Below are 114,333 nucleotides of genomic sequence, written 5' to 3' on the forward strand. Positions count from 1 at the left end.
ACTACACCGGCCTGGACATCGTGCTGTTCTCCGCGGGCGGCGCGACCTCGAAGGCGCTGGCCGAGAAGGTCGCCTCGCAGGGCGCGGTCGTGATCGACAACTCCTCCGCCTGGCGCAAGGACCCCGAGGTCCCGCTGGTCGTCTCCGAGGTGAACCCGCACGCCATCGCGGACCGCCCCAAGGGGATCATCGCCAACCCGAACTGCACCACGATGGCCGCGATGCCGGTCCTGAAGGTGCTGGACGCGGAGGCGGGCCTCCAGACGCTGATCGCCACCACCTACCAGGCGGTGTCCGGCTCGGGCCTCGCGGGCGTGGCCGAGCTGCACGGCCAGGTGCAGAAGGTCGCCGCCGACGCGGACAAGCTCACCCACGACGGCAGCGCGGTCGACTTCCCCGAGCCGCAGGTCTACAAGCGGCCCATCGCCTTCAACGTCCTGCCGTTCGCCGGCAACCTCGTCGACGACGGCCTGAACGAGACCGACGAGGAGCAGAAGCTCCGCAACGAGTCCCGCAAGATCCTGGAGCTCCCCGAGCTGAAGGTCTCCGGCACCTGCGTACGCGTCCCGGTCTTCTCCGGCCACTCCCTCCAGATCAACGCCCGCTTCGCCCGCCCCATCTCCCCGGAGCGCGCGACGGAGATCCTGGCGGGCGCCCCCGGCGTGACCCTCTCGGACATCCCGACCCCCCTCCAGGCCGCCGGCCAGGACGCCTCCTTCGTCGGCCGTATCCGCCGCGACGAGACGGTCGACAACGGCCTCGCCCTGTTCGTCTCCAACGACAACCTCCGCAAGGGAGCCGCCCTGAACGCGGTCCAGATCGCGGAGCTGGTGGCGGCGGAACTGTCCGCGAAGTAGGTCTCCCGCTTCTCCTCGCGCGTGGGGTGGCCGCCCGGCTCGGGCGGCCACCCCACGCGTCTTTCTGTCACAGGGCGGCCGCGGTCTCCAGGGTGACGTCGGCGGAGAAGATGCGCAGACCGTTCTGTTCCAGGCTGACCAGGACCCGGCGCCGGCCCCGCGAGTCGGAGGGCAGCCGGTCCGCCCAGACCGAGCAGGGCGCGTCGAACTCGGCGTACCGGGTGAACTCGGTCTCCATCCCGACGACCGTCGAGGGACGCTCGGTCACCGCGTGGGCGGCCTGGCGGGCGGCCTCCAGCAGGAGCATGCCCGGGGCGTGGTCGACGGGGTGGTCGAAGAGGACGGGGTGCGCGAGGTCCACGCGCAGCTGCCAGCGGCCGGGCCGGTCGGTGGCGGAGAGCACCACGTCCTCGGGGCGGGTGCGGGCCACCAGCTCCGGATCGATCGGCGAGCCCGGCGGCAGGGCACGGGCGACGGCGTGGGCGAGGTCGGCGTAGCGGCCGCGCAGGCGCTGATGGACGGCGGGCGGCTGGTTGTTGAAGCGGGTCCGGGCAGTCCCCAGCCGCTGTCCTCCCAGCGCCACGTCCACGGCCATGGTCAGCGCGGCCAGCCGTGGACCGCGGCGGACTATGTCCGAGCAGGTGATGCGCAGCTCCAGTTGGGCCGGGGCTGTGGTGACCATCATCGCGACGGTGTTGAGGTCGAAGCGCAGATGCTCCCAGGCCTGGCGGTGGCCGAAGGGGACGCCGTAGGCGACGTGCGAGAGCAGCGGTACGGCCTGGCGGACGGACTCGGCGAGCAGCAGCGGGTCGTGGAGCCCGTGGACCGGGTGGTAGAAGGAGTGCGTCCGCGGCCAGTGGGCCGTGACGCTGTAGGAGTCGGGGGCCAGGACGCGCCACGACGAGAGCAGGACCTCTGCGCCGTTGCTCTTGTGCACATGGTTCTGCTGCACGGACATCACGGGACCGGCCAACTCCTGCTGGAACACTCCGGACATGCTTCCCCCAGTAAGTTCGGATGTGTGAAGGCGTCTCCAGGACGCCTTCACACAACATAAAGAGCGTTCTGTTTTGAAACTTCAAGGACAGGTAAAGGATTCTTCATCACTAGGTCAACCTCAGGGGAGAGCTTTTCCATCTCCCCAGGCCCGAGGGGTTGCCAAAGGTGACCTCTCGGCAGATAACATAAGGAGCGTTCTACATTTTGGGAGGTGTGGCCGATGACCGGCGCAAAGCAGGAGCGTGCAGTGCAGACCCGCGAAACGCTCCTACTGGCGGCGGCTGAGGTCTTCGACGAGTTCGGCTACGCCGGGGCGAGCGTCAACCGGATCCTCAAGCGGGCCGGGCTGACCGCCGGAGCGCTCTACTTCCACTTCGAGTCCAAGGAGGGCCTGGCCCGGGCGGTGATGAACAGTCAGCCCAAGACCATCGTCCCGCTCCTGGACTCGCACGGGCTCCAGCGCCTCGTGGACATCACTCTCACCTGGGCCCGTCGGCTCCAGAGGGACCCCCTGCTGCGGGCCGGTGTCCGGCTGACCAACGAGCAGGCGTCCTTCGGCCTCCAGGACGCCACCCCGTACCGCGAATGGGCGGGGATCATGGCGGCCTGCCTGCGGGAGGCGCACGAGCGCGGGGAGTTGCAGGCCGGGGTGGAGCCGGACGAGGTGGGCGAGTTCATCGTCGAGGCGTGTACCGGCATGCAGATGTTCTCGGCCGTGGCGAGCGGCCGCACCGACCTGATCGAGCGCGTCACGAGGATGTGGCGGCTGCTCCTGCCCGGCATCGCGGTCCCGACGATCGTCGCACGCACCGAGACCGGCGCTGATCGCGCGTACAAGTCGGCGGCCTGACCGTTCCACGGAGGATCGATGTCCCTGCCCCCACCCGCCTCGCGCGGTTTCGGCCGCCTGAGACTGGCGGCCCTCAATATCGACGGAGTACTGCTGAACGACACGTTCAGCCCTGTGATCCACCGCTTCATCACCGGCCGCGGTGGCCGGTACACGGCCGAGCTGGAACGCTCGGTCTTCTCCCGGCCGCAGCGCGTCGCGGGGCGCAACATGGCTGCCGCGCTGCCCGGCGGCATGACCGGCGAGGAGGCGCTGGCCGCCTACTTCGAGGAGCGGGACGCCTATCTCGTCGAGCACCCGGTCGCCCTGACGCCGGGCGCGATCGCCCTCGTCGAGCGCCTGCGGGCGCTGGGCCTGCGCACGGTGTGCTACGGCGGACTCGGCGCCGAACACTTCGACCGGTTCCTCGGCGACTGGGCCGAACTGTTCGACGGGCCTCGCTACGTGTGCACCAACGACTTCAGGCCCGGGCTGCACGAGATCACCACCGAGATCTTCGGACTGAGGCCCGACGAGGCGGTGTTCGTGGACGACGTGGCCCGAGTGGCAGACACCGCACGGGAGTTGGGGGCCGGCTTCATCGGGCACCCGACGGACTTCGTCCACAGTTTCCAGCCGCGGCTGATGCGGGAGGCGGGCGTGCGGCACCTGGTGGACTCGCTGGACTCCATCGACGAAACGTTGCTGCAGACCGTCGACGCGGAACTGACCGACGGCACGTTCTGGCTGAGCGAGGCGGCGCCGGTATGAGCAACACCCGGCCGGCATCCGGCACTTCACTCGCACTGGACGGCAAGGTCGCCATGATCACCGGTGCCTCCAGCGGGATCGGAGCCGCCGCCGCGCGGCTGTTCGCCCGGGAGGGGGCGGCCGTCGTGGTGACGGCCCGGCGCGACGAGCGGTTGCGGGAACTGGCGGAGGAGATCACCGGCGCCGGCGGGCGGGCCCTGGCCGTGCCCGGGGACATCACCTCCGCCGAGGACGTCGAGCGGGTCGTACGCGCCGCCGTCGACACCTTCGGGCGGCTCGACTGCGCCTTCAACAACGCGGGGTTCGCCACCGCGGGCACCGTGCTGCACGAAACCGGCCAGGACATCTACGAACGGACCATGGACGTCAATGTGCGCGGCGTCTGGAACTGTCTGTCCCACCAGATCCCCGAGATGCTCAAGTCGGGCGGCGGCACGATCGTCAACACCTCCAGCGTGGCCGGACAGCGGGCGACGGGTGCCTCGGCGGCGTACGTGGCCGCCAAGCACGCGGTCCTCGGGCTCACCCGGGCCGCCGCGGCGGAGTACGGGCAGCGCGGCATCCGCGTCAACGCCCTCGTGGTCGGCAGCACCCGGACCGAGATGATGGACCAGGTCATCCAGGCGGTGCCGGAGCTGAAGGAACGTTTCGAGGACGAGACGCTCCAAAAGCGCATGGCCGACCCCCAGGAGGTGGCCCAGGCCGCCGTCTGGCTGTGCGGCGAACGTTCCTCGTTCGTCACCGGCGCGGCCATACCGGTCGACGGAGGTACCACGGCCGCCTGACTTCCGAGAGCGCCACCGGTTGCCCCACATTCTTCAACTCCATTGAATCCGGAGCTACTTGGGGCAGTCGGCGGCGACAGGAGGCACACCTCGCTGATCTCCTTGCGACATACGAGTCGTCGTACGTCAGCGAAGGAGTCAGCCGTGTCAGCCGTGTCCCGGACCATAGCGACCACCCACCTGGTCAGGAACCGCCCACCGCACCGCCCACCCTCCGCGCACCGGGCCGCGCTCGGCGTCCTGGGGCTGAGCGCGTTCGTGGTGGGCACCGCCGAGTTCGTCGCCGTCGGTGTGCTGGACCGGATCGCCGACGGGCTGCATGTCTCCGTCACCAACGTGGGCCTGCTGGTGACCGCGTACGCGCTCGGGGTCTGCGTCGGCGGCCCCTCGCTGACCGCGCTGACCATCCGGGTGCCACGCCGGCTGCTGCTGTGCTGTGCGCTGGCGGTCTACGCGGCCGCCAACGCGCTGGCCGCGCTCGCCGGCTCCTTCGCCGTGCTGGTGGCGGCACGCGCGGTCGCCGGAGCCGTTCACGGGCTGTTCGTCGGGGTCGCGTCGGCCGCCGCCGCGAGCCTGGTCGGGACCGAGCGCAAGGGGCGTGCGGTGGCCGTCGTCTTCGGCGGCATCGCCGCCGCCAACCTGCTCGGCGTGCCGCTGGCCACGTACGCGGGCCATGTCATGCCGTGGCAGTCGGTGTTCGCGGGCATCGCCGTGCTGGCCTGTGTCGCGCTGTGCCTGACGCTCGCGGTGCTACCGCAGGTCGAGAACAGCGGTCAGGGCGAACTGCGGGCCCAGACGCGGTACGTGCTGACCGCACCGCCGCTGCTCGCCCTGTTCACGGCGGTGCTGCTGTTCTGCGGCCAGTTCACCGTCTTCACGCTGCTCGGCACCTATCTGCAGAAGGTCACCGGGGTCTCCGGCAGCGCGGTCGGCGGCTATCTGCTGGTCTTCGGCGCCGCCGGAACCGTGGGGACCCTGGCCGGCGGCCGCTTCGCCGACCGGGACGCCGGTACGACCCTGCGGGTGGCCGGCGTGGTGCTGGCGGCGGACCTCGCGGTGCTCTACGCGGTCGGCTCCGAGCCCGCCGCCGTCGCCGTCTGTCTGGCCGTGTTCGGCCTGTTCGGCTTCGGCCTCGCCCCCGCCCTGCAACTTCGCACCATCGAACTGGCGGGCCCGGCCGGCGACCTGGCCTCGACCCTCGGCGCCTCGGCCGGAAACGCCGGCATCGCGGCCGGCTCGGCCATGGCCGGCTGGTACGGCGCCCGGTACGGCGTCACCGGCCTCCCCCTGGCCGGCGCGGCGATCTGCACGCTGACCCTGCCGCTGCTGTGGACACTGCGCCGGGTACGCCCGACGACAGCGGACGCCTGAGCGGAGCCCGGTGGACCGGGTCGCGGAGGGTCCGGCGACCCGGGACCCTGCCGGGGGCCCGCACCCGGAGCCGCCCGGGTCCCGGCCCGGACCGACCGCGCCACGGACGCTCGACCGACGACCGCGTCCTGAGGCCGGATCACCGGACCCGGCACGAAACCGACAACGACCGCGCACCCGTCCGACCGAGCCCCCACCTGAACCGACCACACCCCGAGACTGACGCGCCCCAACCCGACACGTGCCGCCAGGACAGGGGAGACGACACTGCGCCGACGGAGTCCTGGACGCCCACGAACCCGACAACGACCGCGCACCCATCCGACCGAGCCCCCACCTGAACCGACCACACCCCGAGACTGACGCGCCCCAGCCCGACACCGGCCGCCAGGGCCGGGAAGGTGGCGCTGCGCCGGTCAGTTCCGCGGACTCGGCCCGCCACGGGCCTGCAGCAGGCCGACGGTTGGGGGGCCGGCAGGTTCCGGATTCTGCACACCACCGCGGCCGTCGCCCGAGTCGGGCGACGGCCGCGGTGGTGTGGAGGTCGGGTCAGCGGAAGTCCTCCTCGCGGTACTCGGCGTCCGAGCCGACTGCCGTGGCCTCGCGCAGTTCGATGCGGCGGATCTTGCCGGAGACGGTCTTGGGCAGCGGCGCGAACTCCAGGCGGCGGATGCGTTTGTAGGGCGCCAGCACGTGCCGCGAGTGCTCGAAGAGGGCCTTCGCGGTGTCCGGACCCGGCTCCCAGCCCTCCGCCGGCACCACGTACGCCTTCGGCACCGCGAGCCGCAGCTCGTCCGGCGCGGGCACGACGGCCGCCTCGGCCACCGCCTCGTGCTCCAGCAGGGCACTCTCCAGCTCGAAGGGGCTGATCTTGTAGTCGGAGGCCTTGAAGACGTCGTCGCTGCGGCCGATGTAGGTCAGATAGCCGTCCTCGTCCCGCGAGGCCACGTCGCCGGTGCGGTAGTAGCCGCCGGCCATCGCCTCCGCCGTACGGTCGGGGTCCCCGTGGTAGCCGGTCATCAGGCCGACGGGGCGGACCGACAGGTCCAGCGCGATCTCGCCCTCGGCCGCACCGGGCGCGCCGGACACCGGGTCGAGGAGCTCCACCTTGTAGCCGGGGCTGGGGCGGCCCATGGAGCCGGTCTTCAGCACCTGTCCGGGGCTGTTGGAGACCTGCACGGCCGTCTCGGTCTGCCCGAAGCCGTCCCGGACGGTGACGCCCCAGGCCCCCCGGACCTGCTCGATCACCTCGGGGTTCAAGGGCTCCCCCGCCGCCACCGCCTCGCGCGGCGGGGTGCGCAGCTGCGTGAGGTCGGCCTGGATGAGCATGCGCCACACCGTCGGCGGCGCGCAGAAGGTCGTCACACCCGCGCGGTCCATCTCCGCCATCAGGCGGGCCGCGTCGAAGCGCGTGTAGTTGTGGATGAAGACGGTGGCCTCCGCGTTCCAGGGTGCGAAGAGGTTCGACCACGCGTGCTTGGCCCAGCCGGGCGAGGAGATGTTGAGGTGCACGTCACCGGGCCTGAGCCCGATCCAGTACATCGTCGCCAGATGGCCGATCGGATACGACACATGACTGTGTTCCACCAGCTTCGGCAGGTCGGTCGTCCCGGAGGTGAAGTAGAGCAGCAGGGCCGTGTCCGCCGGAGTGGGACCGTCGGGGACGAAGTCGGCGGCCGCCGTGCGGAGTTCGTCGTACGGCAGCCAGCCCGCCTCCGGCTCACCACCGACCGCGATCCGGGTGTAGCCGCCGGGCACGTCGTCGAATTTCGCGGTGTCCGAGGCCCGTACGACCACGTGGCTCACCCGGCCCCGGCCGACCCGGTCGGCGAGGTCCGCGGGGCCGAGCAGCGGGGTGGCCGGGACCAGCACCGCGCGCAGCTTCATCACGGCCAGCGCGGTCTCCCAGAGCTCCGCCTGGTTGCCGAGCATCACCAGGACCCGGTCACCGGCCCCGACCCCGGCCGACCGCAGCCCGACGGCGACCCGGTTCGAGCGCTCGGACAGCTCGGCGAAGGACAGCCGGCTCTCGCCGCCGTCCTCCTCGACGATGTGCAGGGCGGTACGGCCGTTGCCCTCGGCGATGACGTCGAACCAGTCCAGCGCCCAGTTGAAGTGCTGGGGCCGAGGCCAGTCGAAACCCTCGTACGCCCCCGTGTAGTCCTCGCGACGGGCCAGCAGGAAGTCCCGGGCGGCCCGGAACTCCTTGGTGGCTACGGTTTCCGGCACAGTGTCTCCTCTTTCCTCCGGCTCTCCTGCGACAGCCGTCTCAGCCGACCGGGACCAGCTCCACGACCGGGATGTCACGGCCCGTACGGCCCCGGAACTGCGCGAAGTTCGGATCCTGGGCGGTCTGCAGCCGCCACAGTTCCTCGTGCTCGGCCGCGGGCACCGGCTCGGGCCGGGCGAGGAAGCGACGCTCGCCGGGCAGCTCGACCGTGCCGGTTCCCGCGGCGATCAGGTTGCGATACCAGGCGGGGTGACTGTCGGCCCCGCCGTTGGCGGCGAAGACGATGTGCCGGCCCCCGTGCTCCAGATGCACCAGCGGGGTGGTGCGGACCACACCGCTGCGCCTGCCCTTGGTGCTGAGCAGCAGCAGCGGCACCTCACCGAAGTCGGCCACCCGACCGCCGTTCGCCCGGAATTCCTGGATGACGTTCCGGTTGAACGGATTGCTGTTGACGGACTCCTCCACGCTTTCGGGCCGGTAGGCGTCCCAGTTCTCCTCGGGGAGGTAGAGCCGGGTACTGGTCGTCTCCTCGAACGGCATTCCTTCGGGCATGTTGATGAGTTCCATGTGCAGACCCCACGGCGTGACGAAGTAGACCCAGCGGTCGCCCGCGATGGGGCCGTCGGTGATCGTCTCCGGCTCGCCGAGAATGGTGACCCCGGGGACTTCCCGCAGATACGCCACGGCCTTGTCGACGTCGTCGACGTACAGGGCGAAGTGGTGGCCGCCCAGGTCGCTGTTGCGGGGCTGCCGGCGGTCCTGGTCGGGCGAGGTGTACTCGAACAGCTCCAGGTTGGTCACCGGTCCCAGGCGCAGCATCGCGATCTGCGCCGAGGCGTTCGGGTGGACGCCGAGCTTGCGGGTCATCCAGTCGCCCTCGGTGTCCTCCACCGGGCCCAGCCGGTAGGCGAGTTCGGCGCCGATGACGTCGACGAAGAAGCTCACGGCCTGGTCCAGGTCGGGCACGGTGTAGGCGATGTGGTGGACGGCCCGGGCTCCGGGAAGTGTGCTCACGATGGGCTCCGTTCGGGCTCGGTCCGCCCCGGGGCGGACGCGTGTGTGCCGGGCTCTCGTACCCGGGCTCGCCGGAAGCCTGCGCGCCGCGGCGCGCCCGGACAAGGGCGAGTTGCAGAAGTCGGCGGACATGCCGAAGTAGCCACGACGGGTTGGCGTTCCGGGCGCCGGTGATGTTGAGATGGAGACCGTCGAAGCGCCGTCGGCCGCACATTCCGCCGGGCGCACCGAATATCTCTCGCACGTTTTCCGTGCATTCCTTGCGTACGCGTCCCACATTTTCCGAGCTCTCCGATTCATCGGATTTCTCCGAGTCTCTGAACAGCGTCGAACGATTGCGAAAACGGGGGTCAATGATGGGTGATTTGAAGAGACGGCGGTTCGTGGGGCTCGGCTCCGGGATCGCGTTCACGGCCGCGGCCGGCGGCGGCCTCGCGACGGCGCCTCACGCCCGCGCCGCCGACGGTACGGGCGCCTCGGCCGTCACGGCCGTCACGGCGCAGAAGGCCGCCTCGGCCGTCGCGGTGACACCCTCCGACAGCCGGTACCCGGACCTGATATCCGGCAACAACCAGCGGTGGACGTCGAGTCCGGACAAGGTCGTGCTGCCCCGGACGACCGCCGAGGTGGTCACCGCGGTGCAGGAGGCGGTCACCGCGGGCAAGCGGCTGTCCGTCTGCGGCGGCGGCCACTGCTTCGAGGACTTCGTCTTCAACGCGGACATCAAGGTCAACATCAACATGGGCCTGATGAACGCGGTCTCGTTCGACAGCTCGATGAACGCCTTCAAGGTCGGCGCCGGAGCCACCCTCCTCGACGTCTACGAGGCGCTGTACGAGGGCTGGGGTGTGACGATCCCGGCCGGCATCTGCCACAGCGTGGGCGTCGGCGGCCATGTCACCGGCGGCGGCTACGGCAACCTGTCCCGGCAGTACGGACTGACCGTCGACCATCTGCACGCGGTCGAGGTCGTCGTCGTGGACGCCTCCGGCACGGCACGCAGCGTGGTGGCCGCCCGTGACTCCGCCGACTCGGCGCTGCGCGACCTGTTCTGGGCGCACACCGGAGGCGGTGGCGGCAGCTTCGGTGTGGTGACCGCGTTCTGGTTCCGCACTCCGGGTAGGACCGGCGCGGCCGAAACCCTGCTGCCGAAGGCGCCCTCCAAGATCTTCCTCACGCTGGCGGGCTGGCCCTGGGAGAAGGTCACCCAGGACGGTTTCAGACGCCTGGTCGAGTACTGGGGCACCTGGTTCGAGGAGCACAACACCCCTGGTACGACGGCCGGTTCGCTGTACTCCTGGCTGATGCTCAACCACCGCGACAGCGGCTCGATGGGCGCGGTGGTCCAGCTCGACGCCTCGCTGCCGGACGCGGCGAGCGTGCTGTCGGACTTCCTGGCCGGGATGGACGCGGCCCTCGGCCTGAGCTCGGCGACCGTCCGGCACGACGGCATCCCGGACTCGCAGTACACCAGCACCCGCCTGATGCCGTGGCTGCGCGGCACCAAGTACATCGGCGCGATCTCGCCGACCCAGCTGGACCCCACCACCCGGGGCTGCCACAAGTCGGCGCATCTGCGGCGGCGCACCCCGCAGGCGCAGATCGACGCCATGTACGCCCACCTGACCAGTACGGACAAGCCGAGCACCATGACCGGCATCGTGCTGTCCGCGTCGGGCGGCAGGATCGCGAGCGTGTCGTCGACGGCGACGGCGGTCGCCCAGCGCGACGCGATCATGAAGGTGAACTTCGAGAGCCGCTGGTACGACAAGGCCGACGACACGAAGAACGTCGGCTGGATCCGCGAGGCGTTCGGCGCCGTGTACGGCGACACGGGCGGGGTCCCCGTCCCGAACGACGTGACCGACGGCTGCTACATCAACTACCCCGACGGCGACCTGTCCGACCCGGCGTTCAACCGCTCTTCGGTGGCCTGGCACGACCTGTACTGGAAGCAGAACTACGCACGCCTCCAGCAGGTCAAGCGCGCCTGGGACCCCAGTGACGTGTTCCACCACCGCCAGTCGATCCGCCTCCCCTGACGTTCCTCCCCCTGATCTGTCTGATCCATCCGATCCGCCCGATCTGTCTGATACCCAACCCCCCTCTACAACACTGGAGTTGAAGATGCGTACCACCACCCTCGGCAAGAACGGTCCTGTCGTAGGCCGCGTGGGCCTGGGCACCATGGGCATGTCCTTCGGTTACGACCCGCACGGCTGGGACGACGACGCCTCGGTCAAGGTGATCCACCGCGCCCTCGACCTCGGCGTCAACCTGATCGACACCGCGGACGTGTACGGCCCGTTCACCAACGAGGAGCTGGTCGGCCGCGCGCTCAAGGGCCGCCGGGACGAGGCCGTGCTCTCCACCAAGGGAGGTCTGGTCGTCGACGAGAACGGCCTGGGCCTCAACGGGCGTCCCGAGCACCTGTCGGCCGCCGTGGACGCGAGCCTGCAGCGGCTCGGCGTCGACCACATCGACCTGTACTTCCTGCACCGCGTGGACCCGACGGTCCCGCTGGAGGAGAGCTGGGGCGCCCTCGCCGAGCAGGTCGCGGCCGGCAAGGTGCGCGCGCTGGGCCTGTCCGCGGTGACGCTGGAGCAGGTCAAGGCGGCGCAGGCCGTGCACGAGGTGGCGGCCGTGGAGTCCGAGGCCTCCCTGTTCACGCGGGACGCCTTCGCGGACGTGCTGCCGTACACCGTCGAGCAGGGCATCGCCTTCCTGCCGTTCTCGCCGCTCGGCCGCGGGCTGCTCACCGGTGCCTTCACCAAGCCGGCCGACCTTCCCGAGGACGACTGGCGCAGCACCCAGCCGCGGTTCACCGGGGAGGCGTTCGCGCACAACAAGGCGATCGTCGACGCGGTCGCGGCCGTGGCCGACCGCCACGGCGCCACCACGGCCCAGGTCGCCCTGGCCTGGCTGCTGGCCCAGGGCGAGTACGTGGTTCCGATCCCCGGCACCAAGACCGAGCGCTACCTGGAGCAGAACGCCGGCGGCGCGGATGTCGCGCTCACCGCGCAGGACATGGTCGAACTGGACGCCCTGCCCGAGCCGCTGGGCGCCCCGGAGGCCTGATCCGCGCCGGCACCGACTTCGGCGGGCGACCCCCGCCGGACCACCCTGTCGACGCCGGGCCGGGCGATCCCCGGCCCGGCGTCGCGGGGGCGACCCGATGGGCGCACGACCGACCCGGCAACGGCCGTCGCAGCGGGGAGCGGGGCCATGTCCGCCACGCGCCCCGCACCCGGCCGGACCCGCACTCGGACACGGGGCACCACCAGCCACACCCCCCGCGCGCCCACCATCCCCACGCCGACCCCGGCGACCGGCGACCGCAGCCGAGACCCACCGAAGAGACGCGTCCGGCCCCCGGCCCGCCAGGACGAGTTCGCCTCACGGCGGGTCCCGCACCACCACAGTCCCGCACCACAGCGAACCCCGCCGGACGGCAAGCCCCCCCCCCCACAGCGAACCCCGCCGGACGGCACCCCCCCCCCCAGCGGCCCCCGCGCCACGGCGAACCCCGCCCCACAGCGCCCCTCACCCCACCCGGTCCCCGCCCGGCCCGGCGTCCGCCCACCGGCTCCGATGCCCCCTCCCGATGCCCAAGCCCGCAGAGGAAGAGAACCGCACATGACCGAGATCACGACGAACCGGCCGTCGCGGCTGACGTCCGGCTTCGACATACCCCGGCCCCCGGGCCTGACCTGGTACGTCCAGGCCCAGCAGCCCGTGGGCTACGAGATTTCCCTCACCCGGGGACTGCTCAACCCCGCCAACCCGGCGCTCGCCAAGGCTGTCGGCGCCGACAACCGCGACGGTGTCCGAGCCCTCGTCGTCGTCGACAAGGTGGTCGACGACCTGTACGGCACCGCCCTGCGGAGTTACTTCACCGCCTGGCAGGCCGACGCGACCTGGCTGGTCATGCCCGGCGACGAGGAGACCAAGGCCCTGGAGCAGGTCGTCGAGGTGACCCGGGCCATGACCGAGATGGGCATCCTGCGCCGTACCGAGCGCGTGGTCGTGGTCGGCGGCGGTGTCCTGATGGACGTCGTCGGCATGGCGGCCAGCCTCTACCGGCGCGGCGCACCCTACGTACGGGTGCCCACCACCCTCGTCGGCCAGGTGGACGCGGGCGTCGGCGTGAAGACCGGCGTCAACCACGGCACCCACAAGAACCGCCTCGGCACCTACTTCGCCCCCGAAGTCACCCTGATCGACCCGGAGTTCCTGCGCACGGTGCCGCACCGGCACATCGCCAACGGTCTCGCCGAGATCATCAAGATGGCGCTCATCAAGGACGCGGATCTCTTCCACCTCCTGGAGGAGACGGTCGCGCAGATCTCCAGCGACACCCTCGCGGACTGCGGTGCGGACATGCGCGAGGTCGTCTCGCGGGCCATCGCCGGCATGCTCGACGAGCTGGAGCCCAACCTGTGGGAGAGCGTGCTGGAGCGCTCGGTCGACTACGGGCACACCTTCAGCCCGTCCCTGGAGCTGCGGGCCGACCCGCCGTTGCTGCACGGCGAGGCCGTCGCCGTCGACATGGCGGTGTGCGTGGCCCTCGCGACGGGCCGCCAGTATCTGTCGCCGGCCGATGCAGGCCGGGCGCTCGCCCTGATCGCCGCCGCCGGACTCCCGCTCACCCACCCGGTGTTCACCGCCGAACTGCTCCAGATCGGCCTGGCCGACGCGGTCAAGCACCGCGACGGTCTGCAGCGCCTCCCCCTCACCGACGGCATCGGCTCCTGCGTCTTCGTCAACGACGTGACGCCCGCCGAACTCGCCCGCGCGCTGGAGTTCGTGCACGCCTACGCGGACCGGACGGACGGGTCGGCCCCGTGAGCGCCCGGGGTCCGATCACCGTCCTCGACGTGGGCGGGACCCATGTGCGCCACGCCCGATGGTCACCTGAGGAGGGTCTCGGCGAGGTGACCGACACGCCCTCCCCCAGTCGGCTGCGCCACCCCGAGGCATCGTTGGAGGAACTGCGCGGCCGGCTGCTCGCCGCGATCTGCGACGCCGTCCCGGCCGGCCCCGCCCCCACGGTGGCCGCGATCTCCTTCGGTGCCGCGCTCGACCAGCGCACCGGCACGGTCTACGGCTCCGGACCGCTGTTCGGCGACGAGACGACGCCGCTGGATCTGCCGGCGGCGCTGGGCGCCCTGCGCCCGGACGTCGAGTGGCACGTCCTGAACGACGTGACGGCGGCGCTGCTCCACTACGCCTCGGGCCCCCGCCCCCACGAGCACCGCAAGGTCCTGCTGCTGACGGTGAGTTCGGGTATCGCCTGCCGCACGATGGACCTGCGTACCGGAACCATCGCCACCGACCCCTGCGGTCTGCAGGGCGAGGTCGGCCACCTGCCGGCACACACGGAACTCGCCGGTCACGAAGTCCGACTGACCTGCGACTGCGGTGGTCCGGGGCATGTGGCGGCCTACGCCTCGGGCCCCGGCCTGCGCCGCATGGCGGACGTCCTGCGGGACCGCGCCCCGGACCGCTGGCGGGCCTCGTCCCTGGGCCGGGCCATGACCGACGGCACCTCCTTCGAGGAGGCCCTCGGCACGGCCCTCGACCGGTCCGACGTCCTGGCCGCCGAGCTCCTGGACGCCGCGACGGCCCCGGTGGCCGACGTCCTGCGCACGGCCCTGTCCCTGGACCCGGAACTCGACGAGCTGGCCGTCACGGGCGGTGTGGCGACGGGCCTGGGCCACCACTACAAGGCGTCCCTGGAGCGCCACTTCGCACGAGAAGGCCTGTATCTGACCTCGGACCTGATGCCGGACTGGCCGGCGAACCGCATCACCGTCTGCGCACCGGGTGAGGCCAACGGCCTGATCGGCGCCGGAATCGGGGCCCTGAGCCACCCCGGCGGGAACGCCACGCCCGACACCACGCGACCCCGTCGGACGAAGACGCGCCACTACGCCGTTCTCCGCGACGACTCCGGCCTGCACCTCACCCCACGGCCCACCCCCAGCCCGGCCCCCGGCGAACTGCTCGTCGCCCCCCTGGTGGCCGGAGTCTGCGGGACCGACCTCCAGATGCTCCGGGGCATACGCGACGACGGCGCCCCCGTCATCGGCCACGAGGGCGTGGCCAGGATCGTGGCCGTGGGCGAGGGCGTCCAGGACCCCGCTCTGCGCCCCGGTGTGCCCGTGGTCATCAACCCCACCCACCCCGACGACGACTCCTTCCTCCTCGGCCACAACGTCGACGGCCTCCTCCAGGAACGCGTCCTCGTCCCGGCCACCGCCGTCCGCGCCGGACTCGTACTGCCGCTCCCCGAGGTCCCGCCGGGGGTGCTCGGCGCGCTCGTCGAGCCGCTCGCGGTGGCCCGGTACGCGGCCCTCGCCATGACCGAGCACCGCCCCCGCACCCTCCTGGTGTTCGGCGACGGCACGGTCGGCCATCTGGCCGTCCGCACGGCCAGGCGCTGGTACGGCCCCGACGTGCGCACCGTGCACGTCCACCACACCCCCGCCGGCCTGGTCTGGAGCAACTGCGCCCCGCACTCGGCGGACGTACGGCTGCTGTCCGAGGATCTGTCGGCCGAGCGGCTGGCCCGCACCCTCGGCGACGGCCCCCTCGCGGTGCTGATCGCCACCCCGGCCCCGGCCACCCTGCCCTGTCTGGAGCTCGCTCTGGAGGCGGCGGCCGGTACGGACACCGTGGTGGACCTGGTCAGCGGGCTCCCGCGGCCCGCGGCCAGCCCCCAGGTGCCCGGCGCCGACCTCGCCGAGGTGCGGGCCGCGAACCGGGCGGGCCGCCCGCAGCCGCCGTATGTCGCCCGGTTCGGTACGGCGAGCGGGCACAAGGTGCGGATCCTGGGGCACCGGGGCGTGGCCGGCGAGCATCTGCGGTACGCGGCGGCCGAGTTGTGCCGGGCGCCCGAGCGGTACCGGGACCTGGTGACGCATGTCGTCGACCTGCCCGGCGCGGTGCCGGTCCTGGCCCGGCTCGCCGGCACGACGGACCGGATCGTCTCCGGGCGACGGCTCGTCAAACTGGCCGTACGGATGGGCGAGCCGTCATGAGTGCCGTACCCGAGGCCCCGCGGATCGCCCTGGCCGACTGGCGGTTGCCCGTGCGCGGCGAGGCGGCCGTCGACCTGGCCTTCCGGCACCGGGTACCGGGGCTCCAGTTCGACCTCGGCGGGCCCGGGCGCGGCCCCTGGCTGGACGGGCCGGGGCAGCTGACGCGGCTGGCCCGCACCGCCCGCTGCGCCGGGGTGGCTCCGCTCGGGCTCGCCGGCAATGTGCTCAACGACATCGGGCTGACCGCCGCCGAGGGCACCCTGGACGCCGGCCGGGTCCGTGCCGTGCTGGACCGACTGCTCGACGCGGCCGGAGAGCTGGGCGCGCCGCTGGTGTTCGTGCCCAGTTTCCGGCGCAGCGCGATCGACGGCGACCGCGCGCTGCTGCGCACCGCGGAGGTGCTGCACGCCGCCGCCCGGCAGGCACAGGCCCGGGGTCTGCTGCTGGCCAGCGAGAACACCCTCGCGCCCGGGGCGGCGCTGCGGCTCGCGGAGCAGGTCGCGTCGCCCGCCTTCCGGCTGCTCCTCGACACCTACAACCCGCGCGCCGCGGGACGGGATCCGCGGGCGCTGGTGGCCGCGGCCGGCGCGCTGCTGGCCGACCAGGTGCATGTGAAGGACGGCCCGGACGGCGACGGCTGCACCCCGCTGCTCGGCGACGGCGACGGCGACATCGCCGCCACCCTCGACGCGCTGGCCGAACAGGCCGTGCCCGTACGGGCTCTGGTGCTGGAGAACGATCACCGCGGCGGCGACCCGGACCGGCTCGCCGCCGACCTGGAACGGCTGCGGGCACTGACGGAGCGCCCGCGCGACCGTCGGACCGACTACGCAGGAACGGCAGGGACATGGCCATCGTAGTGACCGCACAGGCGCTGCTGTTCGACATGGACGGCACCCTCATCGACTCCACCGCGGCGGTGGAGCGGACCTGGCGGAGGTTCGCCGACCGCCACGGTCTCGACCCGGCCGTGATCCTGGCCGGCGCGCACGGCCAGCGCACCGCCGAGACGGTCGCCGAGCACGCCCCGCCGGGCACCGACGTGGCGGCGGAGACGGCCTGGCTGGTGGCGCAGGACATCGCCGACACCCGCGGCACGGTCGCGCTGCCGGGGGCGGCCGAACTGCTGGCCGAACTGCCCCCGAACCGCTGGGCGTTGGTCACCTCGGCGGGCCGGGAGCTGGCCCGGCGGCGGATGGCCGCGGCCGGGCTGCCGCTGCCGGGGGTGCTGGTCAGCGCCGACGACGTGGTCCGCGGCAAGCCCGACCCGGAGGGCTATCTGCTGGCCGCGGCCCGGCTCGGCGTGGACCCGAGGGCCGCGATCGTCTTCGAGGACGCGGAGCTGGGCCTGCTCGCGGGGCGCGCCGCCGGTGGTTACACCGTGGTCGTCGGCCCGCACGGGGGCGCCGCCGCGCAGGGCCGGCCGCGGATCAGCGACTACGTCGGGGCGGTGTGCGGGGAGGCCGAGGAGGCGCTGCGGCTGACCCTTCCGGTCCCCGCGGCCGTCCCGGCCTGAGCTGAAGCGACATCTGACGTCACCTACCGATTGGAGTTCCCCGTGTCATCGCAGACCGTGTCATCCCAGAACGTGTCATCGCAGACCACGTCATCGCAGGCCGTGTCATCGCAGACCGTCGTCTCCGGCCATGTGGCCCCGGGTTTTGAATCCGTCCGTGAGGAGTTCGTCCGCAACTTCGCCGAGCGCGACGAACAGGGTGCCGCCCTCGCCGTCACGCTGGACGGCGAACGCGTCGTCGATCTGTGGGGCGGCCCCGCCGATCCCACCACGGGGCGGGCCTGGGACGGCGACACGCTCCAGCTCGTGTTCTCCGGCAGCAAGGGCATCCTGGCGACCGCCCTGCTGGTGCTCGTCGACCGGGGTGTGGTGGAGCTGGACAAGCCGGTCGCCCACTACTGGCCGGAGTTCGCGGCCAAGGGCAAGGCCGGCATCACCGTGCGCGAGGTGGTGACCTTCACCGCGCGGATGCCCGCCGTGGCCGCCTCGCTCTCCCAGGACGACCTGAGCGACCCGGAGGCCATGGCGAAGCTGCTGGCCGACCAGGAACCGGAGGCGGATCCGCGGGCGGAGGGGATTCTGTACGGGCCGTGGGCGACCGGGTGGATCGTCGCCGAGGTGATCCGGCGGGCCGACGGGAGGCGCCTGGACCGGTTCTTCGCCGAGGAGGTGGCCGGGCCGCTCGGTGTCGACGTCTCCTTCGGCATCACACCCGAGCAGGAGGCCCGGGTGGCCCGCACCGAGTACGGCACCGGCTTCCGTGACCAGTTCACCGGTTACTTCACCAGCGAGGACCCGCTGACCCGGCGGATCTGGCAGAACCCGGTCCCCTTCCCCGAGGACGAGGACATCTGGAACCGTCCCGCCCGCCGCTTCGCCCTCATCCCGGCCGCCAACGCCTACGGCTCCGCCCGCGGCTTCGCCGAGCTGTACGGCGCCCTCGCCCAGGACGCGGCCCGTCCCGCCGACGAGCCGCCCCTGCTGCTGTCGCGCCGGCTGCTCGACGAGGCCCGCGCCCCCCATGTCAGCAAGGTCGACCAGCTGATCGACGTACCGATGGTGTACGGGGGCGGCGGCTACCGGCTGCGCACCACCCCACGGCCGACGGTGGACGGCGACTCCTTCGGCCACGACGGCGCCGGCGGCTCCGCCAACCAGGCATGGCCGCGCGCGGCGGCCGGGGTGTCGTACGTGATGAACCGGCTCATCGCGCTCGGCCCCGACGACAAGCGGGCCTCCTCGCTGGTCAAGGCCGTGGCGGCGGCGATGGACGGGCTCGGCATCGGCGGCGGGCGATGAGCGGCGACGGCATACGGCTGCTCGGCCCGGACGGTGAGAGGGTGCCGCATCCGGAGTACGCCATCGATCCGGACGCCGGTCAACTCCGGTCCCTGTACCGGGACATGGCGCTCGCCCGCCGCTTCGACGCGGAGGGGGTCACGCTGCAGCGGCAGGGCGAACTCGGGCTGTGGCCCTCGCTGCTCGGGCAGGAGGCGGCCCAGGTCGGATCGGTGCGGGCGCTGGCCGAGGGCGACCGGGCGTTCCCGAGCTACCGGGAACACGCCGTCGCGCTGGGGCGCGGAGTGGATCCGCTGGCGCTGCTGCGGCTGTTCCGGGGTGTGGACAACGGCGCCTGGGATCCGGACGCGCACGACTTCCACCTCTACACCCTCGTCATCGGCTCGCAGACCCTGCACGCCACCGGTTACGCGTGGGGCATGGCGAGGGACGGCTCCGAGAACGCGGTCGTCGCCTACTTCGGGGACGGGGCCGCCAGCCAGGGCGATGTCTCCGAGGCGTTCAACTTCGCCGCCGTGTACGACGCGCCGATCGTGTTCTTCTGCCAGAACAACCAGTGGGCCATCTCCGAGCCCAACGCACGGCAGACCCGGGTACCGCTGTACCAGCGCGCCCAGGGCTTCGGCTTCCCCGGCGTGCGGGTGGACGGCAACGACGTGCTGGCCGTGCTCGCGGTGACCCGGGCCGCGCTGGAGCATGTGCGCGCGGGCCGGGGGCCGTATCTGATCGAGGCGTTCACCTACCGCATGGGCGCCCACACCACCTCCGACGACCCGACCCGCTACCGGGACGCGGCCGAGGTGGAGAGCTGGCGGGCCAAGGATCCGCTGCTGCGCCTGGAACGTTTGCTGCGCCGCGAGGGCGCCGCCGACGACGCGTTCTTCGCCGAGGTCTCGGCCGAGGGGGAGGCGCTGGCCGCCCGGGTCCGGGAGGGCGTACGGACCATGCCCTCGCCCGCGCCCGGCGCGCTCTTCGACCATGTCTACGCCGGGGCGCATCCGGGTGTGGACCGGGAACGTGCCGAGTTCGCCGCCTATCAGGCGTCCTTCGCCGAGGAGGGCTGAGCCATGACAGCGACCCGTATGACGCTGGTGACCGCCCTCAACACCGCGCTGCGCGATGTGCTGGCCCAGGACCCCAGGACCCTCGTCATGGGCGAGGACGTGGGCCGGCTCGGCGGTGTCTTCCGGGTGACGGACGGCCTGCAGAAGGACTTCGGCGAGAGCCGCGTCATCGACACCCCGCTCGCCGAGTCGGGCATCGTCGGCACGGCGATCGGCCTCGCACTGCGCGGCTACCGCCCGGTGGTGGAGATCCAGTTCGACGGCTTCGTCTTCCCGGGCTACGACCAGATCGTCACCCAGCTCGCGAAGATGCACGCCCGCTCGCTGGGCAAGGTGAAGCTGCCGGTCGTCATCCGCATCCCGTACGGCGGCGGCATCGGCGCGGTCGAACACCACTCGGAGTCCCCGGAGGCGCTGTTCGCGCACGTGGCGGGGTTGCGGGTGATGTCACCGGCGACGCCCTGCGACGCCTACTGGATGCTGCGGGAGGCAGTCGCCTGCGACGACCCGGTGATCTTCTTCGAGCCGAAACGGCGCTACTACGAGAAGGGCGAGGTCGACACCACCACCCCCGTCGCCCCCGCCCACCGGGCGCAGGTGGTCCGTACGGGCACCGACCTGACCCTGGCCGCCTACGGGCCGATGGTGCGCACCTGCCTGGACGCGGCCTCGGTGGCCGCCGAGGAGGAGGGCCGGCAGCTGGAGGTCGTCGACCTGCGGTCGGTCTCGCCGCTCGACTTCGACACCCTCCAGGACTCCGTGCGGCGCACCGGACGGCTGGTGGTCGCGCACGAGGCTCCGGTGTTCTTCGGCGCGGGCGCGGAGATCGCCGCGCACGTCACCGAGCACTGCTTCTACCACCTCCAGGCGCCGGTCCTCCGGGTCGGCGGCTACCACACCCCGTATCCGCCGTCCCGGCTGGAGGAGGAGTACCTCCCCGGGATCGACCGTGTGCTCGACGCCGTCGACCGCGTGCTCGCGTACTGAAGAGAGGCAGACGATGACGGACAACGCCCTGCGGGAGTTCCGGATGCCCGATGTGGGCGAGGGCCTCCAGGACGCCGAGATCATCCGCTGGCTGGTCGCGCCCGGCGACAGCGTCACGGACGGGCAGGTGGTGTGCGAGGTCGAGACCGCCAAGGCCGCGGTCGAACTGCCCATCCCCTACGACGGGGTGGTCCACGAGCTGTGCTTCCCCGAGGGCGCCACGGTGGACGTGGGCGCGCCCATCATCACGGTGACGGCGGGGGCGACGGCGGCCGTCACCGTCCCCGGGCCGGAGGCCCGCACCCCGGTCCTGGTCGGCTACGGCGCCGCGCCCGCGTCCGCCGTCCGTCGCCACCGGCGCCGTGAGGGGAGCAGCCCGGCGGCGCCCGTGGCGGCCGCCCTTCCCCTCGCGAAGCCCCCGGTGCGCAAGCTCGCCAAGGAACTGGGCGTCGATCTGGCCGCGGTCGTGCCCACCGGGCCGCGCGGAGACGTGACGCGGGCGGATGTGCGTTCGGTGGCGGAGGCCGACCCGGCCACCACACCGACGCCCCCCGTCGAGACCGCCCCCGCCGCCCCTGCCATGCCTGCCGTGCCTGCCGTGCCAGCCGTGCCTGCCGTGCCTGCCGTGCCTGCCTCCCAGGAGACCCGCGTCCCCGTCACCGGCGTACGGCGGGCCACCGCGCGGGCCATGGTGGCCAGCGCCTTCACCGCGCCGCACGTCACCGAGTTCGTGACGGTCGACGTCACCCGGACCATGAAGCTGGTCCGGCGGCTCAAGCGGCACCCGGACATGGCGGGGCTGCGGGTCGGCCCGCTGCTGCTGGCGGCCAGGGCGTTCCTGGTCGCCGTACGGCGCAACCCGGAGATCAACGCGTCCTGGGACGAGGAGCGCCAGGAGATCGTGCTCAAGCACCGGATCAACCTGGGCGTCGCGGCCGCCACCCCGCGCGGTCTGCTGGTCCCCACGGTCGCCGACGCCGACCGCCGGACCCTGCCCGAACTCGCGGTCGCGCTGGAGGAGTTGACGACCACGGCGCGCGAGGGCCGGACCCCGCCCGCTGCGCTGCGCGGCGGCACGGTGACCCTCACCAACATCGGCGTGTTCGGCATCGACACGGGCACCCCGATCCTCAACCCCGGGGAGTCGGCGATCCTCGCCCTCGGCGCCATCGGCGAACGCCCCTGGGTGCACCGCGGCAAGGTGGTCCCGCGCCAGGTCACCACCCTGGCCCTGTCCTTCGACCACCGGCTCGTCGACGGCGCGCTCGGCTCCCGGGTCCTCGCGGACACCGCGGCCCTGCTGAACGACCCCGAGCTGCTGCTCACCCGTGCCTGACGGGCCGCCGAACCCCCCACCGGAGACCGGAAGCCGAGGAAGAGGAAGACGACGATGCTCGACACACCCCACCCGCCGGCCGCGGCGGCCCCTGCCGCCGACCACGACGCCCCGCCCGCCCGGCTCGGCCTGTGGACCGCCGTCGTCGCGCTCGGCGGGCTGCTGTTCGGCTTCGACACAGGAGTGATCTCGGGTGCCCTGCTCTTCATCCGGACCGACTTCGGGCTCGACTCCTTCGAGGAGGGTGCCGTCATCTCGGCGCTGCTGCTGGGCGCCGCGGTGGGCGCGATGGGCAGCGGGCGGCCCGCCGACCGGTTCGGGCGCAAGAAGGTGCTGGCGGCGATCGCACTGACCTTCACCGTGGGGCTGCTGGCGGCCGTGCTGGCGCACGGCTTCGTGATGCTGCTCGCCGCCCGCGCGGTGCTCGGTCTCGCGGTGGGCGGCGCGTCCACGGTGGTGCCGCTGTATCTCGCCGAGATCGCCCCGCCCCGGCTGCGCGGCCGCCTGGTGACGGCCAACCAGATCCTGCTCACCGTGGGCATCCTGGTGTCGTACCTGATCAACCTCTGGTTCGCGGGCAGCGCCGACTGGCGGGCCATGTTCGCCGTCGGTCTCGTCCCGTCCGTCGCGATGCTGCTGGGGACCCTGGCGATCCCGGAGAGTCCTGAGTGGCTGCGCGGGCGGACCGCTCGCACTCCGGCCGGGTCGCTGAGCGCCCCGGGGACCCGGCCCGCGCTGGTGATCGGGGTGACGTTGGCGGCCGTGCAGCAGTTCGGCGGCATCAACAGCGTCATCTACTACGCGCCGAGCATCATGTCCCGGGCCGGGCTGCCCGCGGCGGACTCGATCACGTACTCGGTGGCGATCGGTGCCGTGAACGTGGCGGCGACCGTCGCCGCCGTGCCGCTGATCGACCGGGCCGGACGGCGGCCGCTGCTGCTGTTCTCGCTCGGCGGCATGGCGCTTGCCCTGGTCGCCCTGGGGGTGGCGCTCGGTCTGCCGTCGGGCCCGGTGACCAACGTGGCGGCGCTCTGCTGCATGGTCGGCTATGTGGCCGCCTTCGCCGTCGGGCTCGGCCCGGTGTTCTGGATCCTGGCGGCGGAGCTGTTCCCGCCCGAGTCCAGGGCGCGCGGCGGGGCGGTGTGCGCGCTGGTGAACTGGACGGCCAATCTCGTGGTCGGGCAGTTGTTCCTGCCGGCCGCCGATCTGGTGGGGGAGAGCCGGGTGTTCTGGTTCTTCGCCGCGGTGTCCGCCGGTGCCGTCGTCTTCGTGGTCCGCAAGGTGCCGGAGACGAAGAACCGCTCACTGGCGGACGTCCAGCGGGACCTGGCGGCGGTGTCATGAGACCTCGCGGGTCGGACGTGTGCCGCGCAGGACCGTGAGGGACACGGAGAAGGGGCTCCCGGGATCGGCATATCCCGGGAGCCCCTTCTCCGTGTCCTCATCGCGGCGGCGGGTCCGCGCCGACCCCGTGCAGCACCAGTTCCCACACCTGGTCGACGTGCTGGCCGGCGACCGCGCGGGGTTCCACCCGGCTGCCCTCGACCAGCCAGGTCAGCAGCAGCGCGGCGGTGTCCGGCGGCACGCCGGGCCGCAGATCGCCGGAGGCGGCCGCGCGCTCCAGCAGGAGCCGCACCCCGTCGGCCCACCCCGGGACCGGCCGCGCGTCCTGTCCCCCGGGCAGGCCGTCCCGCTCCAGCCGGGCCGCGGCGCGGGTGGTCACGTCGTGCTCCAGCAGCCGTATCACGGCGACGGTCAGGCCCGCCAGGGCCTCCAGCGGGGTCCCGGAGGCGCTGACAGCGCCGTGCACCACGGGGGTGACGGCGTCCTGGCCGGCCGCCCGTACCGCTTCGGCGAGTTCCCGTTTGGTGGCGAAATGGAAGGTCAACGCCCCCATGGAGGCGGCTGCCCGCTTACTGATCCGGGAGAGCGAGGCGCCCTCGTACCCCCGGGTGTCGAACTCCACCGCCGCCGCGTGAATCAGGGCGTCGTGCGTTCGTGCGGCTCTCTCCTGCATAGATCGGCTCTCTCTTCCTCCTCAGGTCGAACTCCGACATTGCCCCTGGTGAGGGGGGCGCTGAGGCACGGACTCGCCAAAGTAGTGCAGACTTGGCCCGAAACAAAGCAAACGTTCTTTATGCTTTTGGTGTTCGAGTGGATCGCACCGCGCCGAGGGGGATGGAGTGTCAGCGATTCGAGAGGTACCGGACGTACGAGATGCGCGAGACATGGGGGAGGCACGGAAGGCACAGGATCTCCGGAACAGGCGGGGCGGGCGTGCCGCCGGGTTCGCCGAGTTCACCGGCCGGCTGTTCGAGCATCTGCCCCGCGCGGACCAGCAGCGCTGGGGACAGGTCTATCTGCGCGGCTTGCTCGCCACCCCGGGCAAGAAGTCCGTACGGCGGATGGCCGAGACAGTGACGTCCTCGCTCACCGCCTCCCAGTCGCTCCAGCAGTTCGTGAACGCGAGCCCCTGGGAGTGGGAGGCCACCCGGCGCGAACTCATGGGCTGGGCCGGCGAGCGGTTGGACACCCGCGCCTGGACCCTCGCGCCCGCGGTGCTGCCCAAACGCGGCGCCCACTCGGCGGGGGTGCACCGCCGGTTCGTCCGGGAGCAGGGCCGGACCGTCAACTGCCAGCTGGGCCTTGCCCTCTTCCTGGCCGGCGACGAGGGGCAGGTGCCGGTCGACTGGCGGCTGCACCTGCCGGAGCGATGGACGGCCGACGAGGAGATGCGACGCCGGGCACGCATTCCGGCTCAGGCCTCCCCGCAGGCCCTGTGGGCACAGGCCCTGGACCTGGTCGAGGGCCTGGCCGCACAGCCCGGTGTGGTGCGGGCACCGGTCGTCGCCGATCTGACCACCGTGACCGATGTACGCCCGCTGGTCGAGCGGCTGCACGGGCGGGGCCACGCCTTCGTGCTCGCGGTGAGCGGCCAGCTGCCGCTCACCCCGGAGCCGGTCGCGGACCGTGCCCTCCGGGAGCCCGTGCCCCCGGTCTCCGCCCGACAGCTGCTGCTCCAGGGCGGCACCCGGCACCCGGACGCGGCGGTGACGACGGGATCCGACGGCCGTCTGCGCCGGGTCCAGGTCATCTCCGGCCCGACGGAGATAGCCGGGCTGCGCCCCGGCGGCGGCCGGCTCTCCTCGGCCGGCCGGGTCTTCGCCGAGTGGAACGCCGGCCCACAGCGCCTGGGCCGCGTCTGGCTGACCAACCTGCCCGGGCGCCGGATGGCCGACCTGCTCGCGCTGGCCGAGCTGCACACCGGCACCCTGGCGACGGTCGCCTCCCTGGGCGAGCACTACGGCCTGCTCGACTTCGAGGGCCGCTCGTTCCCGGGCTGGCACCGGCACACGACCTTGGTGTCGGCGGCCCACGCCTATCACCTGCTGTCCCGCCCGACCGCACACCGAGAGGCCGCCTGACGGGAGTGGGGCCCGGGATGTGTCAATCCCCGGGCCTGCGCACCTCGTAGAGGAAACAGCCGTACTCGACGGCCCGGACGTGGACGAGCGCCACGGACGGGTCGTCGAACGCGTTGCGGAAGGCGTCGTCGGTGACGGTGTCGACCAGTCGTCCGCCGAGGATGTGGCCGTCGGCGGAGTAGCGGCGCACGGTCCGGTGCGCGTCGGCGAAGGGGTGGCCCTGGAGGTCCGGTCCCGCGCACTCCTCGGCGTGGACGAAGACGGGGCCCTGTTCGTCGTACGCCCCGGGCCGTGCGTCCGTCCCGGCCGCCCAGCGGCGCAGCGGGGCGTAGGAGACGAGCGCGATCCGCTCGCCCGGCGCACTGCGGCGCAGACAGCACCTCAGGGGCGCCCCGCCCTCCTCGTCCGTGACCGGGGACATCGGGCGGCCGGCGTCGTCGGTCACGCGGAGTTCCTTGAGCGCCTGCGAGTCGATGGGGAGCGCGGTGTAGGTCGTCATGGGACCAGGCTGGCGCTCCCGGCCGGGAAGGACCGGCGGAAATCGGACGCGACCCTCCCAGCCCCAGCGAAACCGCAGGGTATTCCCTCGAACCGTCGGAGACAGTTCGTGGAAGGATGACCGAACCGCCGAACCCACACATAACGAGGAGATGACCGCGTGCCTGGCACAAACCTGACTCGCGAAGAGGCTCAGCAGCGGGCGAAGCTGCTCAGCGTCGAGTCCTACGAGATCGATCTCGACCTCTCCGGCGCGCAGGAGGGCGGTACCTACCGGTCCGTGACCACGGTGCGCTTCGACGTCGCCGAGAACGGCGCCGAGTCCTTCATCGACCTCGTCGCTCCCACGGTCCACGAGGTCACCCTGAACGGGGACGCCCTCGACCCCGCCGAGGTCTTCCAGGACTCCCGGATCGCGCTCCCCGGCCTCCTGGAGGGGCGCAACATCCTGCGGGTCGTCGCCGACGCGGCGTACACCAACACCGGTGAGGGCCTGCACCGCTTCGTCGACCCGGTCGACCAGCAGGCCTACCTGTACACGCAGTTCGAGGTGCCGGACGCCCGCCGGGTCTTCGCCTCCTTCGAGCAGCCCGACCTGAAGGCCACCTTCCAGTTCACCGTGAAGGCGCCGACCGGCTGGACCGTCATCTCCAACTCCCCGACGCCGGAGCCGAAGGACGACGTCTGGGTCTTCGAGCCGACCCCGCGGATCTCGTCGTACATCACGGCCCTGATCGTCGGCCCGTACCACTCCGTGCACAGCGTGTACGAGAAGGACGGCCAGACCGTCCCGCTGGGCATCTACTGCCGCCCCTCGCTCGCCGAACACCTCGACTCGGACGCCATCTTCGAGGTGACCCGGCAGGGCTTCGAGTGGTTCCAGGAGAAGTTCGACTACGCGTACCCGTTCAAGAAGTACGACCAGCTGTTCGTGCCGGAGTTCAACGCGGGCGCGATGGAGAACGCCGGCGCGGTCACCATCCGCGACCAGTACGTCTTCCGCTCCAAGGTGACCGACGCCGCGTACGAGATGCGCGCCGAGACCATCCTGCACGAGCTGGCCCACATGTGGTTCGGCGACCTCGTGACCATGGAGTGGTGGAACGACCTGTGGCTGAACGAGTCGTTCGCCACCTACACCTCCATCGCGTGCCAGGCGTACGCCCCGGACAGCAGGTGGCCGCACTCCTGGACCACGTTCGCCAACTCCATGAAGACGTGGGCGTACCGTCAGGACCAGCTGCCGTCCACGCACCCGATCATGGCCGAGATCCGCGACCTGGACGACGTGCTGGTCAACTTCGACGGCATCACGTACGCCAAGGGCGCGTCCGTCCTCAAGCAGCTCGTCGCCTACGTCGGCATGGACGAGTTCTTCGGCGGGGTGCAGGTGTACTTCAAGCGCCACGCGTACGGCAACACCCGGCTGTCCGACCTGCTGGGCGCGCTGGAGGAGACCTCGGGGCGTGACCTCGGGACCTGGTCGCAGAAGTGGCTCCAGACGGCCGGCATCAACGTCCTGCGCCCGGAGATCGAGACGGACGCGGAGGGTGTCATCACCTCCTTCGCCATCCGCCAGGAGGCCCCGGCGCTGCCGGCCGGAGCCAAGGGCGAGCCGACCCTGCGTCCGCACCGGATCGCGGTCGGCCTGTACGAACTCGACGACGACAGCGGCAAGCTGGTCCGCGACGAGCGGATCGAGCTGGACGTGGACGGCGAGCTGACGGCCGTACCGCAGCTGGTCGGCAAGCGCCGTCCGGCGGTCGTGCTCCTCAACGACGACGACCTGTCGTACGCCAAGGTCCGCCTCGACGAGCAGTCGCTGGCCTTCGTCACCGAGCACCTGGGCGACTTCGAGTCGTCCCTCCCCCGTGCCCTGTGCTGGGCGTCGGCGTGGGACATGACCCGCGACGCCGAACTGGCCACCCGCGACTACCTGTCCCTGGTGCTGTCGGGCATCGGCAAGGAGTCCGACATCGGTGTCGTGCAGTCGCTGCACCGGCAGGTGAAGCTGGCGATCGAGCTGTACGCCGCCCCCTCCGCCCGCGAGGCCCTGCTGACCCGCTGGACCGACGCCACGCTGGCGCACCTGCGGTCGGCGGCCGCGGGCAGCGACCACCAGCTGGCGTGGGCGCGGGCGTTCGCGGCGACCGCCCGTACGCCGGAGCAGCTGGACCTGCTGGAGGGGCTGCTCGACGGGTCCCAGGTCGTCGAGGGCCTGGCTGTCGACACCGAGCTGCGCTGGGCGTTCGTGCAGCGGCTGGCCTCGGTGGGCCGCTACGACGAGTCGGAGATCGCCGCCGAGTACGAGCGGGACAAGACCGCCGCCGGTGAGCGCCACGCGGCGACCGCGCGTGCCTCGCGGCCCACCGAGGAGGCGAAGGCGGAGGCCTGGGCGCAGGTCGTCGAGTCCGACAAGCTGCCCAACGCCGTCCAGGAGGCCGTCATCGGCGGGTTCGTGCAGACCGACCAGCGGGAGCTGCTCGCGCCGTACACGGACAAGTACTTCGAGGTCGTCAAGGACATCTGGGAGTCCCGCTCGCACGAGATCGCCCAGCAGATCGCGGTCGGCCTGTACCCCTCGCTCCAGGTCTCCCAGGAGACCCTGGACAGGACGGACGCCTGGCTGGCCGCGGCGGAGCCGAACGCGGCTCTGCGCCGGCTCGTCTCCGAGTCCCGCGCGGGCGTGGAGCGGGCGCTGAAGGCCCAGGCGGCGGACGCGCAGGCGGAGCAGTAGGGATCGGGACGGTGGGAGGCGGACGGCCTCGGTCAGCCGCCTCCCACGTCCACTGGGTCAGCCGTGTTCAGCGCCGATCGCACAGCAGCCGGGCCGTGTCGAGCATGGTCCGCACGTGCAGTCCTGTCTGCGCGGCCACCGGTACCCACCGCAGGTCGTACGTCTTCTCCAGTTCCTGGCTCCACTCGCGCACCAGGTCGTCGAGGATCTCCACGGTCCGCGGGTCGGTGCGGGCCAGGGCGCGGCTCGCCATCGCCGCCACCCGGAGCGGGATGCGACGCGCGGAGATGCCCCGCGTCGCGAAGTACCCGCGGAACAGGCCGGGTTCCTCCGCGGCCCAGCTCGCCACGATCGACGGGGCCACCCCGAGGAGTTCCCGCGCTGCGTCCCGCAGCGGCGCCAGTTCCTCCGGTACGGCCCCGTCGAGCCGCGTCCCGAGAACGGCGGCCAGCTCCCGGCTCCGGCCCAGCAGCACTTCTCCCAGCCGCGCGGCCGCACGGTCCGGGTCGGTCACGGGTCGCGCGTCGCTCACCGAGGGCACCGCCCAGGCGGGGGTCTCGATCAGGGTGGTCACCGTGCCGTGGCGGCGCGGGTGGAACCAGGTGCTCTCGGCGACGAACCCGCTCGGGTCGCGCTCACCCGCGCCATGACCGTCGGGCAGCACCAGGACGCCGGGCGGGTCGAGCCGCCAGTCGGGGCCGTCGACGGGGTGCCGGTCCACGGGGACGCGCAGCCGCGCCGCCGTCCGGCGGAACGCGTCCGCGACGCCCGGCACGGTGCGCGTCATCATCACGAAGGCGCCGCCGAACTCGATGCCGTGCAGGGTGAACTGGGCGAGGGGCCGCAGCTCGTCGAGGATCCGCACGAGCGTGGCCGACTCCGGGAGCGGCTCCCCGGGAGGCAGCGGCAAAGACTCCGGCTGGCGGGCGAACGCGGGCCGGTAGAAACCGCGGTGACACTCCGTCAGCGAGGGCTCCGGCTCCTCCGGCTGCCAGCCGTGCGCGAGGTGGGCCCCGTCGGGGTCGAGACAGAGCAGGAAGTGCCAGGCACAGCCGAGCCGTTCGAGCAGTTCGGGCCGGCCCGCGAACAGGGCGGCGAGGCGCAGTGCGGAGGCCCCGCCCACCGGTTCGTTGGCGTGTGCACCGGCGACCGCGAGGATGTGCCGGTCGGCGTGTCCGGCGGACAGCAGCCACAGCGGCCGGCCGGCCCGGCTCTGTCCCACCTCCTCCAGGCGGAGCAGGCCGGGGGCGGCGCGGACCAACGCGCGGGCCCTTCGCTCCAGTTCGTCGACTGCCGGATAGAGCGAAGTCCGCACGCCGGTCCTCCGAACGCTGGTGGTCCGATCAAGCACCCTGGGAATTACTGTCCCCAGAGGTCCCTTTCTTGTCCAGCGGGCGCAGCACGGTCTCGGTGGGCACGTGATCCCCTCCTCCTGCGGTCGCGTACCTGGTGGCGGGGGCGCACGCTCAGACGGAGACCATCCCGCCCGTCGCGTTGACGAACGTGCCGGTGATCCCGCCCGCGTGGTCGGAGGCGAGGAACACCGCGGTGGCGGCCACCTCGGCGAGCGTGGGGTTGCGGCGGGTCATGCGCATCCCGGCCAGGTGGTCGACGATGCCCTGGACGGCGGCCGCGTCGATCGCCGGGTTGACCGCGGCGAGCTTCTCGACGGTGAACGTCTCCGGCACCCCGGCCACCCACAGCCCCACCGCCCGGACCCCGCGCGGCCCCAGCTCGATCGCCAGGTTGCGCACGAGGGTGTCGATCGCGCCGTCCGCGGGACCGGTGCCGCCCATCATCGGACTGCCCTGCGCGGAACCGCTGTTGAGGGCGAGGATGACCCCGCTGCCCCGGGCGGCCATCCGGCGTCCCGCGGCGCGGGCGGTGAGGAAGTTGGCGCGCAGGCCGTCGGTGACCGGCCGCATGAAGTCGTCGACGGCCATGTCGGTCAGGGGCGCGCCCTGCACGTCGCCGCGGGTGACCAGGTTGATGGAGATGTCGATGTCGCCGACCGAGTCGGCGTGCGCCTCGACCGCCGTCTCGTCCAGCGCGTCCACGACGGCCACCTCGGCGTTCTTGATGTCGGCGGCCACCGCCTCCAGGGTCTGCCGGGTCCGGCCGACGAGGTGGACCCTCGCACCCTGCTCGGCGAAGGCGCGGGCGACGGCCCCGCCGATGGATCCGCCGGCGCCGTAGACGATCGCGGTCTTGTCGGTGAGCAGCATGGTGAGCTCCTTGGAAGGGGTGCGTATGTGACATCCGTACCGACGCACGAGTCCCCGGACACTCATCGCTCGCCGGGGCGGAGCGTCAGAGCCGCAGCGGCAACCCGAACGCGGGGAAGAGATGCGGCTCGAAGGAAGTGATCTCCGCGATGCGGTCACCGTCCTCCTCGAACCGCAGGACGTCCAGGACCTGCGCACGGAACACGCTGGTCCCGGGCCTGCGGACGTAATTGCCCACGGCGAGCTGCCCGTTGGCGCGGGTGGGCAGGCTGCGCCAGTGGCCGAGGAAGGCCGGGGAGGCGGGGTCGAGGCTGACCCGCACGAAGTCGACGAGCGCGTCCCGGCCGGTGAACCAGAAGGGGTTCGGCGGCATGGTGAGGACGACGTCCTCGGTGAGCAGTGAGGTCATCGCGTCGAGGTCGAGCCGCTCCACGGCGGCCATGTACCGCTCCAGTACCGCCTGTTGCCGCTGGGTGGGCTCGGCGGACCGCCAGTCGGCGCGGTCCCCGGGCAGGTGCGCGCGCAGGGCCGGCCTGGCCCGCTGCAACGCGCTGTTGACCGAGGCCACGCTCGTCTCCAGGGCCTCGGCGGTCTCGGCGGCGGTCAGCCCGAGGGCGTCCCGCAGGACGAGGACGGCCCGCTGCCGGGCGGGCAGGTGCTGGATAGCGGCCAGCAGGACGAGCTCCAGGGTCTCCCGGGATTCACCGGCCGCCTCCGGCAACTCCCTTTCGGACACGGGCAGTTCTTCGTCCGGGTAGGGCTGCAACCAGGTGATGCGGGCGGGCGGTTCGCCGTCGCCGTGGTGCATGCCCGGCACCGGTTCGTAGCGTTGCGGGCGGCGCGCGGTGCGTCGTAGGAGATCCAGGCAGGCGTTGGTGGCGATCCGGTACAGCCAGGTCCGCGCGCTCGCCCGCCCCTGGAACCCGTCCCGCGCCCGCCAGGCCCGCAGGAACGTCTCCTGCACCAGGTCCTCGGCCTCGTCGTAGGACCCGGTCATGCGGTAGCAGTGCACCTGGATCTCACGGCGGTGCTGCTCGGCCAGGGCGGCGAAGTCGCTCTCGTCGAGTTCCGTCACGGGGGCGGGTGTGACGGAACCGCTCGGTTCCGCGGCCGCGGCGGGCGGGAGGGGATCACGCGGCTCCGCGGCGGTGTCCCGTGCCATGCGGGCGACGCGCTTCAACTGGGCTACGGAGGAGGCCAGTTCGGTCACGTGGGCATAGAGGGCCTCGGGGGGCTGCGGGACCAGTTGCCCGGCCCGGCGCCCGACCTCGTCGATGAGCCCCTGCGCGGTGAGGGCCTCGGGTTGGCGCCGTGCCCGGTACGCCTTCTGCCGGCAGGCGGCGGAGCAGTAGACGGAGCCGCGTCCGGTGCGACCGGCTCGCGCGGCGAGCGGCTTGTCGCACACCGGGCAGACCTCTGCGGCCACATGCGCCTCCGGGAGTTGCGTAACGCGGGACCGGTGTGACGTTACAACGCCCTCGACATGTCCCGCAGCGCCTCCGGCGTCCCCCTCCTCCCGGGGGACCCGAACGACCGGCCGGTGGCGGGCGGCCGTACCCCCGGCTGTGCCGCCACCGGCCGTACGCCCAGCTGTCCCGCCACCGTCGCCCCGAACGCCAGCGCCATGCCCGCCAGTTGGACCGGCGTCAGGGACTGGCCGAGCGCCGCCCAGCCGAGCACCGCGGCGGTCAGCGGGGAGAGGGGGCCGAGGAAGGTGACCTGGGTGGCGGTGAGGCGGCCGATGCCGCGGAACCAGAGCCAGTAGGCGACGGCGGTGTTCGCCAGCGCGAGGTAGAGGTAGCCGCCGACCGCGCGGCCGTCGAGCGCGGGCGGGGCGCCCTCGACGAGGAGGGCGAGCGGCGCGATGAGCAGGCCGCCCGCGGTGAGCTGCCACGCGGTGAGGGCGAGCGGGCCCACTCCGTCGGGGCGGCCCCAGCGCTTGGTCAGCACGGTGCCCGCGGACATCGAGGCGGAGGAGGCGAAGGCCGCCGCGACACCGACCGCGTCGAGGGCGCCGGCCGCCTTGAGGACGACCAGGCTGACCCCGAACGCGGCGACGAGACCGGTGAGCACGCTCCGCGTGGTGGGCCGCTGCCCCAGCAGCAGCGCGGACAGCCCGACGACGATCAGCGGCCCGACCGACCCGACGACCGCGGCCATCCCGCCCGGCAGCCGGTACGCCGACAGGAACAGCAACGGGAAGAAGGCCCCGATGTTCAGCGCGCCGAGCACCGCCGCCTTCCCCCACCACACCCCGCGCGGCAGCACCCGGGCGAGGGCGAGCAGCACGAGACCGGCGGGCAGGGCGCGCATCATCCCGGTGAACAGGGGCCGGTCGGGCGGCAGGAACTCGGTGGTGACGGCGTAGGTGGTGCCCCAGGAGACGGGGGCGAGGGCGGTGAGGAGGACGGTGGAGGCGCGGTTCATGAGCTGTGCCTTCCGGGTGAGAGCGGCCACGAGACCCTACTTAGCTCGATGGCAAGTAGCTTACTCCTGAGCTACTTTTCCGCAAGCCACTTTCTTGCGGGCGACCGAGACCCCGCGGATACTCGGCACATGACTGCACAGCGCAAGGACGCCGTCGACGCGATCATCGACCAGTGGGCGGCCGTGCGGCCCGACCTCGACACCAAGGCCATGGAGGTCTTCGGGCGGATCTACCGCCTCGGCCGCGCGATGGGCGACCGCGTGGAGAAGGCGTACGCCCCCTACGGCATCTCGCGCGGCGAGTTCGACGTCCTCGCCACCCTCCGCCGGGCCGGCGAGCCGTACACCCTCTCGCCCCGCCAGCTCTCCTCGACGCTGATGCTCACCACGGGCGGCATGACGGGCCGCCTCGACAAGCTGGAACGCGCCGCCCTGCTCCGCCGCTCCCCCGACCCCCATGACCGCCGCGGCCTCCAGGTCACCCTGACCGACAAGGGCCTGTCCGTCATCGACGAGGCGGTCGAAGCGGGCCTGACCGTCCAGACCCAGGCCCTCGCCACCCTCACCGAGGACCGGGCCACCCAACTGGCGGACCTGCTGCGGGAGTTGCTGGAGGGGACGCAGAGCGCGCCGGAGTGAGCGCGGTTCCCGCAGGCGCACGGCGACGAAGGCGTTCCGTCCACCCCGCCGTCACCGCATCATGGCGGCGTGCGCATCACACCGGCAGAGGCCGCGATCATCGGTACGTCGCTGGGTGCGACGGCCACCCTCAGCGCCGCCTGGCTCACCCAGCGCGCCACCTCCAGGCGCGAGCGGGAGCGGCGGCTGTGGGACCGCAGGGTGGCCACGTACGACGACCTGATGAGCACCGTGCACACCTATGCGCAGCTGCGGGCCCACACCCGGCGCTCCTACGAGCTCCCGGAACTGGAGGGGGTCCGCAGCGAGGCCCTGCACTCCGCGGCCGCGCTGGCGGCCCGGATCGAGCTCTACAGTTCCGAGCGGCTGCGCGAGGCCTGCGAGAGGTCGTTCGACGGCGTGCAGCGGTGGCTGCTGGCCTGGGAGGAGTGGCACGAGCAGGGCCCCGCGATCCGGCTCCCCAGCCAGGCGGACGGCCTGTGGAAGAAGTTCACCAAACGCGTCGAGGAGGCGGAGAAGGCCGACAGCGAACTCCTCGAACTGCTCCTGGCCGACGTGCACGGAGCGCGGCGCACACCATGGAGGCACCGGAGGGGCCGTCTCCTCGGAAAGAAGGCGTCGCGGAAACCTGACCACGATTAACGCTCTTCGTTCCGGGTGAGACTTCTGGAACGCGCGGCGGAACAGACGGGGGGCCGGACATGGCGCGGAACGAGCATTTGATCGAGTTATACCTCGCGGGACAACGCATCGCGTCCGGCCTGCGGATCGCCCGGCCCTTCGCGCTGACCACCGCGCACGCCCTCGGACAGGACGTCCTCTCGGCCAAGCCGCTGCTGCATCTGCGCGACGGCACCCCCGCGCAGATCGTCTGGGGCAACACCCCGTCGGACCTGGCCCTGCTCCGACTCGAACTGAACGGCACCACGGGCCCGTTGGCGACGACCGCCTACGGCGAGGCGCAGCAGGGACAGGCCTGGCGGGCGACCGTCTCCGTCGACCCCAAGCCCCTGACGGGCAGCGTCGTCGAGCCCGACGCCGTCTACCACGACGGGCCCCACCTCAAGGTGACGGCCCTGCGGCTGCGCTGCGAGCGCGTCCTGCGCGACCCGGAGGCGTACGCGGGCAGCCCCATCGAGGAGACCCGCCAGGACCCGCCCGTCGTCCTCGGCCTGCTGGTGAAGCCCCGGGACACACCTCCCCGGGAGAGCGACGAGGCCTTCGCCATCTCCGTCGCGGAGGCACTCCGGCTTTTCGACGACGTCACGGGCGGCCGGAAAGCGGAGAAACGCACCCGGGCCCACCAGGTGCTGCACGACCGCGGTTACGGAAGCGTGCGCCCACGCTGGACGAGGACCGACCCGAACCGGCGTACGAAGCGTCCGCCAGAAGGAAACTGATCCATGAACGACATCAGTGACCTCGACGAAGCGATATCGGTCGCCGAGGAAAAGGCGGAAAGGGACGACGACAGCGCGACCGCGCAGGCCACCGCCCGCGAGGCCGAGGCGGCGCTCATCGGCTACGTCGACCGCCTGCGCAGCGGACAGGCCGTGTGGGAGGAGGAGCCGGAGCGGATCGCCCGGTACGCCCACCTCGTCGAACTGCTGCTGGCGCTCGGCCTCGACAAGGCCGCGGCGGACCTGACCGACACGACCCTGCGCGCCATGCGGCTCTCCGAGATCGACCAGGTGGTCTACCGGGAGCCGGAACTCTGGAACCACCTCGGCTCCCTGCTCGCCGAACAGGGCGACCTGGTGCGGGCCATGGCCGTACTGGACTGCGCGCTCACCCGCGCACACGAGTACGAGACCTACGAGGTCCCGGCCATCCTCGCCAACCTGAGCGTGGTGAGCCTTCAGCTCGGCGACCCCGACGCGGCCGGCATCTGGGCCAACAAGGCGCTCGACTCGCTCAAGTACGAACAGGACAAGGACCTGGAGACCCGGCTGACCGCCGACCGGGTCCGCCTCGACCTCGCCAGGGCCTCCGGCGACGAGCAGGACCTCCAGAACGCGGTGGAGAGCTTCGACCAGTCGGTGGCGCGGTTCGTCGAGAGCGAGGGCGGCGACCACGCCCGGGCCCTCGGTGCCCGCGTCGCCCTGGCCGCGGCCCGCCACGACGCGGACCCGAGCCTCGAGAACCTCGCCCAGCTGGAACTCCTCCACGTCACCGCGCAGGTGACGCTCGGTCTGGAGCACCGCGAGACGATCATCGCCCAAGCCACCCTGGCCGCCACGGAGTTCGCCGCGGCCGGTGGCTGGGAGGGCCGGGCCAACGAGCGCACGGAAGCCGCCGTGCAGGCCTTCCTCACCGCCGCCACCCGTGCCGTCGCCTCCCCCGACCTCGGCCAGGAGCATCCCCAGACGCACATCCTCCAGGACGAACTCGCGGACATGCGGGCGGCCATCACCCCGGACGACAAACTCCCGTACCACATCCAGAAGGTGTACAAGCCCCACCAGAACACCGAGCGCAACGACGCGAAACGCCGGGCGCTGGAGGAGGAGACGGGCATCATCCGGCTCATCGCCCACGCCGGCGCCTCCTACTTCCTGGAGGAGACACGGCTCTTCTACGGCCGGGTCAAGGACGCACTGGAGCGCGGGGTCCGTTTCAACGTCGTCATCAGCAGCCCCTGGAACAGCCTCGCCGCCTTCATGCCGCACGACGCCGGTGCCGAGCCGGGCAACTACCAGAACATCGTGGAGCTGGTGGAGAGCAGCCCGTCGTACAACAACACCTTCCTGCCCGTGGTCGAGTCGTACAAGCTGCTCAAGTCGATGTACCCGGATCTGATCGAGCTGCGGATCACCTCGCTGGACGTCAGCGGGTCCACGCTGCTCACCTCGAACGTCGGCTTCTTCGAGCCGTACATCACGTCGAATCCGCAGCGCCGGACGCGACGGGGGATGAGCGTGTTCGAGGTGGAGTTCCGCAAGGACAGCCGGTACTACGCCGACAGTCTGGAGGAGTTCCGGGCGCAGTGGGAACTGTCCAGCACCTGGGCCGAGTTCGAGGCCAACCAGGAGCAGCACAAGGCCGCGCTGCGCTCGGAGATGGGGGCGCTCGCCTCCGTGCGGATGCGGGCGAGTGTCAGGAGGGGAGAAGTGCCCCGTCCCTGACCTTGTTCAGCACGTCCACCGATCCCACGAACAGGGGCGTGGGCAGGGCGTCCAGCGGCCAGAACTCCCAGCGTTCGCACCGGTCGGGTTCCCGCACCCGGATGTCACCCGTGTAGTCGGGGATCTCGACGCCGACCTGCATGTGGTGGTTGGCCGCCGGGTCCGGGTCGGTGACGCACACGACCCGGGCGTCCCGGGCACGCACGCCGGTCTCCTCCTCCAGCTCCCGGCAGGCGGCACCGGTCAGCGTCTCACCGACCTCCAGGTGCCCCCCGGGCAGCCCCCAGCTCCCGGCCCCGAAGGTGTTGGCCCGCAGCCCCAGCAGCACACGCTCGCCGGAGCGGACGATGGCCTGAACTCCCACGCGTACGTGTGCCGTCGTCATGACTGCCCTTTCGGTTCCAGCGGATAGGTTCCGACGAAATTGGCGGCGTTGCGGAACGGCTGCACCAGACCGGCGGGGCCAGTCGCGTCGTCCCGCACCAGGTCGAAGAAGTCGCCGAGCCGCCGTTCCTCGCCCGCCTCGATGACGACGACCTGGCAGTCCGGGTCGATGAAGAAGTAGGTGCCGGCCCGGTCGGCGTTCCGGTAGACCCGGAGGGTGACATCGCGTTCGTCGGCGGCCTCCTGGCAGCGAGCCACCACCTCTTCGAACCGGTCGTCATCGAGGGAGAGCCAACTGGCGTTGTCCGCACCGTAGTTGGTCTCGGACATCTGGTAGACCTTCCACACGTCCGGGAGGCAGGCCTTTTCGATGAGATCCAGCACACGGGGGGCTCCGGCGACATTGCGCCGGGTGACGACGGTCCCCAGTTTCACTTTGACCTGCTGGTGGTTCTTCCGGACTTCCTTCAGCAGGCCGAGCACTCTTTCCCTGTGCGGCGCGACTCCCTTGCGGAGTTCCCGGTGTTCCTTCTCGTCCGCCGAGTCCACCGGCAGGGCGATCCACGACAGCCCCGGCAGGACGCGCTCCATGAGCTTCAGCGGGGCGAGTCCGTTCGTGCTCAGCACCACCCGGGGAGGGGCTCCGCCGTCCGGGTGCGTGCCGCTCAACTCCTGGACGAGGTCCCCGAGATACGGCAGCAGGGTGGGCTCGCCCCCCGAGATCACCACTCCCTGCACCCCCTCCTGCCGCAGCGTGCCGGCGATCCGGAGTGCCTCCGCACGCCGCATGGTGGGCATTTCGTGGCGTGGTCCGAAGCAAAAAGGGCAGCTCAGATTGCATCTGCCGATCGGACGAAGATCCACGTACGGGGGGAGCACGCGCTGAATCTACAGCGCGCCGAAGCAGCCCGCCGCCGGACGCTCAAAGTGTCACCCGAGTGGTGACCATTCCGTAGCCGACCGCGGACTCTCTTCGAGCCGCTCCCTTTCGAACACTGCCCCGGGGACGAGAAGGTCACACTCCCCCACGCGCCGGCGTCCGCGTCAGCCGATGTGAGCCGTGAGGGCTACCCGCCCCGGCCCCCTGACCCGGGCCCGGACACGCCGAAGGCGCCGGCCTCGCCCCCGTGCGGCTGACGCGCGTACGGGTGGCGGGGTCGGCGCCCCGGGAAAGCTGGGTCAGGCCTTCGAGCCGGCCTTGGCCTCGGCCTCGGCGGGCCTCGTCCTGATGTTGCGGCTCGTCACCCGGTGCTCTTCCTTGGACTTGTCCAGGACCATCACCAGACCGGCGATGACCCCGAACAGCACGAGCGGGGCCACCACGAAGAGGCCCAGCGTCTCGATGACGCTCAGACCCGTGCCCGGGTCGTCGCCGTCGTCGCGGGTCAGCGCCGAGGCGGGGACCGACATGAGCAGCATCATCAGCGTCGTACCGGCAGCCAGGGCGCCGGCGCGCAGGGCGTTCTTCTTGTCCACGGGGCCAAAAGTACCGAACGTCGGATCACGCCGCGCGTCCGGGGGTGTGTTAGAGCGCCCCGCACTGCACCCGCCCAGGAGCGTGGGTCGTCCTACGGCGCCCGCAGCACCTCCACCAACGCGTGCAACCGAGCCGACGCCGCCAGGTCCTCCAGCGTCACCGCCCGCCCCTCCCCGTCGGCGATCGGCAGCCGCCAGTTCGGATACTGGTCCCACGTCCCTGGCAGGTTCTGCGGCCTCCGGTCCCCCACCGTGTCCGGCAGCCAGACGCCCACCATCCGGGCCGGGGTGTGCAGCAGGAACCGGTGGACGGCCTGGATCTGGGCCTCCTCCGAGGAGGGGTCGGCGCCGCCGCCCGTGCCGTGCAGCAGACCGAGACGGGCCAGCAGCTCCAGCCACTCGCCCGTGTCCGCGGCGGCCTCCGCCCGCTCCTCCTCCAGCGGCCGCGTCAGCAGCCCCAGGCCGTCCCGGAGTTCCACGTGCTCCCCGGTGAGCCGGGACGCGGTGGGCGGCAGGTCGTGCGTGGTCGCGGTGGCGAGGCAGTCCGCCCGCCACCGCTCCGGCGGCAGCGGACGCCCGTCCCCCTCCCAGTCCCGCTCGAACCACAGCACCGACGTCCCCAGCACCCCCCGCTCGCGCAGCACCTCCCGCACCCCGGGCTCCACGGTCCCGAGGTCCTCCCCGATCACCAGCGCCCCGGCCCGCGAGGCCTCCAGGACGAGCACGGCGAGCATGGCCTCCGCGTCGTAGCGGACATATGTCCCCTCGGTGGGCGGATGCCCCTGCGGGACCCACCACAGCCGGAACAGGCCCATGACGTGGTCGATGCGCAGCGCGCCGGCGTACCGGAACAGGGCCCGCAGCAGTTGCCGGTACGGCGCGTAGCCGGACTCCGCCAGCCGGTCCGGGCGCCACGGGGGCAGCCCCCAGTCCTGCCCGCGGGCGTTGAAGGCGTCCGGAGGCGCTCCTACGGACATCCCGGCGGCGAAGTACGCCTGCTGGGCCCAGGCGTCCGCGCCCTCGGGGTGCACGCCCACCGCGAGGTCGTGGACGAGGCCCACCGGCATCCCCGCCTCCCGCGCGGCCCGCTGGGCGGCGGTGAGCTGGCTCTCGGTGAGCCAGGCGAGGCGGGAGAAGAAGTCGACGCGGTCCATCAGCTCACCGCGGGCGCGGGCGGTCTCGGCGGACCGCGGGTCCCGGAGACCGGCAGGCCAGCCGCGCCAGTCGGAGCCGTGCGCCTCCGCCAGCGCACACCAGGTCGCGTGGTCCTCCAGTGCCTGCCCGCCCTCGGCGAGATAGTCGGCGTAGGCGGAGCGCCGGCCGGGCCCGAGCGGGACCTCGCGGACGAGTTCGAGCGCCTCCCGCTTGAGCTCCCACACCGCGTCCCGGTCGATCAGCGCGCCCTTCTCCAGCACCGCTTCCCGCAGCCGCTCGGCCCGCTCCCGCAGGGCCCCGAGCCGGTCGGCGTCGGCGACATGGGCGTACTCGGGGATGTCCTCGATCCGCAGGTGCACCGGGTCGGGGAAGCGCCGCGAGGAGGGCCGGTAGGGGGAGGGGTCGGTGGGGGCGCCGGGCACGGCCGCGTGCAGCGGGTTGACCTGCACGAAGCCGGCGCCCAGGGCGCGTCCCGCCCAGGAGGTCAGTTCGGCGAGGTCGCCGAGGTCGCCCATGCCCCAGGAGCGGTGCGAGAGCAGGGAGTAGAGCTGGACGAGGAGGCCGTACGACCGTCCCGGCGCCGCGGGCAGCCGCGGCGGGGCCACGATCAGGTGGGCGTCGGCGGTGCGGCCGTCGGGCGCGGTGGCGGTCAACCGGTGGATGCCGGGCGGGAGTTGTTCGGCGGCGGTGTGCGTCTCGCCCTGTTCGGTCAGGATGCGCAGCCGGGTGCCCGCGGGCAGGTCGGCCACGAACGCGGGCGGGCTGCCGCTCCAGCACACCACCGTCGGCGGCAGCAGACGCGCGCGCAGCTCACGCTCCCGGGCCGCGAGGGCCCCGGCCGGGTCGCCCGCGTCGACGCCCAGCGCGGCCAGGGCCAGCGTGACGGCGGTGGCGGAGGCGGCGACCGTACGGTCCGGGGAGGGCTGGTAGGAGGTGGCGATGCCGTAGGACTCGGCGAGCCGGGTCAGCTCCGGACCGGGGGGCGCCGCCATCTAGGGCTCCAGGTGGGCGTAGGACCCGCCGGTCGGGAAGGCCTCCGCGTACGCGTCGGACTCGCTGGTCAGGTGGGCCGCGTCGGCGAGGGGCGGTTCGCTGGTGAGGGGCTCGGCGTCGGGCAGGGGTGGTTCGCTGGTGAGGGGGGTCTCGGTGCAGGCGCCCTCGGCGCTGAAGACACAGAAGTGGTCAGCGGGCGCCTCGGGTTTGGACAGGGCCGAGAGCAGGAGCTGTGCCGATGCGGCCACGGGGGCCTCCTTGTCGAGTACGACGACGGGGGTTACCGCAGCCCTACCCAGTGGACGCGGCGGCAGACGTGCGGGAGGGGAGAACGTGCTGTTCGTCATGTTCCGCGGGCTCTTCGTTGATCACTATTCACTCAGTACATGTACGTGATGCATACTGATCGCCATGAGCACCCGTCACATCCTGCTGGGGCTGCTCGCCGGTGGGCCGAGCCATGGCTACGACCTCAAGCGACGCCACGACGACCGTTTCCCGGAGGCCCGTCCGCTCGCCTACGGGCAGGTCTACACGACCCTGCAACGCCTGGTGCGGGACGGTCTCGCCGAGGTCGACGGCACCGACTCGGACGGCGGCCCGGAGCGCACGAAGTACCGCGCGACCGAAGAGGGGGCGCGCGAGCTGGCGGACTGGGCCGGCCGGATCGCTCCGCCCGCGCCCTTCGTGACGAACGAGATCTTCGCCAAGGTCGTCGTCTCGATCCTGGCCGGCGGCGACCCGGACGCCTATCTCAGGGCCCAGCGCGCCGCCCACATGGCGCGCATGCGGGAGCTCACCGCGGTCAAGACCGCCCCGGGGGCCGACCTCGCGACCGTGCTCTCGGCGGACTACGCCCTCAACCACCTCGACGCCGACCTCCGCTGGATGACCACCACGGCGGCCCGGCTCACCACTTTGACGGCCGAGGTCGCCTCGGCATGAGCGACAAGGGGAACACTTCGGTGCCACTTCTCGAAGGGCGCGATCTCGGCAAGACGTACGGCAGGACGGACGCCCTGCGGGGTGCCTCCCTGCGCCTGGACGCCGGCGAGATCCTCGCCGTGACCGGCACCAGCGGCAGCGGGAAGTCGACGCTGCTGCACTGCCTGGCCGGGATCGTCCGCCCCGACACCGGTTCGGTGTCCTACGGCGGGGAGCGTCTCGACCGGCTGCCCGAACAGCGGCTGAGCGAGCTGCGCCGTACCGAGTTCGGCGTGGTCTTCCAGTTCGGCCAGCTGATCCCGGAGCTGACCGCGCTCGACAACGTGGCGCTGCCGCTGCTGCTCGCCGGTACCTCCCGCGCGGAGGCCCACGTCCGGGCCGGTGAGTGGCTGGAGCGGTTCGGCGTGCGCGGCCAGTCCGCGCTGCGTCCCGGCGAGATGAGCGGCGGCCAGGCCCAGCGGACCGCGCTGGCCCGGGCCCTGGTGACCGGGCCCGAGGTCGTCTTCGCCGACGAACCCACCGGCGCGCTGGACTCCCTGGCGAGCGAACAGGTCATGACCGCCCTGGTCCACACGGCCCGCGAGTCCGGTACGGCGGTGCTGCTGATCACCCATGACGCCCAGGTGGCGGCCTATGCGGACCGCGAGGTGCGGATCGCCGACGGGGCCGTGGTCCCGACGGGGGTGACGGCATGACGAGGGCCCACGGCGGTTCCCTGACCGCCGACCTGCGCATGGCCTGGCTGCTCACCCGCGGTTCCGACCGGCGGGAGTGGTGGCGGGTCGGGCTCACGGCGGTCGGGGCGGCGCTGGCGACCGGCATCGGGATGGCCGTCGTGGCGCTGAACTCGCTGGACGGGTACTACTCCGTGCCGTTCGGGGCCGGGCTGCTCGACTCCGCGAGCGACCGGCGCAACGCGAGCGCCGTGGCCGTGCTGCTGCTGATCCCGGTGCTCGGCTTCCTCGGGCAGTGCGCGCGGATCGGCGCGGTGCACCGGGACCGGCGACTGGCCGCGCTGCGGCTCGCGGGGGCCGGTCCCTGGCAGGTGCGGCGGATCGCGGCGCTGGAGTCGGGGCCGGCCTGTCTGGCGGGCTCGGTGGCGGCCGCGGCCGTGTTCGGCACGCTGCTGCTGCTCCTGTGGGAGCATCCCGCCCCTGCCATCTGGGCCGGTGTCGTGGTGGTGCCCGTGGTCGTGTCGGTGCTGGGCGCGGCCGTGAGCATGCTGTCGCTGTGGCGGGTGGTGGCCTCTCCTTTGGGCTGGGTACGACGGGTCCGGCCGACGTGGGGTCCGGGGCGGGCCCTGCGGGTGGGGATCGTGCTGCTCGGGGTCATGGCGCTGGGCGTGAGCGTGTCGTCGTTCGTGGGCGGTCCCGTCGACATCGCCCTCGGCCCGCCGGCGGTGTTCGCGGCCGTCCTGGTCGTCGGGCTCGCGACGGTGTCGCTGACCGGGACGGCGGCCCGGCGACTGGGCGGGGCCCTGGCCGCCCGCGCCCAGAGCCCGGCGGTGCTGATCGCGGCGGAACGGCTGCGGGACGACCCGTGGGCGGCGGCCCGTACCCACGCCTCGGTACTGCTGGTCACGGTCGTCGGAGCGGGCTTCGTGGGCGTGCGGCAGGTGCTGCTCACCACCCTGCACACCATGCGCCGGGAGGGCACGCTGGGAGCGGACATGGACTACTACACGACCGGCATCGACCTGACGGGCGCCGCGATCCTCGTCGCCCTCGCGCTGGTCCTGAGCGGACTCGCCGTCGGCACCGCGGAGTCCCTGGCCGCCCGGCGCCGGGGCCTGGCGGCCCAGGTCGCCGCCGGGGTGCCGTACCGGGTGCTGGCGAGGGCGCTGCTCCTGGAGACCGCGCTGCCACTGGCCCCCGCCGTACTGCTCGCCGGCGCGGGCGGCATGGGGATCAGCGTCTGGTACACCTCGCTGGCCTCGCGCAACACCCCCACCGAGGTGCCGTACGCCGCCCTCCTGGTCCCCCTCGTGATCTACGCGGCCTGTCTGCTGGCCGCCGCGACCTCACTGCCGCTGCTGCGCCGCTCGGTCCGGCCGGCGGAGCTGCGGTACGCGTGAGGGCGTGAAAGCGTCCGGTCCCGGAGGTACGGGGGGCCTCCGGGGCCGGATCCCCGCCGCGTGCGCGCGTCGCGTGTGCGAGCCGCGTGCGGCAACACAAAGGCCCGGATCGTGGTCAGGCTGAGATGCCGTCGATCCGGGCCATGGCGTCCTCCGCGCCGTACGGCTGCAAGTAGGGCAGCCAGCGCGGGTCCCTATGCCCGGTGCCGATGATGCGCCAGGCCAGACCGGTGGGTGGAGCGGGTTTGTGGCGCAGCCGCCAGCCGATCTCGAACAGGTGCCGGTCGGCCTTCACATGGTTGCAGCGGCGGCAGGACGCCACCACGTTGTCCCAGACGTGCTTGCCCCCGCGGCTGCGCGGGATGACGTGGTCGACGCTGGTTGCGACGCCACCGCAGTACATGCACCGGCCCCCGTCGCGCGCGAAGAGCGCTCTGCGGGTGAGAGGCACGGGACCTCGGTAAGGAACCCTGACGAACCTTTTGAGCCGGACCACGCTGGGTGCGGGGACTGTGACGGTCGCGCTGTGCATGAAGGCGCCGGATTCCTCCAGGGAGACCGCTTTGTTCTCCAGGACGAGGACGAGCGCGCGGCGGAGCGGTACGACGCCGAGGGGCTCGTACGACGCGTTGAGGACCAGGACATGCGGCACGGATGCCTCCTTGGGCGTCGGCGGCGCGTGGCTCGCGCCGGGACGATCTGAGGTCAGTCTCCCCTCTTGGCCGGGAGAAACGCCACCATGTCCCGGTAACGGGCTGGGAGTGTTTTCGACCACACCTTTCTTCATCCCCAGGTGAGGCCGGTCTCTCCCCCGGACATTGCAACGATCCCCACACGATGCACCGTTAGTGTGGTTGGTCTGCCGTACCGGTGACCTTTTCGTGACCTTGACCGCCCTGTCGGACGGCAGACGCAGCACCTGGAGGTACCTGCCGTGTCCTTGTCCGCCGTCCTACTGGCCGCGAGTCCGTCGCCGTCGCCGTCCCCCTCGGACACCTCGACGCCGGCCGTGCCGAGTCTCCAGGACGCCCAGGAAAGCGCCACGAACGCGGCCAGCTGGGTCGAGCAGAACTGGTCGACCTGGCTGGCGATCAGCCTGCGCGTCCTGCTGATCCTGGTGATCGCCGGGGTGCTGAGAATGGTCGTACGGCGGGCCATCACCAAGCTGATAGACCGGATGAACCGCACCGCGCAGGCGGTCGACGGCACCGCGATCGGCGGCCTGCTGGTCAACAACGAGCGGCGCAGGCAGCGCTCGCAGGCGATCGGCTCGGTGCTGCGCTCGGTGGCGAGCTTCATCATCATGGGCACGGCCGCCCTGATGGTCCTGGGCGCCTTCGAGATCAACCTGGCTCCGCTGCTGGCGTCGGCCGGTGTCGCGGGTGTGGCGATCGGTTTCGGCGCCCGCAACCTGGTCACGGACTTCCTCTCCGGGGTCTTCATGATCCTGGAGGACCAATACGGCGTCGGCGACAGCATCGACGCGGGCGTGGCCTCCGGCGAGGTCATCGAGGTCGGCCTCAGGGTGACCAAGCTGCGCGGCGACCAGGGCGAGATCTGGTACGTCCGCAACGGCGAGGTCAAGCGGATCGGCAACCTCTCCCAGGGCTGGGCGACGGCCGGCGTGGACGTGACCCTGCGGGCCTCCGAGGACCTCGACAAGGTGAAGCGGGTGCTGGGCGAGGTCGCCGAGAAGATGAGCAAGGAGGAGCCCTGGAACGAGCTCCTGTGGGGCCCGATCGAGGTGCTCGGCCTGGACAGCGTCCTGCTGGACTCCATGGTCGTGCGGGTCTCCGCCAAGACGATGCCGGGCAAGTCCCTCACGGTCGAGCGCGAGCTGCGCTGGCGCATCAAGCACGCCTTCGACGCGGCGGACATCCGCATCGTCGGCGGTGCGACGGTCCCCGCCGAGGAGGAGCCCGCCGACCCGACCGCCGCGGTGGCGGCCCCGTCCGTCTTCTCCAACTCCGAGTCCCCCCAGTCGGCGGCGGCCTCCCCGCTGGCCTCGGCCCCGGCCCAGCGTCCGGCGGCGAAGTAGGCCGAACTCTCACCGTCTTCACGTGAAGCGCGCATTCCCTCCACACGCATGATCATCTAGCGTCGCCCGCAGACGGGCCCTTGTTCTGGAGCGCAACGCCCAGGGGCCCGTTTCGAATGTGGGGAAACACATGAGAAAGCTCGCCATAGGCATCGCCGCGTCCGGTGCCCTGGCCCTGACCGGTCTGGTGGCCCCGGCCGCCTCGGCCGCCACCACCCCGAACCTCGTCTTCTCCGACGTCACCGTGAACAACGGGAAGGCGGTCACCGTCGGGACGACCGCCACCGTGAAGGTGCCGGTGACGTACACCCTGACCCGCCCCTCCGACCTGACGGTCGACTACAAGACCACCTTCGCCGGCGTCCTGCTCTACCGGGGCACGCTGAGCAGGATGGCGAACGAGATCGACCCCGAGGCCGTGCCCACCTGCACCGCGACCGCGACGACGGACACCACCGTCACCGAGTCGTGCAAGGAGATCCTGGCGATCGACCCCGGGGCCTCCCTGTACTCGGCCTCGGACGCCACCGCCTGGAAGGCGGCCGGCCTCTACAGCACGATCGACCAGGACGACGACGACTCGGACGGTCACATCAGCCTCGGCTACGACTACGACGCCTGGGGCCCCCTCGGCAGCGGCGTCCGGATCAAGCGCGCGGCGAAGCTCACCGCCGACGCGGCGCCCGAGCCGGTGAAGAAGGGGGCGACCCTCACGGTCACCGGCAAGCTCACCCGGGCCGACTGGGACAGCGGGAGGTACACCGGTTACGTCTCCCAGAAGGCCACCCTCCAGTTCCGCGCCAAGGGGGCGAGCGGCTACACCACCGTCAAGACGGTGACCTCCGGGACCGGCGGCGTCCTGAGGACGACCACGAAGGCCACCAAGGACGGTTACTACCGTTACGTCTTCGCGGGGACGACCACCACAGGCTCGGCGACGGCCGCGGGCGACTACGTGGACGTGCGGTAGCCACCGCCGCCCCTCCCCGCTCACTCTCAGCACCCCCCGCAGGTAACGACTCCGTTTCCTGCGGGGGTTCTTTGTTCAACCCCTCTTGACTCCCTGGTGGTCCATACCTATGTTCCCTACATCAGATAGGAAACCTTCCTAACAGTCTTCTTTCTCTAGAGTCGTCTTTTCCCTGTAGTCACGGAGAGGGGCACCCATGGCAGGCACACCACGCACACTGCGCGCCATGAACGACCGTGCCGCGCTCGACCTCCTGCTGGAGCACGGCCCCCTCTCCCGCACCCGGATCGGCAAGCTCACCGGCCTGTCCAAGCCGACCGCGTCCCAGCTCCTGGCCCGCCTGGAGGCGTCGGGGCTCGTCCTCGCCACCGGTACCAGCGAGGGCAGGCCGGGGCCCAACGCCCAGCTGTACGAGGTCGACCCGACCGCCGCGTACGCCGCCGGGCTCGACGTCACCCCCGAGCGCATCCTCGCCGCGGTCGCCGACATCACCGGCCGCACCGTGGGCTCCTACGAGCTCCCGACCCCGGGACGGCGGCCCACCCAGCCCGTCGTCCGGCAGGTCACCGACGCCCTCGACGGCGCGGTGAAGGCGGCCGGGCTCGCCCGCGGCGACGTCCACCGGCTCGTCATCGGCACCCCCGGCGCCTTCGACCCCAACACCGGCCGACTGCGCTACGCCTCCCACCTCCCCGGCTGGCACACCCCGGCCCTGCTCGACGAACTCGCCGCCGTCCTGCCGATGCCGGTCGAGTACGAGAACGACGTCAACCTCGTCGCCGTGGCCGAACAGCGGCTCGGGGCGGCCCGCGGACACGAGGACTTCGTGCTGCTGTGGAACGAGGGCGGTCTCGGTGCCGCCCTGGTCCTCGGCGGCCGGCTGCACCGCGGCTGGACCGGCGGCGCGGGGGAGGTAGGTTTCCTGCCGGTTCCCGGAGCACCTCTGGTGCGGCACGTCACCAAGGCCAACAGTGGTGGCTATCAGGAGCTCGCGGGCTCCCAGGCCATCCCGCACCTCGCCCGCGAGCTCGGTATGACGGACATCCCGTCCGGGCCGTACGCCGAGGCCGCCGCCGTCCTCGTGGCGCGTGCCGCCGCCGAGGACACCGTCCTCAACCGGCTGCTCCTGCAGACCTACGCCACCCGGCTGGCCACCGGTCTCGCCTCGCTCGTGTCCGTCCTCGACCCCGAACTCGTCGTCCTCAGCGGTGCCTCGCTCACCGCCGGCGGCGACACCCTGCGCGCCCTCGTCCAGGACGAGCTGGAGGAACTGGCAGCCTCCCGGCCCCGACTGGTCGTCGGCGACGTCCGAGAACACCCCGTGCTGCGCGGCGCCCTGGAGAGCGCGCTCGCGGCCACCCGCGACGAGGTCTTCGACACCTCTCGCTGACCCCCGAACTCCCCCACACCCTCACCTCACCGCCCGTCCCTGGGAGATCCCGTCATGCGCTCAGCCATACCCTCGTCCGCCCGGAAAGCGGCTTTTGCCCTGACCGTGTCCGCCGTGCTCGTCACCACCGCCTGTACCGGCCAGGCCTCCTCCGGCGCCGACGACGACGCGTCCAAGGAGACGACCATCAACTTCTGGCACGCCTGGAGCGCGGACTCCGAGGTGGCGGGAGTGAAGGCGCTGGTCGCCGGGTTCGAGAAGGCGCACCCCAACATCCACGTCAATGTCGTCGGCAACATGACCGACGACAAGATCAACCAGGCGCTGCGCACCGGCGGCAGCAAGGCCCCGGACGTCATCTCGTCGTTCACCACGAACAACGTGGGCAAGTTCTGCTCCTCGGGCGCGCTGGTCGACCTCAACCCCTTCTTCAAGAAGTCGGGCATCGACCCGGACACCACCTTCCCGGCCGCGATGAACCAGTACACCCAGTTCGACGGCGACCGCTGTGCCGCGCCACTCCTCGGTGACGCGTACGGGCTCTACTACAACAGGACGGCGTTCCAGAAGGCCGGGATCTCGAACCCGCCGAAGACCTGGTCCGAGTTCGCGACCGACGCCAAGAAGCTGACGATCCCCCAGGGCGACTCGTACAAGCAGCTCGGGTTCATGCCCAACTACCACGGCTGGGAGACGACGACCGAGCACTACCTGGGCCAGTTCTCGCCCACCTACTTCGACAAGGCGGGCAAGTCCACGATCGCCACCGACCCGGCCGTCGCCGCCGCGTTCACCACCCAGAAGAAGCTCGTCGACGAACTCGGCGGCTACCAGAAGCTGGAGAAGTACCGCGCGGGGCTCGGTGACGAGTGGGGCCCCAAGCACCCCTTCCAGACCGGCCAGGTCGCCATGCAGCTCGACGGTGAGTGGCGTCTCGGCATGGCCCTGGACGCCAAGCCCGGCTTCGAGATCGGCGTGGCCCCGCTGCCCGTCCCGGACGACCAGGCCGACCAGTACGGCAAGGGCTACATCACCGGCACCATCGCCGGCATCGCCGCCAACAGCACCAAGCAGAACGCGGCCTGGGAGTTCCTGAAGTACATCACCACGGACACCGACGCGGTGGTCGGCTTCTCCAACGCCATCCACAACGTGCCCTCGACGCTCGCGGCCCTGAAGTCCCCGAAGCTGAAGTACGACCCGCGCTTCAAGACCTTCCTCGACATCGCCGCCGACCCGAACTCGACGACCGCCCCCTCCTCGATCAACGGCGGTGTCTACCTCACCACCATCCAGGACCTCGGCTACGCCTACGAGAGCGGCAAGGTCACCGACCTGAAGAAGGGCCTCGCCGACGCGGCCAAGCAGATCGACACGGACATCGCGCAGGCGAAGTAGCGATGAGCACCATCACCCTGGCGTCGAAGCGCCGCCGGTCGGCGCTTCGCACGATCGCCTTCATGTCGCCCTGGCTGATCGGCTTCACGGTCTTCTTCGCCTACCCGCTGATCTCCACGGTCTACTTCTCGTTCATGCACTACGACGGCTTCAAGCCGCCGACCTGGAGCGGGACGAAGAACTGGACCTACGTCTTCAAGGACTACCCCTTCTTCTGGCCCGCCCTGCGCAACACCCTGTGGCTGGTCGTCGTGATGGTGTCGCTCCGGGTCGTCTTCGGACTCGGCGTCGGCATGCTCATCACGAAGATCAAGACGGGTACGGGGGTTTTCCGCACCCTCTTCTACCTGCCCTACCTGGCCCCGCCCGTCGCGGCCACCATGGCCTTCGCGTTCCTGCTCAACCCCGGTACGGGACCGGTCAACTCGATCCTGGAGAAGGTCGGCGTCCCGGCACCGGGCTGGTTCAACGACCCCACCTGGTCCAAGCCGGCCCTCACCCTGCTCGCCCTGTGGGGCATCGGCGACCTGATGGTCATCTTCATGGCCGCCCTGCTCGACGTGCCCCAGGAGCAGTACGAGGCGGCGGAGTTGGACGGGGTGTCGGCGTGGCAGCGGTTCCGGTTCGTCACCCTTCCCAACATCTCGCCGATCGTGATGTTCGCCGTGGTCACCGGCGTGATCCAGACCATGCAGTACTACACACAGCCGTTGATCGCCGGGAAGGTCGCCTCGGGGGTGATCCAGGGCGCGGGCACCCAGTTCGAGCCCGGCTACCCGGACAAGTCCACGCTGACCCTCCCCCAACTCGTGTACAACCTCGGCTTCCAGCGCTTCGACTACGGCTCCGCGTGTGTCGTCGCCCTCGTCCTCTTCGCCCTGTCGATGGTGTTCACCGCGTTCCTGATGCGGCGCCGGGGCGGTCTCATCCAGGCAGGTGACTGACCATGACCCAAGTACTGGAGCGGCCGGTGGAGTCGAAGACGCCGGCCTCGCCCGCCGAGCGCACCGCCCGGCGCCGGGCGGTGCTGGAGTGGGTGGCCATCCACTCCCTCGGCATCGCCGCCGCCCTCTTCTTCACGCTGCCCTTCGTGTTCGTGTTCCTGACCTCGCTGATGAGCGACACCCAGGCGCTGAGCCGGGACCTGATCCCGCACACCTGGGAGTGGGGCAACTACAAGCGGGTCTTCGACACCCCGGGTTTCCTGACCTGGTGGCGCAACACGCTGATCTACGCGGGACTGGGAACAGTCCTTACAGTCGTGTCGTCGGTGCCCGTGGCGTACGCGCTCGCCAAGTTCCGCTTCCGGGGCCGCAATCTCTCCCTGATGCTGGTGATCTCGATGATGATGCTGCCGCCGCAGGTCGTCATCATCCCGATGTACCTCTTCTGGGCGAAGCAGCTCGGCCTGTCGGGCACGCTGTGGCCGCTGATCATCCCGATGGCGTTCGGGGACGCGTTCTCGATCTTCCTGCTGCGGCAGTTCCTGATGACGATCCCCAACGAGTACGTGGACGCGGCGAAGGTCGACGGCTGCGGCGACCTGCGCACCCTGCTCAAGGTGGTCGTGCCCATGGCCAAGCCCGGGATCGCGGCCGTGGCGCTCTTCCAGTTCTTCTACGCCTGGAACGACTACTTCGGCCCGCAGATCTACGCCTCGGAGAACCAGAACGCCTGGACCCTCAGCTACGGCCTGGAGTCCTTCAAGGGCATGCACCACACCGACTGGAACCTCACCATGGCCGCGACCGTGCTGGTCATGGCCCCCGTGATCCTCGTGTTCTTCTTCGCGCAGAAGGCGTTCGTCGAGGGCGTCACGCTGACCGGAGTGAAGGGTTAACCGGATATGAAACTCACCGTGGTCGGCGGAGGCTCGACCTACACCCCCGAACTCATCGACGGCTTCGCCCGTCTGCGCGACACCCTGCCCGTCGAGGAACTCGTCCTCGTCGACCCGGCCGCCGAGCGCCTGGAGCTGGTCGGCGGGCTCGCCCGGCGCATCTTCGCCAAGCAGGGGCACACCGGCCGGATCACGACGACCACCGACCTGGACGCGGGCGTGGACGGTGCCGACGCCGTGCTCCTGCAACTGCGCGTCGGCGGCCAGGCGGCCCGTCAGCAGGACGAGACCTGGCCCCTGGAGTGCGGCTGCGTCGGCCAGGAGACCACCGGTGCGGGCGGCCTCGCCAAGGCGCTGCGCACCGTCCCGGTGGTCCTCGACATCGCCGAACGGGTCCGCCGCACCAACCCGGACGCCTGGATCATCGACTTCACCAACCCCGTCGGGATCGTCACCCGCGCCCTGCTCCAGGCCGGCCACAAGGCGGTCGGGCTGTGCAACGTGGCGATCGGCTTCCAGCGGAAGTTCGCCCGGCTGCTCGGCGTCACCCCCGCCGACGTCCACCTCGACCACGTGGGCCTCAACCACCTCACCTGGGAGACAGGGGTACGGCTCGGCGGCCCCGAGGGCGAGGACGTGCTGCCCAAGCTGCTCACCGGGCACGGCGAGACGATCGCCGCCGACCTGCACCTGCCGCGCCCGCTCCTGGACCGGCTCGGCGTGGTCCCGTCGTACTACCTGCGCTACTTCTACGCGCACGACGAGGTCGTACGGGAACTCGGCAGCAAGCCCTCCCGCGCGGCCGAAGTGGCCGCGATGGAAAGGCAGTTGCTGGACATGTACGGAGACCCCGCCCTCGACGAGAAGCCCGAGCTGCTCGCCAAGCGGGGCGGGGCCTACTACTCGGAGGCGGCGGTGGACCTCGCCGCCGGGCTGCTCGGCGGCGGCGGGAGCCCGTACCAGGTGGTCAACACCCTCAACCGGGGCACGCTGCCCTTCCTGCCCGACGACGCGGTGATCGAGGTGCAGGCGGCGGTGGGCCCCAAGGGGCCGACCCCGCTGGCGGTGCCCGCCGTGGACCCGCTGTTCGCGGGGCTGATGGCGAACGTCACGGCGTACGAGGACCTGGCGCTCACGGCCGCCCTGCGCGGGGGCCGCGAGCGGGTGTTCAAGGCGCTGCTCGCGCATCCCCTCGTCGGCCAGTACGCGTACGCCGAGGGCCTCACCGACCGACTGATCGCACACAACCGGGAGCATCTCGCGTGGGCCTGACCGCAAGCGTCCTCGCCGTCGACGCGGGCAACAGCAAGACCGACGTCGTGGTCGTGGCGGACGACGGAAGCGTCCTCGCCACGGCCCGCGGCGGCGGGTTCCGGCCGCCCGTGGTGGGCGTCGAGGCAGCCGTGGACACCCTCGCCGACGCGGTCGGGCGGGCCTTCGCCGCGGCCGGGGTGAGCTCGGTCGAGCACGTCTCGGCGTGTCTCGCCAACGCCGACTTCCCCGTCGAGGAGGAGCGGTTGGCGGCCGCGCTGCACGCACGCGCGTGGGGCGGGAGCGTCGAGGTCCGCAACGACACCTTCGCGATCCTGCGGTCCGGTGTCACCGAACCGCGCGGGGTCGCCGTGGTGTGCGGCGCGGGCATCAACTGCGTCGGCATGCGCCCCGACGGCCGTACCGCCCGCTTCCCCGCGCTCGGCCGGATCTCCGGCGACTGGGGCGGCGGCTGGGGCCTGGCCGAGGAGGCGCTGTGGCACGCGGCCCGCGCGGAGGACGGGCGGGGTCCCGCCACCGACCTCGCGCGCGTGCTCCCGGCCCACTTCGGGCTGCCGTCCATGTACGCCCTGATCGAGGCCCTGCACCTGGAGGACATCGCCCCCGTCCGACGCCACGAGCTGACACCGGTGCTGTTCGCCACGGCCGCCGCCGGCGACCCCGTGGCCCGCTCGCTCGTCGACCGCCTGGCCGACGAGGTGGTCGCCATGGCGACGGTGGCCCTGACCCGGCTCGACCTCCTCGACGAGGAGACCCCGGTCCTGCTCGGCGGCAGTGTCCTGGCGGCCCGGCACCCCCAACTCGACGACCGGATCGGGGAACTGCTCGCCGAACGGGCCCCGAAGGCCGTACCCCGGGTGGTGACCGCCTCCCCGGTGCTCGGCGCCGCCCTGCTGGGCCTGGACCGGGTGGCGGCGCCCCCGGAGGTGCAGGCGCGGGTCCGGGCGTACTACGAGGCCTGAGCGAGCACCGCGTCGGCCACCTCGGAGACGGACCTGTCCGTCCCGACGTCGACGCGGGTCAGGCCCAGCCGGTCGACGGCGTCCACCATCAGCGACTGGTACCGCATGCTGCGGGCCAGGAACTTGTCCATCAGGAACCTTTCCTGTTCGGTCGCTTCGTCGTAGCGCCCGCCCGCACGGATCCGGGCGCGTACGACGGACTCGTCGGCGGTGAGCCACACGGCGGCGGTGTACTGGGCGTCCAGGGCCGCGACCCGGTCCGGCCAGAGCGCGGAGCCCTCCAGGACCAGACCGGGGCCGGTGGCGTGTTCGGCGTGCTCGGCGATCAGTTCCTCGACGCGCGGCCACAGACGCTCGTAGTGGCCGAGGACCGAGTCGATCAACTCGTCGACGGCCAGCGTCGCGTAGTGCTCGGCCACATGCGGCGGCACCTCCCGCTCCGGCGTGCGCCAGGGCCGACCCGGGTGTCTCGCCAGCAGATCCGTCGACCGGTGCGCGAAGCCGAGCCGCTCGGCGACCGCCCCGGCGACCGTGGACTTACCGGTATTCGACGTTCCGCCGATCATCACCACTCGCACCCCGCGCACGACGGCGACCCTACGCGCCCCCGGGGGGAACCGAACCGATTCCGGCGGCGTATTCATGGGCAAGGGGTGGTGCGGGGGGCGCGACCGGGCGGGCGATCCACTGCGATCCGATCAAGATCGCGTGAAGCCCGGTGCGGATGTCGGTCCCGGCAGCGATACTTGCGGCGACGGATGACCATGGGGGAGGTCAAAAGTGACACACCCGCCGAAGAGCAGAACGGCACCACCGGGTTCCGGGGTGCCCACGATGCCGTCCGTGCCACCGCAGCCGGCCGGACCGTCACCCGTCACGGAGCCGCCCCCGCCCGCACCGGCGGCCGAGGTGCCCGTCCGCCGCCGTACGGCCTTCGCGGAGGGCTTCGACCAGGTGCGCGCGGCCGCGACCACCGAGCCGGGGAGGCTGCGGATCATCGGCGCGGGACTCGCCCTGCTCGTGATCCTCTTCGGCGCGGTGACCGCCTGGCAGACCAACGACCGGGCCGTGGCCGCGGACGACGTGCTGCACAAGAGCCAGCCCCTCAGCAGCGCCGCCGCCGACATCTACCTGTACCTGGCCGACGCCAACACCACGGCCTCCAGCGGCTTCCTCGCCGGCGGCCAGGAGTCGGCCGACTCCCGCAAGCGGTACGAGCGGGACATCGCCCAGGCCGCGGCCGGTCTGGTCAGGGCGGCCTCGAACTCCGACCCGGACTCCCCCGCCGCGAAGACCGTGGCCGAGCTCAACACCCTGCTGCCGCAGTACAAGGGGCTGGTGGAGCAGGCCCGCACGTACAACCGCCAGGGCTTCCCGGTCGGCGGCGCCTATCTGCGCTACGCCAACGAGAAGATGCAGCAGAAGATGCTCCCGAAGGCGCAGAACCTCTACACGAGCGAGAACCAGCGGCTGCGCACCGACTACTCCGACGCCACGCCCTACCCGTGGGCCGCGATCGGCCTCGGCGTCCTCGCGCTCGCCGGGCTCGCCTGGGCCCAGCAGCGCAACTACCGGCGCACCAACCGGGTCCTCAACCACGGCCTGGTCGCCGCCACCGCGACGGCCACGGTGGTCCTGCTGTGGCTGGTCGTCGGCCACAGCTTCGCGCGCGCCGGCCTGAACGCCTCCTACGACCACGGGGTGCGCTCGCTCAACGTGCTGCACGACGCCCGGATCGCCTCCCTGAAGGCGCGCGGCAACGAGAACCTCACACTGGTGGCCCGGGGCGCGGAGACGAAGGTCGTGACGGACGCGCAGGGCAAGGAGACCACCTACGACGCCTACGACTACGCCTTCAACCAGGACATGGACGACCTCGGCAAGGGCCTCGCCGAGGCGTCGAAGCTGGCCGACGACAGCATCGGCAGGGAGCCGGTCACGACGGCCGAGGGCAACATGACGGTGTGGAAGCAGCGCCACAAAACGGCCCGCGACAGGGACAACGACGGCAACTACGCAGAGGCGCTGGCCCGGGTCATAGGCGACAAGGGCGCGACGCGCGAGTGCTTCGACAGTGTCGACCACAACCTCGACGTCGCGCTGAAACACGAGGAGAAGGAGTTCAAGCGGTCGGCCGGTGACGGTCTGGACGCGATGACCGGCCTGTCCGTGGGTGCCGCCGTCCTGGCCGTGCTGGGCGCCGCGGGCGCCGTCCTCGGCATCGGGCGCAGGCTGTCGGAGTACCGGTGAGAGGGGGCGTGACGATGCGGATGCGTGGACGTGTGCGGGCCGGTCTCAAGGGCTGGGGCGGTGTCGGGGCGATGGCGGTCGTCTGCGCCCTGGTGCTCGCCTTCGCGCTGCTGCTGCCGTCGGCCCGGCCCCAGGGCGGCGGCACCGACACCGGAGGTCAGGGGGTGGCCCACGCCGAGCAGGCGGCGGACGCCAAGGCGTGCGACGACCCCTCGATCAAGGCACATCCGGAGTACCAGACGCTGGCTCCGAGCCCCGCCGACGGCACGACCATAGAGAAGATCAAGGCCCGGAAGGGCGCGCAGCGCAAGCTGTGGGTCGGCGTGGACCAGAACAGCTACCGCTGGGGCTACCGCAACCCCAACGGCGGGACCGACGCCGACCTGGAGGGCTTCGACATCGACCTGGTGCACCGGATCGCGCAGGACATCCTCGGCGACCCGAACGCCGTGCTGTTCAAGGCGATCCCGACCAACCAGCGCATCCCGGCGATACAGGCGGGCTATGTCGACATGGTCGTCCGCACGATGACGATCACCTGCAAGCGCCTGGACGACGTGGCGTTCTCCGCGCCGTACTTCAAGACCGGCCAGCAGGTCCTCGCCCCCAAGTCCTCGAAGATCACGGGCTACAACCCCACCCTGGCGGGAAAGAAGGTCTGCGTGGCGCAGGGCTCGACCGCCCTCTCCAACCTGGAGGACGACGAGAAGACGAAGAAGTACGTCGCCGCCGAGGACATCACGAAGGTCCCCAACCAGCTCGACTGCCTCGTCAGGCTCCAGCTCGGCGAGGTGGACGCCGTGGTCACCGACGGCGCGCTGGGCGCCAGCCAGGCCGCCCAGGACCCCACGGTCGAGCTGAAGGACCCGCAGGGCCCCTTCACCACCGAGTACTACGGCGTGGCGATGAAGAAGGGCGCCGACGATCTGGTGAGCCGGGTCAACCAGATCCTGGTGGACTACCGCAAGGACACCACGGGCGGCTGGCAGGCGTCGTACAAGAAGTGGCTGTCCGCCACACTGAGGGGAGGACCGGCCGAGTCGGAGCCGCCGCCACCCAAGTACCTGCGCACGAGCTGACGAACCGTCGAAGACGAACAACCACTGGGCAACCCTTCAGCAGCGAGAGGTGATCGATGGGCGTCACGGGACCCCCCGGGCCGGTGATGGACCGGGACGAGGTGGACCGTGCGCTGGCGCGGCTCGGCGCGGAGCACGAGGCCATCGAGACCTCGCTCCTCGCCCTCCAGGACCACGCGGGCCGCAGACTCCTGGAAGGTGCCGACCTCACCGGCGTGACCAAGGAGCGCTGGGAGTCCGCCGACGCCTCGATCACCCTGCTGTGGGCGTACTTCGACGCGTACACGGACGCCCTGCGCTCGGCCCGTGAGATCCGCTCCCGCCGCCGCTGGTCCAGCCGCGAGGACCTGGTCGAGCTGACGGAGCTGCTGCGCGGCGAGGCCGTCACGGTCGCCGGCTCGGCCACCGCCACGGCCAACGCGCCGACACTGCAAGGCGGTTCGAGCAAGCTCAGCGAGCAGTTCACCCTCGTCACCCTCGTGGAGCGGATGAACGAGCTGTACGCCACGAGCCTGGACATCGTGGTCGCCGCCGACGCGGTGTGGTCGGCGCTGCCCGCCCGCATCGACCTGCTGTCCGCCGAACTCCAGCGCACCCGCAGGCTCGCGCACTCCGTCGGCGTCCGCCCCGGCGAACACCCGGCCGGCGACGACCTGGAGCGCATCACGCGCACGCTGACCTCGCTGCGCGAGCAGGTGATCTCCGACCCCCTCGCCTTCTGGCAGCGCGCACAGGGCAGTTCGGCGCCCGGGGGCGGCCGGCCGGACACCACGGCGTACGACCGTGAGGCGCGCGCCCTGGAGGACGTGCGCCGCGAGATCGACGCCGTGCTCACCGTCCGGCAGGACGCGGAGGCCCGGCTGGTCAAGCTGCGCGATGTGCTCTCCCGCGCGGACCGCACCCTCGCCGAGGCGCGCACCGCGCGCGGCGAGGTCCTCGCCAAGATCGCCGCCACCGAGGTGCCGGTGGTCAGCGGACCGCCGACCGCCCTCCAGGAGCAGTTGGCGACCGCCGCCGAGTACCGCAGACACGCCCAGTGGCACCGCCTGTCCCCGCTCCTGGAGTCCCTGGAGCAGAAGGCGGAGGACGAACTGCTGCGCGCCCGCGAGTCGTTGACCGCGGTGACCGCGCCGCTCGCGGTCCGTGCGGAGCTGCGCGGCCGCCTCGACGCGTACAAGGCGAAGGTGGCCCGGCACGGCCTGGCCGAGGACCCGTTCCTGATCGAGCGCTACGACGCGGCCCGGCGGATGCTGTGGAGCGCGCCCTGCGACCTGCGGGTCGCCGAACAGGCCGTGCTGCGCTACCAGCACGCGGCCGCCGAACTGCTGGGCCCGCCGCGGGTGCCGCAGCAGAGCGGTCCCGAGGACCGTAGGGGGGAGTCGACGTCATGAGTCAGGAACAGCAGCCCTGCCAGCGGCCCGGCTGCGACGGCACGTACGAGGACATGGGCGGCGGGGAACTGTACTGCGACACCTGCGGCCTCGCGCCGGTGGTCTCGGGCAGCGGCCGGACCGGGTCGGGTCCCAGTGGCGGCACGGGAGAGGGCAAGGACTCACCGGGCAGCGGCAGTTCACGCTCCACCAGCCGCGGTTCCTCGCGTACGTCGTCGCACTCGTCGAAGTCCCGGCGCTCGGTGTCCGGACGGCTGTCGCGCTCGGTCTCCGGGAGGTCCACGGGCCGTTCGGTGTCGGTGCGCAGCTCCGGCTCGTCGGCCGGTTCGACCGGGCGGGGCCGGCTCGGCGCGGGCCTGGTCGAGGTGCCCGGGGTGCCGCGGCCCGACCCGCGCGGGATGGTGCTGGAGAACCCGGAGGTGCCCGAGCGCAAGCGGTTCTGCTCGCGCTCCGACTGCGGGGCGCCGGTGGGCCGTTCCCGCGGGGACCGGTCCGGTCGTACGGAGGGTTTCTGCACCAAGTGCGGCCACCCGTACTCCTTCGTGCCGAAGCTGAAGTCCGGCGACATCGTGCACGGCCAGTACGAGGTCGCGGGCTGTCTGGCGCACGGCGGGCTGGGCTGGGTCTACCTCGCCGTGGACCGCGCCGTGTCCGACCGGTGGGTGGTCCTCAAGGGCCTCCTGGACACCGGCGACCAGGACGCGATGGCGGCCGCGATCTCCGAGCGGCGCTTCCTCGCGGAGATCGAGCACGCCAACATCGTGCGGATCTACAACTTCGTCGAGCACCTCGACCAGCGCACCGGCTCCCTCGACGGCTACATCGTCATGGAGTACGTAGGCGGCAAGTCGCTCAAGGAGATCGCCAACGGCCGCCGCTCGGCCGACGGCAAGCGGGACCCGCTGCCGGTGGAGCAGGCCTGCGCCTACGGCATCGAGGCCCTGGAGGCGCTCGGCCACCTGCACAGCCGCAACCTCCTGTACTGCGACTTCAAGGTCGACAACGCCATCCAGACCGAGGACCAGCTCAAGCTGATCGACATGGGCGCGGTGCGCAGGATGGACGACGAGGAGTCGGCCATCTACGGCACGGTCGGCTACCAGGCCCCCGAGGTCGCGGAGGTCGGCCCGTCGATCGCCTCCGACCTCTACACCGTCGGCCGCACCCTGGCGGTCCTGACCTTCGACTTCCAGGGGTACACCAACGTCTTCGTCGACTCGCTGCCCGACCCGGACAACATCGAGGTCTTCCGCCGGTACGAGTCCTTCTACCGTCTGCTGGTCCGCGCCACCGACCCCGACCCGGCCCGCCGTTTCGCCTCGGCCCAGGAGATGTCGGAGCAGCTGACGGGTGTGCTGCGCGAGGTGGTCTCGCTGCAGACGGGCCGCGCGCGGCCCAGCCTGTCGACCCTGTTCGGTCCCGAAGTGCGGGTCACCGACACGGAGTTGTTCCCGAAGCTGGACGGCGAGGTGTCCCGGCTGGGAGGCCGGGTGGCACCGCCGGCGCGGTGGAGCCTCAGGTCCGCCGCCCGCACCTCGGCGGCCGCCGCGCTTCCCGGCGGTACGGGAAGCGCCGCCCCGCCGCCCGGTCCCGGCACGGGGAGCGCCGGACCGCCCGGCGCCGGTGCGGGAGGCTCCGGACTGCCCGGCAACGGCAATGGAGGCGCGGGTCTGCCCGCTGTCGGCCCGGAAGGCGCCGTACGACCCGGCCGCGGAGCCCTCACCGCCCTCGTCAAGCCGGCCGACGCGCCCGTCGCCGCCCTCGCGCTGCCCGTCCCGCACGTCGATCCCGCCGACCCCAACGCCGGTTTCCTCGCCGGGCTCATGACCACCGCGCCCGCCGAGCTGCTCGGCGCCCTTTCGGCCGCGCCGGCGGCGTCCGCGGAGACCCGGCTCAGGCAGGTGCGGGCCTGGCTGGAGAACGGCGACGCGCACACCGCCGACGAGGCGCTGCGGCACCTGGAGGACGAACGGCCCGACGACTGGCGGGTGGTCTGGTACCGGGGCGTCGCGGCCCTGGTGACCGGCGACCACGAGGCCGCCGCGCTCGCCTTCGACGCGATCTACGACGCCTTCCCGGGCGAGCCCGCGCCCAAGCTCGCCCTCGGCCTGTGCGCGGAGGTGCTCGGCCAGCTCGACAACGCCGCCGAGTACTACGGCCTGGTCTGGTCGACCGACCCCAGCTATGTGAGCGCCGCGTTCGGCCTGGCCCGCGTACAACTGGCGACCGGGGACCGCCGTAGCGCCGTGAAGACGCTGGAGTCGGTGCCGGAGTCCTCCATCCACTACACCGCCGCCCGGGTGGCCGCCGTCCGCGCGCGGCTGCGTGGACGCACCGCGACCGCGGGCGACGTACCCTTCCTGGACGACCTGACCGCCGCCGCCGGACAGGTCGAGGCGCTGGACGCGTACGGACTGGATCCGGCGCGGCGCGAGCAGTTGTCCGCGGAGGTGCTGGGCTCGGCCCTGGACTGGATACTCTCCGGTGGCCAGGACCCCGGGCCCCCCGCCGCCGGGGGACGGGCGCTGCTCGGCAGCGGACTGGACGAGCGAGGACTGCGCTTCGGCCTGGAGCGTTGTTACCGCACGCTGGCCCGGCTGGCGCGGGGCGGCGAGGAGAGGATCGACCTGGTGGAACGAGCAAACCGTTACCGCCCCCGGACGTGGGTGTAGTTGATGTCGCAGATGCCCCAGCTGTCCGCCTGCCCGAGCTGTGAGGAACCCCTCGAATCGGGTGACCGTTTCTGCGGTGCGTGCGGATACGACCTGTCCGCCGTGCCGGCACGGCCGGACGACAGCCCGACGCTCGCCATGAACGGCGCCCCGCCGGGCGGCCCCTGGCCCGAGGGCCGGCTCCCCGCGGCCGAGCTCCACCGCCCCGCGGACCCGCACGGCGCCGGTGCCGCCGAGCACGTACTGCCCGGTTCCGCCGAGCACCGGCTGCCCCCACCGCCGCCGCAGCAGGGGCCGGTCCTGGGATCGCCGGTCTCCCCCGCCTCCGGGGTGCGCTTCGACCGGGCGCCGGAGCCCGACGAGTACCCCCTCCAGGCGCCGGACCCGCGCGTGGCCGCGGGACCGGCCACCCCTGCCGAAGGAACCAAGGTGTGCGTGGCCTGCCGGGCCGGTCGCGTCGACGACGACGGCTACTGCGAGAACTGCGGGCACGCCCAGCCCCGCGAGCGCGACCACATGGAGCAGGAGGCCGGTCCGATCGCCGCGGTGAGCGACCGCGGCCTGCGCCACCACCGCAACGAGGACGCCTTCACCCTCGGCAACACCCTCCTGCCCGACGGCACGCCCGCGACCTTCGCGGTCGTCTGCGACGGCGTGTCCTCCGCGACCCGCCCCGACGACGCCTCCCTGGCCGCCTCCCGCGCCGCCGCCGACGCCCTGCTGGCCGCCCTGCCCCGGGGCACCCACCCCCAGCAGGCCATGCACGAGGCGATCGTCGCCGCCTCCCGCGCGGTCAACTCCCTGGCCGACGAGCCCGCCACGGCCCGCGAGCACCAGCCGCACCAGAACGCCCCCGCGTGCACCATCGTCGGCTCGGTCGTCACCCCGAGCCTGCTGATCGTCGGCTGGGTCGGCGACAGCCGGGTCTACTGGGTGCCCACGGACCGCAGTTCACCCCCGGCCCGGCTCACCGAGGACGACTCCTGGGCCGCGCAGATGGTCGCCGCGGGCCTGATGAACGAGGCCGAGGCGTACGCCGACGAGCGCGCCCACGCGATCACCGGGTGGCTCGGCGCGGACGCCTACGAACTCGACCCGCACACCGCTTCCTTCAAGCCGGACCGGCCTGGTGTGGTGGTGGTGTGCACCGACGGTCTGTGGAACTACGCGGAGGCGGCGGAGGAGATGGCGGAGGCCGTACCGGCCGACGCCGCCGCGCGCCCGCTGCACAGCGCCCGGGTCCTGGTCGGCCACGCCCTGGACGGCGGGGGCCACGACAACGTAACAGTGGCCGTCGTGCCGTTCCCGACCCCTTCGCAGGGGGCAGGATCGGCCTGAGGCCGACAGCACGCACGGGGATGCCTCGCGGGCCGGAGGGGACCGGTCCGCCATCAGTCAGTGCCCCGACGTGGGGTGCGCGAGGGGGATTTGAGTAGGCATGGCCAATTTCTCGAAGTCGAACGTGCCGCAGTTCTCGATGGACGTCTACCAGAACGAGTACCTGCCGGAGGGCGGCCGCGAGGTCAACGCGATCGTCACGGTGACCGCGACCGGCGGCGGCACGATCGGAAGCGCGGTCGCCGCGCCCCACCTCTGGTCGGCGGGCCAGGGCCCGTCCGCCGCGGTGGCGCTCATGGTCGACTGCTCGGGCTCCATGGACTACCCGCCGACGAAGATGCGCAACGCCCGTGACGCCACGGCCGCCGCGATCGACACCCTGCGCGACGGGGTGCACTTCGCGGTGATCGGCGGCACGCACGTGGCCAAGGAGGTGTATCCCGGCGACGGCCGGCTCGCGGTCGCCGACGCCACCACCCGTGAGCAGGCCAAGCGGGCCCTGCGCCGGCTGAGCGCGGGCGGCGGTACGGCGATCGGCACCTGGCTGCGCCTCGCCGACCGGCTGCTGTCCTCGGCGGACGTCGCGATACGCCACGGCATCCTGCTCACCGACGGCCGCAACGAACACGAGTCGCCGGAGGACCTGAAGGCCTCCCTGGACGCCTGCGCCGGACGTTTCACCTGTGACGCACGGGGCGTGGGCACCGACTGGGAAGTGAAAGAAGTCACAGGGATCGCCTCCGCCCTGCTGGGCTCGGCCGACATCGTCGCCGATCCGGCGGGGCTGGCCGCCGACTTCACGCAGATGATGGAGGCGGCCATGGGCAAGGAGGTCGCGGACGTCGCCCTCAGGCTGTGGACCCCGGTCGGCACCACGATCAAGTTCGTCAAGCAGGTCGCGCCCACCGTCGAGGAGCTCACCGACCGCCGTACCGAGGCCGGTCCGCGCGCCGGGGACTACCCCACCGGGTCCTGGGGAGACGAGTCCCGTGACTACCACGTGTGCGTCGAGGTCCCGGCCGCGAACATCGGCCAGGAGATGCTCGCCGCCCGGGCCTCCCTGGTGGTCCCGCAGCCCGACGGCACGGCCCGCAACCTGGGCGCACAGGGTCTCGTACGGGCCGTGTGGACCGACGACATGGTCGCCTCGACGTCGATCAACCCCCAGGTCGCCCACTACACCGGCCAGGCCGAACTGGCACAGGTCATCCAGCAGGGGCTCGATCTACGCAAAGCGGGCGATTTGGATGGAGCAACGGCCAAACTGGGCCGGGCCGTTCAGCTCGCGAACGACTCGGGGAACGCCGATACTGCGAAACTGCTTTCGAAGGTGGTCGACGTGGTCGACGCCACGACAGGTACTGTGCGACTGAAGGCGAAGGTCGAGGAGGCCGACGAGATGACTCTCGAGACCCGGTCGACAAAGACAGTTCGTGTAAAGAAGTAGACAGTTCCCGACAGCCACCGACGTAGAAGTTCCCTGATCCGAGAGGGGGAAGCGCCGACATGCCGACCTGCCCGAACGGACACCAGTCGGGTTCCGACGACTGGTGCGAGGTCTGCGGTCACCGCATGGCCGGTGCCGTGCCTCCGCCCCCTCCGCCGCCGCCCGGTCCGGGTGGGGGCGGCTACGGCTTCCCGCCGCCCGGTGGTCCTGGCGGCCCCGGTGGTCCCGGTGGCCAGCCCGGTGGACGGGGACATCTGTCCGCCGTACCGGACCCCGAGCCGGAGCTCTGCCCGCAGTGCCGTACGCCCCGGGAGGGCGGCGCGCCCTTCTGCGAGGAGTGCCGGTGGAACTTCCTGACGAACACCGCGACGTCGTACACCCCGGCCGCCCCGCGCCCGCCGGCCGGCTCCGGCCCGCCCTCGCACTTCCAGCAGCAGCCAGCGCCCGGTCCGTCCTTCGGCGGCGGTGACTCGTACGAGTACCAGGGCTCCCGCCCGTCCCAGGTGAACCGCCCCGCGGAACCGATCCCCTTCGGCTCGGAACCGTCGGGCCGCACGGGCCCGGGTGGACCTGGTGGCCCCGGCGGACCTGGTGGGCCTGGTGGCCCCGGTGCTCAAGGCGGCCCGCAGGGCTTCCCCGGTGACCCGTCCCGCCCGGGCGGTCCCGGCGGACCCGGCTCCCCCGGTCCTTCCGGTTTCCCGGGCGGCCCCGGTGCGCCCGGCGGCTCCGGACCTTCCGGTTTCCCCGGCGACCCGTCCCGTCCCGGCGGCCCCGGTGGTTCGGGTCCCGGTGGCCGACAGGGCTTCCCGGGTGACCCCGGCCGCCCCGGCGCGCCTGGCCCCTCCGGTTTCCCCGGAGACCCCGCGCGTCCTGGCGGCCCCGGATCCTCCGGTTTCCCGGGAGACCCGTCCCGTCCCGGTGGTCCGGGCGGTCCCGGCGGAGGCCCTGGCGGCCCCGGCGGTTACGGCTATCCGCAGCCCGGCTCCACCCAGGCCCCGGGCGGCCCCTCCGGCCCCGGCGGTCCTGGCGGCCCCGGTGGACAGGCCGGCGGTCCCGGCGGTTACGGCTCCCCTCAACCCGGTTCCCCCCAGGCCCCCTCCGGCCCGGGCGGTCCTGGCGGCCCCGGCGCCCCCCAGGGCTTCGGCGGCACCCCCACCCAGCCCGGTCCCGGCGGCCCCGGCCCCGGCCCCGGCGGCCCTCAGGGCTTCCCCGGTGACCCGTCCCGCCCCGGCGGCCCTGGTGGGCCCGGTGGCCCCGGCGGTCCCGGCGGCCCGCCGAACTTCGGCGCCGACCCCTCCCGCCCGGTCCCGCCGCCCCCCGGCCCCACTCCGCCCCCCGGCCCCGGTGCCACGAGCGGTGCCCCGCAGGGCTTCCAGGCGCAGGGCGCCTCCGCCCCGCCCGCCTTCCCGCAGGAGACGAACCGTCCGCAGCCGGGCGGCCCGTCCTTCGGCGGCGGCGCCGACGACTGGGTCATCTCCCCGCCGTCCGCCACCGCCCCCGGCGGCCCGGGCGGTCCCGGCGGTCCCGGCAACGGCCCGGGCGGCCCCGGTGGCCCCGGCGGCTACGGCTACCCCCAGCCCGGCTCCACCCAGGCCCCGCCCGCGCCCCCCTTCCAGCAGCAGGGCCCGGCGACCTGGACGGCGACCATCGGCCCGGACCGCGAGTACTTCATGGCGATGATGCAGCGCTCCGGCCCCGAGGCCGCGGGCCTGAACCTGCCCGCGTACTCCCCCGAGCAGCAGCGCACGCTCACCGGCAACCAGGTCACCATCGGCCGGCGCCGGCACTCCACCGGTGACACCCCCGACGTCGACCTGTCGGTGCCGCCGGAGGACCCGGGCGTCTCGCACCAGCACGCGGTGCTGGTGCAGCAGCCGGACGGCTCGTGGGCGGTCGTCGACCAGAACTCGACGAACGGCACCACGGTCAACGGCGCCGAGGAGCCGATCACACCGTTCGTGCCGGTGCCGTTGCAGGACGGCGACCGAGTGCACGTGGGCGCGTGGACGACGATCACGATCAGGCGGGGCTAGAGCCACGGACGTCTCACCGGAGGGGCCACACGTACGGTCCCTCCGGTGAGTCGAGCCACGCCCACTCCCGCTCCCCCGCAACTGTGATGCCGTAGCGCTCGCGGCGCGGCTCGCCCTCGCGTTCCCACAGCACGTACGCCTCGCGTGGTTCGAGGCTGTCCCGGCTCAGCGCCAGCAGGAACCGGTACAGCTCGCTCTCCCGGGCCCGGCGCGGCACCCCGCCCAGCTCGACGAACCCCTCCTCGTGCCGCTCCGCGCCGCGCAGGGGCACGAAGTAGGCGGGCGTGGGCAGGAACCGGCCCTCGGCGTGCCCCGGGTCCCGGACGGTCAGGGCGATCAGTCCGGTGGCGAGCGGGGTCAGGATGCGTGCGTCCGGGCGGCACTGGGCGAGCCAGGCGACCGGGACCGACGGCAGGGTGCAGGTGACGATGATCCGGTCGAAGGGGGCGCGTTCCGGCACCCCGCGCGCTCCGTCGCCGGTGACGACCACGGGGTGGTAGCCGGCTGCGGCCAGGTGTCCGCGGGCCGCCTCGGTGATCTCCGGTTCCAGGTCGACGGTGGTCACGGAGTCGTCGCCGAGCCGGTGCGCGAGCAGGGCCGCGTTGTAGCCGGTGCCGGCGCCGATCTCCAGGACCCGGTCGCCGGGCCGCACCCGCAGCTCGGTGAGCATCATCGCCATCAGCGAGGGCTGGCTGCTGGAGGAGACCAGTTCGCCGTCGCGCAGCCGGGTGGCCAGCGGGGCGTCGGCGTAGGCCCCGCGCACCCACCTCTCCCGGGTGCGCGGATCCGGGCTCTCGCCCCACCGCCGCTCGTAGCCGCCCATGACGCCGACGTAGTAGTACGGCACGAACAGGTGCCGTGGCACCGCCTCGAAGGCCTCCCGCCACACCGGGTCGGCGGCCCAGGCCCCGCTCGCGTCGATCTCCCGCACCAGCGCCGCCCGTGCGGAGGCGGCGAGTTCGGCGAGGTCCCGGTCGAGAGCGTGCGCGCTCATACCTCCACTCTGCACCCTGGGCACCGGAGGTCCTAAGCCTCGAGTCCTCGTCCACGGCGTCTGAGACCATGGATGACGTGAAAGAGATCCGGCGCGGCACGTTGCAGACGCAGACCTTCTACGAGCAGGTCGGCGGGGAGGAGACCTTCCGCCGCCTCGTCCACCGTTTCTACGAGGGAGTCGCCGAGGACCCGGTCCTGCGGCCCATGTACCCCGAGGAGGACCTCGGGCCGGCCGAGGAGCGGCTCGTGCTGTTCCTGATGCAGTACTGGGGCGGGCCGACGACCTACAGCGACAACCGCGGCCACCCGCGGCTGCGGATGCGTCACGCGCCCTTCGTCGTGGACCGCGCGGCCCACGACGCCTGGCTCAAGCACATGCGGGTCGCCGTCGACGAGCTCGGACTGTCCGAGGAGCACAGGACCCAGCTGTGGGACTACCTGACGTACGCGGCCGCTTCGATGGTGAACACCGCCGACTGATCACCACCCGGTGACCACCGCCCGGTGATCAACACCCGGTGACCACCGCCCGGTGAACACCACCCGGTGATCACCCCTCCATGACCACCGCTCACTGATTGCCGGATTCCGGTCACACAGCGCCGGATTCCGGTCACAATCAGGTCAAGTCCGGGCTACAAGCGCTTACCCGCGACCATCGGCTCTGACATCCTCGCCGCAGACTGCACAACGGCGGGGGGCCGCGTGACGAGGTTCGGGGGAATCGCACGTCTGGTGTTCCTGCGTGCGCGGGCGCACCGGCTGCTGCTCGCCGCCGCCCTGCTGACCGTCCTGCTGACCACCGCGGTCCTGGCGACCCTGACCGCCTACTCGGGCGCGATCGGCGACGCGGCCCTGCGGCACTCCCTGGCGGACCCGCAGAACGCCGCCGACACCGCGCTGCTGGTCAAGGCGAGCGTGCCCGAGGACCGTCGCAAGGAGGCCGACACCGCCGTACGGGACGTGGCGCGGCAGACCTTCGACGGGCTGCCGGTGACCGTGCGGACGCTGCTCAGGTCGGGCCCGTACGCGCTGCCGCGGTCGCTGCAACCCGAGGCCGAGCGGTCCGGGGACCCGGATCTCACCCACTTCGCGACGCTGGACCGCAGCCGGGTGCGGCTGATGGAGGGGCGGCTGCCGCGGCCGGCCGAGGGGCTGGTGGAGGTGGCGCTCCCGCAGTCCGCCGCACGCGCCCTCGACCTGCGCCCCGGAGCCCGGTTCACCCTCACCGACCGGCTGGGCGGGCCCGCGGTGCGGGTGACGGTCACCGGCCTGTACCGGCCGGTGCGCGCCGACGACCCGTACTGGCTCCTCGACGACCTGCACGGGCGGGGCATCAACAAGCTCGATTTCACGACGTACGGCCCCCTGCTCGCCGATCCCGGCGTGCTGGCCGACGGGACGGTGAGCGTCGGGGCGTCGGGCTGGCTGGTGTCGGCCGACTTCGCGACGGTGACGACCGCGCGCACCGACGCGCTGCGCGAGGCGGCCCGCGCCGGGAACGCGGCCCTGCGCAAGGAGTCCTCCCTCGGCGGGGCCACGACCGCGGCGACCGCGCTGCCCGAGGTCCTCGACCGCACCGACCGCTCCCTGCTGCTGTCCCGCTCCACCCTCCTGATCGTCGCCCTCCAGCTGGTGCTGCTCGCGGGCTGCGCCCTGCTGCTGGTGGCGGGACTGCTGAGCAGTGAACGCACCGGTGAGAGCAGGCTGTTGCTGGCCCGCGGTGCCTCCCGGGGCCGGATCGCGGGCCTCGCCGCCCTGGAGGCGCTGCTGCTCGCGCTGCCCGCGCTGGTCTGCGCCCCGCTGCTGGCGGGCCCGCTGACCCGACTGCTCGCGGGGCGGGGCCCGTTGGCCCGGATCGGGCTGCGGCTCGAGGTGCCGCGGGACGGGCGGCTCGGCGTGTGGCTGGTCGCGGCGGGGATCGCGCTCGGGTGCGCGCTGGCGGTGACCCTGCCCGCGCTGACCTCCTCGTTCGCGCGCGGCCGGGCACGGACCCTGCCCGGGGCGGTGCGCGCGGGGGCGGACCTCGGGCTGCTGGTCGTGGCCGGGGTGGCGTACTTCCAGCTCAGCCGGCAGACCTCCGGTGCCGTGACCGACGACAGCTCCGGGGTGCTGGGCGTGGACCCGCTGCTGGTGGCGGCGCCCGCGCTGGCGCTGCTCGCCGGGACCGTGCTGACCCTGCGGCTGCTGCCCCCGCTGGCCCGGCTCGCGGAACGCCGGGCGGCCCGCGGGCGCGGCCTGAGCGCGGCCCTGGCGGGCTGGCAGATCGCCCGCCGTCCGATGCGCGGCGCGGGCCCGGTGCTGCTGCTGGTGCTCGCCGTGGCGCTGGGCATGCTGGCGATCGGCCAGGGCGCCTCCTGGAACCGCTCGCAGTCCGACCAGGCCGACTTCCGCGCCGGGGCCCCGGTGCGGGTCCTGACCTCCGGCGACGCGGGTCTCGGCCGCACCGAGGAGTACGCGGCCGTCCCGGGCGTACGGCGGACCGCACCCGCCGTACGCTCCGAACTCCCGCTGTCCGGCAGCCGGGTGGCGACGGTCCTGGCGCTGGACACCTCGCGCGCCTCGATGCTGATCCGTTCCGACCTGCACTCCGGACCGTTCCTCCAGGGGCTCGGCCCCAAGGGCGCGACGACGGGCCTGCGGGTGCCCGCGGGCACGACCCGGCTGCGGCTGACGGCAGCCCTGAGCGGCTCCGACCCGAGCACGGCCGTCCAGGTCGCCGTCACCCTGGAGGACCGCTACGGCACCCCCCACCGGCTCCCGATCGGCCAACTCCCCGGCGACGGACGGGCCCACGCGCTGGACGCCCACCTGCCCGGGGTCCCGCTCACCCTCACCGACCTGGAGCTGGTCGTGCCCGTCCCGAACGGCAGCGCCGAGCAACACCGTTTCACCCTCGACGGGTTGACGGCCACGAGCACCGACGGGACGGTACGGCCACTGCCGTTGCCCACCGACTGGAAGGCCTCCTCGCGGAGCGAGGGGGTGAGTTCGACGCCGGACGACAGGAACAAACCCACCCGGCCCCGCCTGAGTTCGGGATCCGGGCGGCCGATTGTGCAGTACGGCACCGGCTTCATCCCGTCCGACGACACCTGGAGCGTGGGGGTGCTCACGGTCCGGCTGAAGGCCACGCAGCCGAAGCCGGCCGAGATCACCGCCGTCGCCACCCGACGGTTCCTCGACTCGGCGTCCGTCTCCGTCGGGGAGAGCCTGGACGTGCCGCTGGGCGGCGAGAACGTGTCGGTGCGCATCGTGCGTTCCGTGGCGGAGCTGCCCACCGCCGCGGAGAACGGCGGTGCCCTGCTGCTCGATCTGCGGTCCGTGAACCGGGAGTTGCAGGAGCGGTACGGCGAGGGCCTGGAGCCGACCGAGTGGTGGCTGTCGACCGACCGCGGGGCCGCGGCCCGGGTCGCCGAGGCGCTGCGGGACCGGCCCGACGTCGATCCCACCCAGGTCGTGGTGCGGGACGAACTCGCCGAGCAGCTGAGCGACGACCCGTTCGGCGCGGGCCCCGAGGCCGCGTTCACGGCGGCGGCGGGGGTGGCGGCGGCGCTGGCCGCCGTCGGGTTCGCGGTGAGCGCGGCCGGGTCGCTGCGGGAGCGGGGCGCGGAGTTCGCCGTACTGCGGGCTCTCGGGGCCCCGCGCCGGCGGCTGGCCCGGGCGGTCGCCCTGGAGCAGGGTGTCCTGGTGCTGCTGGCACTGCTGGCGGGGGCCCTGCTGGGCGCGGTGCTGACCCGGGCGGTGATCCCGCTGATCGTGCTCACGGACGAGGCGACCCGACCGGTGCCCACGGTCCTGGTCCAGCTCCCCCTCGCGCGGGCGGCCGTACTCCTGGCGGCGGTGGCCCTCGCCCCGCTCCTGGTGACGGCGGCGCTGACCCTGCGGCGGGCGGATCCGGCGCGGGCACTGCGTGAGGGGGGTGAGTGAGATGAGGTGGTTCAGGACGGGCGTGGCCGCATCGTCCGGGAAGGGCGAGCCGGGGGTCTCCGGGGTGACCGCCGGGCCGTCCGCGTCCGACGGTGACGACCATGAGGGCTCCGGGGTGAGCGTGCCCTGGGTCCGGACCCGGCTGCGGACCGCGACCGGTACCGTGTGCGCGCTCGCGCTGCTGGTCGCGTTGACGGCGTGTCTCGCGGCCGCCTTCCCGCGTGCGGTCGACCGGTACGAGGACTCCGGGCTGCGCCGGGCCGCCGAGCAGGCCCGCCCCGACCGGACCGGCATCGAGGTGTACGCCCCACCGCCCTCGCTGATGGAGACGACCCGTTTCCGCGAGGACGCGCTGCGCCCGGACATGCTGGCCGAGCAGGACACCGAGGTCCGTGCCCAGGTCCCGGCCCCGCTCGTCCTCGACCGGGACCAGTCGACGTACGGCGTGCGCACCACCCAGGACATCCCGGTGCTCGACCCGTGGCTGCCGAGGCCGACCGGCGACCCCGCGCGGGTGACCCTGGTCGCGCAGACGGGCCTCGCCGCCCACTCCTCCCTCGCACAGGGGCGGTTGCCGCGCGCCGACGACCAAGTGGCCTCCACGACGCGTGAACTGGAGGCCGCCGTCAGCACCGAGACGGCCAAGGCCCTGCACATCAAGGTCGGTTCGGTGCTCCACGTCCCGCCCTACACCGTCCGGATCACGGGCATCGTCACCCCGCGCGAGCCGCGGGGCGCGTACTGGTCGACCAAGACCATCCTGCGCACCCCGGCCCTGATCCGCGAACCCCTGCCGTCCATCGCCATGTACTGGGTCGGCGCCCTGCTGCTGCACCCGGACGCCGCCCCCGCCCTGCTCGCCGACTCCGGAAAACCTGAGCGCTACTGGCAGTTGGCCCCGGACACAGAGGCCCTGCGGGCCCGCGACATCCCGGCCCTACGGTCCGCGATCGCCTCCCTGGAGGCCGGTCCGGCGCTGCGGGAGGTGCGCCGGGAGATCGACGGCCCCTCGACCGAGCTCTCGGAGCTGAACGGCAGCACCGAGGTCACCACCGACCTCGACGAGGTCCTCATCTCCTACGGCCGGCTCCGCGAGAGCGTCGCCCCGCTCGTCGCCGTCGCCGCGTTCGGCACCGGCACGGTCGCCGCCGTCGTCCTCATGATGGCGGGCGGCCTCACCGCCGAACGCCGCCGCAGCGAACTCGCCCTGCTGCGCGCCCGGGGCGCCTCCCTGCTCGGTCTCACGGCCCGGCTCTTCGCCGAGACGGCCGCCGTCGCCGTCCCCGCGGGTGCCCTGGGGCTCGCCGCCGCGCTGTTCGCGATCCCGGCGGGCCGCGCCGGCGCCGCCGTGTGGGCCGCCGTCGCGGTCACCGCCGTGACCTGCGCGGCCCTCCCCCTGCGCGCGGCCGCCGCCCACCGCCTGGTCCGCATGCACACCGGCCGCGAGGACGTGGCGTCCGTACGGCCGTCCCGGCGCCGTACGGTCGCCGAGCTGACGCTGCTGGTGCTGGCCGCGGGCGCGGTGGAGTCGCTGCGCCGACGCGGCACCTCGGGCTCCGCCGGTGACCTCGTCTCCCTGGCGCCGGTGCTGCTGGGAGTGATCGCGGCGCTGGTCCTGGTCCGCCTGTACCCGCTGCCGCTGCGCGGCCTGGCCCGGCCCGCGGCCCGGCTGCGCGGCGCGGTGGCCCATCTGTCGCTGGCCCGGGCGGGCCGCACCTCGGCCTCCGCGGTGCTGCCCCTGCTCGCCCTGCTGACCGCCCTGACCACGGCGGCCTTCGGCGGCTCGGTCCTCGCGGGCGTGCGGGAGGCCCGCGACCACGCGGCCCTGCTCTCGGTCGGCGCCGACGCCCGGGTGGAGTCGGCGGCGCCGCTCCCGTCCGGGCTCCCGGACCGGCTGCGCCGTAGTCCCGGAGTGAGCGACGTGTCCACGCTGAGCGTCACCTTCGAGGCGAAGCCGGCCGACGGGGCCCAGACGGTACCGCTGGTCGGCGTGGACCCCGCCGACTACGCGGCCCTGTCGGCCCGGACCGGCCTGGGCGCCTTCCCGCGGGGCGACTTGAAGGCCGCGGCGGCCGGCGCCCCGGCTCCGGCCCTGGCCTCCACGGCCACCGCCCGGACGTACGGCACCCGCCCCTTCCCGGTCCTCCTCCCGGACGGCAGCACCCTCACCGTCCGCATCACCGCCGTCCTCGACCGCACCCCGGCGGTGTCGGGCCCGGACTTCCTGATCGTGAACCGCACGGCACTGGGCCCGGCGGCGGCCCGCCCGACCGGACTGCTCCTGACCGGCGAGAACCTGAACGGGACCGCACTGCGCGAGGCCGCCCCGAAGACGGCGACCGTGCGGCTGCGGTCCGAGGAGCGGGCGGGCTATGTCGACTCCCCGCTCCAGACCGGCGCGGAACGCGTCTACACGACGGCCGTGGCGGCCGGCACCGGTTACGCCGTCCTCGCCCTCCTCCTGTCCCTCCTGCGCACCGCCCCCGAACGCACCGCCCTGCTGGCCCGCCTGCGCACGATGGGCCTCACCCGGGCGGCGGGCCGGCGCCTGCTGATCCTGGAGTCCCTCCCCCAGGCGGTCCTGGCCGCTCTCGGCGGCGTCCTCACGGGCTGGGCCACGATCCGCCTGCTGTCCCCCGGGATCGATCTGACCGCCCTCGCCCTCCCGACGGCCGAACCCGGCGCGGGCGCGGTGGAGTTGCGCATGGACCTGCCGTCCCTGGCGATCCCGGCGGTGGCGGTCCTGCTGCTGGCGGTCGGGGTGGGGGTCGGACAGGCCTGGTGGTCGGGGAGACGGGGATCGGTGACGGAACTGAGAGCGGGTGACGCCCGATGACCCGGGTGGCGCCCGATGACCCGCGTGACGTCCGATGACCCGGGTGGCGCCTGATGACCCGTTGTGTGAGACCCGATGACCCATCGCGTGCGACCCGAGCAGCCCTGACGCCGGACCACAGTCCAGGAGACGGCCCATGACCACGAACCCCACCCTCACGGACCTGGCGCAGAAGGCGACCGCCGCCCGCAACCGCCCCACCTACGGCCACGACGCCCTGATCACCTGCGACCGGCTCGTGCGCATCTTCACCACGGACGGCGTGGAGGTCCAGGCACTCCAGGGCCTCGACCTGCTCGTGCGCGAGGGCGAACTCCTCGCCCTGGTGGGCGCGTCCGGCAGCGGCAAGTCCACCCTCATGAACATCCTCGCCGGCCTCGACACCCCCACCGCGGGCGCGGCCAGGGTCGCCGGGCACGACCTGCTCACCATGACCGCGAAGGACCGCCTGGCCTACCGCCGCAAGACCGTCGGCTTCGTGTGGCAGCAGACCTCCCGCAACCTCCTGCCCTACCTCACCGCGGCGCAGAACATCACCCTGCCCATCCAGCTCTCCGGCGCCCGCACCGCCCGCCGCGCCCAGACCCAACGGGCCCTGGAACTGCTGGAGTTGCTGGAGGTCGCCGACTGCCGCAACCGCCGCCCCCACCAGATGTCCGGCGGCCAGCAGCAGCGCGTGGCGATCGCGGTCGCGCTGGCCAACGACCCCGCGGTCCTGCTGGCCGACGAACCGACCGGCGAACTCGACTCGCACACCGCGGAACAGATCTTCGCCGCGTTCCGCACGGCCAACGAACAGCTCGGCACGACGATCGTCATCGTCACCCACGACCAGGCCGTGGCCTCCGAGGTCCGCCGGGCGGTGGCCATCAGGGACGGCCGTACGGCCACGGAGGTCCTGCGCCGCAGCGAGGTCGACGCGACGACGGGCCACGAGACGCTGGTGGCGCGGGAGTACGCGATGCTGGACCGCGCGGGCCGCCTCCAGCTCCCGAAGGAGTACACCGAGACACTGGGCATGCGCGACCGGGTCGCACTGGAACTGGAGCCGGACCACATCGGGGTGTGGCCGGACGACAGCGACCGGGACTGACGGTTGGATCGGTGGGTGCCGGTCAGCGCACGCTGACGCCGAGAGCCCCAAGTCCCCCTTGCCGTACGGCGATCGAGCCGTAGGGCGTGCGCAGCCGCAGCCACGCTCCGGAGGAGAAGAGCCCCGACTCGCCGCCGGGCCGCAGGAATCCGAGCGACTGGGCCGCGTGCACGGCCCGCACGGGCAGCCCGGTGTCCGCGACGGTCCGGGACCAGATCTCCCGGCCGATCCGGTCGAGTTCGGCCCGGGTACGCCCCTCGGGCCCCAACTCCTCGGTACGCGACCGGAATTCGGCGATCCCGGCGAGGACGAGCGCGCGCAGCTCCTGAGGCCCCGGCAGTCCGGTCACCGGCTGCCATCCGCCGCGCGGCGGCAGCACCCCGGCCCACGGCGGACCGGTCACCGCCGACGGCACGACGGCGGTGCCGGCGCTCTCGTCGACGGACTCCAGGAGCTCACCGGCGGACACGGTCACGTCGAGGGTGACGTCGAGCCCGTTCTCGTACGGCTTCGCCAGCCGTACCGCCCGGATCGCCAGCACCTCGAAGGACGGCGGCCGTCCGAAGACGGCGAGCGCGGTGCCGGTCCCCTGGAGGCGCACCGCGGCCGAGCGGTCGTAGTGGAGCAGCCGGGAGAGGAAGGCGGCGAGGTCCGCCGCCTCCGACTCGTCGGCGAGGTGGAGCACCGTCATGCGGCGACGGCCTCCTCCTCGTCGTCGTCCCGGTACTCCTCGAGGAACTCCCGTTCCTCCGTGGTGATACGGCGCGGGCGCTGGGCCGCGAAGTCGAACGGCACTATCACCGTGGAGGCGCGGACGTAGACCTCGTCGCCGTCCTTCACCTCGTAGGCGATGGTGAAGGACGCCGCGCGGATCTCGGTGACCCACAGCTCGATGTCCACGGGCGCGTGCCGGTGGACGAGCTGGCGCTTGTAGTCGATCTCATGGCGTGCCACCACGGACCCCTGCTTGAAGTCCTTCTCCGGGCGGAACAGGAAGTCGATACGGGCTTCCTCCAGGTAGCGGAGGAAGACCACGTTGTTGACGTGGCCGTACGCGTCCATGTCCGCCCAGCGCAGCGGGCAGCGGTAGATGTGCCGCAAGATCAGCCCCGGGTCAGCTTCTTGTAGGTGGCGCGGTGCGGACGCGCCGCGTCCGGACCGAGCCGCTCGATCTTGTTCTTCTCGTACGACTCGAAGTTGCCCTCGAACCAGAACCACTTGGAGTCACCCTCGTAGGCGAGGATGTGCGTGGCCACCCGGTCCAGGAACCACCGGTCGTGGGAGACGACCACGGCCGCGCCCGGGAACTCGAGGAGCGCGTTCTCCAGCGAGCCGAGGGTCTCGACGTCGAGGTCGTTGGTCGGCTCGTCGAGGAGCAGCAGGTTGCCGCCCTGCTTGAGGGTGAGCGCGAGGTTGAGCCGGTTGCGCTCACCGCCGGACAGGACGCCGGCGGGCTTCTGCTGGTCGGGGCCCTTGAAGCCGAACGCGGACACGTACGCGCGGCTCGGCATCTCGACCTGGCCGACGTTGATGTAGTCCAGCTCGTCCGAGACGACCGCCCAGAGGGTCTTCTTCGGGTCGATGTTGGCGCGGCTCTGGTCGACGTACGAGATCTTGACGGTCTCGCCGACCTTGATGGAGCCGGAGTCCGGGGTCTCCAGACCCTGGATCATCTTGAAGAGGGTGGTCTTGCCGGCGCCGTTGGGGCCGATGACACCGACGATGCCGTTGCGCGGCAGGGTGAAGCTGAGGTCGTCGATGAGGAGCTTGTCACCGAAGCCCTTGCTGAGGTTGTTGACCTCGACGACGATGCTGCCGAGCCGCGGGCCCGGCGGGATCTGGATCTCCTCGAAGTCCAGCTTCCGCATCTTGTCGGCCTCGGCGGCCATCTCCTCGTAGCGCGCGAGACGGGCCTTGGACTTGGCCTGCCGTCCCTTGGCGTTGGAGCGGACCCACTCGAGCTCTTCCTTGAGCCGCTTGGCGCGCTTGGCGTCCTTCTGGCCCTCGACCTTGAGACGGGTCTGCTTGGTCTCCAGGTACTTGGAGTAGTTGCCCTCGTAGCCGTGCAGGCGACCGCGGTCGACCTCGCAGATCCAGCCGGCGACGTTGTCGAGGAAGTACCGGTCGTGGGTGACGGCCACGATGGTGCCCTCGTACTTGGCGAGGTGCTGCTCCAGCCAGTTCACCGACTCGGCGTCGAGGTGGTTGGTGGGCTCGTCGAGGAGCAGCAGGTCGGGGGCTTCGAGCAGCAGCTTGCAGAGCGCCACGCGCCGCTTCTCACCACCGGAGAGGTTGGTGACGGCCCAGTCGCCCGGGGGGCACCCGAGGGCGTCCATGGCCTGCTCCAGCTGGGCGTCGAGGTCCCACGCGTTGGCGTGGTCGAGCTCTTCCTGGAGCTTGCCCATCTCGTCGAGCAGCGCGTCGCTGTAGTCGGTGGCCATCAGCTCGGCGATCTCGTTGAACCGGTCGAGCTTGCCCTTGACCTCGGCGACACCCTCCTGGACGTTCTCCAGGACGGTCTTCTCCTCGTTGAGCGGGGGCTCCTGGAGGAGGATGCCGACGGTGTAGCCGGGCGCGAGGAACGCGTCACCGTTCGACGGCTGGTCCAGCCCCGCCATGATCTTCAGGATCGTGGACTTACCGGCACCGTTCGGGCCGACCACACCGATCTTCGCGCCGGGCAGGAAGTTCAGCGAGACGTCGTCAAGGATGACCTTGTCGCCGATTGCCTTGCGCGTCTTGCGCATGGTGTAGATGTACTCAGCCAAGAGAAACCGTCCGGCAGCTTGAAATCTGGCAGTGGGCAGATACACCCCATCTTGCCTGAGGTCCACCCTTGGGTGGTAACCCGTTTGGTCGGGGGGCTGTGACCTGGCGTTTCACGCGCCCTGTCGGTGACATGCCCATCGAGCCCCGTCCCGGGCCGGGAGAACCTGGGCGAACGGCGCCCTGCGTGATCACTGTCAGGGATAGCCTGACGCCATGCCCGACGCCCCGGACGCCTCCGCCGCCCCCGAGCTCCATCGCCTGTCCCCCCGCGACGAGTCCCGCGTCGCGCTCGCCCTCACGCTGCGGCAGCTCGTGGACGCCGTCCTCGACGCCGTCCCGGTCGAGCCGGATCCCGCGCCCGGGGATCTGCTGCGTACCGCCCTGAAGCTCCAGCGCCGGGTCGAGGACGTGGTGCGGGAGGCCGTGGTCGCCGAGCGGGAGCGGGGGACCACCTGGGCCGAGATCGGCGAGGTCGCCGGCGTCACCCGGCAGTCCGCCCACGAGAAGTGGTACGGCGATGTGCACGCCTGGGCGGCCATCGGACGCAGCGCCCTGCCGCCGCACCTGAAGACGCTCGAGGTGGCGGCCGAGGCCGACGACCGGTACGCCAGGCTGCGACCCGACCGGCCGCACGCCGTCACCTCGGGACTGGACGCGGTCCGCTTCCCCGGTTCGCACGCCTACGAGGCCAGCCTGCGCGTCCGCGGATCCGCCCTGCACACCCGGCGCACGGAACTGGATGCCCGGGCCACGCGGCTCAACGACGAGTACGGCGCCCTGCACGCCCAGGGACCGGCCAACTCGCCCCTCGGCGCCGATCCGCACGCCATCGACGCCCACCGGGGTCACGCGGACGCCGTGCGCGCCAACCGGCTCGCCATCGCGGACGTGCACGACGAGATCGCCACCGTCTACGACCAGCTCGTCACCGCCGAGCCCTCCCTGGCCGAGGAACACCGCACCCAGTCCGACTGGCACCGCAACGCCTCCGCCCAGGCCCGCGGCTACGCCGACCTCCTGAACGGCACGGGCCGGTAGAGCCTGTCCGCGGTATCAGCCGGCTGCCAGAAAGGGCGCCTCGTCAGCGCGGGCGCGCCTGCGGCGCCCGCGGCGCCCGCCCTGCCCGAGGAGTTTCCGCCGGCCGCGGCGGCCGCGCCCGCGGCACCGGCCTCCGCCCACCGCTACGCCGGCCTGGTCCGCCGGACAGGCCCTAGCCGTCCGCGCTCCCGCGCACGGCCAGCCATACGGCCGCGCCCACGGCGACCGCCCCGGCCGCCCCCGCGGACCGCAGCAGCGCCCGGTCACCGCGCCACGACAGCACCGACCAGCTCGACTGCGCCGAGAACAACGACCCCTTGCTCAGCCACGACCCCGTGGAAATCAGGGAGAGGGCGGAACCGATCGAGCCGACGGACAGGGCGCTGCCGATCGAGCCGACCGACAGGGCCGAGCCGACGGAGCCGATGGACAGCACCGAGCCCACCGAGCCGATCGACAGGACCGAGTCCTGCGACCACAGGGACAGCACGGACTCCGAGGACGGGTGACGCGCCGCTGACGCGGTTGACTTCGTCATGCGGGCCATTCTGCCCGCGCCGACGCGCCGAGGTCAGTCGTGCGTGCGGTTCTGCTTCCGGCCCGTGTGCACCAGGAAGGCGCCCCCGATCACGACCAGCCCGATCGCGGTACCGGCGATCAGCGGCGTCGTCGCGGAGCCGCCGGTCTCGGCGAGGTTGACGTCGGCGGAGGGCGCGGCCACCGTGGCGGGGCTCGGCTCGCTGAGGGTCTGGGTGGTGGCGCCCGTCTCACTGCTCCGGGTGCGGCAGTCCAGGACCCCGGTGAAGCGCTCCACGAGGCCGTCGGGGCCCTTGATCGTGAAGTCGTACGCCTGGTCCTCCTGGAGCGGGACCGTCACCGTGCGGGTCTCGCCCGCCGCGATGGCGTACTGCGTGCCCATGAGCTCGAAGCCGAACTCCTCGTCGCCCTGGTTGGTCGCGGTGATGTCCAGGCCGCCCTTGGTGCAGTTCCGGGCCGCGGACAGGGCCGGTACGGCACCCTGCTCCGCCCAGGTCGCGCTCGCCGTCGCCGAGACCGTCGACTCGCTGGAACCGGCCAGGATCTGCGTCTGGCTCCGGCTCTCCGAGGCGAAGGCCCGGCCGACCGGCACAGTGGTGGAGGCCTGCACGGTGAGGTCGGCCGCCCCCGCCCCCGCGTCCTCGGGGACGTCGAAGTAGAGCTCGCTGCCGTTGCTCGCGGAGGTCACCGGCTTGCCGTCCTTGCCGACGATCCGCACCCCGCTGGTGGCCGCGTCGGCCGGCGGCGTGACCGTCGTACCGGCCGCGTTGGTGTGCACCGTCACCGGGCCGAGCAGCTCGCCGGGGTGGCCGGAGACCGCGGGCGGGTCGAGGGTCAGCGAGGCCGCCGGTTCCGTGAGGTCACGGGCGCTCTTCTCCAGGTAGTCCGCGAGCTTCTCGGCCTGCGGGTCGACGGCGTCCACGTCCGCCGCGTCCGAGTAGCGCCAGATCGCCACCTGGGTCCCGGCCGCCGCGTCCTGCTCGGTCAGCCCGGCGGGGACACCGGCCTCGGTGGCGAGCGCCGCGAGGTCGTTCACCTGGGGGTAGGAGTTCTGGAGGATCCAACGGATCTTCCCCGCGTTCCTGTTGGCGCCCAGCGAGGTCCCGCTCCAGTCGGTCTCGTGGTACTTGGCGTCCTTCTGCGTCGGGTTGTAGAGGTCGACGCAGTAGGTCTGCAGGGTGCCGCCGCCCTCGACGGACATCTCGAACAGCCCGGCGGGCACCTGGAGATCGCCGTTGGTGTCGTGGATCACCGCTTCGCCGTAGGTCTTCAGACCTCCTATGGTCGCGGTCGCCCCTCTCTGGTTCTGTGCCGTGTCGTCCGCCGTGGCCGTGCCGGCGGCGGCCACCGCCATACCGGCCGCGAGCAGGCCGGAGACGAAGGTGGCGGCCGCGAGGCGAGCCGCTCCCCGTCCGCGCACGGACAGCGCAGAGAACGCAGAAAACACGGAATTCCCCTTCGAGCAGGACCCGTTGACGAGCGGGGTGGCGGTCCCACCAGCAGAATCAATAGCCCCGAGAGCTGTGTTCGGCATCCTAGGGACGCGGCCGCGCCGCTCTTCCCGGGGATGCGGTCGGAAGATCGATCCGACTCGGAATCGTTATCGCCAGCCCCCTTCACCGGCAGGGCTTATCGACAAGTCGACCGGAAGTTCCGGACGCATTCGCCGATAAGCCCGCCGATAAGCCGCACTTCGGTCAGAGCACCGGCGCCCGCCTGACGTCACGTCACCGCGACGGCCTCCCGCCGGTCCGCGGTGTCGTCGCCCGGCGGTGTCTCCCAGGCCGGCTCCGGCTGCGCGGGCGCGCCGCCCGCCGCGTTCTCCGCCCGCTGGGTGCGCCGGAAGGCCGAGGTGCCGCGCGCGAGGTCGTGGCCGATCGCCACCGCGTCGATGTCGGCCGAGGTCCAGGACGGCTGCCCCTCGCGGACCTCCGACCGCACCTTCAACCGGCCCTGGACGACCACCGGATCGCCCACGTTGATGGACCCGGACACGTTGGTGGCGAGCTGGCGGTTGGCCCACACCGTGAAGAAGTTGGTGTGCCCGTCCGTCCACTCGTTCTTCTCGCGGTCCAGATAGCGCGCGGTCGCCGCGAGCCGGAACCGCACCGACGCGCCGGTCGCCAACTCGCGGTACACCGGCTGTGTCGCCACGTTGCCCACCGCGCAGATCATCGTCTCGTTCATCGCGGAAAACCCTCCCGGACATGCGTACGGGCCCGTCCCGTACGGCTGTTGCCGTCTGCGTGCCGACCGCGTCACCGCGATCGCCGCGAAGCCAGACTGCCTCCGCCGGGCCGAGCCCGCTGCGCCCTGTGGACCGTCCACGGGCTGTGGAAAACTCCACCACCCGAACGAGGGACCCGGTCCACGGAACCACCCGTCACCCCACCCCCACGACCCTCCCGTACTGCTCCCGGACCTCCCGGTACCGCAGCAGCTCCGCCGCCACCGGATCCAGCACCCGGGCCCGCCCGCACCCCGCCGCCGCCTCCCGCAACCGCCGTTCCGCCTCCACGCCGTACCGCCGCGCGGGCCCCCGCGCCGCCATCCGGCAGCTCCACTCGACGAGCGGGCCGCCGATGATGCCCAAGACCATCAGCAGCACCGGAACCCCGAGGTTCGGCGCCATGACCCCGACGATCTGCCCCACCAGCCAGGCGCCGCCGACGATCTGAAGCAGCGTCATCGATGCCTGGGCCAGCACGGCCGCCGGCCACCAGCCCGGACGCGGTGGCTTGCCCGGTGGCAGCCCGGCCCGGGCCGTCAGCTCGTCCAGCGCCTCGGGAAGCCCCTGGGAGCCCCGTACGGCCGCCTCGCGCACCGCCTGCGCCCAGGGCGCGGGCAGTCCCGCCGAGGCGCGGTCGGCGAGCGTCCGTACGGCCTGCTCGACCTGTTGCCGCGCGGTCGCCTCCTCGTCGGCCTGGGTGCGCAACGGCAGCCGTCCCGTGACAGGTTCGCGCCGGTCCTGGTACCAGCGCCACAGCCGCAGCCAGGGCGTGCCGCACGCGCGGTTGGCGTTGCGCAGCCAGGCGCGTTCGGCCGCCTCGCCCGCCGCGGTGGCGCCGACCGAGTCCGCGAGGCGGGCGGCGAAGTCGTCGCGCGCGTCCTCGCTCAGGCCGGTGCGCCGGCCGGTCGCGTAGACGGGCCGCAGGCGCCACGCGGCCGCGTCCACGTCGGCCGCGATCCGCCGCGCGGGAGCCCCGCGCTCGGCGACGAACTGGCCGAGCGACTCCCGCAGTTCACCGATGCCGTCCCCGGTGAGCGCGGACAGCGCGAGCACGGTGGCGCCCGGTTCGCCGTACTCCCCGAGCGCGATCCCGTCCTCGTCCAGCAGTCGCCGCAGGTCGTCGAGGACCTGCTCGGCGGCCTCACCGGGCAGCCGGTCGATCTGGTTGAGGACGATGAACATGACCTCCGCGTGGCCCGCCATGGGCCGCAGATAGCGCTCGTGCAGCATCGCGTCGGCGTACTTCTCGGGGTCCACGACCCAGATGACGGCGTCGACGAGCGCCAGGATCCGGTCCACGTGCTCGCGGTGCTGGACCGCGGCCGAGTCGTGGTCGGGCAGGTCGACCAGGACGAGCCCGCGCAGCTGGGCCTCCGACTCGGCGCTCTGGAGCGGGCGCCGCCGCAGCCGGGGCGGGATGCCGAGCCGTTCGATGAGACTGGCCGAGCCGTCGCTCCAACTGCACGCGATCGGCGCGGCGGTGGTGGGCCGGCGCACGCCGGTCTCCGAGATCGTCACTCCGGCGAGCGCGTTGAACAACTGCGACTTGCCGCTGCCGGTCGCTCCCGCGATGGCGACGACGGTGTGCTGCCCGGAGAGCCTGCGCCGGGCGGCCGCCTCGTCCAGGACCTGGCCGGCCTCGGCGAGCGTCCGGCTGTCGAGCCGGGTCCGGGAGAGCCCGATCAGCTCCCGCAGCGCGTCCAGACGGGAGCGCAGAGGGCCGTCGTACGCCAGCGGGGCGGCGGGCGGCGCGTTGTGCCCACGCGCCTCCACGACGGCCGCCTGCTCGCTCTCGGCGGTCACCCGCCGCGCGATCAGCCCGTCGTCCCAGGCACCACCCGATTCACCGTCGACCATCACACCGGCATCGACCACCTCAGGGGACCCGCTCCCAGCCTCCCCGTCCCCGCGCCCTCCCGCGGCCCGCCCACGGGGCCTCTCCTCGCGCGCGTGCCTGCCGTCGTCCCGCCCGGACCGCCCTTCCTCACGCCCCGGCTTACCGACCTCGCGCACGTGCCGCCCGTCCTCACGCCCGGGCTTACCGACCTCACGCGCGTGCCGCCCGTCCTCACGCCCAGGCCGCCCGTCCTCACGCCCGGGCCGCCCTTCCTCACGCCCGGGCCTACCGACCTCGCGCTCGTGCCGCCCGTCCTCACGCACGCGCTCACCGGCCTCCCGCGGGTGCTTACCGCCCTCGCCCCGGCGCCGACCCTCCTCACGCCCGCGCTGACCCTCCTCAAGCCCGCGCCGCCCGTCATCACCCCCGCGCCGCCCGTCATCACGCCCGCGCCGCCCGTCCTCACGCCGGTGCCCCGGCTCCTCGCCCCCCTCCTGCCCCGACCCGACCCGCCCACGACCGGACGCATCCCCGTCCCGCCCCGACCTCGCGCGCGCCCGACCGGACACGTCACCCTCGCGCCCCACTCCCGTCCCCGCCCGCGCACGGCCCCGCCCCTTCTCCCCACCCGCGTGTCCGTCCTTCACCCGCGCGGTCCCGTCGCTCACCGCCCCACCAGCGTCTCCGTCCCCCCGACGCCCCTCCCCGACACCGGAACCGGAACCGGCCCCGGCACCCTCACGTCCGTCCTCCTCACGCCCGTCTCCGGCCTCCACGCGCGCGTACCCCTCCTCGCCCCCCGCTCCCCCGGCGCCCGCCGAGCCCCCGGCCGCCGCCTCCCCCTCCTCCTCCGATACGGCGTCCCCCGCCCGCTCGGTGTGGTCCTGATCCGTGTGGTCCTGATCCGTGACGGCGGTCATCGGTCACCTCTCCTTCTGCAGTACGGACAGCGCGGCGATGAGCTCGGCCTGGGGCTCGGGGTGTACTTCGAGTGCGTCGAGCGGGGCGAGCCGGCGTTCGCGTTCGGCGTGCACGACCCGGTCGAGGTGCTCGGCGAGCAGCCGCCCGCCCCGGTCCCGCAGCCGCAGCGCGCCATGGGCGCCGATCCGCTCGGCGAGCCCCTCACCGGCGACCCGGGCCCGCCGCCCGCCCAGCAGCGCGGTGGCGACGAGGGCGGCCACGGTCTCGGGGTCGGGCGCGACACCTCGGTCGAGGCCCCGGACCTCGTCCTCGGCGTACTCCTCCAGCTCCCGCCGCCACCGCCGTACGGCCATCCCGATCCGGTGCTCGGCGCTCTCCGGGGTCGGATCACGGTCGGTCAGTTCAGGCGCCGCGGCGGCCGGTTCGCGCCGCCAGGCCTCGGCGACCCGCTCGTCGGCGGCGGTGACCGCGCACAGCAGGAGGGCGCCCAGGCTCTCCACCAGGGCATCCAGGAGTTCGCCGGCGGTGCAGTCGAGGGGGAAGGCACGCCAGCGCTTGAGGGCGTCACCGGCGAGCACGGCACCGGCCTGCAGCCGCCCCCGCACGCGCGCGTACTCGCTGTCGTACGCCACCTCGACGGCGGTGGTGAGCCGCAGCGCGGCCGCGTACTGGGCGGCGGCGGCACTGGCCAGCTCGGGCATCCGGGACTTGAGGGAGGCGAGCACGCCGTGGGCCGTACGGGCGACGGTGTGCTGCCGGGCGGCCGGCTCCTGCACCTGGTGGACGAGCCAGGTCCGCAGCGGTGCCACCGCGGTGGCCGGCAGCAGTCCGCCGCCCCAGGCCGACTCGGGCAGCTCCGGCACCGTGAAGCGGGGCACCTCGCCGAGGCCCGCCTTGGTGAGCAGGGCGCCGTACTGCCGGGAGACCTCGGAGACGACCTGGTGCGGCACCCGGTCGAGAACGGTCACCAGGGTGGCGTCGTACTCCTTGGCGGTGCGCAGGAGGTGCCAGGGGACGGCGTCGGCGTAGCGGGCGGCCGTGGTGACCATGATCCAGACGTCGGCCGCGCAGATCAGCTCGGCGGCGAGGACGCGGTTGTCGGCGACCAGGGAGTCGATGTCGGGCGCGTCGAGGAGCGCGAGGCCGGGCGGGAGGGTGTCGGCGGTCTCGATGCGCAGCACGCGCGCGGGGTTCTCGCCGGGCAGCAGGAGTTCGTCCCCCGCCTCCCGGTGGGGCACCCACACGCGGGTGAGGTCGGGCAGGACACGCATCCCGCTGAACCAGTGATGGTCCTCCGGATGGCAGACCAGCACCGGGGTCCGGGTGGTCGGCCGCAGTACGCCCGCCTCGCTCACCCGGCGCCCCACAAGGGAGTTGACGAGGGTCGACTTGCCGGCCCCGGTGGAGCCGCCCACGACGGCCAGCAGCGGCGCTTCGGGATCCCTCAGCCGGGGCACCAGATAGTCGTCGAGCTGGGCGAGCAGTTCGTCGCGGTTGGCACGCGCGCGTGGGGCCCCCGCCAGGGGCAGCGGGAAGCGTGCGGCGGCGACACGGTCGCGCAGGGCGGAGAGTGCGTCGAGCAGCTGAGGCCGTACGTCCAAGGTCACCACATGTGAAGAATGCCCAATTTTAGGGGAATTCTGAAGCATATGAGCATGCCTGCGCGCCGACAGGACATAAGGGACGGAAGGGATGACTGGGACGCAGGCACAGTCCAGGCATAACGAGTGCACAACACCCGGTGCGCGAGGCGGCAAAAGCGATGCACGATTCGTACCTGCCTGCGATTATCAGGACCGCTTCACTGAACCTCCACATCGAGCCACGGAGGCGAAGCAACAGGGACAAGGTCGTGGGAGCCCTATCCTTGTCCCCGGCAACGTCACGGAACGGCCCACACCCGGGCACCCAAGACAGAGGCCACCACACCCGGCCCCCGTAGCTCAGTGGATAGAGCAGGCGCCTTCTAAGCGCTTGGCCGCAGGTTCGAGTCCTGCCGGGGGCGCAAACACCTTCTGACCACGTCGTTCGGGCAGGGGGTCTTTTCATGTCCGGCCCCGCAGCGGTACGTGGCCAAGCGCCTCGGGCCCGAAGCGCTCGCCGGACGGGACGGCTTCTCGCACCTACCGAGATCATGCGCGACCCCTACTGACAGTGCCGCGGCGTAGAGTCGATCACCCTGGCCGGGACCCACCACAGGGGGAAGGACCGACATGCGTCTGCGCTGTGCCGTGCTCGACGACTTCCAGCGGGCGGCGACGCGCTTCGCCGACTGGTCGGCGCTCGCGGACCGCGTCGAAGTCGTCTCCTACGACAGCCACTTCGCCGACGAGGACACCCTGGTCGCCGCTCTCGCCGACGCCGACATCGTGGTCACCCTGCGCGAGCGCGTCCCCTTCCCCGCCGCCCTCTTCGCCCGCCTGCCCCGGCTGAAGCTGCTCATCGCCTCCGGCATGCGCAACACCGTCATCGACTACGCCGCCGCCGAGGCACACGGCGTCACCGTCTGCGGCACGGCCAGCTCCTCGACCCCGCCGGTCGAACTGACCTGGGCCCTGCTCCTCGGCCTCGCCCGCGGGATCGTCGAGGAGAGCAACGCCCTCCGCGCGCAGGGCCCCTGGCAGTCCACCGTCGGCGCCGACCTGCACGGCCGCCGGCTCGGACTGCTCGGTCTCGGCAAGATCGGCAGCCGCGTCGCCCAGGTCGGTCTCGCCTTCGGCATGCAGGTCAGCGCCTGGAGCCAGAACCTCACCCGGGAACGCGCGGACGAGGTGGGCACGGAACTCGCCCCGTCCCTGCAAGACCTGCTCTCCACCAGCGACTTCGTCTCCGTGCACCTCGCCCTCGGCGACCGCACCAGAGGCCTGCTCGGCCCCGCCGAACTCGCCCTCCTCAAGCCCACCGCCTACCTGATCAACACCTCGCGCGCGGCGATCGTCGACCAGGACGCGCTCCTCACCGCCCTGCACGAGGGCCGGATCGCCGGAGCGGCCCTCGACGTCTTCGACACCGAGCCCCTCCCCGCCGACCATCCCCTGCGCACGACCCCCCGCCTGCTCGCCACCCCGCACCTCGGCTATGTCTCGCAGGCCAACTACACGACGTACTACGGCCAGGCGGTCGAGAACATCGAGGCCTACCTGGCGGGTTCACCCGTACGACGACTCCCCTGAGACGGCGTCACCCGCACGACGGCTCCCCTGAGGCCCCGCCCACGGCAGGCCTGCGATAGATCCCCTCGCTCCGCCGCAGATGGTGCAGGTCCACCAAATAGCGCCGGAGCGTCACATGGTCGATGGCGTCGCTGTCCTCGCACCAGGCCCGCAGCTTCTCGTCGACGACCCGCTCGGGGTAGTCCACCCCGGGCTCGAAGGTCTGCTCGGCGATGTGCTCCAGGACCCGCTTCTTGCGGCTCCACTGCGCCGGCAGCCGGACCAGCCGCCCGCCCCGGACGAACGTCCGCAGCACCGGCTCCGCCGGGACCGGCGCCTCCTCGGCGGGTGCCCGTCGCGCGTAGTCCTTGAAGAGGCCGTACGCCACTTCCAGCGCCCCGTCGGCCTGCTCGACCACCACGCCCTGCTCGCCCAGGCGATGCAGCGCCACGGCCGTCTCCCGCGCCGACAGACCGGCCGTCCGGGCGACCGCCGCGGGGGTGCCGGCGCCCAGCGCGACCGCGGCGAAGGCCCGCACGCGGCTCTCCTCGGCGAACAGACGGATCACTTGGTCGACCGGTTCGGTGTCGATAGCCATGTCCGGAGGCTAGCCGGGCCGCCCCCGCCGCTCCGAGTGAATTTCCCTCGCACACGAGAGCGGAACCCGGCCCGGCTGTTCAAAAAGGGTGATCCCCACATGAACGCCGTTACCAGGAGTGAGTGGCCGCGTTGAAGGGGGAGTGCGACGGCGCGTCCTGTCGTCGCACCCAACGAGTCAGAAGGAGTACGTGATGTCTCGCATCGCGAAGGCAGCGGGTGTCGCCCTCGGCACCGGCGCCGTGGTCATCGGCGGCGCCGGCATGGCGCTGGCGGACGCGGGTGCCGGCGCCGAGGCCGTCGGCTCGCCCGGTGTTCTGTCGGGCAACGTCGTCCAGGTCCCGGTCCACATCCCGGTCAACCTGTGCGGGAACACCGTGGACGTGATCGGCCTGCTGAACCCGGCCTTCGGCAACAGCTGCGTCAACGACGGCGGCCACAAGGGCAACCCCGGCCCCGGTGGACACGGCGGCTACGGCTACGGCGGCTGACCGTCCGTACCCGGCACAGAGCCCCGGCACCTCGAGCGCCGGGGCTCTTCCCATGCCCAGGGACGGTCCGTGGGTCTCAGGCGTACCGGTAGATCCCGCTGACGTCCTCCAGCTGATCCGGTGTCACACCCCACGGCGGCAGCTTCTCGCCCCGGGCCACGACCCGCCGGTACTGGGCGTTCGCCGGACCCGGCGGCCTGGCCGGCTGGTAGCGGGCACCGGCGTGCCGCCGCTGCCAGCGGTACCAGCACAGGTCGATGAAGGCGTGATGCATCCAGAAGACGGGGTCGTTGACGGACGCGCCGCCGACCATGGCCCCGCCGACCCAGCGGTGCACCCGGTTGTGGTTGCGCCAGGCGACACTGCCCCGCCCGCTCCCCCAGCCCTCCAGCTTGTTGCGGAACCCCCTGGTCACCGTGGAGTCCCAGGGCGAGACGTCGTAGACCGGATCGGCGAGCGCCCCCTCCAGCTCGCTCTTCGTCGGCAGGGCGATCGGGGCGGCGGAGCGGCCGAGGTCACGGGTGAGGAACTCCCCGTCGGTGACGCCCTCCTTGAGGGTCCAGTTACCGGTCGCCCAGGCGAACGGCCCGGTCATCACCTGCCGGTCCGAACGCCGGCCGTTGCCGCCGAGCAGGTCCTTGGTCCAGGGCGCCGAGGTCGCCGTACGGTCGCGGGTCCAGTCCCAGTACGGCACCGTCACCGACGAGTCGACGCGCCGCAGCGCCCGCTCCAGGTCCAGCAGGAAGCGCCGGTGCCAGGGCAGGAAGGAGGGCGCCATGTGGGCCGTACGGAGGCCGTCCTCCCCGTCGGAGTTGTAGTACTCGATGTGGATGCGCACGAACTCGTCGTACTCGCCGCGCCGTTTCACCTCCAGCATCGCCTTCACGAACCGCCGCTTCTCCGTGGCGGTCAGTGTGCTGACGTCCTTACGCGTGTACGCCATGGTCTCCCCCCATGTGTGGCTGTGTTCCTTCGCGCAGTTGCCGCCCGGGCCCGAGCTCGTCGACGGCGGCGCGGGCGGCTTCGAGCGGTGTCTCGTACGACCGGTAGTGGTCGACCATGCTCAGCCAGGTGCCGTCGGCGCGGCGCATCAGGTGCAGGGGCCGGCCGTCGACGGTGACGTGCCACTGGGCGCCGTCGAAGACGCGGCCCGCGCTGGTCGCGGAGGTCCTGATGCCCCGGATCCGGCGACCGCGGTAGGTCTCGTCGAAGACGATGTCCGCGGGCGGTTCGGCCGCGCGCAGCGAACGCGTCGCGGCGGCGACCGGGACGAACGCGGCGGCGACGGCCACCGGTCCGAACAGCCCCAGCAGTACGCCCCGCCGGCTCACCCGGGCGGGTCCGCCACGGTCACGCCGGCTGCGACCCCGCGCCGTCCCCACCGCCGCCACTTCGACACTCACGACCATCGCTGCTCCTCCGGTTCGGGTTGTCCGTACCGGTAACCGCCCGACCCCCCTGTCGGTCACCGTCGAGCGGCCGGGAAGGTGAACGGGGGCCGCGACACGGGCGGAGGGAAACCGAAGGGCCCGGGCGACAGCGCCCGGGCCCGTCAGACGGCTGACCACTCGGTCCTACAGACCCGGCCCCGTCACCAGGTCGGCGCCCGGGACCGTCTGGAGGACGGGGGCGAGGACGCCCACCTGGGGCAGCTTGGCGTCCGGGAGGCCGTAGTTGTCGGGGTTGGGGGCGGTGAGCGGGGCGTCCACGCTCAGGCCGGGGGCGAGGGTGCGCAGGTCGGAGGCGGGGGCGCCGACACCGACGTGGTCGAAGTCGTCGCCGAGGACGTGCGGCAGCGGGGCGCGCAGGCCCGCGCCGGGCAGCGCGCCGCCGATCGGCACCTGCGGCAGCACCCGCTCCGGGATGAGCCGGCCCTCGACGTACTGCGGGCCCTCGGGCGCGCCCGGCGTCAGCAGCGGAAGCTCCGCGCCGAGCTTCGGCAGCTGCATGCCGAGGGAGTTCTCGACGCCCTCCAGCGGCACGGGGACCGGAACCGTGTCCACCGCGGCGGCGGGGGTCGCGGCGCCCACCGCGGCCGCTACGCCCGTGATGACGGCGGCGATGGTTCCTCGGGTGGTCGACTTCATCTCAGGTACGGTGCCTTTCGGGAATCGGGAAGCTCAACGTCCTTCCCCCGTAACGATTCCGGCCCCGGGACCAGCGCAAGATTCCCCCGACTGCCGCAGTAATAGGACGTACGGCAATCAGCTAGTCCAGAAGTCCCACCAGCGCGTCAGGATCAGCATTCCGACGATCCCGAGGTGCGCCACCGGGAGCACCCAGGTGAATTCGGTGAGGAACGTCCTCAACCCCTCGGGGGCGGGCAGGAATTGACGGCGTACGGCGAACGACGTCACGTACCAGAACAGGACGGTCGTGGCGATCCACGCCAGACAGCACCACAGGCACAGCGCGTTGATCCGGTACAGCGACTCGACCTGCAGCCACGACACGAACCCGACGCCGAACAGACAGCCGGCGTCGAAGGTCAGCCAGTACCAGCGGGGGAAGCGGGCGCCGGCCAGCAGGCCGACGCCGACGCAGATCACGACGGCGTAGGCGACCAGGCCGAGCATCGGGTTGGGGAACCCGAAGGCCGAGGCCTGGTCGCTCTTCATGACACTGCCGCAGGACACCACCGGGTTCAGACTGCACCCCGGGGTGAAGTCCGGGTCCTCGAGCAGCTTGAACTCGTCGAGGGTGATCACCCAGGCGGCCAGCAGCCCGGCGGCCCCCGTGATCACCAGCAGCGTGGCGAACCCGGGGCCGCCGCCCGCGGTCCGGTCCTCGCGGCCGCCGCCCGCCGTCCGTTCCCCACCGCCGCCGCCCGTGGTCCGCTCCATCAGCCGCGCAGGGTGCGGGGCGCCACCACGATGTGCGCGGCCTCGTTCAGGGTCGCGTCGGCGCCCGCGAAGGCGGCCAGCGCCTCGGGGTCGACGGGCTTGCCCGGCTCGCCCTCGGGCCAGGGGCGGGTGGTGAACACGAAGTAGCAGAAGCCGCGTTCCTCGACGGCCGCGAGCCACTCCGGCGGCGGGACGCACTGGGCGCTGAAGCCCGGCATGGTGACGACGGCGGTGCCGGACTCGACGAGCAGGCTGACCGGGAGGCTGGGCCGCGCCTTGCCGTCGACGAGGTCGCCGCCGACCGGCAGGCCGTTGTTCTCCAGCAGTGCCTCCACGGCGGCCGTCGAGCCCTCCGGGCCGGCCGCGCCGTCCCCGAGGGAGTAGGCGAGGAGGTAGGGCATGTCGCCGTCGGGGGCTTCGCCGCTCCAGGCCATCACGACGAGCGTGCCCAGGTCGGGGGCGTTGAAGGGGCGGGTTTCGCTTGAGGTTGAGGTCACCGCGCGACCTTATCGACGCGTCGACCGGCCTCCGGGTGCCTTCTCACCCGACCGGGGGAGCGCCCGCGCCCGCTCCACACGATCGAGGGAAACGCCTCGAACGGGCTGACAGGACCGGTCCCTTGCGGTGGGCACCGGCCCTGACGGCGCGGAGGGAACCTCAGTGCTGGAGCGGAAGTCCGCCGAGCAGACCGCTCGAGTTCAGCGTGGTGGTCGCGCCCTTCACGGTGTTGAGCACGGAGTCCTTGTTCTCGGTGTCGAGCGCGTCCGACTGGTGCTGGAGCGGCGCCACGTCGGCGGGCTCGAGCCGGCCGCTGGTGAGCGTGTTCACAGCGCCGTTGAGGCTGGTGGGCGTGACGTCGGCGGTGTTGTAGGCGAACGCGGGCGCGGCGGCACCGGCGAGGGCCAGGGAACCGGCAACTACAGCGGCAGCCTTCAGGGACTTCATCGGGTTCCTTCCTTTCGGCGACGCAGGTCACCGGGCGAATGCGGACACCGTGCCCAACGATCTCTCCCCCGAGGGGGAAACCCCGCGCGCAGTAATTGGGCTTTCATGAAAAAGCCGTTGTGCCGGCCCAGGAAGGACCGGCACAACGGGATGCCACGAGGAGGCGGAATTCAGCCGCCCTACGACGCCGGGAGCGGGCTGGTGGGCAGGGAGCTCGTCGGCGGAGTCGGCAGGCTCGGCGCGCTCGGCAGGGCCGGCAGCCCCGGCAGGTCGGGCAGCGGCAGCTTCCCGCTCAGCAGCGTGGCGGCGAGGACGTTGACCAGGCCGGTCAGCACACCGGTGACGGCCGGGACGACCTGCGTGACGTCACCGGAGGTGGCGGCCGCGAGCAGCGTGTCGACCGCCTTCCGGAGGCCGGCGAGCGCGTCGGCGACGAGGTCGGCCGGGAGCTTCGCGGACGCCCCGGCCTTGGAGTCGTCACCGCTCGTCGAGAGTGAGGGGAGCGTGGGCACCGCGGGGAGCGAGCCGGTCGGCAGGGAGCTCGTCGGCGTCTGCGGCAGAGCCGGCGTCGCCGGTACGGCAGGCACCGACGGTACGGCCGGTACGGAAGGCACCGCCGGAGCGGCCGGAGCCGCCGCGCTCACCTTCTCGATCGCGGCCTTCACGGCGTCACCGAGCTTGGTCGCCTCCTCCGCCGAGAGCTGACCGTTGTCCGCCTTCAGTACGGCGTTGAGGAGATCGGTGACCGGGGTGAGCACGGCGCCGAGGTTGCCCAGGCTCTGGACCTGGGCGAGCAGCCCGTCGGCGCCGGGGACGGGGGCTTGGGACGCCGCCTGGACGCGGTCGCGCGCCGGCTGGGTCTCGGCCGCCACCGCGGCCGGCCCGGCGAGCCCCAGGAGCAGGGCGCCGCAGAGGGCGGAGGAGGCGATGCGCCGGACGGACAGACCACGCATGGGGGTGTTCCTTTCGATGCACGAGGATCTTGGACCCACCGTGGAAGCACCCCTCGCGCTCTGCAACCGATCGGATACGGCCCGCTCCCGCGCCCGTCCCGTCAACCTCGCGTTCCTCCTGGTGAGGGCCGCATCAAGCGGAGTTGACCGCTCGAACACCCGATCGCCCGTACGGGGGACCGAGTCGGAAGGCGCCACCGGCACACAGAGAACCGGCCGGGCTCCCGTGATGGAGTCACGGGAGCCCGGCCGGCAAAGGGAATGACGTCGACGTCAGTCGTTGACGCACTCGTTGCCGAACGCGGGGTTCAGCAGGCCGATCACGTTGACGGTGTTGCCGCAGACGTTGACCGGGACGTGGACCGGAACCTGGACGACGTTGCCCGACAGCACGCCCGGGGAGTGGGCGGCGGCGGCCTGGGCGCCACTGTCGGCGGCGGCGAGGCCGGCGCTACCCGCGACGGCGGCGGCCGCAACGGTGGTCAGGGCCAGGCCCTTCGCAATACGCGACATGGAGAGCTGCTCCTTGGGTTGACACAAACATCCGGGCGGGGATGCCCGGCGCTGTGTCAACGCGTGGCGGGCCCGGGGGTTGTGCCCCCAATGGGGTGATCTCAGGAGAGCCCCGGCTTCACCGCCTCGACACACTTGCCCCCTTTAGCCTGATTAATACGCATAGCGGCTAGTGTTGCGGACCTCCCGAAGCACCCCTATAGGCATCCCATCGCACTCATAGGGTCCGTACGTTCCGGAAGGGCCACGCCGGTCATGCGCACATCCCCGGGTCCGTCGCCGCGCCGCCCCCTGGCGGCCTCCCCGCCCCTCCTCGCCGTCGGCGGCCGGGGCCGCACGGGTGACTCGCTCACCCTTTCGACGGACCGCCGGGTGGGTGGCGCCCGCCCGGACACCTCCAACCCCCGTACGGACGTACCGAATTCGACCATCGGTGAGCCCGGACCAGCGGCGGGAGGCTGCGAGCCCGCCCATTCGAACACCCTCGGCCACGACTCCGATGTGTTCGATCTCGGCACGGGGCTCGCCTCCGGTGGTGACCAGCTGGCCTTCCGGCTCGTTGCCCAGCGCGACGCGGCGTGGGCCGGGGTGCTCTCCGTCGCCGTCGACGCCCGTAAGTGAGGCGCGTTCCCGCCCCTCTTGAGCACCACCCGTGAGCGAGGAAACCGCGCATGCAGCAGTCAGCCACCGACCCTCGGCCACGGGTCCTGCACCTCACCCAGCCCGTGGACGGCGGGGTCGCCCGGGTGGTGACGGACCTGGCGCGGGCCCAGCTCGCGGCGGGCCTGCACGTCACGGTCGCCTGCCCGGACGGCCCGCTCGCCGGCGCGCTCCGGGCCGTCGGCGCCGACGTGCACCACTGGCACGCGACCCGCTCGCCCGGGCGTGCGCTCCCCCGGGAGGTGCGGGGGCTGGCCCGTGTGATCGGCGCGGTGCGGCCCGACCTGGTGCACGCGCACAGCGCTAAGGCCGGGCTCGCGGGCCGGCTCGCGGTGCGGGGCCGGATCCCGACCGTGTTCCAGCCGCACGCCTGGTCGTTCGAGGCGGTCGGGGGGCTCACCTCGGCGCTCGCGCTGCGGTGGGAGCGGGAGGGGGCGCGCTGGGCGCACCGGGTGGTGTGTGTCAGCGCGGCGGAGCGTGCGACCGGCGTGCGCGCCGGGATCGCCGCCCGCTGGAGCGTGATCCCCAACGGCATCGAGCCCCGGCGGTTCCACCCCGCGGCCGTCGGCACCGTACGCGCGACGCTGCTGCCCGAGGTCGATCCGGCGGCCCCGCTCGTGATGTGCGTGGGGCGGCTGTGCCGGCAGAAGGGGCAGGACGTGCTGCTGCGGGCCTGGGAGTCCATCCTCGCGCGCGTGCCCCGCGCCCGGCTGGTGCTGGTGGGTGACGGTCCGGACGCCGAGGCCCTGCGCAGCAGGTCGCCGGAGTCGGTGGTGTTCGCGGGCGCCGTCCACGACATCGTGCCCTGGTACCAGGCCGCCGACCTGGTGGTGCTGCCCTCGCGCTGGGAGGGCATGGCGCTCGCCCCGCTGGAGGCGATGGCGTGCGGGCGGCCGGTGGTGGTCACGGACGTCGACGGCGCCCGGGAGAGCCTGCCGCCGGGTCTCGCGCCCCGCTGCCTGGTACCGCCGGACAGTCCGGCCGCCCTCGCGCGCGCCGTCACCGATCTGCTGCTCGACCCGCTCCTGCGCGAGTCGCTCGGCCACCAGGGGCGTCAGCACGTCCTGGCCACCCACGACGTACGGCACACGGCCGGGGCGGTGGCGGACGTGTACCGCGAGCTCCTCGGCGGCGAGTTCGCAGGGCGCCTCGCGCCCACCGAATACAGGGAGTCCATCCACTCGTGACCGCGGAAAGTACCGTCCCCTCGCCCGGCGGACAGCCACGGAATCTGCGATTCTCGCCTGTCTCGCTCATGCCGCCGCGCGGCACCACCACCGGCTTCCGGTTCCCGCTGCGGCGGCCCCCGGCCCGGCCCGCCTCGCCGGTGCCGCTGCTCGCGGCCGACGCCGTCGCCGCGCTGATCGGCGCCACGGCGATGGCCGAGGCGCTGCGCCATCCGCTGCTCGCGGCGGTCCTGGTCGCCGCGTCGATACTGCTGCGCCCGCAGCTGCCCCGGGCCGTGCCGGGGATCCTCGACGAACTGCCCACCGTGTGCGGCCGGATCGCGGTGGCGTGGCTCGCGGTCGCGGCGTTGGTCGCCGCCTACGACCCGCACCTCGCGCTCGGCGGCGGCACGCTCACCGCCGGCTTCCTGATCCAGTCGGCGGTGGCCTGCGCGGGCCGCGGCGCCGTGCACTGGCGGCGGCGCACCGCCCGCCTCGCCCGGCCGCGCGCCGCCCTCGTGGTCGGCCCGGCGGGCACCGCCCAGCGGGTGGCCGCCGCCGTGCAGCGCCATCCGCGGTGCGGGGTGCGGCCGGTGGGCATCGTGGCCGACCAGCCCGAAGGCGGCGACGGCCTCCCGGTGCTGACGACCGGCGAGGAGGTCCAGCGCGCTCTCATCCAGAACGGCGTACGGGACGTCCTCACCGTGCATCCCTCCGTACGGTCCGAGCAGGGGCCGCTGCTGCGGGCGCTCGCGGAGTCGGGCTGCTCGGTGTGGGAGGTGGACGCGGACTCGCCGTCGTACGAGACCCGCCACCAGCTCGCCGGATTCCCGTGCCGTCGCCTGGACATGGGCGGTCGGCGGCGCGGCAGCGCCGGCAAGCGGCTGCTGGACGTGGCCGTGTCCGGGAGCCTGCTGCTGCTGGTCAGCCCGCTGCTGCTGGTGTGCGCGGTGGTGCTCAGGCTGACCGACGGGCCCGGGGTGGTGTTCCGGCAGGAGCGGATCGGCAAGGACGGCAAGCCGTTCACGCTGCTGAAGTTCCGCACCCACCGCCCGGTCGACGAGCACGAGTCCGCGACCCGGTGGAGCGTGGCGAACGAGATCCGGATGTCGTGGTTCTGCCGCTTCCTGCGCAAGACCTCGCTGGACGAGCTGCTCCAGCTGTGGAACGTGCTGTGGGGCGACATGAGCCTGGTCGGACCGCGGCCCGAACGGCCGTACTTCGTCGCGAAGTTCAGCCAGACCTACCCCGGTTACGCGGCCCGTCACCGGATGCGGACCGGTATCACCGGGCTCGCCCAGGTCAACGGGTTGCGCGGCGACACCTCCATCGAGGACCGGGCCCGCTTCGACAACGCCTACATCGACAACTGGTCGCTGTGGCAGGACATCTGCATCCTGCTGCGCACCGCGGCCTCGCTCGTGCGCCCCACGGGGAGCTGAGCGGCCATGACCCAGGTGACCCAGGCCGGGGCCGCCCCGCTCCCGAGCCGCCTGCGTGAACTGCCCCCGGTCCTCCCGGTGTTGGCGGTGATCGCCCTTCTCGCGCTGCCCCTCGGCCCCGGCGGCGAGGGCGGCGCGGGGCCGGCCGACGCCGTGTCCGCGCTGGTGGTGCTGTACTGCGCGCTGCGTCTCGTACGGGAGCGCCGGCGCCCCCTGTCGCGTGTGGCCGTGGTGCTGCTGGGCCTGCCGGTGATCGGGCTCGCCGTGGCCGCGACGGGGGCCTCCTCCCCCGGCGCCGGGCTCGGCGGTCTGGGCCGCTACCTCCAGATCTTCGTGCTGGTCCCGGCGGCCGTGCTGCTGCTGGTCCGCGGTCGGACCGATTTCCGGCTGCTGGCCTGGGCGTTCGTGGGGCTCGCGGGGTGGCAGGGGGCGATCGGGGTGCACCAGTTCCTGACCGGGACCGGCGCCTCCTACCAGGGCGAGGAGATCCGGGCGGTCGGCACCTTCGGGGCGCAGGACGTGATGGGCATGGCGACCGTGGTGTCCTTCGGGCTGGTGTGCGCGGTGGGGCTGGCGCTCGGCGCGGGGCGAACGGCCGTACGGCAGCGGGTCGTCGCCGCGGTCTGCGCACTGGCGCTGCTGGTCCCGCTGGCCCTCTCCTTCAGCCGGGGCGCGTGGATCGCCACGGTGGTCACGATCGTCGTCCAGCTGCTGCTGGCCGGTCTCAGGCGGGCGCTGAAGGTGGGGGCCGTGGTGGCCGCCCTCGGGGTGATCCTCGTCGGGGGCTTCGGGGTCGGTTCGGCGATGCTCCAGGAGCGCGTCGACAGCATCACGCAGGTCGCCGACGCGCCGGACCAGTCCGTCACGGACCGGTACACCATGTGGGCGGCGGCCGTCGGGATGTGGCGCGAACACCCGCTGACCGGTGTGGGGTTGAAGGGTTTCCCGGAGCACCGGGACGCCCACGCCTCGCTGGCGCTGTCCGCGGGCAGCGACACGGAGGGGGCGGGCACCGGGTTCGTACGGCAGCCGCTGCTGTCCCCGCACAACATGTACCTGCTGATCCTCGCCGAGCAGGGCCTGATCGGGCTGCTGGCCCTGGCGGGCGGCTGGCTGGCGCTGCTGGTGTGCGGTCTGCGGCGGCTGCTGCGGGTCCGCCACTCGGGTCGCGGCCTCGACTGCGCGCTGGTCGCCTGCGGGCTGCTGGTCTGGCAGTTGACCGACTTCGCGTACGCCGACATCGGCGGGCCCTCGACGGTCCTGACGGCGGTGTGCTTCGGGCTGGTGGCGTGGTGGGCGCTGGCCTCGCACGGCACGGAGGCGGCCCCGGCCGGGCGAGCGGCCCCGGTGCCTGAACCGGCCGGGAAGGCCGCGGCGCGATGAGAGTGACGGGCCCGCGGGCACCCCGGGAGCCGCAGGCCCCGCCGGGAACGCCCGCGAACAGCCGTACGGCCACGAACCCCGCGCCGACGAGCAGCCGGGCCACCACGGAACCCGCCCCCGCAAACAGCCGTGGGGTGACGGGTCCCACGCCCGCGAACAGCCGGGCCGCCACGGAGCCCGTCCCCGCGAACAGCCGTACCGCCATGAACCCCGCCCCCGCGAGCAGCCAGGCCGCCACGGCGCCCGCCCCCGCATCCACCACCGCCTCCGCTCGCGGGAGCGCCCCGCCGGACGGTCCCGTGGACGGCCGCACGACCTCGGCCTACGGAACGGCCCACGCCTCGGTCGGCGCCCGGCCACCCGCGCGGACGGCCCCCCACGGCTCGACCCCCGCCACCGCTCCGGACCCGGTCGCCGCTCTGGACCCGGTCGCCGCTCCGGACCCGGTCGCCGCTCCTCGTACGCCGGCCGACGCCACCGCCCAGGGAGCCGGTACCGCCCGCCTGTCCACCACGGCCGCCCCCGCCTCCCCGGCCCGCCCCCCGCGTCCCCCGGCAACCTCCGTCGACCGTCCCGCCGCCCATCCCGCCGAAGGCGAACTCGCCCCCGTCTCCCGTCGGTTCCTCGCCAAGGCCACGCTCGTCACCGCCGTGCTCTCCATCGCCGGAGCGCTCCTCGGGCTGGTCCGGGATCAGGCGCTGGCGCGGCTGTTCGGGGCCGGGAGCGAGACCGACGCGTTCCTGGTCGCCTGGACCGTGCCGGAGTTCGCGTCCACGCTGCTGATCGAGGACGGGCTGGCGTTCGCGCTGATCCCGGCGTTCAGCCTGGCGCTGGCCCGGCGGGCGCAGGGTGCCCCCGGCGACCCGGTCCGCGCCCTGGTCGCGTCGACCCTGCCCCGCCTCTGCCTCGCCTTCGTCGCCGTGTCCGCGCTGATCGCCGGCACCGCCCCCTACCTGGTCGAGGCCCTCGCCCCCGGCCTGCCCGACCCCGCCCTAGCCGTCGAGTGCACCCGACTGACCGCGCTGTGCGTGCTGGGCTTCGGGCTCACCGGTTACTTCAGCGCGGCCCTGCGCGCCCACCGCCGGTTCGTGGCCGCGGCGGCGATCTACGTGGCGTACAACACCGGCATCATCACAGCGATGTTCGCCCTCGGCGGGCACTGGGGCGTGCGCTCGGCGGCGATCGGGGTCGCGGTCGGCAGCGGACTGATGGCATTGATCCAACTGCCCTCCTTCGTACGGCAATTGCGGCGCCGCAAAGTCGACCAGCCGGCCCTCGCCGAGGCCGGCGAGCAGCGGGCCGTGGCCGTCGCCCTCGTCGCGACCGTGCTGCTCTTCGCGCTGTGCCGGCAGTCCCAGGTCCTCATCGAGCGGTTCCTCGCCTCCACGCTCCCCGCCGGCGCCATCTCGCACCTGAACTACGCGCAGAAGGTCGCCCAGATCCCGATGACGCTCTCGCTGATGCTGTGCACGGTGACCTTCCCGGTGGTCGCCCGCGCCCTCGCCGACGGGGACGTGGAGCGGGCCCGCGGCCGGGTCGAGCGGGACCTGGCGCTCGCCGCCTGCGTGGTGCTGCTCGGCGCCGCCACCGTGATCGCGTGTGCCCCGCAGATCATCGAACTCCTCTTCCAGCGGGGCGCGTTCACCGGCCGGGACACGGCGGCCACCGCGGACGTCATGCGGGTGTACGCGCTCGGGCTGCTCGGCCAGACCCTCACCGGCTGCCTGGTCCGCTCCTACTTCTCGGCGGGCCGCCCCACCTGGTACCCGGTCTCCGCGATGACCGCGGGGATCGTGGTGACCTCCTGGGTCGGCGCCGGGACGGTCGGCTCCTGGGGCGTCCTCGGGATCGCCGCCGCCAACGCCGCCGGCATCACCGTCACGGCCGCGCTGCTGCTCGCCGGGATGCGCCGCCGCAGCGTCCCCATCCGCACCCGGCGGGTGCTCACCGAGCTGAGCAGGCCGGTACGGGCGGCGGTGGTCGCGACCCTGGCGGGCGCGTTCACGGCGAGCCGCCTCGAGGACCCCCTGACCGGCCTGGCCGCCGGCGCCGCGACCGTGCTGACCGTGTTCTGCCTGCTCGCCCACGCCCTGGGCTCCCAGGGACTCGCACCGGTACTCCAGTCCGTCCGCTCCGTCACACGAAGGCTCACTCATGGCCGCAGCCACTGAATCCACTCCGTGGATCGCGATGTACCACTCGGTGGGCGACTGCTCCGAGGACCCCTACCGCGTCACCGTCACTCCCGACCGCCTCGACCACCAGCTGTCCTGGCTGCGCCGCCGCGGTCTGCGGGGCGTCTCCGTGTCCGCGCTCCTGGCCGCGCCCAGCCGCGCGGGCCTGGTCGGGCTCACCTTCGACGACGGATACGCCGACTTCCTCGACCACGCCCTGCCGGTCCTCACGCGCCACGGTTTCGGCGCCACCCTCTTCGTGCTGCCCGGCAGACTCGGCGGCGACAACGCCTGGGACCCGCTCGGCCCCCGCAAGCCCCTGCTCACCGCCGACGGCATCCGCGAGGCCGCCGGGGCGGGCGTCGAGATCGGCTCGCACGGCCTGACCCACCTGGACCTCACGCGGGCGGACGACATCACGCTCAAGTCCGAGGTCGTCGAGAGCCGGGCCGCGCTGGAGGAACTGACCGGCGCCCCCGTCAGCGGGTTCTGCTACCCGTACGGCACGCTCGACCAGCGCACGGTGGACACCGTCCGGGACGCCGGATACACCTACGCCTGCGCCATCGACCCCGGCGGGATCAACGGCCCCCTCGCGCTGCCCCGCGTCCACATCGGACAGCACGACACCGCCGTACGCCTGTATCTCAAGTACCGGCTGCACCGGTTGCGCCGCCGTCCCGTCGAGGGGATCTGAGGTGCGGGCGCTCCATGTCATCACCGGTCTCGGGGTGGGCGGTGCGGAGCAGCAACTGCGGCTGCTGCTACGGCACCTGCCGGTCGACTGCGAGGTCGTCACGCTGACCAACCCGGGCGCGGTCGCGGACGGGCTGGTCGCCGACGGCGTGCGGGTGACCCACCTCGGGATGGCCGGGAACCGGGACCTCGGGGCGCTGCCCCGGCTGGTGCGGCACATCCGGTCCGGCGGCTACGACCTCGTGCACACCCACCTCTACCGGGCCTGCGTCTACGGGCGGCTCGCGGCGCGGCTCGCGGGGGTGCGGGCGATCGTGGCCACCGAACACTCCCTCGGCGACTCGCAGATGGAGGGCCGCAGGCTCACCAGGGGGGTGCGCGGTCTCTACCTGGCCAGCGAGCGACTCGGCCGGTCCACGGTCGCCGTCTCCCCCACGGTCGCCGCGCGGCTGCGGCGCTGGGGCGTGCCCGCGCCCCGGATCGCGGTCGTGCCGAACGGCATCGACCTGGACCGCTTCCGCTTCGACCCGGCCCGCCGGCTGCGCACGCGGCGGCGGCTGGGGCTGCCCGAGACGGCGTACGTCATCGGGGCCATCGGGCGGCTGCATCCGGGCAAGCGCTTCGACGTCGTGATCCGCGCCCTCGCCCAGCTCCCCGAGATCTGCAGGCTGGTGCTGGTCGGCGGCGGTCCCGAGGAGCACAACCTGCGGCGCACCGCGCACGAGGCGGGCGTCGCCGACCGGGTCCTGTTCACCGGCGAACGGCCCTACGTCCCGGACGGCTCCCCGGGCCCCGACCTGCCCTCCCTCACCTCCGCGATGGACCTGCTGGCCTCCCCCTGCCCCGAGGAGGCCTTCGGGCTCGCGGCCGTCGAGGCGCTGGCGGCCGGGCTGCCCGTGCTCTACGCCTCCTGCCCGGCGATCGAGGACCTGCCGCCCGAGACCACCGGCGCGGCCCGCCAGGTCGCCTGCGACGCCACCGCGTTCGCCCGTGCGGTGGCGTCCACCCGGGCGCACGACACGGGCCCGCGCACCGCGCCCGAAGCCGCCCACCACTACAGCATCACCCGCAGTGCCGCCCAGCTGATGGACGTCTACGCGGCCGCCGTGGCCGCTCCTTCCGTGTCCCCGTCATCCCAGGGAGCAAGTTCCTCATGACCACCACCGACCTTCCCGCCGGCGCCCGCCGCCCCTCCCCGCCGGCCCGCTTCAAGGCCCTTCCGCCGTGGTCCCTGATCGCGGCCGGCGTCCTCGCCGGCGGGCTGCTCGGCGGCGGCTACGGCCTCGCGAAGCCGCCCGCCTACACCGCCACGGCCTACGTCGTCGCCGTGCCGACCGAGAAGTCCGACCCGGCGTCCGCGCTCGGCTTCGCGCAGGCCTACGGCCGGGTCGCGACGCAGCTCGCGGTGCTCGGGGACGCCCAGGTGTGGGCCGGGGTGCCGGTGAGGACGCTCAAGGCCAGTGTCCAGACGGCGACTTCGCCGGACGCCCCGATGGTCTCCATCACGGCCACCTCCGCCCGCCCCGACCTGGCCGCCGACATGGCCAACGCGGTCTCCCGCGCGCTCACCCGGCACGCCAACGACACCAAGAGCGCCACCAACGTCGAACTCCAGCAGTTCGCCCGCGCCACCAAGCCCACCGAGCCGTCCTCCGCCTCCCCCGCGGTGACCGGTCTGGTCGGCGCGAGCGCGGGCGGGCTGCTCGGCGGCCTGGTCCTGCTGGCCCGGCCCCGGCGCGGGTCCGGCCGGGACGAGGGGCGCCCGGCGTCGGTGCCGGCCCCCGCTGTGGCCGCCGAAGCCCACGGACAGCTGTGACGTACACGACCCATCTCGTCACCGACGAGCGGTCCTTCGCCGAACTCGGCCCCGAGTGGGACGGGTTGTACCGCCGCTGCGAGGCCGCGACCCCGTTCCAGAGCCACGCCTGGCTGCACTCCTGGTGGCTGTCGTACGGCAGAACGGGCCGCCTCAGGTTGGTCCTGGTCCGGCACGGGGGCGAGCTGGTGGCCGTCGCCCCGCTGATGCGGGTGGGCCGCCCGGTGCCGTCCCTGGTGCCGCTGGGCGGGGCGATCTCCGACTACGAGGACGTCCTGCTGGACGACGAACGGGGCGAGGAGGCGGTGGCCGCGCTCACCGAGGGCCTCGCCCGGGCGGCCCGCACCGCGCTGGTCGACTTCCGCGAGGTGCGCCCGGGCGGCGCGGCCGAGCGGATCCACGACCACTGGAGCGGGCCCCGGCGCCGGGTCGGCGACTCGGTGTGCCTGGAGCTGCCCGCCGTACCGATGGACGAGCTGGTGGCCCGGCTGCCGTCCGCGAAGGCCCAGCAGCGGGTGCGCGCCAAGCTGCGCAAGCTGACCTCGCTCGGGGTCGAGCGGCATGTCGTGGAGCCGGACGAGGTGGACAAGGCGCTGCGCCGCCTGATCGAGCTGCACCAACTCCAGTGGCAGGGCAGGAAGGTGACCTCGGAGCATCTGCGGCCGCGGTTCCGCGACCACCTGGTGCGCGCGGTCGGGCCGATGGTGGCCTCCGGGGACGCGGTGGTCACGGAGTTCCGGCTGGACGACGACGTGGTGGCCGTGGATCTCACCCTGCTGTCGCGGCGGCTCGCGGGCGGCTATCTGTACGGCGCCCATCCCTGTCTGCGGGAACGCAAGGCGGACGTGGCGGTGATGCTGCTCGACGCGTGCACTGAACACGCGCGGGGCACGCTGAGCCTGCTGCGCGGCAACGAGCCGTACAAGCAGCACTGGCGGCCCGAACCGGTCGTGAACCAGCGGCTGTTGCTGGCGCGGACGCACACGGCCCCGCTGCTGGCCGCGGTCGTCTGTGACGTGGCCGCGCGGCGGCGGGGCAAGGAACTGCTGCTGCGCTGGAAGAGGTGGAGGGAGCGTGCCGGTGGCGGCAGGTCCTGAGGGGGCCTGCCGCGACCGGCCGGTGCGGCTAGCGGTTGCGCGAGTACCAGTCGAAGCGCAGGCACAGCTTCCCGCCGAGCCAGTACTCCACCCAGTCGCCCAGTTGCAGCGGCGAGCAGTTCGGCGGGGTCGTCGGCGTGGTGGGCGGCTTCGTGGGCTCGGTGGGCGGGGTGGTGGGCGGTGTCGTCGGGTCGGTGGGCTTGGTCGGTTGCGCGGTCGGCTCACCGGTACGGCCGAACAGCACCGACCGGTAGACCTCGGACGACTTGGGGTTGTCCGAGCACTGCCACACGCCGTGCGGGCAGTAGTCGGTGAGCGTGTTGTACAGCGGCTTGTGCTCGTCCATCCAGGCGAGCATGCGCTTCATGTACTCAGCGTTGTCACCGTTGCGGAAAAGCCCCCATTCGGGATACGAGATGGGCTTTCCGTGGGCCTTCGCGAAATCGACGTGCGCCTGAAGGCCGTAGGGTTCCTTGATCTGCTCGTCGAAGGTGATTCCCGACGGCTGGTCGTAGGAATCCATGCCGATGATGTCGACGGTGTCGTCACCCGGATAGCACTGGGTCCACGGAATGGCGTCCCGGCCGCGCGTCGGATTGAAGTCGAACTTGAACTTCTGGCCCGGGACCGACCGCATGGTGGTGACGATCCTGTTCCAGTACGTCTTCCAGGCCGTCGGGTCCGGAGCGCAGCGATGGGAGTACGTGGTGCCGTTCATCTCCCAGCCGAGCACGATGACCGTGTCCGGCACCTTCAGGTCGACCAGACGCTGGGCGAGGACGCGGTAGTGCTCGTCGAACTGGCCGGCCGCGCCCCGGCGCAGCAGGTGGCGGACCTGGTAGTCGGAGAGGTGTTCCTCGTTGCGCTCCATCATCGGGACGTTGAGGACGAACATCCGGTCGGCCCGCCCGGTGCGCCACTTGGCCCAGGAGTCCAGGAAGGTGGGCCTGCCCTCGATGTTGCTCCAGCGGTCACCGGGCAGATAGGTGTGCCCGACGCGCAGGTCGGCGTCGCCCAGCCAGCGGCTGAGCTCGGTCATGCGGGTGACACCGTCGGGTCCGTAGTCGAGATAGGCGCCGAAGGCGGGGACGTCCTCGGGCATGACGGGTTCCACCGGCTTCACGGGTTCCACCGGGGTGACGGGGACCGGCGTGACGGGATCCGGGGTGAGCGCCGGAGCGGGTGGCACGGCGGGGGCCGGCGGGACCTCGGGGACCGGGGTGAGCGCGGACGCCGGAGCGGGAGGATCTCCGGCCGCCCCCACGGCGTAACCCGGGCCCGACGCCAGGGCGGCCGACGCGGCCACAGTCACCGCGATGAACGCCAGCCGGCCGGTACGAGCCCGTCTGTGCTGTGAGTCCATTCCTGCTCCTTTCTCGACTCTCGCGCTTTCCGGACGGTCTTTCGGCCGACTGTCACGACCTGATCGCACGACTAACTGACACTCAGTCATATCAATATGAATTCCGCCACCGTGCCTACGGCTTTCGAGTGCCGCGATGGCCCGCACGAGTGAACCGACCCGAAGGAATGGCCCGTGTCGCAGTTCGACACCCGAGTCCCCGCCGTGCTGGTGCGGACCGACCGGAATCCCTTTCACCACGGCACGCTGGGTGCCGTGCGCTCGCTCGGCAGGGCGGGCGTGGACGTGCACGTGGTCGCCGACTGCGCGGGAAGCCCGGTGCGCACGTCCCGCTTCGTACGGCAGTTGCATCCCCCGCCGCCCCCGGGGGCCTCGCCGGGTGACATCGCCGCCGTGCTGCGCCGGGTGGCCGCCCGGATCCCGCACCCGGCCGTGCTGATCCCCATGGACGACGCGAGCGCCGTCGCGGTGGGCGTGCTGGGCGAGGAGCTGGCCCCCTCGTACCTGCTGCCGCAGCAGCCCGGCCGGCTCGCCGAACGGCTCGCGGACAAGGCGGAACTGGCCGAGGTGTGCGCGGCCGTGGGCGTACCGCATCCGGTGACGCTGGTCCCGGAGAGCGCGGCGCAGGCGGACGCGATGGCCTGGCGGCTCGGGCTGCCGGTGGTCGCCAAGTGGAGCCGGCCCTGGCTGCTGCCGACGGAGGGCGGGCTGCGCAGCACGGTGGTGGTGCGCTCGCCGCGGGAGGCCCGCGAGCTGTATCTGCGGTCCGAGGAGGCGGGCAGTCGGCTGCTGCTCCAGGAGTTCCTGCCGCCGGAGCCGGACGGGGACTGGTTCTTCCACGGGTACGCCGACCGCCGCGGTGCGCTGCGGGCGGGTGGCACCGGCGTCAAGGAGCGGTCCTGGCCGCGTGGTGCGGGGCTGACCGCGGTGGGCCACTGGCGGCCCGATCCGCGGGTGCGGGTGCTCGCCGAGCGGCTGACCGGCGCGCTGGGCTACCGCGGCATCCTGGACCTCGACTTCCGGCGCGGCGGCACGGGCGGGGACTTCCACCTGCTGGACTTCAACCCGCGGCCGGGCGCGCAGTTCCGGCTCTTCACCGACAGCGCGGGCCTGGACGTCGTACGCGCGCTGCACCTGGACCTGACCCACCGGCCGCTGCCGGACGGGGTGGCGCTGCCCGGGCGGGCGTTCGTGGTGGAGAACTACGCGCCGCTGACCGCGCTGCGTCCGGCGCCGGCCCGGCGGGAGCTCGCGTGGCACGCGGCGGACGACCGGGGGCCCGGGTGGATGATGTGGGCGCTGTGGGCCCGGCATGTGTCCCGGCGTCTGCTGGAACGGGTGCGCCGGCTGTGCGTGCGGCGCCGGCAGCGGGCGGCCGCGCAGGTGATCCGCCAGGGGACGGCTCCGGTGGCGTCCCTGACCGACCTGCCCCGGCTGACCGACCCGACGGGGCCGGAGGAACTCACCGGGCTTTCCGACCTGCCCGGTGACGAGAAGGCGGGCAGTCGCTGAGGTGCGGCCCGGTGGCGGGCGCGGGTGCCGGGTCGGTGGGACCCGGCACCCGGTGCGGGACTAGCGTCGGGACGCGGCCCGGCCCCGTCGGTACAGGACGGCTCCGGCCACGATCATCGCGGCGCTGACCCCCGAGGCGGCCAGCATGGCCTCACCGCTGCTGCCGGTGTGCGGCAGGTGCGGTGGGGTGCTGGGCGGAGTGGTGGTCGGGGGCGTGTGCGGAGGCGTCGTCGTCGGGGGCGTGCCCGGGGGTGTGTGCGGCGGGGTGCTGTGCGGGGGCGTGTGCGGCGGAGTGGTGTGCGGCGGGGTGTGGGGCGGAGTGTGCGGGGGTGTCGTCGTCGGCGGGGTGCCCGGCGTCGTGGGTGTCCCCGGCGGGGTGGTGTGCGGTGGGGTGTGGGGCGGGGTGTGCGGAGGCGTCGTCGTCGGCGGGGTGCCCGGCGTCGTCGGCGGGGTGTGCGGAGGCGTGTGCGGCGGGGTGTGCGGAGGCTTTGTCGGGGGTGTGTGCGGGGGCTTGGTCGGGGGCGGGGTCTCCCCGCAGTCCTCGCCGTAGCCGCCGTCGGTGTCACAGTCGTCGTCGCCGTAGCCGTGGTCGTCCCCGTAGCCGCCGTGGGAGCCGTGGCCGTGCCGGCCGTGGGAGCCGTGGGAGGCGCCCTTGTGCGTGACCGGGCCGTTCGCGCAGGAGTTGCCGAACGCCGGGTCGAGCGCGGCGATCACGTCCACGGAGTCACCACAGGCGTTGACCGGCACCTCGAGCGGCGCCTGCGCGGTGTTGCCGGACAGCACGCCCGGCGAGTCCTTGGCTGCCCCGCCCGCGTGCGAGTCGGCGATCGCGGGACTGCCGCACAGGGACAGAATGCTCGTCGCGGCGGCGGCCGCGACCATTCCCTTGCTCAGGGTCTGTCGCAATCTCGTTGTCTTCCTGCTTGAAGAAGTGGGAAAGCCGGCCCCGAACGACTGGAAGACGTCCGGGGCCGGCCATGGCACAGCCGGGCGGCTGGCGCGTTACGTCGTCAGTCGTTGGTGCAGCTGTTGCCGAAGGCCGGGTTCAGCAGCGCGATGACGTTCACGGTGTTGCCGCACACGTTGATCGGCACGTGCACCGGAACCTGGACCACGTTGCCGGAGAGGAGACCCGGGGAGCCCACGGCGGTGCCCTGGGCACCGGCGTCGGCGAAGGCCGGGGCGGCCATGCCGAGGGCCATGATCGCGCCCGCGACGACAGCAGCGGTCTTCTTCATGAGATTTCCCTTCTCTGCGGTCATGCCAGAAGTGTCGGTAGAAACCGAGCGAGCGCAGTCGGAACGGCTCGCACCATGACCGGCAGGCTGTAGAACGAGGGATAGACAGCTAAGGAAACTACGGAACGTGTGTCGCCGGGTAATTCACTCGAACGCCTTCAAGGAAACGCCTCACCTGAGCAACCGAAAAGGCAATTGACGGTGTATCAGCAACGAAAAATCGCCCGGGTCGTCTGCCCGGGCGATTTCGAAGCGGTCGATTCAGCTGTGCGAGGCACCGTTGCCGGACAGCGCCGAGACGTCGTCCAGGATGTGCGACAGCGGCTCGTCACCCTTGGCCTGCGTCGAGTTCTCCGCGCACTGCTGGTTCTGCGGGGCCGACAGGATCGGCACGTCCTGCGCGACACCGACGGCGGCGATGATGCCGACGATGCCCTGCAGGTTCGCCTTCGCGGGCAGACCGACGCAGAGCTTGTTCAGCGAGCTCTGGACCAGCGTGGCCTGCGGGCTCATGTCGCCCTTGGTGACCGAGTTGCCGAACGCGCTGTGGGCGCCGTTGCCGCTGGCCGAGGTGGTGCCGTGGTCGTTGCCGATGGCAAGCGCCTGGGGGGCCACCGCCGCCGAGGCACCGACGACGGACGCGGCGACCGCCGCCACGGCCATTGCCTTCTTCAGCATTTCGTTTTCCTTTCCTGGGGGACGTCTCCTGGGACACGTCCCCGGGGACGAGACGCACTGTTCCTGCCTCCGCATCAACCTGTGGCACCTGGATTGGTTTCGACCCGTCACCCGAATGGACCTCTCGCGGCGCGGAATTCTCCGGATCCCCTTTGGGCCATCGGAGTGAATGACAGCAACCAAGCGGCACCGGGGCAGTTGTCCAGAGCGCTCCGGTGGACGGGGTTTCTTCAGAAGGGACTAGCAAGTGATCAAGAAGGTTCTGGCTTCCGCCGCGGTCGCCGCTTCCGTCGTGGGTGCCGCCTCCCCCGCCATGGCCATCGGCAACGACCACGGCACCACGTCGGCCAGCGGCAACGGTGCTTCGCAGTCGTTCGGCAACTCGGCCACCTACGGCAACATGAGCCCGCAGATGGCGCTCATCCAGGGTTCGCTCAACAAGCCCTGCATCGGCCTGCCGGCGAAGGCGAACCTCCAGGGGATCCTCGGCCTCGCCGCCGTCGGCGTCCTGCAGGACGTGCCGATCCTGTCGGCCCCGCAGAACCAGCAGTGTGTCGAGAACAGCACCCAGGCCAAGGGCGACGAGCCGCTGTCGCACATCCTGGACGACATCTCGGCCCTGTCCGGCAACGGCGCCTCGCGCAGCTGAGCTGTCGCGCAGCCGGGCCGATGAGCCCTGGGGCTGGTTTCTGAGTCCCCGTCAGCGGGCCGCCGTACCAACGGCGGCCCGCTCGCTTACGTTGCGGCCGTGACGATGAAGAGAACCCTTTCCTCGGTCGTCCTGACGACCTCCGTCCTGCTGCTCGGGGCCGCCGCTCTCCCCGGCCGGACCGCACCCACCCCGCACGGCACCAACATCCTCGTGATGGGCACGGACGGCCGTGACACGATCTCCGCCGCGGAGCAGCGCGAGTTCCACGCCGGCGGCGTCGCCTGTGACTGCACGGACGTCCTGATGGTGGTTCATGTGTCGGCCCGCCGGGACCGCGTGAGTGTCGTCGCGCTCCCCCGCGACTCCTACGCCGACATCCCGCCCCACCGCGACGAGAGCACCGGCAAGCAGCTGCCGGCGCGGCCCTCGAAGATCAACGGCGCGTACGCCGAGGGCGGCCCCCGGCTCACCGTCGCCACCGTCGAGTCGATGACCGGGCTGAGCATCGACAACTACCTCCAGCTGGACTTCCGGCGTTTCATCGATTCCGTCGACAAGGTCGGCGGCGTCGAGGTGTGCACCGCCCGGCGCCTCCAGGACAAGGCCACCAAGCTCGATCTGAAGCCGGGCAAGCACCGGCTGAAGGGCGGCCGGGCCCTCCAGTACGTCCGGTCCCGGAAGGTGGACCAGGCGGCGGACCTCGGGCGGATCCAGCGCCAGCAGCGGTTCCTGGTCCAGACGCTGCGCGGGCTCCAGGCGAAGCGGCTGCTGACCGATCCGGTGAAGACGGCCGGTGTGGTGCGCACCCTGCTCGGGTCCGGGCAGGTCGAGCAGGGCTTCGCCGCCGCGGACCTGGTGGAGCTGGCGGCCGCGCTGCACCAGGTGCCGGCGAAGAACACGGAGTTCGCCACGGTGCCGGTCGCCGGGTTCAACCCGACGCGGCCCGACATCGGTTCCACGCTGGCCTGGGACAAGGTGAAGACGGCCGCGATGTTCAAGAAGCTGCGCGAGGACCGGCCGCTGATCAAGGCGGGCACGGATCCGAAGCCGTACGACCCGCCGCGCTTGACGGGTGCCGTCACCGTGCGCGGGAGTGCTTACGCCTGCACATGAGGGGCGCCCGCGCGGTCCCTGCGCGCGCTGGGCCAATCGGGGCAAAGAGCGCAACCCCGGCGGGGGCTCCGGCGTTGACGATCATGCAGCTCCTCCCCGGAGTCCGCTTTTCGAAGGGAATGAACATGAAGAAGCTGTGGGCAACCGCGGCTGTTGCCGCGTCCGTCGCCGGTGTCGCGGCCGCGGCCGCCCCCCAGGCGCTCGCCATCGGCAACGACAGCGGCACCAAGTCCGCCAGTGGCAACGGCGCCTCGCAGGAGTTCGGCAACTCGGCCACGTTCGGCGACATGAGCCCGCAGCTCTCGCTGGTCCAGGGTTCGCTGAACAAGCCCTGTGTCGGCCTGCCGGCCAAGCTGAACGCCCAGGGCCTCGTCGGCCTCGTCGCCGTCGGTGTCCTGCAGGACGTGCCGATCCTGTCGGCCCCGCAGAACCAGCAGTGCGTCGAGAACTCCACCCAGGCCAAGGGCGACGAGCCGCTGTCGCACATCCTGGACGACATCTCGGCCCTGTCGGGCAACGGCGCTTCGCACAGCTGAGCCTCCCCGCTCCGCCGCAACGGCGGGTCACCGGTTCTCCGGTGGCCCGCCGTTCCGCGTTCCGCTACTTGCGGTAGAGGGCCTCGATGTCCTCGGCGTACGCCGCCGTCACCGCGTGCCGTTTGACCTTGAGGGACGGGGTGAGCATGCCGTTTTCCTCGGTGAACTCCCCCTCGATCAGCCGGAAGGCGCGGATCGACTCGGCGCGGGAGACGGCCGCGTTGGCGTGGTCGACGGCCTTCTGGAGGTCGGCGCGCAGCCGTTCGTCCTCGGCGAGTTCGGTGTGCGGGGTGTCGGCGGGCAGGCCCCGGACCGAGAGCCAGTGGGTCATCGCCTCGGGGTCGAGGGTGATCAGGGCGGCGACGAAGGGGCGGTTGTCGCCGACGACGAGGCACTGGCCGACGGGGGCCCGGCTGCGCAGCCGGTCCTCCAGGACGGCCGGGGAGACGTTCTTGCCGCCGGAGGTGACGAGGAGGTCCTTCTTGCGGCCGGTGATGGTGAGGTAGCCGTCCTCGTCGAGGGCGCCGAGGTCGCCGGTCGCGAACCACTCGTCCTTCAGGACGGCGTCGGTGGCCTCGGGGTTGTTCCAGTAGGCGCCGAAGACCACCCCGCCCTTGATGAGGACCTCGCCGTCGTCGGCGATGCGGATCGCGGTGCCCGGGACGGGCTGTCCGACCGTGCCGGGGCGGGGGCTGAGGGGCGGGACGATGGTGGCGGCGGCGCTGGTCTCGGTGAGGCCGTAGCCCTCGTAGATGATGATCCCGGCCGCGGCGAAGAACAGGTTGAGGTCGCGGTCCAGGGGTGAGCCGCCGCTGATGGCGTAGCGCATGCGGCCGCCGAGTTCCTTGCGGATACGGCGGTACACGAGCAGGTCGTACAGGCCCCAGGCGGCGTAGAGGCCGGGTCCTGGTCCCTTGCCGCGGCCCAGGAACTTGTCCAGGTAGGCCTCGCCGAAGCGGACGGCGACGCGGTGGGCGCGGTCGAAGGAGGCGGCGCGGCCCATCTTCTCGGCGGTGGCGCGGCTGGTGGCGTGGATCTTCTCGAAGAGGTACGGCACTCCGACGAGGAAGGTCGGGCGGAACTCCTTGAGCGCGGGCCGCAGTTCGTCGGGCTTGATGCTCGGGCAGTGGCCGATCTCGATGCGGGCCATCAGACAGGCGATCTGGAGGGTGCGGCCCATGATGTGGGCGAGCGGGAGGAAGAGAAGGGTGGAGGCGGTCTGGTCGGAGACCTCCTTGAAGATGGGGTGGAGCAGCTCGACGGTGTTGGCGGCCTCGGCGTGCAGGTTGGCGTGGGTGAGGACGCAGCCCTTGGGGCGGCCGGTGGTGCCGGAGGTGTAGCAGATCGTGGCGATGGTGTCGGGGGCGAGCGCGGCGCGGCGCTTGGTGACCTCCTCGTCGGGGACGTCGTGCCCGAGGGCGGTGAGTTCGTCGAGGGCGGCCGCCTCCAACTGCCAGACGTGGGGCCTGACCTGGTGGTCCGCGGTGCCGGTGGTGACGGTGGCCGCGTTCTCGGCGTTCTCGGTGACGACATGGCGGGCGCCGGAGTCGCGGACGATCCACTCCACCTGCTCGGCGGAGGAGGTCGCGTAGATCGGGACGGTCTGGGCCCCGGCCGCCCAGATCGCGAAGTCCAGGACCGTCCACTCGTAGCGGGTGCGGGACATCACCGCGACCCGGCCGCCCGGTTCGACACCCGCGGCGACCAACCCCTTGGCGACGGCGGTCACTTCACGGGCGAAGGCGGCTGCCGTGACCGGGCTCCAGGTCTCCCCTTCCTTCCGGTGCAGCACCACGGCGTCGGGGGTCTCGGCCACGTTGGTGAAGGGGAGGTCGGCGATGCTGCCGGTGGTCGGGCGCGGGGCGAGGGGCGGGGTGCGGGCCTCCCGTACGACCCCGCTCTCGTCCCTGACGACCTCGACCGCGGACCGGCCCGCCAGGTGTTTCGCCCTCTTCAGATCCCTGCGTACGCCCATCGTGGCTCCCCGGTCGGCTCCGACTGGGCCGCTAACTTACTCTCAAGTAAGAAAAGGTCAATGGGTCCGGCGTCAGTCCGCGAGGAGCCGGGCCCGGCGGATGGCGTCGGCGAGCTGCCGCACCGCGCTGTCCTCGGTGCGGTCCCCCAACTCGTCCGCCCAGTCGGCGAGTTCTCGCATCGACGGCCGTCCCGGCAGCCGCTCGTCGTCGTAGGTCCCGCGCAGGAGGTCGGCGAAGTAGGCGGCCACCGCGTCGACCTGGAAGCGGGAGTTCGCCTCGCGCAGGGAGTCGTCGAAGGTCTCCAGTTCGGCCGACTTCTCGTGCGGGGCGCGGGTCTCGGGGTCCTGCCAGCGGACGGTCGCGGTGGCCAGGTGGCCCTCGGCGCCGGGTTTGGTGCGGACCGCGTAGAGGGCGGTGACGGTGTGGCCGGGGCCGACCTCGCCGCCGTCCACGCGGTCGTCGCGGAAGTCGTCGTCGGCGACGCGGCGGTTGTCGTAGCCGACGAGGCGGAACTGCTTGACGGTCTCCGGGTCGAAGGCGACCTGGGCCTTGGCGTCGCGGGCGGTGAGGTCGATGTTCTGCGGGAGCTGTTCGCAGAAGACCTTCTCGGCGTCGTCGGCGCCGGAGACGTAGACGGTGTGGCCGTCGCCCTTGTCGGCGAGGCGCTCCATCAGGGCGTCGCCGTAGTCGCTGCCGACGCCCACGCCGAAGAGGGTGATGCCGTCCTCGCGGCGGGCGGTGTCGATGCGGTCGAGGATGGAGTCGGGGTCGGTGTCGCCGTTGTTGGCGAGGGCGTCGGAGATGAGGACGACCCGGTTGGTGGCGCCCTCGCGCAGACCGTCCACGGCGGTGCGGTAGCCGGTCTC

At 72.6% G+C, this 114,333-nt stretch carries 99 protein-coding genes, 1 tRNA gene and 1 pseudogene (2 of these 101 only partly in view); 61 read left to right on the top strand and 40 right to left on the bottom strand.

Annotated features, from left to right (window positions below):
• A protein-coding gene (locus tag AC2XR2_RS15060) for an aspartate-semialdehyde dehydrogenase (protein ID WP_381299990.1) crosses the window boundary here: on the top strand, positions 1–857 show its 3' portion. It extends 163 nt beyond the left edge of the window; the window shows 857 of its 1,020 coding nt (coding positions 164–1,020); the start codon falls outside the window, past its left edge; its stop codon occupies positions 855–857.
• A gap of 67 nt (positions 858–924) precedes the next feature.
• Here AC2XR2_RS15060 and AC2XR2_RS15065 read toward each other — a convergent pair whose 3' ends face one another.
• A complete protein-coding gene (locus tag AC2XR2_RS15065; RefSeq protein ID WP_381309124.1) occupies positions 925–1,854 on the bottom strand; it encodes a ScbA/BarX family gamma-butyrolactone biosynthesis protein in 930 nt (309 codons plus the stop codon).
• Between the two features lie 222 nt (positions 1,855–2,076).
• On the opposite strand from AC2XR2_RS15065, the gene AC2XR2_RS15070 reads away from it, so the two are divergent.
• From AC2XR2_RS15070 to AC2XR2_RS15085, 4 genes are all read left to right on the top strand, one after another.
• On the top strand, positions 2,077–2,706 hold the full coding sequence (locus AC2XR2_RS15070) for a ScbR family autoregulator-binding transcription factor (RefSeq protein ID WP_381309126.1): 630 nt from the start codon (positions 2,077–2,079) through the stop codon (positions 2,704–2,706).
• 18 nt (positions 2,707–2,724) lie between these two features.
• Entirely contained in the window at positions 2,725–3,456 is a 732-nt protein-coding gene (locus tag AC2XR2_RS15075; protein WP_449351279.1) for an HAD family hydrolase, read from the top strand.
• A complete protein-coding gene (locus AC2XR2_RS15080) occupies positions 3,453–4,241 on the top strand; it encodes an SDR family NAD(P)-dependent oxidoreductase (protein ID WP_491515293.1) in 789 nt (262 codons plus the stop codon). Before AC2XR2_RS15075 ends, AC2XR2_RS15080 begins: the two co-directional genes overlap by 4 nt.
• A 144-nt stretch (positions 4,242–4,385) precedes the next feature.
• On the top strand, positions 4,386–5,612 hold the full coding sequence (locus AC2XR2_RS15085; RefSeq protein WP_381309134.1) for an MFS transporter: 1,227 nt from the start codon (positions 4,386–4,388) through the stop codon (positions 5,610–5,612).
• Positions 5,613–6,161: 549 nt separating this feature from the next.
• On the opposite strand, the gene AC2XR2_RS15090 is transcribed toward AC2XR2_RS15085, so the two are convergent.
• Together AC2XR2_RS15090 and AC2XR2_RS15095 are read right to left on the bottom strand one after the other, a co-directional pair.
• Positions 6,162–7,841, bottom strand: coding sequence for an AMP-binding protein (locus AC2XR2_RS15090; protein WP_491515294.1), 1,680 nt, complete (start codon positions 7,839–7,841; stop codon positions 6,162–6,164).
• Between the two features lie 40 nt (positions 7,842–7,881).
• Positions 7,882–8,856: a nitroreductase/quinone reductase family protein gene (locus AC2XR2_RS15095; protein WP_491515295.1), complete on the bottom strand. Its 975-nt coding sequence runs from the start codon at positions 8,854–8,856 to the stop codon at positions 7,882–7,884.
• Between the two features lie 365 nt (positions 8,857–9,221).
• Here AC2XR2_RS15095 and AC2XR2_RS15100 point away from each other — a divergent pair, with 365 nt between their 5' ends.
• From AC2XR2_RS15100 to AC2XR2_RS15150, 11 genes and pseudogenes are all read left to right on the top strand, one after another.
• The gene (locus AC2XR2_RS15100) at positions 9,222–10,898 is read left to right on the top strand and encodes an FAD-binding oxidoreductase (RefSeq protein WP_491515296.1); all 1,677 of its coding nucleotides are present in this window, start codon (positions 9,222–9,224) and stop codon (positions 10,896–10,898) included.
• Between the two features lie 85 nt (positions 10,899–10,983).
• The gene (locus AC2XR2_RS15105) at positions 10,984–11,934 is read left to right on the top strand and encodes an aldo/keto reductase (RefSeq protein ID WP_491515297.1); all 951 of its coding nucleotides are present in this window, start codon (positions 10,984–10,986) and stop codon (positions 11,932–11,934) included.
• 558 nt (positions 11,935–12,492) lie between these two features.
• The gene (locus tag AC2XR2_RS15110) at positions 12,493–13,704 is read left to right on the top strand and encodes a sedoheptulose 7-phosphate cyclase (RefSeq protein WP_381308428.1); all 1,212 of its coding nucleotides are present in this window, start codon (positions 12,493–12,495) and stop codon (positions 13,702–13,704) included.
• An 86-nt stretch (positions 13,705–13,790) separates the two neighbouring features.
• Positions 13,791–15,899 (top strand): ROK family protein, encoded by a 2,109-nt coding sequence (locus AC2XR2_RS15115; protein ID WP_491515298.1) that lies wholly within the window; start codon positions 13,791–13,793, stop codon positions 15,897–15,899.
• Positions 15,896–16,759, top strand: a complete 864-nt coding sequence (locus AC2XR2_RS15120; RefSeq protein WP_491515299.1) for a sugar phosphate isomerase/epimerase family protein — start codon at positions 15,896–15,898, stop codon at positions 16,757–16,759. The genes AC2XR2_RS15115 and AC2XR2_RS15120 overlap by 4 nt, the downstream gene beginning before the upstream one ends.
• Positions 16,747–17,415, top strand: a complete 669-nt coding sequence (locus tag AC2XR2_RS15125) for an HAD-IA family hydrolase (RefSeq protein ID WP_381308422.1) — start codon at positions 16,747–16,749, stop codon at positions 17,413–17,415. Before AC2XR2_RS15120 ends, AC2XR2_RS15125 begins: the two co-directional genes overlap by 13 nt.
• A 132-nt stretch (positions 17,416–17,547) precedes the next feature.
• Positions 17,548–18,591, top strand: a pseudogene (locus AC2XR2_RS15130) (serine hydrolase domain-containing protein); the annotation flags it as partial.
• The gene (pdhA, locus tag AC2XR2_RS15135) at positions 18,576–19,778 is read left to right on the top strand and encodes a pyruvate dehydrogenase (acetyl-transferring) E1 component subunit alpha (protein WP_381308420.1); all 1,203 of its coding nucleotides are present in this window, start codon (positions 18,576–18,578) and stop codon (positions 19,776–19,778) included. The pseudogene AC2XR2_RS15130 and the gene pdhA, both read left to right, overlap by 16 nt.
• Before the next feature lie 3 nt (positions 19,779–19,781).
• Positions 19,782–20,765 carry an alpha-ketoacid dehydrogenase subunit beta gene (locus AC2XR2_RS15140; RefSeq protein WP_449351271.1) on the top strand — a complete coding sequence of 328 codons (984 nt, stop codon included), beginning with the start codon at positions 19,782–19,784 and terminating at the stop codon, positions 20,763–20,765.
• Between the two features lie 13 nt (positions 20,766–20,778).
• On the top strand, positions 20,779–22,101 hold the full coding sequence (locus AC2XR2_RS15145) for a dihydrolipoamide acetyltransferase family protein (protein ID WP_491515300.1): 1,323 nt from the start codon (positions 20,779–20,781) through the stop codon (positions 22,099–22,101).
• Between the two features lie 54 nt (positions 22,102–22,155).
• Positions 22,156–23,445, top strand: coding sequence for an MFS transporter (locus AC2XR2_RS15150; RefSeq protein WP_491515301.1), 1,290 nt, complete (start codon positions 22,156–22,158; stop codon positions 23,443–23,445).
• A 97-nt stretch (positions 23,446–23,542) separates the two neighbouring features.
• On the opposite strand, the gene AC2XR2_RS15155 is transcribed toward AC2XR2_RS15150, so the two are convergent.
• On the bottom strand, positions 23,543–24,118 hold the full coding sequence (locus AC2XR2_RS15155) for a TetR family transcriptional regulator (RefSeq protein WP_381302448.1): 576 nt from the start codon (positions 24,116–24,118) through the stop codon (positions 23,543–23,545).
• Positions 24,119–24,329: 211 nt separating this feature from the next.
• Here AC2XR2_RS15155 and AC2XR2_RS15160 point away from each other — a divergent pair, with 211 nt between their 5' ends.
• Positions 24,330–25,526, top strand: coding sequence for an IS701 family transposase (locus tag AC2XR2_RS15160; protein WP_491515302.1), 1,197 nt, complete (start codon positions 24,330–24,332; stop codon positions 25,524–25,526).
• Positions 25,527–25,548: 22 nt separating this feature from the next.
• Here AC2XR2_RS15160 and AC2XR2_RS15165 read toward each other — a convergent pair whose 3' ends face one another.
• Positions 25,549–26,025 (bottom strand): DUF1203 domain-containing protein, encoded by a 477-nt coding sequence (locus tag AC2XR2_RS15165; RefSeq protein WP_381302446.1) that lies wholly within the window; start codon positions 26,023–26,025, stop codon positions 25,549–25,551.
• Between the two features lie 159 nt (positions 26,026–26,184).
• Here AC2XR2_RS15165 and pepN point away from each other — a divergent pair, with 159 nt between their 5' ends.
• A complete protein-coding gene (gene pepN / locus AC2XR2_RS15170; protein WP_491515303.1) occupies positions 26,185–28,761 on the top strand; it encodes an aminopeptidase N in 2,577 nt (858 codons plus the stop codon).
• A gap of 67 nt (positions 28,762–28,828) precedes the next feature.
• On the opposite strand, the gene AC2XR2_RS15175 is transcribed toward pepN, so the two are convergent.
• The 4 genes from AC2XR2_RS15175 to AC2XR2_RS15190 form a co-directional block, all read right to left on the bottom strand.
• On the bottom strand, positions 28,829–30,076 hold the full coding sequence (locus tag AC2XR2_RS15175) for a M14 family zinc carboxypeptidase (RefSeq protein WP_381302444.1): 1,248 nt from the start codon (positions 30,074–30,076) through the stop codon (positions 28,829–28,831).
• 151 nt (positions 30,077–30,227) lie between these two features.
• Positions 30,228–30,986: an SDR family NAD(P)-dependent oxidoreductase gene (locus tag AC2XR2_RS15180; RefSeq protein WP_491515304.1), complete on the bottom strand. Its 759-nt coding sequence runs from the start codon at positions 30,984–30,986 to the stop codon at positions 30,228–30,230.
• An 85-nt stretch (positions 30,987–31,071) separates the two neighbouring features.
• Positions 31,072–32,412 (bottom strand): sigma-70 family RNA polymerase sigma factor, encoded by a 1,341-nt coding sequence (locus AC2XR2_RS15185; protein ID WP_491515305.1) that lies wholly within the window; start codon positions 32,410–32,412, stop codon positions 31,072–31,074.
• A gap of 41 nt (positions 32,413–32,453) precedes the next feature.
• Positions 32,454–33,413 carry an EamA family transporter gene (locus tag AC2XR2_RS15190; RefSeq protein WP_491518456.1) on the bottom strand — a complete coding sequence of 320 codons (960 nt, stop codon included), beginning with the start codon at positions 33,411–33,413 and terminating at the stop codon, positions 32,454–32,456.
• A gap of 129 nt (positions 33,414–33,542) precedes the next feature.
• On the opposite strand from AC2XR2_RS15190, the gene AC2XR2_RS15195 reads away from it, so the two are divergent.
• From AC2XR2_RS15195 to AC2XR2_RS15210, 4 genes are all read left to right on the top strand, one after another.
• Positions 33,543–34,052: a MarR family winged helix-turn-helix transcriptional regulator gene (locus AC2XR2_RS15195; protein WP_381302441.1), complete on the top strand. Its 510-nt coding sequence runs from the start codon at positions 33,543–33,545 to the stop codon at positions 34,050–34,052.
• A 69-nt stretch (positions 34,053–34,121) separates the two neighbouring features.
• On the top strand, positions 34,122–34,694 hold the full coding sequence (locus AC2XR2_RS15200) for a hypothetical protein (RefSeq protein ID WP_491515306.1): 573 nt from the start codon (positions 34,122–34,124) through the stop codon (positions 34,692–34,694).
• Positions 34,695–34,753: 59 nt separating this feature from the next.
• Positions 34,754–35,452 carry a hypothetical protein gene (locus AC2XR2_RS15205; RefSeq protein ID WP_449351261.1) on the top strand — a complete coding sequence of 233 codons (699 nt, stop codon included), beginning with the start codon at positions 34,754–34,756 and terminating at the stop codon, positions 35,450–35,452.
• 3 nt (positions 35,453–35,455) lie between these two features.
• Positions 35,456–37,177 carry a hypothetical protein gene (locus AC2XR2_RS15210; protein ID WP_491515307.1) on the top strand — a complete coding sequence of 574 codons (1,722 nt, stop codon included), beginning with the start codon at positions 35,456–35,458 and terminating at the stop codon, positions 37,175–37,177.
• Here AC2XR2_RS15210 and AC2XR2_RS15215 read toward each other — a convergent pair.
• The 5 genes from AC2XR2_RS15215 to AC2XR2_RS15235 form a co-directional block, all read right to left on the bottom strand.
• Positions 37,149–37,562 carry a nucleotide triphosphate diphosphatase NUDT15 gene (locus AC2XR2_RS15215; RefSeq protein ID WP_330266888.1) on the bottom strand — a complete coding sequence of 138 codons (414 nt, stop codon included), beginning with the start codon at positions 37,560–37,562 and terminating at the stop codon, positions 37,149–37,151. The two genes, AC2XR2_RS15210 and AC2XR2_RS15215, sit on opposite strands and share 29 nt — an antisense overlap.
• Positions 37,559–38,440: a radical SAM protein gene (locus AC2XR2_RS15220; RefSeq protein ID WP_491515308.1), complete on the bottom strand. Its 882-nt coding sequence runs from the start codon at positions 38,438–38,440 to the stop codon at positions 37,559–37,561. Before AC2XR2_RS15220 ends, AC2XR2_RS15215 begins: the two co-directional genes overlap by 4 nt.
• 300 nt (positions 38,441–38,740) lie before the next feature.
• Positions 38,741–39,037, bottom strand: coding sequence for a hypothetical protein (locus tag AC2XR2_RS15225; RefSeq protein WP_330266887.1), 297 nt, complete (start codon positions 39,035–39,037; stop codon positions 38,741–38,743).
• Between the two features lie 92 nt (positions 39,038–39,129).
• Positions 39,130–41,184: a 4-alpha-glucanotransferase gene (gene malQ / locus AC2XR2_RS15230; RefSeq protein WP_491515309.1), complete on the bottom strand. Its 2,055-nt coding sequence runs from the start codon at positions 41,182–41,184 to the stop codon at positions 39,130–39,132.
• The gene (locus AC2XR2_RS15235; protein WP_330266885.1) at positions 41,185–41,433 is read right to left on the bottom strand and encodes a hypothetical protein; all 249 of its coding nucleotides are present in this window, start codon (positions 41,431–41,433) and stop codon (positions 41,185–41,187) included.
• A 163-nt stretch (positions 41,434–41,596) separates the two neighbouring features.
• Here AC2XR2_RS15235 and AC2XR2_RS15240 point away from each other — a divergent pair, with 163 nt between their 5' ends.
• Genes AC2XR2_RS15240 through AC2XR2_RS15250 form a run of 3 tightly spaced genes read left to right on the top strand, consistent with a single transcriptional unit; the run spans position 41,597 to position 44,204 of the window.
• Positions 41,597–42,130 carry a PadR family transcriptional regulator gene (locus tag AC2XR2_RS15240; protein WP_381302435.1) on the top strand — a complete coding sequence of 178 codons (534 nt, stop codon included), beginning with the start codon at positions 41,597–41,599 and terminating at the stop codon, positions 42,128–42,130.
• The gene (locus tag AC2XR2_RS15245) at positions 42,127–42,825 is read left to right on the top strand and encodes an ABC transporter ATP-binding protein (protein ID WP_391193424.1); all 699 of its coding nucleotides are present in this window, start codon (positions 42,127–42,129) and stop codon (positions 42,823–42,825) included. Before AC2XR2_RS15240 ends, AC2XR2_RS15245 begins: the two co-directional genes overlap by 4 nt.
• On the top strand, positions 42,822–44,204 hold the full coding sequence (locus AC2XR2_RS15250; protein WP_491515310.1) for an FtsX-like permease family protein: 1,383 nt from the start codon (positions 42,822–42,824) through the stop codon (positions 44,202–44,204). The genes AC2XR2_RS15245 and AC2XR2_RS15250 overlap by 4 nt, the downstream gene beginning before the upstream one ends.
• Before the next feature lie 115 nt (positions 44,205–44,319).
• Here AC2XR2_RS15250 and AC2XR2_RS15255 read toward each other — a convergent pair whose 3' ends face one another.
• Complete coding sequence (locus AC2XR2_RS15255) at positions 44,320–44,856, bottom strand: HNH endonuclease (RefSeq protein ID WP_020116449.1); 537 nt, start codon at positions 44,854–44,856, stop codon at positions 44,320–44,322.
• Positions 44,857–45,138: 282 nt separating this feature from the next.
• On the opposite strand from AC2XR2_RS15255, the gene AC2XR2_RS15260 reads away from it, so the two are divergent.
• From AC2XR2_RS15260 to AC2XR2_RS15295, 8 genes are all read left to right on the top strand, one after another.
• The gene (locus AC2XR2_RS15260) at positions 45,139–46,242 is read left to right on the top strand and encodes a mechanosensitive ion channel family protein (protein WP_381302432.1); all 1,104 of its coding nucleotides are present in this window, start codon (positions 45,139–45,141) and stop codon (positions 46,240–46,242) included.
• Positions 46,243–46,372: 130 nt separating this feature from the next.
• Positions 46,373–47,212, top strand: coding sequence for a hypothetical protein (locus AC2XR2_RS15265; RefSeq protein ID WP_491515311.1), 840 nt, complete (start codon positions 46,373–46,375; stop codon positions 47,210–47,212).
• Positions 47,213–47,408: 196 nt separating this feature from the next.
• Positions 47,409–48,602, top strand: coding sequence for an ROK family transcriptional regulator (locus AC2XR2_RS15270; protein WP_330266879.1), 1,194 nt, complete (start codon positions 47,409–47,411; stop codon positions 48,600–48,602).
• A 54-nt stretch (positions 48,603–48,656) separates the two neighbouring features.
• Positions 48,657–50,000 (top strand): ABC transporter substrate-binding protein, encoded by a 1,344-nt coding sequence (locus tag AC2XR2_RS15275; protein ID WP_449351257.1) that lies wholly within the window; start codon positions 48,657–48,659, stop codon positions 49,998–50,000.
• Positions 50,001–50,002: 2 nt separating this feature from the next.
• Positions 50,003–50,944, top strand: coding sequence for a carbohydrate ABC transporter permease (locus AC2XR2_RS15280; RefSeq protein WP_491515312.1), 942 nt, complete (start codon positions 50,003–50,005; stop codon positions 50,942–50,944).
• A 2-nt stretch (positions 50,945–50,946) separates the two neighbouring features.
• Positions 50,947–51,840, top strand: coding sequence for a carbohydrate ABC transporter permease (locus AC2XR2_RS15285; RefSeq protein ID WP_381302426.1), 894 nt, complete (start codon positions 50,947–50,949; stop codon positions 51,838–51,840).
• A 6-nt stretch (positions 51,841–51,846) separates the two neighbouring features.
• Complete coding sequence (locus AC2XR2_RS15290; RefSeq protein WP_491515313.1) at positions 51,847–53,112, top strand: 6-phospho-beta-glucosidase; 1,266 nt, start codon at positions 51,847–51,849, stop codon at positions 53,110–53,112.
• On the top strand, positions 53,103–54,074 hold the full coding sequence (locus AC2XR2_RS15295; protein WP_491515314.1) for an N-acetylglucosamine kinase: 972 nt from the start codon (positions 53,103–53,105) through the stop codon (positions 54,072–54,074). Before AC2XR2_RS15290 ends, AC2XR2_RS15295 begins: the two co-directional genes overlap by 10 nt.
• Here the strand turns inward: AC2XR2_RS15295 and AC2XR2_RS15300 are convergent.
• The gene (locus AC2XR2_RS15300; RefSeq protein ID WP_491515315.1) at positions 54,062–54,661 is read right to left on the bottom strand and encodes an AAA family ATPase; all 600 of its coding nucleotides are present in this window, start codon (positions 54,659–54,661) and stop codon (positions 54,062–54,064) included. The two genes, AC2XR2_RS15295 and AC2XR2_RS15300, sit on opposite strands and share 13 nt — an antisense overlap.
• A gap of 247 nt (positions 54,662–54,908) precedes the next feature.
• On the opposite strand from AC2XR2_RS15300, the gene AC2XR2_RS15305 reads away from it, so the two are divergent.
• The 7 genes from AC2XR2_RS15305 (at position 54,909) to AC2XR2_RS15335 (ending at position 66,284) form a co-directional block, all read left to right on the top strand.
• Positions 54,909–56,324: a GlnX family signal transduction membrane protein gene (locus tag AC2XR2_RS15305; protein WP_491515316.1), complete on the top strand. Its 1,416-nt coding sequence runs from the start codon at positions 54,909–54,911 to the stop codon at positions 56,322–56,324.
• Positions 56,325–56,338: 14 nt separating this feature from the next.
• Positions 56,339–57,403, top strand: a complete 1,065-nt coding sequence (locus AC2XR2_RS15310) for a glutamate ABC transporter substrate-binding protein (protein ID WP_381302420.1) — start codon at positions 56,339–56,341, stop codon at positions 57,401–57,403.
• A 56-nt stretch (positions 57,404–57,459) separates the two neighbouring features.
• Entirely contained in the window at positions 57,460–58,794 is a 1,335-nt protein-coding gene (locus AC2XR2_RS15315) for a coiled-coil domain-containing protein (RefSeq protein ID WP_491515317.1), read from the top strand.
• On the top strand, positions 58,791–61,466 hold the full coding sequence (locus tag AC2XR2_RS15320; protein ID WP_491515318.1) for a serine/threonine-protein kinase: 2,676 nt from the start codon (positions 58,791–58,793) through the stop codon (positions 61,464–61,466). The genes AC2XR2_RS15315 and AC2XR2_RS15320 overlap by 4 nt, the downstream gene beginning before the upstream one ends.
• Complete coding sequence (locus AC2XR2_RS15325) at positions 61,467–62,804, top strand: PP2C family protein-serine/threonine phosphatase (protein ID WP_463311103.1); 1,338 nt, start codon at positions 61,467–61,469, stop codon at positions 62,802–62,804.
• Positions 62,805–62,904: 100 nt separating this feature from the next.
• Positions 62,905–64,251: a vWA domain-containing protein gene (locus AC2XR2_RS15330; protein ID WP_491515319.1), complete on the top strand. Its 1,347-nt coding sequence runs from the start codon at positions 62,905–62,907 to the stop codon at positions 64,249–64,251.
• 59 nt (positions 64,252–64,310) lie between these two features.
• Positions 64,311–66,284, top strand: coding sequence for an FHA domain-containing protein (locus AC2XR2_RS15335; protein WP_491515320.1), 1,974 nt, complete (start codon positions 64,311–64,313; stop codon positions 66,282–66,284).
• Between the two features lie 13 nt (positions 66,285–66,297).
• On the opposite strand, the gene AC2XR2_RS15340 is transcribed toward AC2XR2_RS15335, so the two are convergent.
• Positions 66,298–67,278, bottom strand: a complete 981-nt coding sequence (locus AC2XR2_RS15340) for a methyltransferase domain-containing protein (RefSeq protein ID WP_491515321.1) — start codon at positions 67,276–67,278, stop codon at positions 66,298–66,300.
• Positions 67,279–67,346: 68 nt separating this feature from the next.
• On the opposite strand from AC2XR2_RS15340, the gene AC2XR2_RS15345 reads away from it, so the two are divergent.
• The 4 genes from AC2XR2_RS15345 (at position 67,347) to AC2XR2_RS15360 (ending at position 75,139) form a co-directional block, all read left to right on the top strand.
• On the top strand, positions 67,347–67,760 hold the full coding sequence (locus AC2XR2_RS15345) for a globin (RefSeq protein ID WP_381302413.1): 414 nt from the start codon (positions 67,347–67,349) through the stop codon (positions 67,758–67,760).
• A gap of 225 nt (positions 67,761–67,985) precedes the next feature.
• Positions 67,986–71,210, top strand: coding sequence for an FtsX-like permease family protein (locus tag AC2XR2_RS15350; protein WP_491515322.1), 3,225 nt, complete (start codon positions 67,986–67,988; stop codon positions 71,208–71,210).
• Position 71,211: 1 nt separating this feature from the next.
• Positions 71,212–74,046 carry an ABC transporter permease gene (locus tag AC2XR2_RS15355; RefSeq protein WP_491515323.1) on the top strand — a complete coding sequence of 945 codons (2,835 nt, stop codon included), beginning with the start codon at positions 71,212–71,214 and terminating at the stop codon, positions 74,044–74,046.
• Positions 74,047–74,182: 136 nt separating this feature from the next.
• A complete protein-coding gene (locus tag AC2XR2_RS15360; RefSeq protein ID WP_330266862.1) occupies positions 74,183–75,139 on the top strand; it encodes an ABC transporter ATP-binding protein in 957 nt (318 codons plus the stop codon).
• A 22-nt stretch (positions 75,140–75,161) separates the two neighbouring features.
• Here AC2XR2_RS15360 and AC2XR2_RS15365 read toward each other — a convergent pair whose 3' ends face one another.
• Genes AC2XR2_RS15365 through ettA form a run of 3 tightly spaced genes read right to left on the bottom strand, consistent with a single transcriptional unit; the run spans position 75,162 to position 77,907 of the window.
• Positions 75,162–75,830 carry a DUF8185 domain-containing protein gene (locus AC2XR2_RS15365; protein ID WP_381302409.1) on the bottom strand — a complete coding sequence of 223 codons (669 nt, stop codon included), beginning with the start codon at positions 75,828–75,830 and terminating at the stop codon, positions 75,162–75,164.
• Positions 75,827–76,240 (bottom strand): acyl-CoA thioesterase, encoded by a 414-nt coding sequence (locus AC2XR2_RS15370; RefSeq protein ID WP_381302407.1) that lies wholly within the window; start codon positions 76,238–76,240, stop codon positions 75,827–75,829. The genes AC2XR2_RS15365 and AC2XR2_RS15370 overlap by 4 nt, the downstream gene beginning before the upstream one ends.
• Positions 76,241–76,242: 2 nt before the next feature.
• Positions 76,243–77,907, bottom strand: a complete 1,665-nt coding sequence (ettA, locus tag AC2XR2_RS15375; protein ID WP_383541618.1) for an energy-dependent translational throttle protein EttA — start codon at positions 77,905–77,907, stop codon at positions 76,243–76,245.
• Positions 77,908–78,121: 214 nt separating this feature from the next.
• On the opposite strand from ettA, the gene AC2XR2_RS15380 reads away from it, so the two are divergent.
• Positions 78,122–78,946 carry a hypothetical protein gene (locus AC2XR2_RS15380; RefSeq protein WP_491515324.1) on the top strand — a complete coding sequence of 275 codons (825 nt, stop codon included), beginning with the start codon at positions 78,122–78,124 and terminating at the stop codon, positions 78,944–78,946.
• A 172-nt stretch (positions 78,947–79,118) separates the two neighbouring features.
• Here the strand turns inward: AC2XR2_RS15380 and AC2XR2_RS15385 are convergent, their stop codons facing one another.
• The 5 genes from AC2XR2_RS15385 to AC2XR2_RS15405 form a co-directional block, all read right to left on the bottom strand.
• The gene (locus tag AC2XR2_RS15385) at positions 79,119–79,484 is read right to left on the bottom strand and encodes a hypothetical protein (protein WP_330266857.1); all 366 of its coding nucleotides are present in this window, start codon (positions 79,482–79,484) and stop codon (positions 79,119–79,121) included.
• Between the two features lie 33 nt (positions 79,485–79,517).
• On the bottom strand, positions 79,518–80,930 hold the full coding sequence (locus AC2XR2_RS15390) for a Cys-Gln thioester bond-forming surface protein (protein WP_491515325.1): 1,413 nt from the start codon (positions 80,928–80,930) through the stop codon (positions 79,518–79,520).
• Positions 80,931–81,205: 275 nt separating this feature from the next.
• The gene (locus AC2XR2_RS15395) at positions 81,206–81,670 is read right to left on the bottom strand and encodes a single-stranded DNA-binding protein (RefSeq protein ID WP_449351244.1); all 465 of its coding nucleotides are present in this window, start codon (positions 81,668–81,670) and stop codon (positions 81,206–81,208) included.
• 196 nt (positions 81,671–81,866) lie between these two features.
• Positions 81,867–83,726, bottom strand: a complete 1,860-nt coding sequence (locus tag AC2XR2_RS15400) for a YfjP family GTPase (RefSeq protein WP_491515326.1) — start codon at positions 83,724–83,726, stop codon at positions 81,867–81,869.
• A gap of 747 nt (positions 83,727–84,473) precedes the next feature.
• The gene (locus tag AC2XR2_RS15405) at positions 84,474–86,081 is read right to left on the bottom strand and encodes a dynamin family protein (protein ID WP_330266853.1); all 1,608 of its coding nucleotides are present in this window, start codon (positions 86,079–86,081) and stop codon (positions 84,474–84,476) included.
• 322 nt (positions 86,082–86,403) lie between these two features.
• On the opposite strand from AC2XR2_RS15405, the gene AC2XR2_RS15410 reads away from it, so the two are divergent.
• A tRNA-Arg gene (locus tag AC2XR2_RS15410) sits at positions 86,404–86,476 on the top strand.
• A 208-nt stretch (positions 86,477–86,684) separates the two neighbouring features.
• Positions 86,685–87,644, top strand: coding sequence for a D-2-hydroxyacid dehydrogenase family protein (locus AC2XR2_RS15415; RefSeq protein ID WP_491515327.1), 960 nt, complete (start codon positions 86,685–86,687; stop codon positions 87,642–87,644).
• Between the two features lie 7 nt (positions 87,645–87,651).
• Here the strand turns inward: AC2XR2_RS15415 and AC2XR2_RS15420 are convergent, their stop codons facing one another.
• Positions 87,652–88,221, bottom strand: coding sequence for a DUF2087 domain-containing protein (locus AC2XR2_RS15420; RefSeq protein ID WP_491515328.1), 570 nt, complete (start codon positions 88,219–88,221; stop codon positions 87,652–87,654).
• A 193-nt stretch (positions 88,222–88,414) separates the two neighbouring features.
• Here AC2XR2_RS15420 and AC2XR2_RS15425 point away from each other — a divergent pair, with 193 nt between their 5' ends.
• Positions 88,415–88,711 (top strand): chaplin, encoded by a 297-nt coding sequence (locus AC2XR2_RS15425; RefSeq protein WP_330266850.1) that lies wholly within the window; start codon positions 88,415–88,417, stop codon positions 88,709–88,711.
• 76 nt (positions 88,712–88,787) lie between these two features.
• Here the strand turns inward: AC2XR2_RS15425 and AC2XR2_RS15430 are convergent, their stop codons facing one another.
• The 8 genes from AC2XR2_RS15430 to chpG form a co-directional block, all read right to left on the bottom strand.
• A complete protein-coding gene (locus tag AC2XR2_RS15430; RefSeq protein WP_449351241.1) occupies positions 88,788–89,654 on the bottom strand; it encodes a tyrosinase family protein in 867 nt (288 codons plus the stop codon).
• On the bottom strand, positions 89,638–90,120 hold the full coding sequence (locus AC2XR2_RS15435) for a tyrosinase family oxidase copper chaperone (RefSeq protein WP_381308280.1): 483 nt from the start codon (positions 90,118–90,120) through the stop codon (positions 89,638–89,640). The genes AC2XR2_RS15430 and AC2XR2_RS15435 overlap by 17 nt, the downstream gene beginning before the upstream one ends.
• Positions 90,121–90,285: 165 nt before the next feature.
• Entirely contained in the window at positions 90,286–90,798 is a 513-nt protein-coding gene (locus AC2XR2_RS15440) for a hypothetical protein (protein WP_330266847.1), read from the bottom strand.
• Positions 90,799–90,915: 117 nt separating this feature from the next.
• Positions 90,916–91,554: a vitamin K epoxide reductase family protein gene (locus AC2XR2_RS15445; RefSeq protein ID WP_491515329.1), complete on the bottom strand. Its 639-nt coding sequence runs from the start codon at positions 91,552–91,554 to the stop codon at positions 90,916–90,918.
• Entirely contained in the window at positions 91,554–92,051 is a 498-nt protein-coding gene (locus tag AC2XR2_RS15450) for a DUF5949 family protein (RefSeq protein ID WP_381308274.1), read from the bottom strand. Before AC2XR2_RS15450 ends, AC2XR2_RS15445 begins: the two co-directional genes overlap by 1 nt.
• Before the next feature lie 160 nt (positions 92,052–92,211).
• The gene (locus AC2XR2_RS15455) at positions 92,212–92,499 is read right to left on the bottom strand and encodes a hypothetical protein (protein WP_330266844.1); all 288 of its coding nucleotides are present in this window, start codon (positions 92,497–92,499) and stop codon (positions 92,212–92,214) included.
• Positions 92,500–92,678: 179 nt separating this feature from the next.
• Entirely contained in the window at positions 92,679–93,452 is a 774-nt protein-coding gene (locus AC2XR2_RS15460) for a hypothetical protein (protein WP_491515330.1), read from the bottom strand.
• Between the two features lie 273 nt (positions 93,453–93,725).
• Positions 93,726–93,965: a chaplin ChpG gene (gene chpG / locus AC2XR2_RS15465; RefSeq protein ID WP_330266842.1), complete on the bottom strand. Its 240-nt coding sequence runs from the start codon at positions 93,963–93,965 to the stop codon at positions 93,726–93,728.
• 255 nt (positions 93,966–94,220) lie between these two features.
• Here chpG and AC2XR2_RS15470 point away from each other — a divergent pair, with 255 nt between their 5' ends.
• From AC2XR2_RS15470 to AC2XR2_RS15510, 9 genes are all read left to right on the top strand, one after another.
• A complete protein-coding gene (locus AC2XR2_RS15470; protein ID WP_491515331.1) occupies positions 94,221–94,586 on the top strand; it encodes a hypothetical protein in 366 nt (121 codons plus the stop codon).
• 50 nt (positions 94,587–94,636) lie between these two features.
• Complete coding sequence (locus AC2XR2_RS15475) at positions 94,637–95,812, top strand: glycosyltransferase (protein ID WP_491515332.1); 1,176 nt, start codon at positions 94,637–94,639, stop codon at positions 95,810–95,812.
• Positions 95,809–97,233 carry a sugar transferase gene (locus tag AC2XR2_RS15480; protein ID WP_449351237.1) on the top strand — a complete coding sequence of 475 codons (1,425 nt, stop codon included), beginning with the start codon at positions 95,809–95,811 and terminating at the stop codon, positions 97,231–97,233. Before AC2XR2_RS15475 ends, AC2XR2_RS15480 begins: the two co-directional genes overlap by 4 nt.
• Before the next feature lie 6 nt (positions 97,234–97,239).
• Positions 97,240–98,616 (top strand): O-antigen ligase family protein, encoded by a 1,377-nt coding sequence (locus AC2XR2_RS15485; RefSeq protein ID WP_491515333.1) that lies wholly within the window; start codon positions 97,240–97,242, stop codon positions 98,614–98,616.
• A 134-nt stretch (positions 98,617–98,750) separates the two neighbouring features.
• Positions 98,751–100,787, top strand: coding sequence for a murein biosynthesis integral membrane protein MurJ (gene murJ / locus AC2XR2_RS15490; protein WP_491515334.1), 2,037 nt, complete (start codon positions 98,751–98,753; stop codon positions 100,785–100,787).
• Positions 100,771–101,487, top strand: a complete 717-nt coding sequence (locus tag AC2XR2_RS15495) for a polysaccharide deacetylase family protein (protein ID WP_491515335.1) — start codon at positions 100,771–100,773, stop codon at positions 101,485–101,487. Before murJ ends, AC2XR2_RS15495 begins: the two co-directional genes overlap by 17 nt.
• Before the next feature lies 1 nt (position 101,488).
• Positions 101,489–102,643: a glycosyltransferase gene (locus AC2XR2_RS15500; protein ID WP_391193452.1), complete on the top strand. Its 1,155-nt coding sequence runs from the start codon at positions 101,489–101,491 to the stop codon at positions 102,641–102,643.
• On the top strand, positions 102,640–103,302 hold the full coding sequence (locus tag AC2XR2_RS15505; protein WP_491515336.1) for a YveK family protein: 663 nt from the start codon (positions 102,640–102,642) through the stop codon (positions 103,300–103,302). Before AC2XR2_RS15500 ends, AC2XR2_RS15505 begins: the two co-directional genes overlap by 4 nt.
• Positions 103,299–104,399: a GNAT family N-acetyltransferase gene (locus AC2XR2_RS15510; RefSeq protein ID WP_491515337.1), complete on the top strand. Its 1,101-nt coding sequence runs from the start codon at positions 103,299–103,301 to the stop codon at positions 104,397–104,399. Before AC2XR2_RS15505 ends, AC2XR2_RS15510 begins: the two co-directional genes overlap by 4 nt.
• 28 nt (positions 104,400–104,427) lie before the next feature.
• On the opposite strand, the gene AC2XR2_RS15515 is transcribed toward AC2XR2_RS15510, so the two are convergent.
• Positions 104,428–105,762, bottom strand: coding sequence for a glycoside hydrolase family 26 protein (locus tag AC2XR2_RS15515; RefSeq protein WP_491515338.1), 1,335 nt, complete (start codon positions 105,760–105,762; stop codon positions 104,428–104,430).
• Between the two features lie 174 nt (positions 105,763–105,936).
• Here AC2XR2_RS15515 and AC2XR2_RS15520 point away from each other — a divergent pair, with 174 nt between their 5' ends.
• Positions 105,937–107,274, top strand: coding sequence for a carboxylate--amine ligase (locus AC2XR2_RS15520; protein WP_491515339.1), 1,338 nt, complete (start codon positions 105,937–105,939; stop codon positions 107,272–107,274).
• Positions 107,275–107,334: 60 nt separating this feature from the next.
• On the opposite strand, the gene AC2XR2_RS15525 is transcribed toward AC2XR2_RS15520, so the two are convergent.
• From AC2XR2_RS15525 to AC2XR2_RS15535, 3 genes are all read right to left on the bottom strand, one after another.
• Positions 107,335–108,180: a chaplin gene (locus tag AC2XR2_RS15525; protein WP_491515340.1), complete on the bottom strand. Its 846-nt coding sequence runs from the start codon at positions 108,178–108,180 to the stop codon at positions 107,335–107,337.
• A gap of 104 nt (positions 108,181–108,284) precedes the next feature.
• Complete coding sequence (locus AC2XR2_RS15530) at positions 108,285–108,536, bottom strand: chaplin (protein WP_330266829.1); 252 nt, start codon at positions 108,534–108,536, stop codon at positions 108,285–108,287.
• A gap of 237 nt (positions 108,537–108,773) precedes the next feature.
• A complete protein-coding gene (locus AC2XR2_RS15535) occupies positions 108,774–109,190 on the bottom strand; it encodes a rodlin (protein ID WP_330266828.1) in 417 nt (138 codons plus the stop codon).
• Between the two features lie 247 nt (positions 109,191–109,437).
• Between AC2XR2_RS15535 and AC2XR2_RS15540 the strand changes: the two genes are divergently transcribed.
• From AC2XR2_RS15540 to AC2XR2_RS15550, 3 genes are all read left to right on the top strand, one after another.
• A complete protein-coding gene (locus AC2XR2_RS15540) occupies positions 109,438–109,839 on the top strand; it encodes a rodlin (RefSeq protein WP_330266827.1) in 402 nt (133 codons plus the stop codon).
• A gap of 105 nt (positions 109,840–109,944) precedes the next feature.
• Entirely contained in the window at positions 109,945–110,955 is a 1,011-nt protein-coding gene (locus AC2XR2_RS15545) for an LCP family protein (protein ID WP_491518457.1), read from the top strand.
• Between the two features lie 125 nt (positions 110,956–111,080).
• Entirely contained in the window at positions 111,081–111,491 is a 411-nt protein-coding gene (locus AC2XR2_RS15550; RefSeq protein WP_330266826.1) for a rodlin, read from the top strand.
• Between the two features lie 64 nt (positions 111,492–111,555).
• Here AC2XR2_RS15550 and AC2XR2_RS15555 read toward each other — a convergent pair whose 3' ends face one another.
• The gene (locus tag AC2XR2_RS15555; protein ID WP_491515341.1) at positions 111,556–113,466 is read right to left on the bottom strand and encodes an AMP-dependent synthetase/ligase; all 1,911 of its coding nucleotides are present in this window, start codon (positions 113,464–113,466) and stop codon (positions 111,556–111,558) included.
• 72 nt (positions 113,467–113,538) lie between these two features.
• Positions 113,539–114,333, bottom strand: partial view of a vWA domain-containing protein gene (locus AC2XR2_RS15560; protein WP_491515342.1) — the 3' portion only. It continues 738 nt past the right edge of the window; 795 of the gene's 1,533 nt are visible here — the last part of the coding sequence; its start codon lies off the right edge, out of view; the stop codon is at positions 113,539–113,541.

This window comes from Streptomyces sp. LS-MS-L19 (assembly GCF_058382285.1).

What these genes read in the sequence shown, in the direction of transcription:
- AC2XR2_RS15065 (WP_381309124.1), bottom strand. Translation starts at nt 1,854, where the DNA reads ATGTCCGGAGTGTTCCAGCAGGAGTTGGCCGGTCCCGTGATGTCCGTG.
- AC2XR2_RS15070 (WP_381309126.1), top strand. Translation starts at nt 2,077, where the DNA reads ATGACCGGCGCAAAGCAGGAGCGTGCAGTGCAGACCCGCGAAACGCTC.
- AC2XR2_RS15075 (WP_449351279.1), top strand. Translation starts at nt 2,725, where the DNA reads ATGTCCCTGCCCCCACCCGCCTCGCGCGGTTTCGGCCGCCTGAGACTG.
- AC2XR2_RS15080 (WP_491515293.1), top strand. Translation starts at nt 3,453, where the DNA reads ATGAGCAACACCCGGCCGGCATCCGGCACTTCACTCGCACTGGACGGC.
- AC2XR2_RS15105 (WP_491515297.1), top strand. Translation starts at nt 10,984, where the DNA reads ATGCGTACCACCACCCTCGGCAAGAACGGTCCTGTCGTAGGCCGCGTG.
- AC2XR2_RS15110 (WP_381308428.1), top strand. Translation starts at nt 12,493, where the DNA reads ATGACCGAGATCACGACGAACCGGCCGTCGCGGCTGACGTCCGGCTTC.
- AC2XR2_RS15120 (WP_491515299.1), top strand. Translation starts at nt 15,896, where the DNA reads ATGAGTGCCGTACCCGAGGCCCCGCGGATCGCCCTGGCCGACTGGCGG.
- AC2XR2_RS15125 (WP_381308422.1), top strand. Translation starts at nt 16,747, where the DNA reads ATGGCCATCGTAGTGACCGCACAGGCGCTGCTGTTCGACATGGACGGC.
- pdhA (WP_381308420.1), top strand. Translation starts at nt 18,576, where the DNA reads ATGGCCGCGCGCGGCGGCCGGGGTGTCGTACGTGATGAACCGGCTCAT.
- AC2XR2_RS15140 (WP_449351271.1), top strand. Translation starts at nt 19,782, where the DNA reads ATGACAGCGACCCGTATGACGCTGGTGACCGCCCTCAACACCGCGCTG.
- AC2XR2_RS15145 (WP_491515300.1), top strand. Translation starts at nt 20,779, where the DNA reads ATGACGGACAACGCCCTGCGGGAGTTCCGGATGCCCGATGTGGGCGAG.
- AC2XR2_RS15150 (WP_491515301.1), top strand. Translation starts at nt 22,156, where the DNA reads ATGCTCGACACACCCCACCCGCCGGCCGCGGCGGCCCCTGCCGCCGAC.
- AC2XR2_RS15155 (WP_381302448.1), bottom strand. Translation starts at nt 24,118, where the DNA reads ATGCAGGAGAGAGCCGCACGAACGCACGACGCCCTGATTCACGCGGCG.
- AC2XR2_RS15160 (WP_491515302.1), top strand. Translation starts at nt 24,330, where the DNA reads ATGGGGGAGGCACGGAAGGCACAGGATCTCCGGAACAGGCGGGGCGGG.
- AC2XR2_RS15165 (WP_381302446.1), bottom strand. Translation starts at nt 26,025, where the DNA reads ATGACGACCTACACCGCGCTCCCCATCGACTCGCAGGCGCTCAAGGAA.
- AC2XR2_RS15180 (WP_491515304.1), bottom strand. Translation starts at nt 30,986, where the DNA reads ATGCTGCTCACCGACAAGACCGCGATCGTCTACGGCGCCGGCGGATCC.
- AC2XR2_RS15190 (WP_491518456.1), bottom strand. Translation starts at nt 33,413, where the DNA reads ATGAACCGCGCCTCCACCGTCCTCCTCACCGCCCTCGCCCCCGTCTCC.
- AC2XR2_RS15195 (WP_381302441.1), top strand. Translation starts at nt 33,543, where the DNA reads ATGACTGCACAGCGCAAGGACGCCGTCGACGCGATCATCGACCAGTGG.
- AC2XR2_RS15205 (WP_449351261.1), top strand. Translation starts at nt 34,754, where the DNA reads ATGGCGCGGAACGAGCATTTGATCGAGTTATACCTCGCGGGACAACGC.
- AC2XR2_RS15210 (WP_491515307.1), top strand. Translation starts at nt 35,456, where the DNA reads ATGAACGACATCAGTGACCTCGACGAAGCGATATCGGTCGCCGAGGAA.
- AC2XR2_RS15215 (WP_330266888.1), bottom strand. Translation starts at nt 37,562, where the DNA reads ATGACGACGGCACACGTACGCGTGGGAGTTCAGGCCATCGTCCGCTCC.
- malQ (WP_491515309.1), bottom strand. Translation starts at nt 41,184, where the DNA reads ATGGCGGCGCCCCCCGGTCCGGAGCTGACCCGGCTCGCCGAGTCCTAC.
- AC2XR2_RS15240 (WP_381302435.1), top strand. Translation starts at nt 41,597, where the DNA reads ATGAGCACCCGTCACATCCTGCTGGGGCTGCTCGCCGGTGGGCCGAGC.
- AC2XR2_RS15245 (WP_391193424.1), top strand. Translation starts at nt 42,127, where the DNA reads ATGAGCGACAAGGGGAACACTTCGGTGCCACTTCTCGAAGGGCGCGAT.
- AC2XR2_RS15250 (WP_491515310.1), top strand. Translation starts at nt 42,822, where the DNA reads ATGACGAGGGCCCACGGCGGTTCCCTGACCGCCGACCTGCGCATGGCC.
- AC2XR2_RS15265 (WP_491515311.1), top strand. Translation starts at nt 46,373, where the DNA reads ATGAGAAAGCTCGCCATAGGCATCGCCGCGTCCGGTGCCCTGGCCCTG.
- AC2XR2_RS15270 (WP_330266879.1), top strand. Translation starts at nt 47,409, where the DNA reads ATGGCAGGCACACCACGCACACTGCGCGCCATGAACGACCGTGCCGCG.
- AC2XR2_RS15275 (WP_449351257.1), top strand. Translation starts at nt 48,657, where the DNA reads ATGCGCTCAGCCATACCCTCGTCCGCCCGGAAAGCGGCTTTTGCCCTG.
- AC2XR2_RS15280 (WP_491515312.1), top strand. Translation starts at nt 50,003, where the DNA reads ATGAGCACCATCACCCTGGCGTCGAAGCGCCGCCGGTCGGCGCTTCGC.
- AC2XR2_RS15285 (WP_381302426.1), top strand. Translation starts at nt 50,947, where the DNA reads ATGACCCAAGTACTGGAGCGGCCGGTGGAGTCGAAGACGCCGGCCTCG.
- AC2XR2_RS15290 (WP_491515313.1), top strand. Translation starts at nt 51,847, where the DNA reads ATGAAACTCACCGTGGTCGGCGGAGGCTCGACCTACACCCCCGAACTC.
- AC2XR2_RS15305 (WP_491515316.1), top strand. Translation starts at nt 54,909, where the DNA reads ATGCCGTCCGTGCCACCGCAGCCGGCCGGACCGTCACCCGTCACGGAG.
- AC2XR2_RS15310 (WP_381302420.1), top strand. Translation starts at nt 56,339, where the DNA reads ATGCGGATGCGTGGACGTGTGCGGGCCGGTCTCAAGGGCTGGGGCGGT.
- AC2XR2_RS15315 (WP_491515317.1), top strand. Translation starts at nt 57,460, where the DNA reads ATGGGCGTCACGGGACCCCCCGGGCCGGTGATGGACCGGGACGAGGTG.
- AC2XR2_RS15320 (WP_491515318.1), top strand. Translation starts at nt 58,791, where the DNA reads ATGAGTCAGGAACAGCAGCCCTGCCAGCGGCCCGGCTGCGACGGCACG.
- AC2XR2_RS15330 (WP_491515319.1), top strand. Translation starts at nt 62,905, where the DNA reads ATGGCCAATTTCTCGAAGTCGAACGTGCCGCAGTTCTCGATGGACGTC.
- AC2XR2_RS15335 (WP_491515320.1), top strand. Translation starts at nt 64,311, where the DNA reads ATGCCGACCTGCCCGAACGGACACCAGTCGGGTTCCGACGACTGGTGC.
- AC2XR2_RS15340 (WP_491515321.1), bottom strand. Translation starts at nt 67,278, where the DNA reads ATGAGCGCGCACGCTCTCGACCGGGACCTCGCCGAACTCGCCGCCTCC.
- AC2XR2_RS15345 (WP_381302413.1), top strand. Translation starts at nt 67,347, where the DNA reads ATGGATGACGTGAAAGAGATCCGGCGCGGCACGTTGCAGACGCAGACC.
- AC2XR2_RS15355 (WP_491515323.1), top strand. Translation starts at nt 71,212, where the DNA reads ATGAGGTGGTTCAGGACGGGCGTGGCCGCATCGTCCGGGAAGGGCGAG.
- AC2XR2_RS15360 (WP_330266862.1), top strand. Translation starts at nt 74,183, where the DNA reads ATGACCACGAACCCCACCCTCACGGACCTGGCGCAGAAGGCGACCGCC.
- AC2XR2_RS15365 (WP_381302409.1), bottom strand. Translation starts at nt 75,830, where the DNA reads ATGACGGTGCTCCACCTCGCCGACGAGTCGGAGGCGGCGGACCTCGCC.
- AC2XR2_RS15380 (WP_491515324.1), top strand. Translation starts at nt 78,122, where the DNA reads ATGCCCGACGCCCCGGACGCCTCCGCCGCCCCCGAGCTCCATCGCCTG.
- AC2XR2_RS15385 (WP_330266857.1), bottom strand. Translation starts at nt 79,484, where the DNA reads ATGACGAAGTCAACCGCGTCAGCGGCGCGTCACCCGTCCTCGGAGTCC.
- AC2XR2_RS15395 (WP_449351244.1), bottom strand. Translation starts at nt 81,670, where the DNA reads ATGAACGAGACGATGATCTGCGCGGTGGGCAACGTGGCGACACAGCCG.
- AC2XR2_RS15415 (WP_491515327.1), top strand. Translation starts at nt 86,685, where the DNA reads ATGCGTCTGCGCTGTGCCGTGCTCGACGACTTCCAGCGGGCGGCGACG.
- AC2XR2_RS15420 (WP_491515328.1), bottom strand. Translation starts at nt 88,221, where the DNA reads ATGGCTATCGACACCGAACCGGTCGACCAAGTGATCCGTCTGTTCGCC.
- AC2XR2_RS15425 (WP_330266850.1), top strand. Translation starts at nt 88,415, where the DNA reads ATGTCTCGCATCGCGAAGGCAGCGGGTGTCGCCCTCGGCACCGGCGCC.
- AC2XR2_RS15430 (WP_449351241.1), bottom strand. Translation starts at nt 89,654, where the DNA reads ATGGCGTACACGCGTAAGGACGTCAGCACACTGACCGCCACGGAGAAG.
- AC2XR2_RS15435 (WP_381308280.1), bottom strand. Translation starts at nt 90,120, where the DNA reads ATGGTCGTGAGTGTCGAAGTGGCGGCGGTGGGGACGGCGCGGGGTCGC.
- AC2XR2_RS15440 (WP_330266847.1), bottom strand. Translation starts at nt 90,798, where the DNA reads ATGAAGTCGACCACCCGAGGAACCATCGCCGCCGTCATCACGGGCGTA.
- AC2XR2_RS15445 (WP_491515329.1), bottom strand. Translation starts at nt 91,554, where the DNA reads ATGGAGCGGACCACGGGCGGCGGCGGTGGGGAACGGACGGCGGGCGGC.
- AC2XR2_RS15455 (WP_330266844.1), bottom strand. Translation starts at nt 92,499, where the DNA reads ATGAAGTCCCTGAAGGCTGCCGCTGTAGTTGCCGGTTCCCTGGCCCTC.
- AC2XR2_RS15460 (WP_491515330.1), bottom strand. Translation starts at nt 93,452, where the DNA reads ATGCGTGGTCTGTCCGTCCGGCGCATCGCCTCCTCCGCCCTCTGCGGC.
- chpG (WP_330266842.1), bottom strand. Translation starts at nt 93,965, where the DNA reads ATGTCGCGTATTGCGAAGGGCCTGGCCCTGACCACCGTTGCGGCCGCC.
- AC2XR2_RS15470 (WP_491515331.1), top strand. Translation starts at nt 94,221, where the DNA reads ATGCGCACATCCCCGGGTCCGTCGCCGCGCCGCCCCCTGGCGGCCTCC.
- AC2XR2_RS15475 (WP_491515332.1), top strand. Translation starts at nt 94,637, where the DNA reads ATGCAGCAGTCAGCCACCGACCCTCGGCCACGGGTCCTGCACCTCACC.
- AC2XR2_RS15485 (WP_491515333.1), top strand. Translation starts at nt 97,240, where the DNA reads ATGACCCAGGTGACCCAGGCCGGGGCCGCCCCGCTCCCGAGCCGCCTG.
- AC2XR2_RS15495 (WP_491515335.1), top strand. Translation starts at nt 100,771, where the DNA reads ATGGCCGCAGCCACTGAATCCACTCCGTGGATCGCGATGTACCACTCG.
- AC2XR2_RS15505 (WP_491515336.1), top strand. Translation starts at nt 102,640, where the DNA reads ATGACCACCACCGACCTTCCCGCCGGCGCCCGCCGCCCCTCCCCGCCG.
- AC2XR2_RS15515 (WP_491515338.1), bottom strand. Translation starts at nt 105,762, where the DNA reads ATGGACTCACAGCACAGACGGGCTCGTACCGGCCGGCTGGCGTTCATC.
- AC2XR2_RS15530 (WP_330266829.1), bottom strand. Translation starts at nt 108,536, where the DNA reads ATGACCGCAGAGAAGGGAAATCTCATGAAGAAGACCGCTGCTGTCGTC.
- AC2XR2_RS15535 (WP_330266828.1), bottom strand. Translation starts at nt 109,190, where the DNA reads ATGCTGAAGAAGGCAATGGCCGTGGCGGCGGTCGCCGCGTCCGTCGTC.
- AC2XR2_RS15545 (WP_491518457.1), top strand. Translation starts at nt 109,945, where the DNA reads ATGAAGAGAACCCTTTCCTCGGTCGTCCTGACGACCTCCGTCCTGCTG.
- AC2XR2_RS15550 (WP_330266826.1), top strand. Translation starts at nt 111,081, where the DNA reads ATGAAGAAGCTGTGGGCAACCGCGGCTGTTGCCGCGTCCGTCGCCGGT.
- AC2XR2_RS15555 (WP_491515341.1), bottom strand. Translation starts at nt 113,466, where the DNA reads ATGGGCGTACGCAGGGATCTGAAGAGGGCGAAACACCTGGCGGGCCGG.